Genomic DNA, 115,343 nt, shown 5'->3' on the forward strand with positions numbered 1-115,343 from the left:
ACCAACATTGCTGTGGTATCTACATCTTTATTGTTATTCATTATTGATTTTATGGCTGTTTTTGTAACCGATATCTTTTTTGAGTTATGAGTAGTACGCATGATAAAAAGGTAGTTCTTGAAATTAAAGATTTATACAAAGCCTTTGGAGACAACCAAGTGCTTAACGGGTTTAATATGCAGCTTTATGAAGGTGAAAACCTAGTAATTATGGGAAGATCTGGCTCTGGAAAGTCTGTTATGATTAAATGTTTAGTTGGCTTAATGGAAGCTGATAAAGGAATCATTTCTGTTATGCATCATGATATCACTACCCTAAATCAAGAAGCTTTAGATGTTCTAAGAGCTGACATAGGTTTTTTATTTCAGGGGAGTGCTCTATATGATTCTATGACCGTGCGTGAGAATTTAGAATTCCCATTACGTGGTCATACAAAAAAGAATGGAAAACTAATTGATACAGAAAAGTTGGTTGTTGAGGCTTTAGAAAATGTTGGGCTGGCAAACACGATAGACATGATGCCCTCAGAATTGTCTGGAGGGATGAAACGACGAGTTGCTTTAGCTCGAACACTTATCTTACAACCAAAAATTATTTTATACGATGAACCAACAAGTGGATTAGATCCTATTACTGCGAAAGAAATTATTATCTTAATGCAAGATATTCAAAAGAAATACAATACATCATCGCTTATTATTACCCATGATGTAGACTGTGCGCGAGTTATCTCGGACAGAATGATATTACTTATTGATGGTATCGATTATGCAGCTGGAACGTTTAAGGAATTATCCAATTCTAAAGACCCAAAAATTAAAGCTTTTTTTAAATAAGTATCATGAAAAAAACAAACTCACAAAAATTTAGATTGGGATTATTTGTATCTATAGGCACAATTATTTTTCTTGTCGTTATTTATCTTATAGGGCAACGACAAAGTATGTTTAAAAAAAACTTTACTATTAGTGCTTACTTTCAAAATGTTAATGGGTTACAAAACGGTAATAATGTTCGTTATTCAGGAATTGACATAGGAACAGTAAAAGAAATAACCATGATTAACGATTCTACTATTAAAGTAAATATGGTTATTGACAAAAAAATAGCTGGTCATATACATAAAGATGCAGTAGCAACAATAGGCTCAGATGGGCTCGTGGGTAATATGCTTGTAAACATAGTACCAGGAGAAAGATTAGAGACTGTAATTAGCAATGGTGATGTTATTAAGTCTTCCAATAAGCTTGGAACTGATGATATTTTAAACACCTTAAATGTTACCAATAAAAATGCTGCAAAACTTACTGCAGATCTTTTAAAAATAACCAATAAATTATTAGAAGGCAAGGGTACTTTAGGTGTTTTATTAAACGATACTATTTTGGCTAAAGATTTAAAACAATCTGTTGCCAATCTTAAAAAAGTAAGTCAGGGAGCATCAAATACTGTTAACGAATTAAATCATATGATAGTTTCGTTAAAAACAAACGATGATACCGTTTTAGGCATGTTAATGAATGATACGATTTCAGGTAACAAGCTAAAAACTATTGTTTCCAATTTAGAAGTTTCAAGCTCAAAAGTTGATAGCCTTATTGGTAATATTAATGTTTTAGTTCGAGATATTAACTCTAGTAAAGGCGCTTTTAATTATATCACAAAAGACACTTCCTTAGTAAATAGTCTAAAATCTACACTTAAAAATATAAATGAAGGAACAGAAAAATTTAATGAAAACATGGAAGCTTTTAAGCATAATTTTTTAACACGAGGTTATTTTAGAAAATTAGAAAAGCAAAAGAAAAAAGCTGAAAAGAAATCAAATAAGTAATGCATTACTTATTTAGAAGAGTTATATCGTTATAAGTGAAATTACTTTTTCTTTTTTGAATCGGTACTTTTAAAACCAATTCTTCTTCTCGACTCTTGGTCTTTTCTTTCCAATTCTTCCTCCAACATTTTATACCTACTTATATCTTTAATAGTTACAACCACAGCTGCTATATTGTTTTCATTATCTATTATAGGTCTCCCACTCAATAAAACCCTTCTAATTTCATTCGTCTCTTTATTCATTAATAACACATCAATATCGTTAGTGATTTTGCCTCCCAAAGCTTGTTCAGCTGGAAGATTTTGTGCTGGAAAAGTCCTTCCCCCATGTGGATTTAATACTTTAAAGTGATCTGAAAAATCGATAGATATTTTAGAATCATCTTCTATCCCAAAAAGTTCATTTGCTACCTCATTAGCCAATATAACCTGTTTATCGGTATTTGCAACTAATACTCCATCACTAATATTTTCTAGAATCATGTTTAGTTTTTGTTGATTCTCATATAATTCATTCATTCTTCTTTCATTCTCTTCTTGAAGTATTAGATCTTTGGTAATATCTCTTACAACGGCATATAATCTTCCTGTATTCTTATCTGAAGTAGCATTCCAAGACAACCACTTAACACTCTCATCTTTGCATATCCATCGATTGTTAAAACTTACTAGATTTGCTCCACTTTCTAATCTTTTAATCGCTTCTTTTGTCTTTTCAAGGTCATCAGGAAAAATATAATTAGCAAATGGATTGCTTATCAGCTCCTCAGTAGTATATCCTAAAAGGTTACTTAATGATGGATTTACTTTTAGAAACCTCTCATTAGAGGCAATAACAAGACTATCTATTGAAATATTAAAAAAAGTATCCGCTGCCTTTTGTGACTCTGTAATTACCTTCCTTTCAGTAATATCTGTAGAAATATTCCCAATGGCATATACCCTATTAGAAATGTCAAATAAAGGAAACTTAACAGATAAATATGTGTGTGGTCCGTCAGATTGTTCTACTATTTCTTCTATTTGAATTTCCTCTCCAGCTTTTATGACCTCTAAATCAGCTTCAAGATATCTATCTGCAATTTCTTTTGGTAAAATATCGTGGTTTGTTTTTCCTATTAAATTTTTCTCTGATCCTCCAAAAAAAGATTGAAACTTCTCATTTACCAATATATATTCACCATTTATCTTTTTTACAGAAATAGCGTTAGTTGTGTTATTTATTATTGATTGTAATAATTTCTGATTCTTTAAAAGCGCTGCTTCCGATTGCTTTTTAGCTTTGAGTTGTGCTTTTAAAATAAAGAACACCGTTGTAAGCATCACTAAAATAACAATTATTAATGCCAATGAAATCCAATTCCACAAACTACTACCAGTAGCATTCATTTGTTTCCAATAAATAATACCAAGCACAATAACCATAATACTATTTATAATGTAACCGTACAGATTTTTTCTTTCTAATGGGATTTTCATTTATATTCTATTTTAACATATCAATATATTGAACTTCGGTAATATCTAAAATGACTTACATCAACTAAAACACTACCTATCAGTAAATTTACACAAATAATCATTACCAATATTTCTTTCTATACATTCTTTATATATGACGAATATCATTTCAAATAAAAAAAGTTCATTTTACCTTAGTTACCGATACCCTGATTAACTTAATCATGAATGTTACAAAATTTAGTCCCATGAAAAAATCAATCATTCTTTTAATAATCCTTGTTTCCCAAATACTAATTAGTTGTAATCCAAAACCAGATATAGATAAGATTCTTAAAGATCAAGAAACAAAAGAGAGAATTTTTAAATCTATTGCAGAAGATCATGAATACATGACAGAATTCATTAAGACGATGCACAATAATGAACATGCCATGCAAATGATGATGCATAATGATATGATGATGAATAACATGATGGGAAATAAAAATATAATGCACCAAATAATGAATGACAGTATTAAGATCCGAAACATGTTACAAATAATGCATCAAAAAGGTATCATAAGCAATGAGTGTTTGCAATCTTGTATGAAAAACATGAGTACCAAGAAAATTTCGGATGATAAAAAATAACAACATACCTCCTAAAAGCATTTAACTAAAAAACAGAAGCCATGCATTACTACAGATATTACTTTGACATACATATTATATGGTGGTTTTTATGGATTATTTTTATTATCTGCCTGTTCGCGGTATCATACAATCTCTCCTTTCGAAAAACAAAAAAGGATAGTCCGTTAGATATTTTAAAAAAACGCTTCTCGGAAGGTGAAATTTCAAAGGAAGCCTATGAAGAAGCTAAAAAGATCTTAACACCTGATAAATAAATTACCATTTAATTAAAACAGAAAAAAGTACTAAAATGAGTTACCAACAGCGAGAGTTTCACATATTTGTAGCACAAATATTTCCTGACCTCCTTAAATCAAAAGAAAAAGGAGATAAGGAAGTTTTCAATAAACTAATATTGAAAATTTTACCAGACATTAGAAAGTACGTTAAACAACGATTAGTTGCCGCTATTAAAAAAGGGCATTTTCATAAAAACAAGTACAAGCCTGACGATTTTGTCGATCAACTATTTATAGAAGTTTATGAACATATCGAAGAAGTAAAAAAAGCAGAAGACTTCTATTTGTGGCTATTTCAAAAAACCAATCAATTACTAGAAAACATCATCGAAGAAGAGGAGTTTGATGATCTTTTTTTTAAAAATATTGATGATTACTCTAAACCTGAATGGGATGAAATGGAAGAAAAATTTAGTGCTGATGCTGAAGGTGACTTATTAATGATGGATGAATTAGACGACAGCTCTTTCCATAAAAATGATTATACTTTAAATCACGTTTTTGTTGAAGACGACGAACAAAATTATATAGACAAACTTGATAAAGAATTAAGCGACGCTAAAACACAAAAACATATGCAGATGATACTACACAAATTACCATTACATATGCAATCAGTTTTTGAACTTTATTCGAAGTATAATTTTAATGTAGATGAAATTTCAGTAATTAAAGGGATTGCCCAAAAAGAAGTAAATCGATTAATAGAGGAAACAAGAAACGAGCTACGAAAGAGCTTTTTTAGCAGGTATTTAACTGATGATAAATAATACTATTATAGTAAAACAAATAACAGCTCAGTAACTATTTTAGCAAATTATCAATTATACTGGTTTCTCGAAATTTACCCCTACTTACAGGGGAAACAAATTGTTTATAGATTAGTTATACCTCCAAATAAATTTGGGCTTATCACTTTCTAGAACATTTCTTGTAATTTTAAAAACCACATATTTTAACAGCTTCAAAATTTTCAAAAACTCAGCAATTCTATCTTCAAGTAATCCATGTTCGTATCTAAAAATTGAAGCATCGTGATTTAAAGGGTTGTCTATTATATCTACATTATAAAATAATTGTACTTGAATACTGTTCTGTATATTCTTAGATTGATTTTTGACTTCTGACAACTCTCTTCTTAAATCTACCAACTTATCTAAATCTTCATTTAGTAGAAGCTTAACAAAACTAGCCTCTACTAACTGTTCAAGAAATTCAATTTCAAAAAGACAAAACTCTAAATTGTTTCTCCAACTTTTGGTAAGCATATACAAATCTTTCAAAGATGCTTTTTGAATGTAATGGCCTTTGGGTCTGTCTCTATAACTATGCATAATAGTATTTTTTAAAACGTAGATTAAAAGTAAACAAACTCTTACGATTTACAAATGACCAAAATCATGAATGCAAAAAAACAACACCTATATATCAGATAGTTACAACAAAAACAAAAGAAACTTCGTGTCAGAATACAGATTAATTATAAGAGTAAAATTGTCATTTATTAATTCTAAAATAGACAACACAACTCTCTTCTTTAATTTGATTTAATTATGTTTATAATATCATTTTTTTGAAGTACTCCGGATTGCCTCCATATAGGTATACCATTTTTAAATAAAATCATGGTTGGCACTCCTTTCACTTGGTATTTAACAGCTAACAACTGATTTTTATCCACATCAATTTTCACTATTTTAACAGTATCTCCAAGTTCTTCTTTAACCTGTTTTAAAATAGGTGCTAATGCTTTACAAGGGCCACACCAATCTGCAAAAAAGTCTACTAAAACTAACTTTTCTGAATTTATAATTGCATTAAAACTACTTTTCATTATGACACATAATTTATACGAACCTTACTTCTCTTTTACTAAAAACACTTTATTAATAAAACAAAAATAGAGAGTTTACAAGCACTTATACATGATATAAATCAGTAATATAAAAACACAATTCCGCCTTTTGTTACAGAAGCACCTTGGTTATTATTCTAATTTTAAGTAAATTAAACCCATTATCGAACTAATCTAACTACAATGTTTCAACAAGATCAAGATATTTTTGATATTCTTTTGGGTTCAATTTCTGAAGGTGTTATAGTCGTTGATAACTATCAGAATATTGTTGAGGTAAATGATGCTACTGAAAAAATGTTTGGTTACAACAAAGGGGAACTTATAAAGCAACCTCTTAATACTTTAATTCCCAAAAACCATCACAAAGAACATCAAACTCATTTTAAAAACTTTATGAAACAACAGGAGAGTCGTCAAATGGGGCAAGGTAGAGATATTTTTGGTGTTCGTAAAGATGGTAGTATATTTCCTGTAGAAGCTGGTTTAAACCCTTTTTCTATTTATGGAAAAAAATATGTTATGGCATTAGTTATAGATATTTCAACCCGTAAAGAGCAAGAACAAAAAATTAAATCGTTAAATGAAAACCTAGAAGAAAAAGTATCAAAAAGAACCTATGAATTAAAAAATATGATTCTTGCATTGGAAGCTGAAAATAAAAAGCGTATTAAGGCTGAGAAAGAAGCTAAATTGGCACTTAAAAAAGAAAAAGACCTTAATGAACTAAAATCAAGATTCCTTTCTTTAGTTTCTCATGAATTCAAAACTCCTCTAAGTGGTATTCTAACCTCTGCCATACTATTAAGTAAGTATAAACTAACAGAACAGCAAGAGAAACGTGACAAACATATTAAAACCATATCAGATAAAGTACATTATCTCAACAACATATTAAATGACTTCTTAACTATGGAGAAACTTGAAAAAGGTAAGATTAAATATTCTCCAAGTACATTTAAATTAAGTAAAGTGGTAAATGAAGTTGTTTATAACGCTAATATGCTACTAAAAGAAGGGCAAAAGATCAATTACCCAAAAGATATAGACTCTTTTTCTTTATATCAAGATGAGAAAATTGTAGAATTAGCTTTATCAAACTTGATACATAATGCCGTAAAATACTCATCAGAAAATACTGAAATAAACATCTCAATTACTCAAGATGATACTAAAACAGTATTTAAAGTAAAAGACAACGGTATAGGAATTCCCCAAGAAGACCAAAAAAATATATTTAACCGCTATTTTAGAGCAAAAAATGCTTTGCTTACTCAAGGAACAGGCATTGGGTTAAATATTGTTAAAGACCATATGGAAAATTTAAATGGTAAAGTTTATTTTGATAGTACAGAACAGGAAGGAACTGTTTTTACTATAGAACTACCTAACAGTGCAAAATCATGAAAAAAGTGCTATTAATAGAGGATGATGCTATTTTAAGAGAAAACACCTCAGAACTATTGGAACTCTCAAACTACGAAGTAATAACTGCTTCTAATGGAAAAATTGGCTTAAATAAAGCTATTAAAATGCTTCCTGATATAATTGTTTGTGATATTTTAATGCCAGAAATGGATGGCTATAGTGTATTTCAAGAACTAACAAAACATAGCACAACAAAGCACATTCCATTTGTTTTTCTATCAGCAAAAACAGAACGACAAGACATAAGAAAAGGTATGAATATGGGAGCTGATGATTACCTTACCAAACCTTTTAATGAAGAAGAACTTATCAATACAATAGAAAGTCGTATTGCAAAAGCTGCTATACTAAAAGAAGAACGAGAAATATCTCAGGGTAATGTACATAATAATGTAGAAGAAATACAAACCTTAAACGATTTAAAAGCCTTTTTAGAAAAAAAAGGCGCGCTTCTTAATTACAAGCAAGATGATATTGTTTATAAAGAAGGAGAGAATTCTAACTTAATTTATTTAGTCTTAAAAGGTATTATTAAATGCTATAAACTTGACGAACAAGGAAAGGAATTAATTACTGATTTATATAAAGAAAATGACTTGTTTGGATACACCTCTTTTACCCAAAACATTCCATACCAAGAAACTGCTACAGCAATAAAAAATGCCCAAGTAATAAGTATTTCTAAAAGTGAACTTAAAGACATTTTAAATAAAAACCATAAAGTAACTTTGGAACTCATGCAACTGTTAACAGATAGTCTTAAAGGCATGAAAGATCAATTACTACAAATGGCATATAGTTCTGTACATAAAAAAACAGCATCAACCATTCTTAAATTTGCTGAAAAACTAAACCATAAACCAGAAGACCCTATAAGTATTTCACGAAGTGATTTAGCTAGTGTTGCTGGAATTGCCACCGAAACTTTAATCAGAACAATGTCTAACTTTAAGAAACAAGGTATAATAGAAATTGAAGGAAGAAATATTAAAATCGTAGACATCGAAAAGCTCCAATACATCTGTTAATTTTTTTCAGTATAAATACCATCATGACTAATATCATTTTTTGAGAAGTATTTTCCTTTTAGATTTGCTCTTGTAAAAGAGAAATTTAAATAATGAAAAATATTTTATTTCTAACAGATTTTTCTGAAAATTCATGGAAAGCATTAAAATATGGACTCAATTTTTTTGTTGAAACTAACTGTAATTTTTACATATTGCATGTTAATAACAACATAATTGACTTCCAAAAAGAGGATACTTTATCTCAGTTTGATCAAGAAACCATAGAAGATTTATACACAAAACCAACAAAAAAAAAATTAAAAGAAATATTAAAACGAATTTCTAAAGAAATACCTCATAACAAAAAACATAAATTTTATATACTTACTAATTATGGTTTTTTTATAGAATCTGTACGGAAACATGTTTTAGAAAAAAAAATCAGCCTAATAATTATGGGGACTCAAGGGGCAACAGGCTTAAAAAAATATATTGTCGGTAGTAATACTGGAGATGTTATAACCAAAGTAAAATGTTCTACATTGGTAGTCCCTGAAAACGCTACTTATTCCGCACCAAAAGAAATAGCTTTTCCTACAGATTTTGCTATTTCGTATGATATTCAGGTTTTACAACCCATTTTAGATATTTTAAAAAGCAATAATTCTTGTTTAAGGGTTCTTCATATTGGTCATAAAGAAAAGCAATTAAATGCAGATCAAAAGGCTTGTAAAGAATTAATAGGTGATTTTTTTGATGGCTTTGATTATAGTTATCATTATTTAACCAATAAAAAGGTAGAAGATGGAATACAGTGTTTTGTTGAAAGCAGAAATATTGACATTATAGTAATGGTAGCCAAGAATTTAAATTATTTTCAACAAATTCTATTTCATACTAAAACAGAACAAATAAGTTATCATACAGATATTCCTTTTTTAGTTCTTCATGAATAACATGCATAAAAAATGATTCATGATTATCTAATAGAGTTATACTTTAAACAGAAAATAAAGAAACTTTTTTACTACTTACCACTTTAAAATTTCCATCTAAAATCGATTGAAAATAAAAGAAGACATCGAAGGGTTAAAAATTATTAAACTCAAGCAAAAATTGTTAGTATAGCAAACCTGATATATATCATGGCTAGCCTTTATTTTATAACGTATTTTTAAACTGGTAATTAAAAAGGGGTACCATGAAAAAAATATTAATTCCTACAGATTTTTCAGAGAATTCCTGGAACGCCATAACCTATACCTTACAATTATTCAAGGACGAAACTTGTGCTTTCCATTTACTAAACACCTACACGCCCATAATTTTTCAATACGATTATACAAGTGCAAGTATGTCTCAATTTAGTTTGGTTGATACCATGAGAAATGTTTCTGAAGCTAAACTTAAAGAATTCATGGAAAGAATTCAGCAACAATTCAATAATCCAAAACATCTTTTTTCGTCTTCTTCAGCATTTAACACTTTACCTTTAGAAATTAGTGAACTATACAACGATAATGTAGTAGATATGATTGCTATGGGTACCAAAGGAGCCTCTGGAGTTAAAGAGGTTTTATTTGGCTCTAACACAATACATGTTCTAAAAAATGCCAAATGCCCTGTATTAGCTATACCCAGTGAATTTACTTTTGAAGCTCCTCGTGAAATATTGTTTCCCTCAGATTATGGAATTAATTTTCAAGAAAAACACATACAGCCTATTATAGATATTGCTTCTATGTATCATTCAAGAATTAATATACTAAATGTACGTTACGAACACGAACTATCTGAACAGCAAAAACATAATCGTGAAAAATTAGAGCCCTTTTTTAAACATATAGCTCATCTTTTTCATGATGAAAAAAATCAAAATATAGCCGACGCTATTACAAATTTTCAATTAAAAACACGTATAAATTTATTGGTGATGATTAACAATAAGCATTCATTTTTTGAAAACTTATTTTTTAAATCAACAATTAACCAAATAGGGTTTCATCTAACCATTCCTTTTTTAGTGATTCCTTCAAAACCTAACTAACTATTATTATATCAATAAAACAGTTAAATACTGTTTTTAGTCTCTAAAACCATTAGCAATGCAAAAAAACATCTTATTACCTACTGATTTTTCAGATAATGCATGGAACGCTATTGTATATGCATTAAAACTGTACGCTAATGAGGTATGCACTTTTTACATACTTCATTCCTTAAAAATAAAAGCTTCTACAATGACTAATCTCACTTCCAAGCTTTTCGATACTATGGCAAAAAATGCTATGAAAGAATTGGTAGAATTACAAGAAATGGCACAAACGGTAAATGTAAATGCAAATCATGAGTTCAAAGTCGTTTTAAGTAAAGAGGATTTATCAACCGCTTTGAAGATAACAATTAAAAATCATCGAATAGATATTGTTATAATAGGCACAAAAGGCTCTACTGCGGCAAAAGAGTTATTCTTCGGAAGCAATACACTTAAAGTTATCAAACACTTGAGGTTGTGTCCAGTTTTAGTAATACCTGAAAACTTTGATTTTGTTGTACCTAAACAAATAGCCTTCCCTACAGATTTTAATCACTTTTATGAAGATAAAGAAATAAAGCCTTTAAAAGAACTAGTAGAATTGTATGATTCTGCCATAAGAATTGTACATATAGCAGAAGAAGACAAGCTTAGTGAAGTACAAAATTATAATCTAACTATGCTGAAGGGCTATTTATATGACTACTCCTATACCTTACATTGGATGGCTAATTACACCAAAAAAGCAACAGAAATAAATGATTTTATAAAAGAGTTAAAAATAGACATGCTGGCTATGGTAAACTACAAACATGGTTTTATTGAAGGAATTGTTAAAGAGCCAGTAATAAAAAAAATAGGGTTTCACCCTATGGTACCTTTCTTAGTTATTCCAAACTAAAAGCAGAAATAGTTTTTCAATTTAATTAGATGTTATAAACTAAAACATACTCTTTAGGTAACATATTAACCTTCCTTATGGTTAAGGATATTCCTTTACATGATTCTATTTTTAGTAGTATGTGATTCAAGGAATCAAAACCATAAAACGAACCATATACAACTGATATATATCATTTTAAAAGGCTTATTTAGTTAGTAATTTAGCTAAACTAATTCATGTTTAATATTAAAATCAATAATTAGAACTTCGTTATTAAGACTTACTGTAAAAATAGATGTTTAACAAAAAAGCTAGCCCATTATTAACTTTATAGAATCGAGAACAACATGAATAGATTAAAAAAATTATTAATGTAATTAATCTATTAAAACAACACCAAATGAAAAATATAACCTTATTAATTGTAATGCTTTTACTAACATGTTGTTCTTCTGTTATTTTGGTAGACGATTGGAAAAACCCAGAAATTGACAACTACGAACCATATAAAGCATTAGTTGTCGGTTTAACCTCTAACAATAAAGCTCGACAAAATTTTGAAAACAAATTTAAAGAGGAATTACAGCTTCGAGGAACTGAGGCAGTTAGTAGTTTAACTCTTTTTGATTCAGCTTTTAAGACAAAAAAAATGACTGAAGATGACTTGAATTCATTAGAAAATAAACTTATAGAAGACGGTTTTGATACTGTTATTCTTTCAAAGGTAATTGGGGTAGAAAATAAACTTGCATACAATAAAAATTATAAGGAAGATGATGAAGTTTATAAAAAGTTTAAGGATGAATATTTCATGTATCAAGACATTTTTTATAATCCAGACTATTACCAAGAATACAAAGTTTATCATATTGAAACTACAATGTATTGTATTTGCCCTACAAAAGACAAAGAACTTATCTGGAAAGGATATATTGATATCGTAGATCCAAAATCTACTGATGAAACGATTAATGATTATGTTAACTTAGTAATTATGGCTTTGGAAAAACATCAACTTATTGCTTCTAAAACCACATTACAAAAAGACACCGAAACAACTCCAATAAATTAATTCATTAACTATTTTCTTCTTAAAAAGAAGGAAGAAATTGTTATTCGTGTTACTTTGAAAACAATCTTTAAGTTCTAGAGCTTATATCTATAGATGTTTTTCTTTTAATGAAAATATCTATATGCAAAGAACCTCTACTCATAGAGGTCCTTAATTTTTCGAATTCCTTTATAATATGTACCTTTGCACCGTATGATTAAAAAACTTAAAGACAAAAAAAATAAACGAATCTTTAGTTTCAACTTTTTAGTTTTTCGAATTCAATCGGAAAAGTTTATCCCACCTTCAATTATCGGATAAGAAATTAAGTTCCCTCTTTTGACTAATTGTTCAAAAACTTCTCTTTGTTTCTTTATTAGAATTACTCTTTTATACAATAAATGGGCTGTATAGCTCAAATTGAAACTTTACTAAAATTTAAGTAAAAAATGAACTTTACACGAAAAACCCTAGGCTTATTAGCTCTAGGTTTTAGCTCTTTTCTTTTTGCTCAAGAAAAACTACCAGAAAAACCAACAGTAAAAGTTGGTGGTGCCTTACGATTTAACTACAACCTTTCTTCTTGGAAAGAAGGTCAAAAAAAACGCGGAGGCGATTTTGGCTTCGATGTTTTCAGAATCAACACTAAAGCAAAATACAAAGGAATAAAACTAAATGCCGAATATCGTTTTTACTCTCAAAGTTTTGGGGGCGGCATGCTAAAACAAGGGTGGTTAGGCTACGATTTTAATACAAAAGACAATATTCAATTAGGTTTAACACAAGTTCCTTTTGGAATCACCCAATACAATTCTCACAATTGGTTTTTTGGTATTAACTACTATTTAGGGCTAGAAGACGATCATGATATGGGAGTAAAGTTTACACACAAAGGAGATAAATGGGAATATGCTTTTGCTTTTTTTAAAAATGCTGAAGAACTTAACTTTGGGAGTAATTCAGATGTTTCTAACAGTCGATATTCATACGATGTTGCTTCAATAGACATCGACGGAGATGGAACTTTAGACCTTAGATATAAAGAAACAAATCAATTAAATGGGAAAATAAATTTTCACTTCGGAAATAAAAACACACAACATAAACTAGGCTTTTCTGCCCAATATGGTGGATTATACAATTTAGACACAGAAGACACTTCTAATCATCATGCTTTTGCTTTGCATTATCAATTAAACACCAAAAATTTTGATACTAAGGCACAAATATCTACCTACAAGTATGCTACCAAAAATACTACTTACAACAACCTTATTGCCTTAACGGCTTATGGTGCTCCTTATCTTACAGCAACCGAAGCTACTACATATACATTAGGAGTAGCCTATACCATTCCTGTAAAATGGAAACCTATCTCTAGCATACAAGTCTATAATGATTTTGGGTATATGGACAAAACTGCTCTTAATTTTGAAGACAGCTACATGAATGTCTTTGGTTTTCTAGTGACAGCAGGAAATGTGTATACCTATATAGATTTTGCCGCTGGAAAAAACCACCCATGGTTAGGGTCTGTTTGGACAAACGCATTAGCAAACGGAACACCAAATACTAATTGGGATATGAGATTTAACATAAACATCGGATATTATTTTTAATAAAGACGAATAGCATAAAATATCAACAAATGAAAAAAGCAAAAAAAATAATTAGAAGTGATGAACGGAAATCGATATTTGGGCTTGATGTCAATGGTCCTGTATTCTTTACCTCATCCATTGTTATTATAATAAGTGTAGTTTTAACTTTACTATTTAAAAAAGAAGCAGAATCATACTTTACCACAATTCAAAATTTTATAGCCAATAAAACAGGTTGGTTATTTATTTTCTCTGTAAACGTATTCGTAATTTTTATGCTCTACTTGGCATTTAGTAAATTCGGAACACTTCGAATTGGAGGACCAAAAGCAAAACCAGAGTTTTCTACAAGCGCGTGGTTTTCTATGCTTTTTAGTGCCGGAATGGGAATTGGATTACTTTTTTGGAGTATTGCCGAACCTGTATACCATCTCTCGTCTCCTCCTTTGGCAGAAGCAAATACTGCTGCTGCCGCTAAAGAAGCTATGAATGTTACTTTTTTACATTGGGGGTTACATGCATGGGGTATCTATGCTTTGGTTGGACTTTCATTAGCTTACTTTACTTATTCTAGGGGACTCCCCTTAACTATTCGATCTGTATTTTACCCGTTTTTAGGGGATAGAATTTACGGAAAAATTGGAGACATCATTGATATTTTTGCGGTTTTAGCTACTGTTTTTGGATTAGCCACTTCACTTGGTTTTGGAGTAAAGCAAGTCGCTGCTGGATTAGAGCATGTCTTTGGATTCGATTCTGGAATTTCTCTTCAAATTTGGCTCATCGTAGGTATTACATTAATTGCCACAATTTCAGTAGTATCTGGAGTAGACAAAGGAGTTAAGTTTTTAAGTGAAATGAATATGCGAATAGCCATTTTACTACTATTAGCTGTAATCATATTAGGCCCCACTATCTTTATTTTAAAATCATTCATCCAAAATACAGGAAGCTATGTAAATAATTTAATTAGTTTATCTACCTGGGCTGAAAGTTATACAGGTACTCAGTGGCAAAATTCATGGACCATTTTTTATTGGGGATGGTGGATTGCCTGGTCTCCATTTGTGGGTATGTTTATTGCCCGTGTATCAAAAGGGAGAACTATTCGAGAATTTACACTTGGAGTGTTAATTGCTCCTACTTTAATTACTTTTTTCTGGATTACTGCTTTTGGGTCAACCTCTTTACATGAAATTCTAGGAGGTGATACTACCATTGCTGAAGGAGTTAATAAAAATGTAGCTACAGCTCTTTTTGTCTTTCTAGAAGACTACCCAGTTTCTATGATATTAAATATCATTGCAATTGTACTAATAGCAAGTTTCTTTGTAACATCTTCCGATTCTGGTTCATTAGTTGTAGATAGTTTAACATCTGGAGGTAAAATTGACGCTCCTGTAGGTCAGCGTGTTTTTTGGGCTTTGGCCGAAGGTGCAGTTGCAGCTGTATTATTATTAGGAGGAGGGTTAAAAGCCTTGCAAACAGCCTCTATAGTAACTGGTTTGCCTTTTGCTTTATTACTTTTGTTAATGTGTTATTCTCTTTTCAAAGGACTACGGGAAGACTACAAAGAACACAAAAAACGGTTGAACCAAAAAGAGATAGAAGAATATCAAGAAACAGTCAAAAAATTAATTGAGTCTAAAAAACAAAAATCGTAGTATTATGAAAATAAAAAACATACTCGTAGCCCTAGATTTATCAGAATTAGACACTTTACTAATTCAATACACCTCAAATTTGGCTAAAAAATACAATACTGATAATGTATATTTTATTCATAATGTAAAGAAGTACGAAATAAGCAACCTTTTTGCTGAACAATTAGAAGACATAAATATTGAAGACATTATTGAAGAAGAATTAGAAAACAGTATTAATAAACATTTTAATGCTGATTGCAATTATGAATTGTTAGTTTCTGACGATTCTTATACTGAAGGATTAATAGGATATGTAGCTAATAAATACATGGTAGATTTAATCGTTTTAGGAAATAAAAATACGTATAAAGGTTCTGGTTCTGTTTCAGGAAAATTATTACGAATGGCCAAGTGTGATGTTTTATCTATTCCAAAAGAAGCTAAGATAATTCCAGAAAATTTCATGGTTGCTACAGATTTTTCAACAGCATCTCAAAAGGCCTTTCATATTGCTTCAGCAATGAGTTCATATAACAACACACTTCTAAAAGCATTACATGTTTTTAAAATACCTCAATTATTTTTCCCTTATATTAAAGTAGAAAAAGCTCTTGAAAAAGTTGAAAAACATACTGATAAACTGTTCAACAAACTTCTACAAAAAATAAACGCTTCTAACATAGAAGTAATTAGAGTTTCTGCCGGCGAAGATAGTATTCCTGAAAAAATTAGGACTGTTGCTGAAAAGGAGAAAACCGATATTCTCTTCGTTGCTGATAAGGGACACAATAACTTCACATCTCTTTTAGTAGGAAGTGTTACTGAAGAGTTATTTACCCATGATTTACATGTGCCTTTATGGGTTGTTAAACGCCATGTTATTGAATAACAAAAAACTCGAGGTTGAAATTCAACCTCGAGTTTTTTATAAACACATATTACATTTATTCATTTAATCTCTTTTTTTCTGATTTAGCAATTTTTTTTATCGTATCAAAAAGTGTTTCTTTTAAACCCTGATACTCTTTTAAAAACTCATTAACCTCTATAATCAATCTTCTATGTTCATTTTTATAAACCTCTTCTTCAATTACCTGATCTACTCCATCTACCATTACCTCCAACCCTCTCTCATGTGCTTGAACAATCTTAATCAACTCATCGGTTTTCTTTCTTGAACTACTTAAAGATTCTACTATTTTAGTAGTTTTATTAAATTGATCTGGAGCTATCAATTCAAAAATATATTTTCTAATTAAATCTTCAAAAAACAGCTGTTCATCTTTTAAAAAAGTAAGCTCTGATAACCATTGTTTTGAGGCTAAGTGCATATCTTCTGCACTAAACCATTCTACAAATTTTAATTGTGTTTTTGTTGTTTTCATCGAGTTAGTCTTTAAATTTAAACATTTCACATCACACAGTTAATTCTTTTATAGCATGCAATTTAGGAACGAATACATTCCATTTTTTTTCTTTTTGTATTTTTAATCTTAAAGCATCCAAAGCTGTTTGCTCTCCATGCACAAGAAACACTTCTTCTGGTATATTTTTAATTTCACTTAACCAATTCAACAAGTCTTGTTGGTCTGCATGCGCTGATAAACTTTCTATATTTCTCACCTTTGCTTTCACAGGAAAATATCGTCCAAAGAATTTTATTTCATGACATCCTTCCTGTAATTGTCTTCCTCTTGTTCCTTCTGCCTGATATCCTACTAATAAAATAGTAGTTGTCGGTTCATCTATCAACTGACTTAAATAGGTTAAAACCCTACCTCCTGTCACCATTCCGCTTCCTGCAATTATTATTTTCGATCTAGAATCATCTATAGTTTCCCAAGTTTCTCTATACGATTCAATAATATTCATGTGACTACACATCGCTTTATACTCATTCATAGGTAGTTTATGCCATTGAAGATATCGTTTAAAAACTTCTAAAACATTATTTCCCATCGGGCTATCAACAAAAATTGGAATGCCCGGAATTTTATTTTTCTTATAGAGTTTCCACAAGATATACATCAATATTTGCAAACGCTCTACTGCAAAACTGGGAATTATTAAGTTCCCTTTATTCAAAATTGTCTCCTCTATAAACTCTGATAAAATTTCTTCAATATCTTCTTGCGGGTGCAACTTATGACCATACGTACTTTCCAAAAAAAGATAATCTGCCCATCGTGGTTTTTTAGGTGCTGCTAATAAATAATCATTTACCCTACCAACATCTCCAGAAAACACAAATCTTTTTTTGTTAATCTCCAATTCAATAAAAGTAGCTCCTATGATATGTCCATTGTATTGAAACCTATACGATATCTCTTTTGATAAAGACTCCCATTTCCCCTCTTCCTTTGGTTCAAATAACCCTATGGTTTTTTCTGCTTCAGTTACCGTATAAAAAGGTAACACAGGGTTGTGCTTACTATAGTTTTCTTCAGCAGCCTTTTCTGCTTCTTCTTCATGAATTTTTGCACTGTCTTTTAAAATAATTTCTGCGATTGCCAATGTAGGGCTTGTTCCTATTATTTTTCCTCTAAACCCTTGTTTATATAACCTTGGTAAAAAACCTACATGATCTAAATGTCCGTGAGTTAACAATACTACATCAATCTTTTCTACATCAAAAGGAAGCTCTTTCCAGTTCAGCTCACGAAGTTCTTTGACTCCTTGAAACATACCGCAATCAATCATAAGCTGTTTATCAAAAGCTTCAATCAAGAATTTAGAACCAGTAACCGTACCAGCTGCTCCTAAAAAGTGAACTTTTGCTAAGTTGAGCATACTTGTAGTGTTTTAGCTATTACATAATTGATCTATTTCTGTGAGAATTCTTTTCTTTCTCACATCTGAAACCCCTAAGTGATCTAAGTAAAAATTATCTTTTATCAACTCTCTACACAATACTATATCTCTATTCAGTAAAAACTGTTTTTCTCTATTCGTTAATAATGTAGATACTGTAATAGGGTATAGTCCCAAACGGTCAATTATATCTTTTAAACTATTCTTACTTGGATAATCCCAACTTAACAAATACAAGCCTACACAATTACCATATTGAATGGCGTCTTTTGTAAAACGGGTATTGGTTACCACCCAACCTTGAGTTAAAGTGGTCTCATGCTTTTTAAATGTGTTCCAATAATTTTTTACATCTTTATAACGAGAACGTATATATAGCGGGATTTTAATATTACACACAAGCCCCCTTTCACTATGAAACTTACATTCTACAACTATTGTTTCATTATTTTTATGTGCCAAAACATCAACTTCATGTTCCACACACTCACCTTGCAAAATTGCTCCAACCGTAACTTTATATCCAGAGAACTTTAAAATAGTTCCTATAAAATGTTCAAAAGGAAAACCAGTAGGCCCTAATTCGTATATCGCTTTTTTTAATTTATATTTTGAAGCTAATACTCTCTTTTTTTTCTTTAACAAAGCGAAAGCTCTATTGTAAATTTCTTTGGTAGTAATTCCTTCATATAACTCTTCTTGAACAGTTTGCAGAATATATTCTACCACTTCATCATTTGCCCCAGTTCTTTTAAGAGATTTTTTTAGCTTAGCTAATGAAAATTGTACCACTTGACCTGAAGCTTTCACAATTGATATTTTATTTGAACTAGTTTTCATCTTTAAAAAAATCTCTAACTAGAGCCTTTACTTGATTATCTGTCATACTATCAACCCTTTGAACTGTTTTAACCTTAGCATTTAACTCTCTATGTGAAGTTTCTAACTCTTTCTTAAACTTTTCGGAAGTTTCTGCAGGACCAAAAATGGCTAATGAATCAGCATTATCTACTTCTTCTACAAGATTACTAAAGTATCTTTTTGTTTGATGTTTTTCTCTTTCTAAGTACTTACTATCTTGAACTACATCTTGCGGACCTCCTTTAAATCGAGTTCCAGAACCTCCATGAATATGAAATGTTTCAATGTTAGATTCTATCTTTTTCATATTCTCTATACCATCTTCAATAGTTATAACAAGAGCTTTCTCTTTGTCTAACCAAACACCAATATTTTTCATTGTTTTCTTTTTAGTTTCTTAAATCATGTAATACTAACACAGGTACTTTTAACTTATACCCTACTTCTTTTACTAATGGTTTTGAGAATATAGTATCAAAAAATGCGTGCTTTTTGTTTATAAAAGCTACCATATCACTATCTCTACTTTCAACAAAACATTTTATTGCCATAGATACAGTAATACAAGACAATGAATGAAAAGAATAGTTCAATCCTTCAAAATATTCTTCTAACATCTCTTTGCGCTCTTTTTGATTTTTATCTATATCATCATTATTAGTAATATGTAACACTCTTAAAGATGCGTTACAGGTTCTAACAATATCTATTAAATAAGTTAATTCTCTTTTTTTATAATGAGTTCTATAACTTGTTGGAAAAACAATTTCTTTTGGTATTTTTTTCTGAGCTTTTTTAGGCACCACTAAAACAGGACAATTACGAATCTTCTCCATTATTTGTATTGCATTACTACCAAAAACAGAACTTTTATCATCTGTAAGACCTTTAGTAGCCATTATCACCATTTCTATATCTTTTTGTTCAACAACCTCATCTACTATGTTCAATAATGATTCACCATTTAACGATAGATAATTAAATTGATGAAAAGGATTTTGTTCTTCTTTAGATTCTATTCGTTTTGAAACTCTATCAAGACCAAGTAATGATTTTTCCTTTGGTTCATCATATCCTTTTTCTCTTGGTTTAGGAGGGATTATATCTTCTATTAAATTGTAAACTGTTTTAAAAACGTTTAACACATAAAAGTCGCACCTTTCAGTTTTGAACAATTCTAAAGCATAGGCTATTGCATTATATGACGTCTCTGAAAAATCGGTTAGTAATAAAATCTTTTTTTTCATTTTGTTTTAAATTCAACTTAAAAAGGAACAATACCATAAGCTTCATTAAGCATAAACAATCCTAAAAAAAACAACAGTATATACATAGCTTGTATAAATTTAAGATTTGTTTGCTCCAGCCAACCAATAGCCCTTTTAGGAAAAGTAAATAAAACAATCCCCTTTATTAAAGCCAGCCAACCAAATAAAGTTACCAATAACTTTATATTTGATTCCCATATGTTATGAGCTAAAACATTAAGCAACCCTATAATAATTGCAAAGAGTGAAAGGACAATTAAAAATCGTGCGTCTTTTAAATTATCTACTATTTGCTTTACTCTTTTAGGGTTAAAACTCAATACAAAAAAGAAAATGATACAATACCACCCCCAAAACTTTAGTAAAAAAATTGAAATATCCATAACTCATAGTTTTATACGCCTTATAAAGATACAAACATAACCTGTTGATTTCCATGATTTTTATCATTTCTACGAAAAATATTTTGCCTGTACTTAAAATACACAAAGGTTTTCCATTTTGATTCCCTTAGAAAAACACTTCTTTATTCAAAGCCTTTTTCTCTTTAAATTAATTGATAAATCACTAAATTTACTTACTTATAAAAATCAATAAAACTGTCAAATGAAAAACACCAAACCCTTCTTTCTTTTAATTTTTATTGCCGCTTTTCTTTCCTCTTGCAGCATACTTAAAACAGCTCCTTACGACCAGTACTCTTTTCAAAAAACTATTGAAATAAAAATTGATGCTAATCATCTAATAGAAAAGGCTGAAAATTCTTATCAAGAAAATATTTCTGAAATTCAAGAATTGAAAAGTGAGATTGCTAAAATTGTTGAATACGAGAAATACAGACCTAACAATGAAATAACCTATAAAATGTGGCTACTTATAGCTAATAAGGATAAAAACTTACTTGCTGGTTTTTTAAAGCGATGGGAAGAGAAGGGTAAACTATCTTCTTTTTTTATTACAGAAGCTAAAGGGCAAATTACCGAGGCTTTTGACTTGTTACTTCAATACGAGAGTAAAAAAGAACCCGCCACTAAAAATCAATTATTAGAACTTCTTTCAAACAATTAATTCGCTATGGATTTCGAAAAAATATTACAAGAATTAAAAAAATCGCTAATCACACTATTTAATGATAAGTTTAGTGAGTTTTCACAAGAATCAAAAAAAGACATCACTGCTTTTCTAAACGAATCTAAAGACAAACTTGAAAGATGGACTACTTTATTAAAACAAGGAAAGCTTACACTAGACGACTTTGAATGGTTAATGCAGAGTCAAAAAGATTTATTTCATCTTAAAGCACTACAAGCCGTAGGTGTTTCAAAGATTAGCTTAGGACACTTTAAAAACAAAATTATCAAGACGATTGTCAATACTGTTAAAGTCTTGGTTTTTTAAAAAAATAAAACCTCATGGATACTCATGAGGTTTTATTTTTTCGTTGTTCAATTAAAAACTTGGGGTTTTTCTGAAACTCTTTCCATAAAAGTAACAACTCTTTAAAAAGAGGCATTGTGTTCACCTCTTCTCCATGCTGAACAATCATATATGCTAATAAATTATAACATGTAGTATATTCGCCACAAGCAATAACAGTATCTAACATATTTGCTGCTTTATCTTTTTTGGTAAACCACAAGGTGGTACCAAACGATGTACTTTTTTTCGAATTATTAATAATTGCTTCGCTTATTTCACCCGTATGAGCAACAATTTCCTTCCACTTTTTTTCATTCTCTGGCTGAGTTGTTTGGTTGCCTGACACATCTGTACACCTTAATTCATATACTGTAGATGTTATAATTTTATTAGGAAAAGTACTATAAATAGCATTCGTATTCTGTCTTCTATCATTCTTGAGAAAAACCACACTTGCCATACGTACCAAAGACTTAGCTCTATTAAGTATATAAAATCCTACTCTTCTTGGCGGTAAATATAATTTTTGATCTATTCCTGTTTCTTTCTGCATTAATCTGGATAGCGAAAAAAACAAAAAATGAATACACACTAAAAATGCTAATATAACAACACTAACGGTGTACGACGCCCACCATTTTTGCACTCCGAAAAATACCGTAGTCATTAACACAAACAACAGTGTAAAAGCACTTGATATGTATGAAACATATTTGTTAAACTTTGAATCTGAAGCAAATTTAAATCCCTCTCCTGGATACGGTGAAGAAACATCACACAAGAGAAACACATCATAGTCTTCACTTTTTTCGTCACACTTATTTTGTGTTTCAGATACAAATACAGAAGCTCCTTGATTATCTACAATTCCACCATCCATCAATCCTATTTCTTCCAAATCATTATGCTTAGGACTAAAATCATACGGAAAACCCATAGGTTCAAATCCACCAGGAAAAGCAGTTGAAGCAGCAATTACATCACCTAATTTAATATCATCTAATACCTCTTTATACTTACTGTGTACCTTACTATTTCCAAACCTTTTTCTATTTCCTCTTATATTCTGAAATCTAAATTGGTGAGTACTATCAAAGTCTGTAGCGTTAAAAATCACTCTTTTCAAGTGTGTTTTTTCTTCACTAATCGCATCTTGAATCTGCCCTAAGGTAGTATGATTTGTAAAATTATTATACTCAATCGCAAAAGCATTGATTGGATTTTCTCTCTTGTGTTTATTTTCTGGTTGATTCCATATTAAAGGAGATCTTAAATGATCAAGTGCATTACCTACTAGTTCATCTTTATTTAACCACTCATAATACTCATCAAAAAAAGTTTTAAAATCTTTTCCTTCTATTTGCGATTGTGAGTATTTAACCCCAGTAATTGTACCTCCAGATACTGTAGAAATAACTTTTATATTTTCCAACAAACCTACTTTTTCTAATAAAGATAAAGTACCTAAAGAAAAACAAGCTGCTCTATATCCACCTCCTGAAAAACACAAGGCAATAGACTTAAATGGTTCCATGTTTTTATGCAATTTTTGAAGATTGGTTTTATTCTCTTAACCCATAAAGTCTAGCAACATATTTTCCAACAACATCAAACTCTAAATTTACTTTACTTCCAACTTTAAAATTTTTAAATGTAGTATGTTCAAAAGTATACGGTATAATTGCTACGCTAAATTCATCTTTTTTAGAATTCACCACGGTTAAACTCACTCCATTTACCGTAATTGACCCCTTTTCAATCGTAACATTGCTACCATCAAAATCGTATGAGAAAGTAAAAACAGTACTTCCATCTGCATCTTGTATATTTTTACAGGTTCCTGTTCTGTCTACATGCCCTTGTACAATATGACCATCTAAACGAGCTCCTAATTTCATTGCTCTTTCCAGATTTACCTCCTCACCTACTTTCAAATCACCAATATTCGTTTTATCTAAAGTTTCTTTTATGGCTGTAACAGTGTATTCATCTTCATCAATAGCTACAACAGTTAAACAAACACCGTTATGTGCTACACTTTGATCTATTTTTAACTCATTCGTAATTGTACTTTCAACAGTAAGGTGTAAATTCTCTTTTTCACGTTCAATACCTTTTACAATTCCAAGAGTTTCTATTATTCCGGTAAACATTCTATAAAATTTAGTTACTTTTGTTAGCATCAAAAATACAACTTTACCTACGAAAGTATACTATGGATAAAGCAAACAAAATTATTGTTGGAATTTCGGTTGGAGACATCAACGGAATTGGTATCGAAATTATTTTAAAAACTTTTGAAGACAAAAGAATGTTAGAGTTTTGTACTCCTGTATTATTTGCTTCGAACAAATTAATTTCATACCATAAAAAAGTTCTAAAACTAAACACCAACATCCATGGAATTACTTCAATTGATAAAATTGTACACGGTAAGGTTAATCTATTAAACATCTGGAAAGAAGAAGTTAAGATTGATTTAGGTAACATTACAGAAGAAGGTGGTAAGTACGCTTTAAAATCATTGCAAGCAGCAGTAGCAGCTTTGAAAAAAAATCAGATTGATGTTATTGTTACCGCTCCTATTAGTAAAGAGAATATTCAATCAGAAGAATTCAACTTCCCTGGGCATACAGAATATTTAGAAGAAAATTTAGAAGGGAAGAGTTTAATGATTTTGATGACAGAAGAGTTACGTATTGGATTGATAACAGGTCATATTCCTGTTTCAAAAGTAGCCGAAACGATTACGCCAGAACTCATTAAGTCTAAAGTTGACATCATGTACAATTCGTTAAAACAAGATTTCAATATTAACAAACCTAAAATTGCTGTTTTAGGTTTGAATCCACATTGTGGAGATAATGGAATTATTGGCACTGAAGATGATGAAATTATTCGTCCAGCCATTGCTGAAATAAAAGAATCTGGTAGACTAGTTTTTGGCCCTTATGCAGCCGATGGTTTCTTCGGATCTAAAACCTATGAGCAATTTGATGGTGTTTTAGCAATGTATCACGACCAAGGATTGGCTCCTTTTAAAGCTTTATCGTTTGGAAATGGTGTAAATTTTACAGCTGGTTTAAATAAAGTAAGAACCTCTCCAGATCATGGAACTGGCTTTGATATTTCGGGTAAAAACAAAGCAGATGCTACATCATTTAAAGAAGCTTTATTTACCTCATTACAAATATTTAAGAACCGAAAAGAGTATCAGGAACTTACTGATAATGCTTTAAACGTAAAATAGTTTATTTTTTTCGTACAAAATATAAAAATAAAAACATTTTTTATATCTTTGCACGCTCAAATTGATAGTTGTAGATGAAAGACTTAAAAGAATTCAACATACCTTTTATAGGTTTAAAAGAAGGAAGTCATTTATTTGAGTATCAAATTGGCAAAACGTTCTTTGAAGCATTTCAGTTTGACGAATTTAATGACGTTAATGTAAAAGCTGATATTACTTTTGTAAAAAAAAGCACCTTATTCGAGTTTTCTTTTACTATAAACGGGACTGTTAATGTTCCTTGTGATATCACTAACGAACTGTTTGACCTTCCTATTGATGGCAGTTTAAACTTAGTAGTTAAATTTGGACCAGAATTTAATGACGAACATGATGAAATTTTGATACTTCCATACGAAGCTTATCAAATTAATGTAGCACAATACATATATGAGTTAATTGTGTTATCAGTACCAACCAAAAGAATACATCCAAATGTAACTGATGGTTCGATGCAGTCAGATGCTTTAAGAAAATTAGAAGAATTAAGAATAAACGAAGAAAAAACTGTTGAAGAAGAATCAACAGACCCTAGATGGGATAAATTAAAGGATTTACTAACAGATAAATAAGACATAAAATGGCACATCCAAAGAGAAAAATATCTAAAACTAGAAGAGACAAAAGAAGAACTCACTATAAAGCTTCTGTTCCTCAAATAGCTGTTGATCCTACAACTGGAGAGGCTCATTTATACCACAGAGCTCACTGGCATGAAGGAAAACTTTATTACAGAGGTCAAGTAGTATTAGAAAGCGCTACTGCTGAGGCTTAAGAACTAGTTTAAAAACATAAAAAAACCCTCAATATTGAGGGTTTTTTTATGTTTTTTCATCAAAAATTACTCTTTTTGATGTTTTTTTCTATCAAAAAGTGAAATAATTTTCATTACTTTGAAAACTCGTTTTACGACAAAACAAACAACTATGACTAAAATAACTGCAGCTATAACAGCAGTAGGAAAATACGTTCCTGAGTACGCTCTAACCAACAAAGAGCTAGAAACTATGGTAGACACTAATGATGAGTGGATAACTACTAGAACAGGAATCAAAGAACGAAGAATCCTAAAGGGAGATGGACTTGGAACCTCTTTCATGGCCATTAAAGCAGCAGAAGATTTACTGCAAAAATCAAATACAAATCCAGAAGATATAGAAATGGTAATTGTAGCCACAGCTACACCCGATTTACCAGTAGCTTCGACAGCAGCTTATACAGCGTCTAAAATTGGAGCAATTAATGCCTTTTCTTATGACTTACAAGCAGCTTGTTCAAGTTTTTTATATGGTATGTCTACTGCAGCTAGGTATATTGAAAGCGGGCGTTATAAAAAAGTATTGTTAATAGGTGCAGATAAAATGTCTTCAATTATTGATTATACTGATAGAGCTACCTGTATTATTTTTGGTGACGGTGCCGGAGCTGTTTTATTTGAACCCAATAATGATGGCTTAGGATTACAAGATGAATACCTTCGAAGTGATGGTATTGGTCGTGAATTCTTAAAAATTGATGCAGGTGGATCAATCTTACCTCCATCAGAAGAAACCGTAAAAAACAAACAACACTTTGTTCATCAAGAAGGAAGAACAGTGTTTAAATTTGCTGTATCTAATATGGCAGACGTTTCTGAAAAAATGTTGACCAGAAACAATTTAACAAAAGAAGATATTCAGTGGTTAGTTCCACACCAAGCTAATAAAAGAATCATTGAAGCTACAGCTAATAGAGTTGGGCTAGAAGATGATAAAGTAATGATGAACATTCATAAGTACGGAAATACTACTTCTGCAACTTTACCTTTATTACTTGCCGATTATGAAAAAGAGTTGAAAAAAGGAGATAATTTAATTTTTGCCGCATTTGGTGGAGGATTCACTTGGGGATCTATCTACTTAAAATGGGCTTATAACTCATAACTAAACAACTAAAATTTAGGAAAATGGACATTAAAGAAATTCAAAGTCTTATAAAATTTGTAGCAAAATCAGGTGCAAGCGAAGTAAAACTAGAAATGGAAGATATTAAAATCACCATTAAAACAGGAAGCGAAGCCTCTGAAACTACCATTATTCAAGCAGCAGCTCCTGTAGCTTCTGCCCCACAAATGATTACTCCAGCACCAGTAGCTACCCCTGCTACACCAGCCTCTGCTGCTCCAACTGCTACTGAAGACGACTCAAAATATGTAACCATAAAATCACCGATCATTGGTACTTTTTACCGCAAACCATCACCAGACAAACCTGCATTTGTTGAAGTTGGTAGTACTGTTAATGCTGGTGATACTGTATGTGTTATCGAAGCAATGAAATTATTTAACGAAATTGAATCAGAAGTGTCTGGTAAAATCGTTAAAGTATTAGTGGATGATTCTTCTCCAGTAGAATTTGATCAACCATTATTTTTAGTAGACCCGTCATAACATTTAGTTTAGAAAGTTTAAAAGTTTGGAAGTTTACCAATAGTAATTGTTAAACTCATAAACCACTTAACGTATAAACTCATAAACTCATAAAGTATGTTTAAAAAGATATTAATTGCCAATAGAGGCGAAATCGCGCTACGTGTAATTAGAACCTGTAAAGAGATGGGTATAAAAACAGTAGCTGTTTATTCTAAAGCAGATGCCGAAAGTTTACACGTACGATTTGCTGATGAAGCTGTTTGTATTGGACCTGCACCAAGTAGCGAATCATATTTAAAAATGGATCGTATCATTGCTGCTGCCGAAATTACAAATGCTGATGCTATTCACCCGGGATATGGTTTCTTAGCTGAAAACGCTAAGTTTTCGAAACTATGTGAAGAGCACGATATAAAGTTTATTGGAGCTTCTCCTGAGATGATTGATCGTATGGGAGATAAAGCTAACGCTAAAGCTACCATGAAAGCTGCTGGTGTACCTTGTGTACCAGGTAGTGATGGTGTAATTACCACTTTTGAAGAATGTGAAAAAATCGCCGAAGAAACAGGATATCCTGTAATGTTAAAAGCTTCTGCAGGTGGTGGTGGAAAAGGAATGCGTGCTGTTTGGAAAGCTGAAGATTTAAAAGATGCTTGGGATTCTGCAAGACAAGAATCAAAAGCTGCTTTTGGAAATGATGATATGTATATGGAGAAGTTAATTGAAGAACCTCGCCATATCGAAATTCAAGTGGTTGGTGATGCTTACGGTAAAGCGTGTCACTTATCAGAAAGAGATTGTTCGGTACAACGTCGTCACCAAAAATTAACAGAAGAAACTCCATCTCCTTTCATGACGGAAGAATTACGTGATGCTATGGGAGCTGCTGCAGTAAAAGCGGCTGAGTTTATTAAATACGAAGGAGCTGGAACTGTTGAATTCTTAGTAGACAAACACCGTAACTTCTACTTTATGGAGATGAACACTCGTATTCAGGTAGAACACCCAATTACAGAAGAAGTAGTAGATTACGATTTAATTCGTGAGCAAATTTTAGTTGCGGCTGGTGTGCCAATTTCAGGTAAAAACTACAAGCCACAATTACACTCTATTGAATGTAGAATTAATGCAGAAGATCCTTATAATGGATTTAGACCTGCTCCTGGAAAAATTATTTCATATCATGCTCCAGGAGGACATGGTGTTCGTATTGATACACATGTTTATGCTGGTTATATGATTCCACCTAACTACGATTCAATGATTTCTAAGTTAATTGTTACTGCGCAAACACGTGAAGAAGCAATAAACAAAATGAAGCGTGCATTAGATGAGTATGTTATTGAAGGGGTAAAAACAACAATTCCTTTCCACAGACAATTAATGGATCATCCTGATTATGTAGCGGGTAACTATACCACTAAATTCATGGAAGATTTTGAAATGAAATAATATATTTCAACATACAATAAAAAAATCAGTGAGTAACTTCACTGATTTTTTTATTTCATAAATTCGCATAATGAATTTTTTATACAACTTACTTCTTTCAATAGTATCTATACTGCTTCCAATTATAGCTTTATTCAATAAAAAAATAAAGTTCTTTTATGAAGGAAGAAAAGAAACATTCTCTAAACTTAACAGTATTTCTAAAACCGACAAAGTAATTTGGTTTCATGCTGCTTCTTTAGGAGAGTTTGAACAAGGGAGACCCATTATAGAAGAACTAAAACAACTTTATACAGACTATAAAATAGTAGTTACTTTTTTTTCTCCTTCAGGATATGAAATAAGAAAAAGTTATCCGTTAGCTGATGTGATTTGTTATTTACCGTTAGACACTAAAACGAACGTTAAAAAGTTCATCAAACAAATACATCCTGAAGTAGCCATTATGATAAAATATGAGTTTTGGCCTAATCTATTATCTGAATTAAAAAAACAGCAAATTCCAACCATTTTAATTTCGGGTATTTTTAGAAAAAAACAATCCTTTTTTAAGTGGTATGGAGGTTTTATGCGTAAAAAACTAAATGCCTTCAATCACTTCTTTGTACAAAATGAAACTTCAAAAAGTTTATTAAATTCTATAGGATTTAACAATGCAACCATTGCTGGAGATACACGATTTGATCGTGTACATGATATTCTACAACAAGATAATACCTTAGCTTTTATTTCAGAATTTAAAAATAATCAATATACTACCGTTGCAGGAAGCACATGGAAAGAAGATGAAGAACTTTTAGTTAACTATATCAACAATCATGCTGCTGATCATGAAAAATTTATCATTGCTCCACACAACATAGATCATAAGCAAATCAAAGAACTACAACGTTCTATCCATAAAAAAACGATTCTTTATTCTGAAAAAAAAGGTAAGAATCTATCCGATTATCAAGTTTTTATAGTTAACACCATTGGTTTGCTTACCAAAATTTATTCATATGCAGATGTAGCCTACGTGGGTGGTGGGTTAGCTACTGGGTTACATAATATTTTAGAACCTGCTACTTATGGTATTCCTGTTATTTTTGGAGGTAATAAATACAAAAAATTTCAAGAAGCTGTTGATTTACTTTTTTTAGGAGGAGCTAAAACAGTTGTAAATACTAACGATTTTTCTAGTAATTTTGCTGTATTAGAATCAGGCAAAAAACTAAGAGAGCAAATGGGAAGTATTAACCACAATTACATTTCTAAAAATGTGGGTGCTACAAAAACCATTATCACTTATTTAAAAAACACATTATAATGGATTTTATATTACAACCTTGGCCTTGGTATGTATCTGGGCCACTTATAGCTACAATACTTTTCTTCTTTTTTTACTTTGGAAAAAACTTTGGAGTATCAACCAACTTAGAAACTCTCTGCACCATTGCTGGCGCAGGCAAAATATCTGATTACTTTAAAAAAGATTGGAAAGAGCGCGATTGGGCACTTGTTTTTTTGATAGGCTTGTTAATTGGTGGATATTTGGCTATTAACTATTTGTCTTCATCTACAGGAATTGACTTAAACCCAACAACAGTAAATGAATTAGCTGATTTAGGTTTTGCCGATGCTGGAAAAACATACGTGCCAAATGAAATTTTTAGCATTGATAACATGTTAACCTTAAAAGGTTTCGCCATTTTGTTAATTGCAGGAATTTTAATTGGTTTCGGAACAAGATATGCTGGTGGATGTACTTCTGGTCATGCTATTACAGGACTTAGTAGCTTGCAATTACCTTCGTTAATTGCAGTAATTGGCTTTTTTATTGGTGGTTTATTAATGATTTGGGTTGTGTTCCCTTTAATTTTTGGTTAAAATGAAAAATATAAAATTTTTACTTATCGGAATTATTTTTGGAATTATCCTATCTAAATCTGAAGCTGTTTCGTGGTATCGTATTTACGAAATGTTCAAATTCCAATCATTTCATATGTACGGAATTATTGGTTCTGCGGTAACCATTTCAATGATTTTTATGTACTTCTTTAAAAGTGGAAAAATCAAAGATTACTTAGGAAACCAAATCAATATAAAAGAGAAACAAAAAGGTTTTATAAGAACTTTAGTTGGAGGAACCCTCTTTGGATTAGGTTGGGCATTAGCTGGCGCTTGTCCTGCTCCAATATTTGTATTGATTGGACATGGTATACTCCCAATGATTATTGTTCTTTTAGGAGCCGTCTTAGGAGCTTTTATTTATGGATTGTTAAGTAAGAAGTTACCTAATTAATCTTTAATCGATAAAGGTTCAAATACATTAGAACTGGTATTATCCACAACTTTCCAGTTGTAGATTTTAGAAAGTTGGTAAATTTTCGATAATTCTTCAAATAAACGTGTTTTAGCGTCTTTTTGTAGTCGAGACACAGTGATTGTCGATTGAATCTTTTCAATCGCTTTAGCATTGAGCTTATTAAGCTCTTCTTTAGAAAAAGTATTGAACTGACTTTGTTGTAAATCAAAATACTTAATATCTGGAGAAATAACGATTTCTTCTTTAGGAATTTTGTTAATGATAATCTGTTTACCAATACTATCGATCTGAATTTCTAATTTAGATAAATCATAACCAACCTCAACCTTCGCGTTTACTGAAAGCATTGCCTTTTTTTCAAAGGATAGGTATCCATAAAAGTATTTTTTAGCATCAGAAAAGCTGTACATTTCAGAAAAACTTCCTTCAGAAACTACCAATTTACTTAGGTTTTGAATACCGTTTACAACTACTTGAATTTCTTCTTGCTTATATTTTTTCTCTTTTTTATCGTACCAAAATTTTGCAATTAAAAATCCTAATACAAAAACAGCAATGTATTTTAAAAAACGCATGTAGTCCTTTTTTCTATAAATATAGAAAAAGTATCTAAAGTGCTTTACGAAGTTTGTTCTATTTCTTTTTCCTCTTTAGGAAATGCTTGCTTGTTAAATAAAATAAGTAAAGCTACACCAATAGTTATCCAAGAGTCGGCACCATTAAAAATAGCATTAAAAAAAGTAAAGCTTTCGCCTTCATAAATTGGGAAATACAACATATCTACCACTTTACCATGAAACCATTCTCCGTAAGGGTTATCAGAAAAAAGTGTCGCCACATTATGGTACGAAGAATCGAAAATTACTCCATAAAAAACAGAATCGATAATATTTCCTACAGCACCTGCTAAAATTAGCGATATTGCTACAATTACTGCAGTATGCGATTTTTTCTTAATAGTTTGCCATAACCAGTACATAATACCAGTAACTGCAACAATTCTGAACAATGTTAAAAACAACTTACCAGCTTTTCCGCCGAACTCAAATCCCCAAGCCATTCCATTGTTTTCAGTAAAACGGATTCTAAACCAATCCATACCCAACACCTTGAATTCATCTCCTAATTGAAAATGGGTTTTGATATATATTTTACTTATTTGGTCAATTAAAATTGCCAAAACTACCGTAAGTATTGCGATGTGTTTTTTAGACATTATTTCAAATTAATGGAAACAAAAATAAGAAAACTATTCTTATGTTTTTGATACTTCTTTTTTAGAAAGAAAGACCAATAAACATTGAAGGTCATTGGTCTTTTTTATATTGATATGGCTAAGTGATTAACCTTTTAACCAAGCTTTTCTCAACTCATTTTGTTGTTGAGTAGCATTTGGGTTTTCTTTTAAACTAGTGCCTGTTGTATACGATTGAGTTAGTGTTGTTTTAATTACCACTTCTTTTCCGTCTCTATCTAGCTTAACCTCAACTTCTTTTCCTGGTTGCCACATATACATATTCGTAAAAACCTGATTGGCTGTTTCTTTAGTTACAGCAACCCCATCAACTTCTTTAATAGCATCATTAGGTTGTGCTCCATTTTCTGCCCAAAAACTATTGGCTTTTACCGCATCAGTAAATCGGACAGTTTCTGTAGCTTTATCTGCCTTAACAATCATAGCACCATTGTTTTGAATATAATTCGTCTTTACTTTTGATTCTTCTAACGTCAATCCTGCTTTTGCAAAAAACTCATTATAATTAATCGGAGTATTCCCTACAACATGGGTATTTAAAAACGCTCCTATTGACGGATAAGTCATTGCTGTAATTTCTTCAATTAACTTATCATCTTCAAACGGTTTGTTTTTCCCATATTTTAATGATAGCTCTTTCATTAACGATAGTACTCCTCTATTCCCGTTGCTCTCTTCACGCATTAAGATATCAATACACATCCCTATTAAAGCTCCTTTTTGGTACACATTGTAATACTGAGAAGCATAAGGTTCGTCTAATACATTTTCACTCATTTTGGTAAAACTCATTGTATCGTTCATAGAAGATGCTGTTTTAATTTTACCCATGATTTTTTGATAAAACTCGTCTTCTGAAACTAAACCTTGGTTTACTTGGAATAAAGTAGCAAAATACTCTGTAATTCCTTCATACATCCATAAATGCTTAGAGAATGTTGGTTGATTATAATCGAAATAATGTACATCTTCTGAGTGAACACTCAATGGAGTTACGATATGGAAAAATTCGTGAGACACCACGTCAATCATACTTTTTGCTAAAGCCTGGTCAGGCATAGCTTCAGGTAATACTACTACTGTTGATGTATGATGCTCTAAAGCTCCAAAACCTTTAGGAGCTTTTTCTGTTCCGTCAGATAAATATAAATAGATATCATAACGAGCAGTGCTATTGATGCTTCCTAAATACGCTTTTTGTGCTTGCATCATTTTTTCCATTACAGCCTTAATCTTTTCTGCTGAATGTTTTTTATTTGGTGAATATACACTTAATACAATTTTAATATCACCTACTTTAAACTCTTGAACGTCTAACTCTCCATAAAACATTGGGTTATCAGTAATATCAAAATAACGAGGTGCAAAATAAGTAGACGTTAATGTTGAACCATCTTCACTCGTTTTGGTATTTACTTCTTGTAAAGCTGAAGTTCTTTTAAATTTAGAAGGAGAAACAACATCTAACTTGTATTGGTTGTTTTTTAAAGAATCGAAATACCCAACAAATCCATGAAGATTTAATACATAATTAGTTGATTCAATATTTGTTCCAGCTGGTGAAAATGGAGTTTCTCCTCCAATTCCTCCTTTAACTTCCATATCAAAAGTATCATTAACTAAATATGCTACTTTATCTAGTTTCTTTGCTTCATTGATTTCCCAAGTATTGGTATCAATTTTTTTTACCTCTATCTCGTTACCATCATAATCATACGCTTTAAAATCGTCTATATATTTTCCAAAATCGCTTACAGAATACGTTCCTTGTACCACTCTAGGAAGTCTATATACTACTTTATCTGTAGAAAAACGTCCTGGGTTAATAGTTACAGGCACCTTATCATTAGTAACTTTAGTTAAATCTAAAGTAGTTACTATAGGATTATCAATAGCCAAATCATTAGTAGCTGTTTTTTTTACAGAACTACAACTAGTAAGTAAAAATGCTGCTATAGCGGTGGTTAGTATAATTTTGTTCATTTTTAAAGTTTATTTATTAAGAATTAGACAGCAAACAATACTGTTTGTTACATGGTAACTCTATAAAATTTTGTTAATTTCTACAAATTCACTGCTCAGCCTGTATATTGATGTTGGCATGTATAGAATTTATAGTTAGATGTTTTAGAGAAGATGGTATTGTTTTTCTATATGGAGAAACTTTTTTTTCTTCATTTATAATAATTGCTCCTTTATTCGTTACAAAATTTAATCCAACATTTGATGTTTTTGCAAAGACATTTCCTTGAAAAAGATGAACAATAGTACTTCTTGAAATAGTATTTAATTGAACATTTCCTCTTTCAATATATATACTTAATTCTCCTTGGTAACTTTTCGAAGTTACTCCTATTGTCTTTCCATGAAGGGTTATTTTTTTGTTTTTAGGAATTTTAACTAAAGCCCAAGCTCTTTGCAATCGTTTTGTAATATACTTTCTAAAAACACCATCTTGAATTGGTAAAAAATTAAGCTCAAATTCAATTTTCAAAACGCTTTCTTCTTCTTTAAATAAAATATTATGTGTATTTGGGTTTTCATCATATAACACTACCTCTAATTCATCATTCTCGGAATTTTCAAGAACAATATCATCTAACCCATACGTAACAATTTCGAATTCTTCTTTTAGTATACTTCTTTTTTGTATAATTTTTTCCTGACAAAAAAGAAATGAATTACTGATGAGTACAACTATTAAAAAAATAAAATTCTTCATATAAAAATAAAAAAAGCCTCTAAAAGAGGCTTTTAATAGTTATTTACACAGATTATTGTTTACGCTTAGCTTCAATACTTAGAGTAGCATGAGGCACTAATTTTAAGCGTTCTTTTTGTATCAGTTTACCTGTAACTCTACAAATACCATAGGTCTTATTTTCTATACGAACCAAAGCATTCTTTAAGTCACGAATAAATTTTTCTTGGCGAATAGCTAATTGCATATTTGCCTCTTTGGCCATCGTATCTGACCCTTCTTCAAATGATTTAAAAGTAGGTGAAGTATCATCGGTACCGTTATCTGATCCATTTTTATAAGATGATTGTAACAATTTTAAATCTTCTTCTGCTTTTTCTATTTTTCTGGTAATGATCTCCTTAAACTCTTGCAAGTCACTATCAGAATATCTTATTTTTACATCTTCCATAATGCTATATTTTTTCAATTAACATTCTACTTTTAATGGTATCAAACTCAATTTCTGTACCATTCTTTAAATCATCAACAAAAACTAATTCATTTGTTAATGTTTCTGCTTTTATGTAGTTTTCATTTGCCAATACCGATTCTCTTAAATCATCAGCTTGTAAAATGGTTAATTTTATTTTATCGGTTACCTCTAAACCTGTGTCTTTTCGTGCGTTTTGAATTCTATTAATCAATTCTCTTGCCACACCTTCTTTACGTAAATTTTCGTTTATTGTAACATCTAAAGCTACGGTTAACCCTTCTGCATTTGCTACCAACCAACCTTCGATATCTTTTGATGAAATCTCCACATCAGCGGTTCCTAAAGTAATCATTTTATTGTTAATTTCCACAGAAATTTCTCCTTCTTTTTCTATTTTGAAGATATTTTCCTGTGTGAAACCTTGTATTTTATTAGCTATCAGCTTCATATCTTTACCAAATTTTGGCCCTAAAGCTTTAAAATTCGGCTTGATTTGTTTCACTAAAATTCCTGAAGCATCATCTAATAATTCTATTTCTTTTACGTTTACTTCTGATTTAATTAAGTCGGCTACCGCTAAGATTTCTTCCTTCTGAGTGGCGTCTAAAACTGGAATCATAATTTTCTGTAACGGTTGGCGTACTTTGATTTTTTCTTTAGCTCTTAGAGATAAAACTAATGAAGAAATCGTTTGTGCATTTTCCATTTTACGCTCCAGTGATTTATCAACCAAATCAGCATTGTGTTTAGGAAATTCAGCAATGTGTACACTTTCAAAATTCTCTACACCTGTTGCTTTTGTTAAATCTTTATACAAACGATCCATAAAGAATGGAGCTACAGGAGATCCTAATTTAGCTACCGTTAACATACAGGTATACAAAGTTTGGTATGCAGAAATTTTATCTTGTGCATACTCTCCCTTCCAGAAACGTCTTCTACACAAACGTACGTACCAGTTACTTAGGTGATCTTGTACAAAATCAGAAATTGCTCTGGTGGCTTTGGTTGGTTCATACTCTGCATAGAATTTATCTACCTTTTCTACTAACGTATTTAACTCAGATAATATCCAACGATCAATCTCTGGTCGCTCATTAATTGCAATTTCGGCTTCACTATACGTGAAATTGTCAATATTAGCATATAATGAGAAGAATGAATAGGTATTGTATAAAGTTCCGAAGAATTTACGTTTTACCTCTTCTATTCCTGCAATATCAAATTTTAAGTTATCCCAAGGATTAGCGTTTGAAATCATGTACCAACGCGTAGCATCTGGACCGAATTCTGACAATGTAGTAAATGGATCGACTGCATTTCCTAAACGTTTTGACATTTTTTGCCCGTTCTTGTCTAACACTAACCCGTTAGATACTACATTTTTATACGCAACGGAATCAAATACCATCGTTCCAATCGCATGTAAGGTATAAAACCATCCACGAGTTTGATCTACTCCTTCTGCAATGAAGTTCGCTGGGTAACTTTCTTTATTATCTATTAATTCTTTATTTTCAAACGGATAATGCCACTGTGCATAAGGCATAGAACCAGAATCGAACCAAACATCAATTAAATCGCTTTCGCGCTTCATTGGTTTTCCTGATGTAGAAACTAAGATGATTTTATCAACTACATTTTTGTGTAAATCGATTTTATCATAGTTGTCTTCTGACATGTTTCCTACTTCAAAATCAGCAAAAATATCTTCAGCCATTACCCCTGCATCCACAGCTTTTGCGATTTCTGATTTCAATTCTTCTACAGAACCAATACAAATTTGCTCTGTTCCGTCTTCAGTACGCCAAATAGGTAACGGGATTCCCCAGAAACGAGAACGAGACAAGTTCCAATCATTGGCATTTTTTAACCAGTTACCAAAACGTCCTTCTCCTGTCGACTTTGGTTTCCAATTAATAGTTTCATTTAAATCGAACATTCTATCCTTTACATCAGTCACCTTAATAAACCAAGAATCTAATGGATAGTATAAAATTGGTTTATCGGTACGCCAACAGTTTGGATAACTGTGTACATATTTTTCTACCTTAAAAGCTTTATTTTCTTCTTTTAATTGAATCGCTAATTCTACATCTACCGATTTTTCTGGTGCTTCACCATCAGCATAGTATTCATTCTTCACATATTTACCAGCAAACGCCCCCATCTCTGGACGGAACTTCCCTTGTAAATCTACTAATGGAACTGGATTCTCGTTTTCATCTAACACCAACATTGGAGGTACTTCTGGAGTTGCCTGTTTTGCTACTAAAGCATCATCGGCACCAAACGTAGGTGCAGTATGCACAATACCTGTACCATCTTCAGTCGTAACAAAATCTCCCGAAATTACTCTAAAAGCATTTTCTGGGTTTTGGAATGGTAATGCAAACGGTAATAATTGCTCGTACTTAATTCCTACTAAATCAGCTCCTTTAAATTCTTTTACGATGTAATAAGGAATTTTCTTATCTCCTGCTCCATATGCAGATAACTCATCTGCATTTTCTACTTCGTAGAATTTTCCAGCAAATTGTTTACCTACTAAGTTTTTCGCTAAAACTACTTGAATTGGTTCAAATGTATATTGATTGAAGGATTGAACTAACACATAATCAATCTTAGGCCCCACAGTTAATGCTGTATTTGAAGGAAGTGTCCATGGAGTGGTTGTCCATGCTAAAAAGTGTACATCTCCTTCAACTTGTAAAAACTCAGGTAACGTTTCTTTAATTGTTTTAAACTGAGCTACCACTGTAGTATCAGTAACATCTTGATAGGTTCCTGGTTGATTTAATTCGTGCGAACTTAACCCTGTTCCTGCTTTTGGTGAATACGGTTGAATAGTGTATCCTTTATACAACAAATCTTTATCATAGATTTGTTTTAGTAACCACCAAACCGATTCCATATACTTTGGTTTATAAGTAATATATGGATCTTCCATATCTACCCAATACCCCATTTTTTGAGTTAGGTCATTCCAAATATCAGTATAACGCATTACAGCTTTTTTACACGCTTCGTTGTATTCTTCAACTGTAATTTTTGTTCCAATATCTTCTTTGGTGATTCCTAATTCTTTTTCAACCCCCAATTCTACAGGTAACCCATGGGTATCCCAACCTGCTTTACGCTTAACTTGATATCCTTTTTGAGTTTTATAACGACAAAAAATATCTTTAATGGCACGTGCCATTACGTGATGAATTCCTGGTAAACCGTTTGCTGAAGGTGGCCCTTCAAAAAACACAAATGGTTCGTTCCCTTCACGTGTAGTAATACTTTTTTCAAAGATGTTGTTTTCCTCCCAATAGTTTAATATTTCTTCAGCTACTTTTGGTAAATCCAATCCTTTGTATTCAGTAAACTTTTTACTCATTTTGTCGATATATTAATTGAATGTGCGAAATTACGTATTTTCTTGTAATTGTTGAGTTTGAGATACAAAAAAACACCTCTAATTAGAGGTGCTTTTGATATGAGTAATAATTTTATGCAGATAAACTAATTAATTCCTCTTTCTTTTTTAATCTGTTCGTATGCAACTTGAATTTTTTGAAACTTTTCATTTGCTCCTTTTTTATGTTCTTCTCCTAAGTTTTGTAACTTATCTGGATGATGTTTTTTAGCCATTCTGCGATACGCTTTTTTTATTTCATCATTACTAGCTTGTTTTGTTATTTCAAGCATTTTATACGCACTATCAGATTCATTATAAAACATTGCTTTTATTGATGAATAGTCATATTCATTGATGTATAAATAGCTTGCTATTTTTCGAATTTCTTGTTCTTCAGTACCACTTACCTGCCCATCAGCTTTTGCTATTCCAAATAAAAAATGAACCAATTGTAATCGCGTAGAATGTGACATATGTTGACGAATTTGCAAACAAACCTGACGTGTTGAGATTTGTTTTTTAATAATCCCACTAAACAATTTAAATGCATGATTCGCTCGATCTTTACCATACATTTTCACAAAATACATACGTACGTAATCTAACTCTCGTTGATCTATTTTTCCATCGGCTTTTATAACTACCGATGCTAATATTAATAAGCTAATTTCAAAATCGCCTGAAGTAGCTCTTCCTCTTGTACCCTCATATTGCCTCTGCTGATATTCTTGTTGCTCTTGAGTAAAATCTTCTATAGAAATCCCGTCAATAAAACTCCCTACAACAAACCCCACAATAGCCCCAATAGGGCCTCCCAATGTAAAGCCTGCTCCTGCACCAAGCCACTTTGCAAATTTTCCCATTATTAAAAATTTAAAAGAGCAAAGATAAAATATTAACTAGCTACGACCATAGACTATTTCAAGTTGATTGTTGCCATGAAAATCAGTATCTTTGTATCAAAATTTAATTCAAAAATATGTATCCAGAAGAATTAGTAAAACCAATGCGTGATCAATTAATCAACGCTGGTTTTGAAGCTTTATATACTGCTGAAGATGTTGACAATGCTTTAGCCAAAGAAGGAACAACTTTAGTAATGGTTAACTCGGTTTGTGGATGTGCTGCAGGTACTGCAAGACCAGGAGCTATCGCTTCTTTAGGAGCAGATAAAGTTCCTACACATTTAACAACTGTTTTTGCAGGAGTAGAAAAAGAGTCTACTGCAAAGGCAAGAGAATATATGATTCCTTTCCCTCCATCATCACCTGCAATTGCTTTATTTAAAGATGGTAACTTAGTGCACATGTTAGAGCGCCATCATATTGAAGGACGTTCAGCAGAGGCAATCGCACAAAATTTAGCTGCAGCTTACGACGAGTTTTGTTAATCTTTTTAGACACAAGGCTTTTAGAATAAAAACCTAAAAATCCAGCAAATTGCTGGATTTTTTTATTGTTTATATTTTTAATAAAGTTCAGCAGAAACAAAAGTATCAAACACCCTTTTTCTTATACTCGGTTGAATAGACCAGCATTTTAAAATAAGTTTATTCAACATAAATTCTTGCTCATACCCTTCTCCAAAAACATCTGAAAGCTTAACATTATGCTTAATTATTGTTTTCAAAACAACATTATCTGCTTCATTCATTATCAAAGACTCGTAATAACCTATTTGAGTGTCTAAAAATTCAGGAAATTCCTTTTTAACTTTCCTAAGTTCAGGAAAAGAGCTTTTAATAAATTCTGTATACTCTTTAGTATACAATTTTTTAAATTTAGATTCATCCATAGTTTTCACAATTTAAACAAATCTAATAAAATTAAACAGTGTTTTACCTTTCTACACTTTCTTAATCACATTAGTAACAATTCCCCAAATAATAAAATTATTTTCTTCGGTAATTTTTATAATTGGATAATCTGGATTTTCGGGTTGTAACCATACCTCACTTCCTTCTACACGCAAACGTTTTACGGTAAACTCTCCATCTAAAAAACAAACCGCAATTTTATTATTCGTTGGTGGAATACTTCTATCAATCACTAATAAATCATTATCATCTAAACCTGCACCAATCATCGATTGTCCACTTACACGTGCAAAAAAAGTAGCTTCTTTGTTTCTAATAAGTTCTTCATCTAACGAAATACGTGTTTCTCTAAAATCATCTGCAGGAGAAGGAAATCCAGCAGAAATACCAATATCCATAAAAACAGCTCCTTCACTTCCGTTTAATTCTTTTGGCAATAAAAATGTCAATGCATCTGATGTATTCATAATCTATTTTACCTTGATAATATCGTTAATATTGGTTGTATATCTTGGAGATAATCGCTCTTGACGCATCTTCCAAGTACGTTGTAAATCTTGATTGGCTAATTTAATCTTATCTGCCTTATAGGTTTGATTGAGTTTATCAATCACACTCATTAAAGAAGCGTGCTTTGGGTTTTCATGAGAAAACATATCTAGTTGATAATTGTCTGAAGGCACCAAACCTGTTACAATAACGCCTGCTCTTTTATATTGTACTCCTTTTTTAAAAATAGTACTAACCACCTCTACTGCACTTTTACTTATTGTTAATGTTGAATTTGTTGGATATGGAAATACCTCTGTTTTACTCACTCGATGTTGTTCTGTATCTTTTTTATGATAATCACTACGTAGCAATACAATTACCATATGACAACTAGAATTTTGCTTACGCAATTTCTCTGCACAACTCGCTGCAAAGGTTGAAATCCTTTCTTTAATATTATCTAAATCTGAAAATGTATACTCAAAACTTCGGGTTGTTGCTATTGCTTTTTTGTTGGTAGGCTCATCCAGTTCTATTTTCGAATCTCCTTCTAAGTCTTTTTTTAACTTCCAACCTGTAATGGATAAATTTTTTAGTACCCAATCATCATCCAATTGCGTAAAATCATACGCTTTTACACACCCTTTAGCTTGTAACCTTTTTTGGAGACCTCTACCAATTCCCCATACTTTATCTATAGATATCCATTGCAAAGCCTTGATTCTTTTTTCTTCGGAATCGATTACATAGACACCTCCTGTTTCTTTCGGGAACTTCCGTGCTATTTTATTTGCTACTTTACTCAATGCCTTGGTTGGCGCAATTCCTACACAAGTTGGAATACCTGTCCATTGCAATATTGTGCTTCTGATTCTTGTTCCATAAGAATCAAAATCGCATTCATCAAAACCTTTAAATTGGAGAAACGCCTCATCGATAGAATATACCTCAACATCAGGTGAAAACTGCTCTAAAATTTTCATCACTCGCGCACTCATATCACCATACAACGGATAATTTGACGACAATACAGTTATTTGATTGTTTTTACAAAACTGATTCCATTTAAAAATCGGGGCTCCAAATGGAAGTTCAAGTTCTTTTGCTTCGTCACTCATTGAAATAACACAACCGTCATTATTACTTAAAATAGCTACAGGTTTTCCTTGCAAATTCGGATTAAAAACCCGCTCGCAAGAAACATAAAAGTTATTACAATCTACCAACGCATACATAACTGTAAAGGTACAGAATCTTCTGTTTTTACTCCTCTACAAACTCTAAAATATCTGCTGGTTGGCAATCTAATGCTTTGCAAATAGCTTCTAATGTTGAAAAACGAATAGCCTTGGCTTTTCCTGATTTTAAGATTGATAAATTCGCCGTAGTTATCCCTACAATTTCTGCCAGTTCTTTGCTTTTCATCTTCCGTTTAGCAAGCATTACGTCTAAATTTACAATAATTGGCATACTTATATGGTTAAATCATTTTCTTCTTCTATTCTCTTAGCTTTCGCAAACACTTCACTCAAAAACAAGAAAAAAAGCCCCATTATTAAAAATAAAAACATTGATGAATCTAACTCAAATTTAAACTTTGCCTCAAGTAAAAAACCAAAAATAATTTTACCCACCAATTCTATAACACTACTAAATAAAAATAGTTTTCCTATTTTGTTAAAATTATTAATGATTAGTTCTGAAAAATAATTCCCTGAAGACAAATCCCCTAAACTATTCCTCAATAAATTAATTGCTTTTATATAAACATAATAAAGCACAATAATTATTATCAAAACTATTATTATTTTAGGATAAGTAAGTTTATTAAAATCAACATATGTCCCAAGAATTTTGGGGTTCATTTCTTTGTTCCTTGTTAAGAAAAACACTCCTATTCCAAATACTGTACCTACTAAACTAATCAGTATTAAATAATAATAAATATTAATTAACTTCTTTAAAATTGATATTGTTTTCATTTTGTTGCATTTATATTATTTTGACTTTTCAAATATAATAAAATTATCGAAAAACAATAATTTTTTATTTTATTATGATAATAAAACTTTCCCTATTTTTGTTATATGGTTAGAAAATTAAAAATTGACGGAATAGATAAAATCATTATCAAACGATTAGTTAATGATGCCCGCACCCCTATTTTAAGTATTGCTCGTGAAGTGGGTATATCAGGAGCTGCTATTCATCAACGATTACGAAAATTAGAAGAGTCTGATTTAATCGAAGGCTATAAAATGGTATTAAACCCAAAAGCATTAGGATATACCACCACCGCTTTTGTTGGTGTATTTTTAGACTCCGCTAGCTTATACTCTTCTGCCATTAAACGTTTAAAAGAAATTCCCGAAATTGTAGAGAGCCATTACACCACGGGTAATTATGCTATTTTTATTAAAATACTGTGTAAGAACAACGAAGACTTAATGCATTTGTTAAATAAGGATATTCAAACCATAAAAGGAGTTTCAAGAACCGAAACTTTTATATCTTTAGACCAACAAATAGATCGACAAATAAAAATTTAAAAACCCCGAATGAACGATTTTATCTTCTACTTTAAAACAGGCTTGTTTCATGTATTAGACTTCAAAGCCTATGACCACATTTTATTCTTAGTTGTACTAGCGGTTGTATATCAATTTAAGCAGTGGCCTAAAGTATTATGGCTAATCACCTTATTTACCATTGGTCACTCAATAACCTTAGCACTTTCAGCATACAGAATCCTAAGTGTACGAGCAGATTTAATCGAATTTTTAATCCCTCTTACTATTTTTGTTACAGGCTTAATGAATGTATTAACCGCTAAAAAAGCATCGGTAGGAAAAGAAAATCAAAATTTATTTTTTGCTTTATTTTTTGGGTTAATTCACGGATTTGGTTTTTCAAACTATTTTAAAGGTATAATAGGAAGAACTTCTGATAAGTTATTTCCTTTATTAGAATTTGCCTTAGGTGTAGAAGCTGCACAAATTATTATTGTTTTGGGGATTTTATTAATTGGTGTCTTGGTACAATCAATCTTTGGTGTAAATCGTCGCGATTGGATATTGATTACTTCTTCTATTGTAATTGGCTTTGCCTTGCAAATGATGTTTAACCGTGTTTTTTGGTAAAAAATTAACGTCCAACTAATTCAATTCTAATTACCTTTAGCTTAATAAAGAAAACCTCTCTAAAAATTTTGAAGAAAAAACAATTAAAATATGACATTGCCTATTTAAAAATGGCAACAGAATGGGGACAACTTTCACACTGTATTCGTAAAAAAGTAGGTGCTTTAATTGTTAAAGATAGAATGATTATTTCTGATGGCTATAACGGAACTCCTTCCGGATTTGAAAATTTTTGTGAAGACGAAGAAGGATACACAAAATGGTATGTGTTACATGCCGAAGCTAACGCCATCTTAAAAGTAGCTTCTTCTACACAATCGTGTAAAGGTGCTACATTATACATAACACTTTCTCCTTGCCAACAATGTAGTAAGTTAATACATCAAGCAGGAATAAAACGTGTAGTGTATGCAAGTGCATACAAAGATCGTTCGGGATTAGATTTTTTAGAAAAAGCAGGTGTTGAATTGACATATTTACCAAATGAACAAGAATAATTTACCTATATACTTATCTATTGCTGTAGTTTTCGGTATCCTTATCGGAGCTTTTTTCAGTAATGGAAACCCTAATAATTTCATCGGAAAAAGCTCATCTAGCGAGCGTAAAATAAAACGCTTAATCGACTATATTCAAAGTGATTATGTTGACAATGTAAATACTGATGAGTTATTAGATGGCGCTATTACTGAAATGCTAGGTAGATTAGATCCTCATTCGGTATACATTCCAAAAGAAAACCTACAACTAGTTACTGAAAATATGCAAGGTAATTTTGTTGGAATAGGAGTTCAGTTTCGTATGATTGGCGATACTATTACAGTTATTGAACCGATTAAAGGTGGACCAAGTATTGAAGCTGGAATTAAAGCTGGAGATAGAATTTTACTTGCCAATAAAGACACTCTTTATGGAAAAAATCTTCAGACTTCCCAAATAATGAAAGCCTTAAAAGGAAAACCTGACACCCAAGTTGATTTACAAGTTTACAGAAAAACCAACGACAGTATATTTAACGTAACCATTAATCGTGGAAAAGTAAATATAAAAAGTGTAGATGTTGCCTATATGTTAAATGATAGCATTGGATATATAAAACTAAATCGTTTTGCTCGCAACACCTATACTGAATTCAAATCCGCTTTAAATAAACTAATTACTAAAGGAATGACCGATTTGGTATTAGACCTTCGTGGAAATGGTGGTGGTTTTATCGATATCGCGAATGACATTGTAGATGAATTTTTAGAAGATGATAAACTTATCGTATTCACTAAAAACAACAAAGGAGATATTGTAAAGTCTTTCGCTACTGAAAAAGGCGATTTTGAACATGGTGGTTTGTATGTATTAATTGATGAAAACTCTGCTTCTGCCTCAGAAATTGTAGCAGGTGCTTTACAAGACAATGATAAAGGAATTATTATTGGTCGTCGTTCTTTTGGAAAAGGATTAGTACAACAAGAAATGGATTTAGGTGATGGTTCTGCTGTTCGCCTAACCACTGCGCGTTATTACACTCCTACAGGTCGTTCTATTCAAAAACCTTATAAAGGAGAAACACCTTCTGAAGAATACAACCACGATTATGAGCATAGGTTAGAAAATGGAGAACTTTTCAACAAGGACAGTATTAAAACTGTAGATAGTTTAAAATACACTACACCTAAAGGTAAAGTAGTATACGGCGGAGGAGGTATTATTCCTGATTATTTTGTGGCGGTAGATACTTCTGCTTATGTTCCTACCATCTTTTTTAGACCTTTAAACAATTTTGCTTTTACATACGTTGATAATAATCGTAAAAAATTAGCAACATTAACGGTAGGAGATTTTATCACTGATTTTGACAAAAACAATGAAATTTCTGATGAATTTTTAACTGAATTAAGAGATTTTAAGCTTTCTGAAAGAACAAAAAATCAACTTCGTAATAATTTAAAAGTGTTGATAGCACGCGAACTTTTTAGCGATGAAGGTTTATATAAAGTAGACCAACAAGATGATAAAATGCTGCAAAAAGTACTTGAGCTAGAAAAGAAACAACAGAATTAAAGAATAAGTTAAATCGTAAAATAATTCTAACTCTTAACCTTTCTGTTTAGTTATAGAAAAACAGAATAATACTTGATAGCGTCTTTTTATCTCCTACAAAATTGTAGTTTTATTGCCTTGTACAAATTAGTCGTAGAATACCTAGTTTCTTCTACTTCAAATAAAGTAAGCGCAATGAAAAAATCAGCTAATACAAGAGCTACCATCTTACAACAAGCATTTGAACTCATTTATCAAAAAGGGTATCAACCTACTAGTATTGATGAAATTATAGCTACTACCAAAGTTACTAAAGGTGCTTTCTATTACCATTTCAAAAACAAAAATGAAATGGGCTTTGCTCTTATTAAAGAAATAATACAACCCAAAACTATAGATATCTCAATTAGTTTTCTTTCTTCATCGGTTAATCCTTCCGATGCTTTATATAAAATGATAGAAAGCTTACTCTTAAATAACTCTACATTAACTATAGAGTATGGTTGTCCTTTGGGTAATCTTATTCAAGAAATGTCACCTATAAATAACGATTTCAAAAAAATACTTGAAGAAGTAAAAAACTTCTGGTTCAAAGCCATTACTACATTTATTAAAAACGGTCAAGACAATAACACTATAGCAAACCATATTAATGCAGAAGAAGTAGCTGAATTCATAATATCAAGCTATTGGGGAGTAAGAAACTTAGGAAAATTAGACACCACTAATAAAACTTATACAAACTACTTAAAACAGTTAAAGTTTTACCTAAAGAGTATAGAAAATAATTAGTTAGCAAAAAAAACATACCAATTAGTATGTTTTTGTTTTACATTTGTATTATCCAAAAAAATAGACAATGCAAATACTTAAAAACGATTACAGTCCGTCAGTTTTAAACAAAACTGAAGTTTTTAACTTTAAAAGACTCTTAATCTCTTCTAAAATAAGAGAAAACTACTCTAAATTATTATATAAAGCTGGAATCAAATCTTTGATTCAATTTGATATTGACACTATTAAAATTCCAGATTCTAAACTATCAAAATTGGCTGTAGAAGAAGCCAGTCACTTATGCAATACCATTCTTTTGAATCATTGCTATAGAACATTCTTTTGGTCGGCAGGTATAGCTGTTTCAGAAGGATTACAATACGATAACGAAACACTTTTTGTTTCATCAATTCTACACGATATAGGTTTAAGTGAGAAGCACAACCATATATGTAGTCAGCAATGTTTTGCTAATTATGGAGGAACCTACGCTTATGAATTTGTTACGAAGCATACTTCAAATTCTCATACTCCTTTAGTCATAAAAACTGCTATTGACATGCATTTATATCCTTCAGTTAGTAAAAATAAATATGGAAATGAAGCTTATTTACTATCAAAAGCTGCAGCAATGGATGTTATTGGTTCACATGTATTCCAAGTACCTTCATCTTATATAAAACAAGTACAAAAAACTTATAATAGAAATGGTTTTAAGGATGATATTATAGGAACAATGGAAAACCTTAATCATAAAGAAAATACAAGAGCAGATATCTTGTATAAAATGGGATTTCCTACAATGGCTTCTAAAAATGTATTAGACTCAGAACTTTTAAATTCTTAACCAAGTTTTGCTTCCCTCTTACTCTGATATACTTCACTTATCGTTGGGTTATGACGGCAGCTTTTTATAATTTTTAACTCGTCACCTACATTAACAAAACCTGTTTGTAATATTTTAAAATACACTCCCGGAAAATCTTGTTGCCAAAATTGCTTTACGATTTTCATATCATTAAAACGAACTCCTAGTTTCATACAAGGTTGACGTGGTTTAGTTACTTCTATTATTACTTCACCTACCTCAAATGTATCTCCAACATGCAATAAAGATTCATCTAAATTGCCAATAGTTAAGTTCTCTCCAAACATTCCATATTGCCAATCTAAATCAGGGTATAGCTCTTTCCAATAATTATAATGCTTTTCTGAATACGCATATACTGCCTGATCAATACCTCCATGATATTTTCTATCACAAATAGCATCATCTTTTACTTTTTCAACATCTAAAAAAATAGGAGTTGTAACTGGAAACTTAAAAATTCCTGTAGTTATGGTTTTTCCTTTCCAATTAACTTCTTTTCTCTCTCCTATGTTAGTCGCTACAATTTTCATTTGATATTCTTTATTCAATTAAAAAATTCTGCAATACATCTGCAATTTTTCGATTATCTGACAACTGTGGTATTTTGTTTTGTCCTCCAAACTTCCCTATTGATTTCATATACTCATGAAACCCTCCTTTTTTCACTTTTCTAATAATTAAGGGGCGTAAAATTTTTCCTGTAATCAAATCAAAATAATACACGTTTTGCTCTTGCATAGAAGCATCAATTTTAGAAGCTAATTCTTCTAAATTGTCAGGTTCATTTTCAAACTCTATAAACCACTCATGATATGGTAGTCCATTTTCGGGGTTTACTTGCGGAGCTACTGTAAACTCACTCACGTTTATATCTGTTCCCTTTATAGCATCATTCAACGCTTTTTCTACCTCTTTACCTATCACATGTTCTCCAAAAGCTGAAATAAAATGTTTGATACGCCCTGTTACTTTTATTCTATAGGGTTTTAATGAAGTAAACTCAACTGTATCACCAATATTATACCCCCATAAACCGGCTGAAGTATTTAAGATAATAACATAATTTACTCCTAGCTGAACATCTCTTAATGAGATTCGCGTTGGATTTTCATTGAAAAACTCATCTGCTGGAATAAACTCATAAAAGATTCCAGAATTTAGCTGCAATAACATTCCTTTTTCAGTTTGTGAATCTTGATATGCAATGAATCCTTCAGATGCTGGATACAACTCAACGTAGTCAATTTTTTTCCCTATCAAAGCTTCAAACTTATTTTTATAAGGTTCAAAATTTACTCCTCCATACACGAAAAAGTTAAAATTCGGAAAAATTTCAGCGATGGTTTTCCCTGTTTTCTCTTTCAATTTTTCAAAATACATCTGCACCCAAGATGGTATTCCGCTGATTACCGTCATATTCTCAGATAAAGTTTCTTCTACAATTTTGTCAACCTTAACATCCCAATCTTCAATACAATTGGTTTCCCAACTAGGTAATCGGTTTTTCAGTAAATAATTAGGAACATAATGCGCTGCAATACCACTTAACCTTCCCAGGTTTACTCCGTTTTTATCTTCTAAAACAGGACTTCCTTGTAAAAAAATCATTTTCCCATCTACAAAACTAGCATCATTTGTTTCTGTAATATAAAACAACAGAGCATTACGTGCTGCTTTGATATGAGTTGGCATAGACTCTTTACTTATTGGAATATATTTTGCTCCAGAAGTTGTTCCTGAGGTCTTAGCAAAGTATAGAGGTTTTCCTTTCCACAATACATTTTCTTCACCAGCAACTACTCTATCTATATACGATCGTAATCCTTCATAATCATTAATAGGAACTCTTTTTTTAAAGTCTTCATAATTATTAATAGAAATAAAATCATGGTCTTTTCCAAAAGCTGTTTTGCACCCCTCAGCAACCAAGTATTCAAAAACTTTTTCTTGAGTTTTATGAGGATTGTTTGCCCATTTGTATACTTGATTTTTTACAATTTTTGCAAAAGGAATTGCTAATGTCGACTTTATACTCATACTTTATATTAGATGTTTAGAACCTAAGTTGTTTTGTTGCAAAACCAACCTTTACGATTTTTTCTATTATTGAAAATCTATATAATTTACTGGATCTACAGGAAATCCATCATTCCATAATTCAAAATGTAGATGCGGTCCTGTAGTTAACTCTCCAGTAGAACCTACACTTGCAATAGCTTCTCCCGACTTTACAATATCTCCTTGCTGTTTTAACAAAGTTCCGTTATGTTTATATACCGAAATAAACTCATTAGTGTGCTGTATAGTTATTACATACCCAGTTTCCGCAGTCCATTCAGCTAATATTACCGTTCCATCAGCCACTGCTTTTACTGGTGTGCCAGTTTGCGCTACAATATCAATCGCATAATGTTTCTCATTCATATTAAAAGGTTGTGAAACACTTCCTGTTAGTGGTGAAAAGAATACATTTTTAATTCTATTTTCCCCTCCTTGATAAAGTGGAAAAAGATCTTTACTTTCAATTTTTTGTCTAAATAATGAATCTTGCTTTGTTGCTTGTAATTTACTTTCGTCTACTACGATTGTTTCCATATTGCTCGTTAAAGAGTCTATTTCTTCTGGTTTAATTTCTCCAGTTAAAACAGGTTTTAGCGCTTTTGCATAACGTTCAATAATAGCTAGTCTAGTTTTTAAAGAATCTGTCTCATAAGTTAATCGAGTAGCTTTCTTTTTCAATGCTGTTGAAGAATAACCTGGTATGTATTCTCGTATACCTGTAAAAGCAATTAATAATGTTGTTAGTACGATAAGAACTATTGAAAACAACCCTCCTAAAACAAAGACATTTAACCTTGATAATTTTAAAGAAAACCGTTCTTGAAAAGTATCTTCATTTAAAATTACCAAGCGGTATTTATCAGTTAGCTTTTGTTGAAGCTTTCGCGCTTTTTGAATTTTTGCCACGTTATATACTTGTTTGGATTTCAAATATACAACGAAAAAATTTCAATTCTTTTCTTAAAAAAAGTTTAATATTGGCTTTATTTTTTATAAAAATTCATCTCATCAATATACTTCCATACTTGGTAAGAAAGCAAGGGTTTACAGTTCTTCCCTTCTTTAATAGCCTTACGAATCATGGTTGAAGAAATTTGCACAATAGGGGCTTCAATTCTATGGATTTTTTCGTGGTTGCTAAATTGATTTTCTACAATTCCTTCAGAGACTCTTGGATATACATACACATGGTAATCTTCTAAAATAGCTTCGTAATTTTTCCATTTATGAAAACTTTTCAAATTATCTTCTCCCATAATTAAACTAAAAGTATAATCTGGATACTTCTCTGAAATATGTGCTAAGGTATTTATTGTGTAATTAGGTTGCGGAAGTTTAAATTCTATATCTGAAGGTTGAATTTTGTCATATTCTTGGGTTGCTAAATACACCATTTCTAATCGATGGTGATTTTCTAACAATGAATTTTTCTTTTTAAAAGGGTTATGAGGTGTTACCACCATCCAAATTTCATCTAAATCAGAATTTTCAACTAGATGATTCGCTATAATTAAATGCCCAATATGAATTGGATTAAAAGTCCCAAAATATAATCCTACATTTTTCATAACCTCTTAAAAACACTATTCTTCTTCTTGTGAAGTAACTTTTTGTAATCCTAAAAACTCATCCACTAAATCTTCTGCCTCTTGTAAAGCTACAGATAAATCATAGTTTTTGATAATTTTATCAAACTGTGGCGCAGTTGCTAATTCTACCGAAGCTTTAGCAATACGCATATTGATTTTATCTTCACTTTCGGTACTTCTTTTCTTTAAACGAATTTTAAGCTCATCAACACTTGGTGGCTTTACAAAAACAGCTAAGGTTTCATCTGGGAATTTCTTTTTAATACGCAATCCTCCAACTACGTCTATATCAAAAATCACATGTTTTTTCAGTGCCCAGATACGTTCTACTTCTGTCTTTAAAGTTCCGTAAAAATTATCACGATATACTTCTTCCCACTCTAAAAACTCATCATTTTTTATTTTTTGCTTGAATTCTTCTGCTGAAATAAAATAATAATCTTTTCCGTCAACTTCTTCTCCTCTTGGAGTTCTTGAGGTAGCAGAAATTGAAAACTCTAAATTAAAACGCTCTTGTGCCAATAAATGACGTACAATTGTTGTTTTACCCGAACCAGATGGTGCTGAAAACACAAATAATTTCCCTTTAAACTCCTTCGACATCTTTTATAAAACGTTTAATATTTGTTCTTTTATTTTTTCTAACTCGTCCTTCATTTGTATTACTAATTTTTGCATTGGTGCAAAATTAGCTTTAGACCCCGTTGTATTAATTTCTCTTCCGATTTCTTGCACAATGAATCCTAGTTTTTTTCCGTTAGAATCTTCGGTTTCTAATTGTTGTAAGAAATATTCTAAATGATTTGCTAAGCGCACCTTTTCTTCATTAATATCAAGCTTTTCTAAGTAGTAAATTAACTCTTGCTCAAAACGGTTTTCATCTACCTCAACTTTTAAATCTGCTAAAGCCTTTTGTAACCGTTCTTTTACATGTGAAATTCGCTCTCCATCTAATTCTTTTACTTCCTCTAAAGCCTTATGAATATTTGCTATTCTTAGCTTAAAATCTTCTTCTAACGACTTTGCTTCATCTATTCTATACTGAATAATTTCTTTCAATGCTTCATCAATATGAGCATCTATTTGATTCCACTCTTCTTCATCCAATTCTTCACGTTCAGTTTTTAAGGCGTCTGGCATTTTTACAGCCATTTTCATCAGCTCAATATCTTCTGAAGAACCTACTTGAGTTATATTTCTTAACTGTTGCATGTACGACCTTACGACACCTGTATTAACTGTGGTTGAAGTTTCATCTGCAGTCATTTCTACATAAATAGAAAAGTCTACTTTACCGCGTACTAAACTACTCGCTAGTTTTTTACGAACGTCCAATTCCTTTTCTTTATAATAAGAAGGAATTCTTGTGTTTAAATCTAAATTTTTACTGTTTAAAGATTTAACTTCAATCGTTACTTTTTTAGAGGGTAGATGTAGTACGGATTTTCCATACCCCGTCATAGATTGTATCATAACTTCGGTTTAATAATCCGCAAAGATACATTTATTTATTGGGAGTTTCAGTAGGGCGTTTGGTCACTAAAAACACCCCTAAAAATATAAGTAGTGCAGCTCCTATTTTAATCATATCTAAATGATCACTTCCTACAATTAGTGCATAGATAGCTGCTACTACAGGTTGTAAATAAATAAAAACACTTACCGTAGTAGGTTTTAATTTAGATAACGCAAATAGGTTAAATAAATAAGTTATACATGTAGTAAATAGCACTACAAATCCTGCTTTTAAATAAATAGTTGTTGGCATTGTTAGCCATTGGACTTCAAGCAATTCTGAAATTCCAAAAGGAAGCACTAGTAATAAACCAAAGAGGTATAACCATTTTACAAAAACAATCGGGTTATATTTTCCTATCAACTTTTTTACAATTACTAAGTACATAGCGTATGATGCCGCGTTAATGAATACTAGAAAATTTCCTAACATCATATTTGTTGCATCTCCTTTTAGCGGATTTCCATACGCTATTAAAACTACTGCTCCTATTAAACCAACAATAACTCCTGCTATTTTTCTTAAAATCAATTTTTCTTTAAGTAAAATACTTGCAAAAATCAACACTAAAATAGGTGTAGTTACCATCATTACAGATGCATTAATGGGTGTGGTATAACTCAACCCTTTAAAAAAAGTAAGCATATTTAAAGCAATTCCGAAAAAAGCTGCCGTAGCTACTTTCTTGTAATCAGCTTTTTCTATAGATGGTGCTTTTACAAAAAGTCCTAGCAACCAAAAAATCGTAGTAGCCCCCCCAACACGAAGTAATATAAACCCGAAAGGTTGTATATGCTCTTCCATCACTTCTTTTGCTACGGTAAATGTTATTCCGTAAATAAGTGTTGCAATAGATGTAGCGGTCAGTGCTAGCACTCTTTGATTCATTTTATCAGCTTTAAAAACTAGTGCAAAGATGATGATAAAATTCTTCTTTTCTACTACTTTTTTACCCTACCCTGCTCTTTTAATATCACGTTATCATAACTAAAAAAGCACTACATAATGCAGTGCTTTCCCTTTTGGTTAATTAACTTTTGATTAGTCCTTTAAAGATAATCTTTTTTAAACAAAAATCATTCTATATCAGACCTAAATACAGCATTTGTTAAAATACTATAAATATTTCCTTTTCTTTTATTCCTGAAGCGAATTCCAACCCTGTGCTTTCAATTCTATTTCTTGATTTGCACGCGTTACTAAATTCATTCCTTCATTTTCTTCAGTTATATGCCCTATAACTGATAAATTAGGATTTCCTTTTATTTTATCATAATCATCTATAGATACTGTGAATAACAACTCATAGTCTTCTCCTCCGCTTAAAGCAATCATAGTACTATCCATATTAAACTCTTCAGAAGTAGCGATAACTTGTGGATCTAAAGGTAATTTATCTTCATAAATTTTACAGCCTGTTTTACTCTGAGTACAGATATGCATAATTTCGGAAGACAATCCGTCAGAAATATCAATCATAGAAGTAGGCTTTACCTCCAACTCTTTCAATAAGATAGGAATATCTTTACGCGCTTCTGGTTTTAACTGACGCTCAATTATATAAGTATAATTATCTAAATCTGGTTGACTTTGAGGATTTACCTGAAACACCTGTTTCTCTCTTTCTAACACTTGCAACCCTAAATAAGCTCCCCCTAAATCACCTGAAACCACAATTAAATCAGTAGGTTTTGCTCCATTTCTATATACAATATCTTCTTTTTTAGCTGAACCTATAGCTGTAATAGAAATTAACATTCCTTTTGTTGATGAAGTTGTATCACCTCCTATTAAATCTACTTTATAAGTATCGCAAGCTAATTGAATTCCTGCATACAATTCCTCAATAGCTTCTAATGGAAAACGATTGGATACAGCTATTGACACTGTAATTTGCTCAGCTGTAGCGTTCATTGCATATACATCAGACAAATTAACCATTACTGCTTTATATCCTAAGTGCTTTAAAGGCATATAACTCAAATCAAAGTGCACACCTTCCACTAATAAATCAGTAGTAATTATAATTTCTTTATTTGATGAACTAATAACTGCCGCATCGTCTCCAACTCCTTTTACTGTTGAAGAATGATGCATTTTAAAATGCTTTGTTAAATGGTTGATGAGTCCAAACTCTCCTAGTTTAGCCAACGAAGTTTTTTCTTGATTTTTATCTTCTAACATACTGCAAAGATAATGACTAGTAAACAAACAAACTCATTTCTAACAAGTAAACAGTTTGAAATAAAAATAGGGTTTTACTGTTTTTGTATGTTATATAATTAGCTAACTTAGTATTTTTTAAACCTCTTCTTATGAAAAACCTTAAAATTTTATTTATCCTTTTAGGGCTTCTTTTTTTAGCCGCTTGTTCGTCTTCAAGTGAACCTACTATACAAGATAAAGATAACGATGGTGTTGTTGATTCTAAAGATAACTGCCCAACAACACCAAATCCTAATCAAGAAGATTCAGATAACAATGGTATTGGAGACGCCTGTGAACCAACAAATAAAAAACCTTGTGAAAATGGAATGGCTGGTAATTATCCTTGCGATGGTTATGATTTATTATTAAACATCCCATTAAGTACCTTTGGAGCCACAGATGGAAGTGACTGTTGGGGATGGACAGACGAAACTACCAATAAAGAATACGCTATTATGAGTATTAATAATGGAACTGTTTTTGTAGACATCACTGATACTGAAAACCCCGTCTATTTAGGTAAATTACCAACTGCAACTGTAAGCAGTTTTTGGTGGGATGTAAAAGTTTATAACAATCATGCTTTTATTGTTAGCGAAGCAACCAACCATGGTATGCAAGTTTTTGATTTAACCAAATTGAGAAATGTAACCAATCCACCAACTACATTTACAGCTGACAAGCATTTTACTGATTTTGGTAGCGCACACAATATTGTTATTAATGAGAACTCTGGCTATGCATATCCTGTAGGAACTAGCAGATCGGGAACATACAAAGGAGGTCCTTTATTCATCAATATACAAGATCCGAAAAACCCAATCAGTGAAGGAGGCTGGGGAACAGACAACTATAGTCACGATGCACAAGTAATTACTTACACGGGACCTGATTCGGATTATTCCGGTAAAGAAATTTTAATAGGTAGTAATGAAAATGAAGTGGTTATTGTCAACATTAGTGACAAAGCAAATCCTATAACTATTTCTAAAATTTCATATTCAAATGTTGGTTATACACATCAAGGTTGGTTTACTGACGATCAAAAGTATTTTATTTTAGGAGATGAAAAAGATGAACAAAATTTTGGAAACAATACTAGAACAATCATTTTTGACTTTACTGACCTAGATAATCCTAAACAACATTTTATTTATACGGGTCCTACAAGCGCCATAGATCATAATGGATATGTTAACAATAACACTTTTTACTTAGCCAATTATACTGCTGGAGTTCGTTTTATAGATATCACAAGTATTGCGAGTTCCTCTATTAGTGAAATAGGATATTTCGATACTTACCCTGAAAATGACGGAGCTAACTTTAATGGTGTTTGGAATGTATATCCTTTTTTTAAAAGTGGAAAAATCGTAGTGAGCGACATTAACAGAGGTCTATTTGTTATTAAAAAGCAATAAATGGTCAAGCATATTTCATCTGTACTACTTATACTTATTATAACTACTTATAGCTGTAACAATGATGATGGCATTCATATAACTTCTTTAACAAAAACTCCTGAAATTAGTTTTGTAAAAACCTTAGGGGGAACTGCTAACGAAAGTGGTAGAAGTGTTATTGAAACTTCTGATGGCGGTTATGCTGTTGCTGGATTTACACAAAGTATAGATGGAGATATTGAAACAACTAGAAACACAATTCAATATGATTTTTGGGTCTTAAAATTTGATAGTCAAGACAATCTTCAATGGCAAAAAACCTTCGGAGGAACCAAAGACGATAAAGCTTTCAAAATTATTCAAACCAATGATGATGGCTTTATAATTGCTGGTTATGGAAAAAGTGATGATGGAGATGTAGACACTAACGAAGGGTTTGATGATTTTTGGATTTTAAAATTAGATGCAAATGGTACTGTTACTTGGAAAACAACTACTGGTTTTTCAGGTGCTGACCAAGGTTTTACAATAACCCAAACTACCGATGGAGGCTACTTTGTTGGAGGTATATTAGATGTGACTGCATCAGGAGGTTTAGGCAACTCCAAATTTGCTGCAAGACATGCTGGTGGAGATTATTGGGGACTTAAACTCAATATCAATGGTAATATTGAATGGCGTAAATATTTTGGCGGCACAAATACTGACACTTGTTATGGTGTTGCTGAAACTTCTGATGGCTATATTTTAATTGGTTCTTCAGACAGTAAGGATGTAGATATAAAAGACAATAAAGGTGCCTATGATTTTTGGATTGTTAAAACTGATAAAAACGGAAATCTTCTTTGGGAGAAATCTTTTGGAGGAACAGAAATTGACGAAGCTAGAGCCATCACAAAAACTGATGATGGAAGTTTTATTATTATTGGAGACACAAGAAGCTCTGACAAAGATATAGATCAAAATAATGGTGGTGCCGATGTATGGGCTATAAAAATAACACCTCAAGGTGAACTAATATGGCAGAAAAATTACGGAGGCTCTAGCTTTGATGTTGGACGTTCAGTACACAAAACATCAGATGGTGGTTTTTTAATTGGAGGAAGTTCAAGAAGTGCCGACAACAACTTCGAAAATAAAGGACAAAATGATGCGTTAATACTAAAAATTGACAAAAACGGAAACCTAATATGGCAAAAAACAGTAGGTGGTACCGAAATAGACTATTGTTACGATGCTATTGAGTTAACCAATGGAAGCATCATTGCTGTTGGCGAAAGTAGTAGCAACAATCAAGATATAACAACAAACAAAGGTTTTTCAGACCTATTAATCATCAAAATAAAATAAATCAATGAGGTATTTTTTAACTCTTTTTCTTAGTGTATTACTTTTTTCTTGTAGTTCAGACAATGACGAACCTATCAAAGAAGTTTCTGTAAAACTAAAATTCACCCAAAATTGGGATGGCACTACTATTAAAAGTTCCGATTTAAACAATACCGAATACACTAACAAACTAGGCACCAAACTTAACATCAATAAATTACGTTATTTGATTTCACGTGTAGCTCTTACCAATGGTGCTGGAGATACTACTAAATTTGAAGGTTATAAACTGGTAGATATTAGTAAACCAGATGATTTAACTTTTTCTCTCTCGCAAAAGGTATCCGAAGGAAATTACAAATTGTCTTTCACTTTTGGTTTTACAGAAGAAGATAATACTGATGGAGCTTACCCAGATTTAAATACTGCCTCTTGGGGAGTTCCTGAAATGTTAGGAGGAGGGTATCATTTTATGCAATTAGATGGAAATTACAAAGATAGCGAAGGAAAAGAAAACCCATATAACTTTCACGTTATTCGTGCTTACGACACTACAACTAACACTTCAGAAGATACTTCTTTTACAATTGAAGCCGGTTCTGTTCTGTTAAAAAACAACGCAACTATAGAAATCAAGATGAATGTTGCTGGATGGTTTAAAACCCCTAATGATTGGGATTTAAACGAAAAAAACATTGAGTTAATGCCCGATTTTGAAGCTCAGAAACTAATGTCTGAAAACGGTCAAACTGGAGTATTTAGTTTAGGAACCATCACTCAATAAAAAAACAAAATGACACAAAAAAGTGTATATCTATTTTTATTACTTCTTCTTTTGATAAGTTGTTCATCAAAAGAAGAAAATGATGTATACACCCCAACTCCTGCTAGTTTAAAAATACCTGAGCTTTTTCAACAAAAAATAATAGCACCAGTAATTCCAACCAACAATCCATTAACAGAAGAAGGAATTGCTTTGGGTAAAAAGTTGTTTTTTGATCCTATTTTATCAAAAGACAACACACAATCCTGCGCTAGTTGCCACGATCCCAAAAGAGCTTTTACCGATGAAACTCGTTTTAGTGATGGAGTAGATGGTCAATTCGGAACCCGAAATTCTATGCCTCTATTCAACTTAGCATGGAATTTTGATGAACGTTTTATGTGGGATGGCAAACAACTTAGCATTGAACGACAAGCTTTCGCACCTGTTAGAAACCCAATTGAAATGCATAGTAAATGGGTGGATGTTACAAAAAAATTACAAGAACACGCTGAGTATCCAACACTTTTTCAACAAGCTTTTGGTATTTCAAAAATAGATTCGACCTTAGTTACAAAAGCAATCGCTCAGTTTGAAAGAACCTTAATTTCAGGAAACTCAAAATTTGACCAACACCTCTTAGGCAAAGCTCAATTAACTTCAGAAGAATTAAACGGATTTAATGTTTTCATGGATGAAACCAAAGGTGATTGCTTTCACTGCCATGGCAGCAACAACAATCCACTTTGGACTGACAATAAATTCCACAACAACGGATTAGATGCTACATTTGCCGATTTAGGCTTGGGAGCAGTTACTGGTGACCCAAACGATAATGGTAAATTTAAAACTCCTTCTCTTAGAAACTTAAAATTTACCGCTCCCTATATGCATGATGGACGGTTTACTACTTTAGAAGAGGTTATTAATCATTATTCTGAAGGATTAAAATCCTCCCCAACTATTGATCCTTTAATGAAAAAAGTCAATCAAGGAGGTGTACAACTTTCTAGTAAAGATAAAGCAGATTTAAAAGCATTTCTTTTAAGTCTTTCTGATAACGATTTTGTAAATAATCCTGACTTTCAACAATAATACACTAACAATCAGCACTTAGATTTATGGTATAGACAAATCTTATCGTTTCATAGCTATATTCATTTCAAAACATGACATAAATCATATTTTGTCATTATCTTTGCAATTGATTTAGATTTAATCTATTTAAACGATGATAAAAGTTTCAGACACAGCAAAAAAGAAAGTCATTGAATTAATGACAGATGATGGATTTGATACTACAACCGACTATGTTCGTGTTGGAGTAAAAAGTGGTGGTTGTTCAGGATTATCATACGACTTAACTTTTGACAAAACTCAACAAGAAAATGATAAAGTTTTTGAAGACAATGATGTAAAAATCGTTGTTGATAAAAAAAGTTTTTTATACTTAGTGGGTACTACTTTAGAATATTCTGGAGGTTTAAACGGTAAAGGTTTTGTATTTAACAATCCTAACGCTAATAGAACTTGTGGTTGCGGAGAAAGTTTCTCTCTGTAAAATCATTACACCAAAAAGAAGACTTAAAACTGATGAGTAAATATACCGAGGACGATTTAAGAGAAGAATTAAAAACCAAAGAATACGAATATGGTTTTTATACTGATATTGAAAGTGATAAATTTCCTAATGGGGTAAACGAAGAAATTGTTCGTGCCATTTCTAAAAAGAAAAACGAGCCTGAATGGATGACCGAATGGCGTTTAGAGGCTTTTAGAATTTGGGAACAAATGGAAGAACCTGAATGGGCTAACGTTACCTACAAAAAACCTAACTTCCAAGAAATATCTTATTACTCAGCGCCTAAAAAGAAACCTAAACTAAATAGTTTAGATGAAGTAGACCCAGAGTTATTGGCTACTTTTGAAAAATTAGGAATTTCTTTAGAAGAACAAAAAAAATTAGCCAACGTAGCGGTTGATATTGTGATGGATTCTGTTTCGGTAGCTACTACTTTTAAAGAAACTTTAGCTGAAAAAGGAATCATTTTCATGCCTATTTCAGAAGCAATTCAAGAGCATCCTGAATTGGTAAAAAAATATATTGGCTCGGTAGTACCAAAAACCGATAACTTTTATGCTGCCTTAAACTCAGCAGTATTCTCAGACGGATCTTTCTGTTATATTCCCAAAGGCGTTCGTTGCCCTATGGAATTATCAACCTACTTCCGTATCAACGAAGGAGGTACTGGACAGTTCGAGCGTACCTTAGTAATTGCAGATGAAGGTAGTTATGTTTCTTACTTAGAAGGTTGTACTGCTCCGCAACGTGACGAAAACCAATTACACGCAGCAGTAGTAGAGTTAATTGCTTTAGATGATGCTGAAATAAAATATTCAACTGTACAAAACTGGTTTCCTGGTGATTCAGAAGGAAAAGGTGGTGTTTTCAACTTTGTAACGAAAAGAGGGTTGTGTGAAACCAATGCTAAAATTTCTTGGACACAAGTTGAAACAGGATCAGCAATTACATGGAAGTATCCTAGTTGTATTTTAAAAGGAAATAATTCTGTAGGTGAATTTTACTCAATTGCAGTAACTAACAACCATCAGCAAGCTGATACAGGAACTAAGATGATTCACTTAGGAAAGAACACCAAATCAACCATTATTTCTAAAGGTATTTCTGCTGGAAAATCACAAAATAGCTACCGTGGATTGGTGCAAATCAATGCAAGAGCTGAAAATGCACGTAATTTCTCTCAATGTGATTCTTTATTAATGGGTAACGAGTGTGGTGCACATACCTTCCCTTATATCGAAGCAAAAAATAAATCTGCTCAAATAGAACACGAAGCTACTACTAGTAAAATTGGTGAAGACCAATTATTTTATTGTAATCAACGTGGTATTGATACCGAAAAAGCAATCGCATTAATTGTAAACGGATTTAGCAAAGAGGTATTAAATAAATTACCGATGGAATTTGCTGTAGAAGCACAAAAGTTATTAGAAATAAGCTTAGAAGGAAGTGTCGGATAACCAAATAAAAAATTAATATAATGAAGAAAACATTTTTATTAGCTCTTTTAGCAATTATTAGTTTTAGTTGTAAAAATGCTGAAAAAAAGCAAGAAGCTAAAGAAGAAAAAGTAGTTGAAAAACCTCAAGTTAAACTTTATGTTTTAAATGGAGGTTCTATTTTAGTGAACAAACTTGAAGTCTTTTCTCAAGACATAACATATACTGGGCAGTCTAAACAGTTTGCAGATGCTTACTATGTAATATCTCACCCAAAAGGAAACTTAATGTGGGACGCTGGTTTACCAGAATCGTTAATTACTGACGAACCATTTACAGAGCCAAGTGGTACATTTACATTACAACGTGCTGATTCATTAAAAAATCAATTACAATCTATTGATTTAACTGTTGATGATTTTAAATACATCGCATTATCTCATCCTCATTTTGATCACACTGGTCATGCAAATTATTTTAAAAATGCTACTTGGTTAGTTCAAGAAAACGAGTATGATTTTATTACCAACGATTCTGCAAAAGTTAAAGATCCTAACACCTATAATTCTATTAAAGAATTAACAAATGTTCAAAAAATAAAAGGTGATCATGATGTATTTGGTGATGGTACTGTTGTTATTAAATACATGCCTGGTCATACAATTGGACATCAGACTTTATATGTAGAAGCTGGTTTAGAAAAACCTATCTTATTAACAGGTGATTTATATCACTTTGAAGAGAACAGAGAAACAAAAGGTGTTCCTTCATTCAACCATAATGTTGAGCAAACTTTAGAGAGCATGGAAAAGTTTGAAGCTTTTGCTAAAGAAAAGAATGCTGAGGTGATTATACAACACTCACCAAAAGATTTCGAAAAATTACAAAACCTATTAAAAAAGTAACCATACAGTAATGTTAAAAATAGAAAACTTACACGCACAAGTAGAAGGTAAAGATATTCTTAAAGGAATAAACTTAGAGGTAAAGGCAGGTGAAGTACATGCTATTATGGGACCTAATGGTGCAGGTAAAAGTACCTTATCATCTGTTATCGCTGGTAACGAAAATTACGAAGTAACTTCTGGGGCTATTGAATTAGAAGGTGAAGACATTAGTGAATTGGCTCCTGAAGAAAGAGCACATGCAGGTATATTTTTATCATTTCAGTATCCTGTTGAAATTCCTGGTGTTACGGTAACAAACTTTATCAAAACAGCCATTAACGAATCGCGTAAAGCTAAGGGATTAGAAGAAATGCCTGCTAAAGACATGCTTAAGAAGATTCGTGAAAAATCAGAATTATTAGAAATTGATCGTAAATTCTTATCTCGTTCTCTAAACGAAGGTTTCTCAGGAGGAGAGAAAAAGCGTAATGAAATTTTTCAAATGGCAATGTTAGAGCCTAAACTAGCAATTTTAGATGAAACTGACTCTGGTTTAGACATTGATGCTTTACGTATTGTTGCTAACGGAGTTAATAAATTAAAATCTAAAGACAATGCTGTGGTAGTTATTACACACTATCAACGTTTATTAGATTATATCATTCCTGATTATGTACACGTTTTACACGATGGGAAAATCGTTAAAACGGGTGATGCTTCACTTGCTTTAGAATTAGAAGAAAAAGGATACGATTGGATTAAAAACGAATTAGCATAATTGGTAACAGTTACCGCTAAGAAGTAATGACAGCAAGAAAATAATGGAGTTAAAAGAAAAAATATTATCATCATACGTAGCTTTTGAAAATGGTGTAAACATCAATTCAGATTTACACGAAATTAGAACAGAAGCACTACAAAACTTTGAAAAACTAGGGTTTCCTACTAAAAAGTTAGAAGCTTGGAAATACACTTCTTTAAATTCAATTTTAAAGGAAGATTATAGCATATTTCCAGACCGTGATGCAGCAGTAGAGTTAGCAGATGTAAAAAAATATTTCATCCATGAAATTGATAGCTACAAGATAATTTTTGTAGACGGAAAATACAGCTCGTTCTTATCAAATACTACGCACGACGGCAAAGATATTTGCTTATTATCGGCTGCTTTTTCAAAAGAGAAATACAAACCTATTGTAGAAAAATATTTTAATAAAATAGCTAAACAGGACAATTTAACTTCATTAAACACTGCATTTGCTACTGAAGGTGCATTTATTCATATTCCTAAAAATGTTGAGGTAGAAAAACCTATCCAAATCATCAATTTTACAACAGGAAAAGAAAATGCTACAATGTTGCAACCTCGTAACTTAATCGTTGTAGAAAAAAATGCACATGTTCAAATTATAGAACGTCACCAAAACCTAAATAATAATGCTGTATTAACCAATTCTGTAACTGAAATTTATACAGATACGCACGCTACAGTAGATTATTATAAAATACAGAACGATAACAATAGCGCTTCTTTAGTTGATAATACTTACATAGAACAACAAAAAGAAAGTACTTGCTCTCTGCACACGTTTTCTTTTGGTGGAAATATTACTCGTAACAACCTAAACTTTTATCAAAAAGGAGAACACATCAACTCTATTTTGAAAGGGATTACCATTATAGAAGGAAAACAACATGTAGACCACCACACATTGGTAAATCATATAGAGCCAAATTGTGAAAGTCACCAAGACTATAAAGGTATTTATGCCGATCGTTCTACTGGTGTATTTAACGGTAAAGTTATTGTTGAAAAAGAAGCTCAAAAAACAAACGCATATCAGCAAAACAATAATGTTTTGATTAGTGATAAAGCGACTGTAAATGCAAAGCCTCAGTTAGAGATTTTTGCCGACGACGTAAAATGTTCTCATGGTTGTACTATTGGTCAGTTAGATGACCAAGCATTGTTTTATATGCAACAAAGAGGTATTCCTAAAAAAGAAGCAAATGCTTTACTAATGTATGCCTTTGCTAATACTGTTTTAGAAAGTGTTAAAATACCTGAAGTAAAGAAAAGAATTACCAAATTAATTGCCGATAAGTTAGGCGTAAATATTGGTTTTGATTTATAAAATACTCAACACGTATAAAAAAAGCTACTCGGTCGAGTAGCTTTTTTTATACGTGTTGAGCTTTAATTTTGTAAATCTTTTACCGCTAAACTGATTGAAAATATTTCTATTTTCATGATATATCTTTTTAATTTCTCTCTTCAAAAGGTATAATAATTCCTTTTTCTACGTAATTTTTAAGTCCGTTTAACAACAGTGCCCAACAATAAGATGAGTGTTTAAAGTGAGAGTTTTGTTCAGCCCAACCTTTATGAAAAAAGTGTACCCATGTAACACCACTTTCTTTTTCAAATAAATCAAATCCAAAAGTAGTAGAGTACCAATCACTGTCTGATTTTATCATTTTTATATGAAAGGAACTGTTTTCTTTACACTGAACCACTTCACCATACCAATCGTAAGGTTCACCAAAAGAGAAATTGTATTCTGCTCCTACTTTGGGATTTCCAGTACACTTTAATGGCCACCAATGCGCCAAATCTTCAGGGTTACTAATTGCCTTAAAAACTTTGTTAGACAATGCTTTTACAGGAAAATTATGATAAATGGTAAACCCTTCTTCATTTGCTTTCATAAGTACTTGATTTAATAACTCTTAAAGTTACTAAAAATAAAACCACTTACTGTATTACCTAAAAATATTATTTATAAACATTTTTTTTATTTCAAGCAATTAAACAATATCTAAATGAAAATATTCATTTATAATTAATGAATAAAACCATATTTTGGTCTACATTTCTAAGGCTTTCTTAGGATTGTTATCCATTAATAATTCTACAGGATTTTCTAATGCTTCTTTAACAGCTACTAAGAATCCAACAGACTCACGACCATCAATAATTCTGTGATCGTACGATAATGCTACATACATAATTGGTTGAATTACCACTTCACCATTTACCGCCATTGGACGATTAACAATGTTATGCATTCCTAAAATTCCACTTTGTGGAGGGTTGATAATAGGAGTAGACAACATAGAACCGAATACACCACCGTTAGTGATAGTAAACGTACCTCCTGTCATTTCATCAACAGTAATTTGTCCGTCACGAGCACGTAATGCTAAACGCTTTACCTCACTTTCAACTCCTCTAAATGTTAAATTTTCAGCATTTCTAATAACAGGAACCATTAATCCTTTAGGACCTGATACTGCAATAGAAATATCTTGAAAATCGTGACTTACTTTGTAATCTCCATCAATCATAGAGTTTACATCTGGATACATTTTTAAAGCTCTTACCACTGCTAAAGTAAAGAATGACATAAATCCTAAACCTACACCGTGTTTTGCTTTAAACTCATCTTTATACTCGTTACGTAAGTCAAAAATTGGCTGCATGTTCACTTCGTTAAATGTAGTTAACATCGCTGTTTCGTTCTTTACAGAAACTAAACGCTGTGCCACTTTACGACGTAACATAGATAATTTCTTACGCTCACTACTACGAGATCCAGTACCTGGTGTTCCCATAGAAGGAACAGCTTTAACAGCATCTTCTTTAGTTACACGACCGTCTTTACCAGTTCCTTTAACGTCAGCTGCACTCATTCCTTTTTCAGCTAATACTTTCTTAGCTGCTGGAGATGCTGTACCTGTTGCATAAGTTTCTTTTGCTGGTTCAGCTTTTGGTGCCTCTTTTTTCTCTTCAGCTTTTGGCGCCTCAGTTTTTGGTGCTCCAGCTCCTTCAGGTTTCGCAGCACTCATATCAATATGACAAACTACTGCTCCTACTGCTACTGCATCACCTTCTTCAGCTTTTAAAGTGATTATTCCGCTTTCTTCCGCAGGTAATTCTAACGTTGCTTTGTCAGAATCTACTTCGGCAATTGGTTGATCTTTCTCAACGTAATCACCATCTTCAACTAACCAAGTTGCGATTTCTACTTCTGTAATTGATTCCCCCGGAGAAGGAACTTTCATTTCTAAAACCATCAGTTCTAAATTTTATATATCTGAATTATTTTATTTCTTTTATTTGGGCGTTCCCCTATCGGGTCGGGCTTTACGCGCTACATGGTAGCTTGCTTCAATCCCTAACGCATTTATTTTGTTTTTAATCAAAAACCTTATCAATAATAGCTTGATGACGTCTTTTAAAACGTGCACTTGAACCTGCTGCTGGTGCCGAACGATACTCTTCCGAAGCACATTCTAACCTAGCTAATTCAAAACGCTCTAACATATAACTCCAAGCTCCCATGTTTTTAGGTTCTTCTTGTGCCCAAACATAACGTTCTACATTTGGATACTTGTCCATTACTTCTTTAATTTTATCATTGTGTAATGGGAACAATTGCTCTATACGAACTAAAGCTACGTCTTCTCTACCTAATTTTTCACGTTCTTCTAACAAGTCGTAATAAAACTTACCTGTACAGAATACCATCTTCTTCACTTTTGAAGTATCGATAGTATCATCTATTACTTCTTGGAAAGTACCATTTGCTAAATCTTCTATAGAATTAACAGCTCTTGGTAAACGTAATAAACTTTTTGGAGTGAAAACAACTAAAGGCTTTCTGAAATCACGTTTCATTTGGCGACGCAAAATATGATACATATTTGCTGGCGTAGAACAGTTTGCTATTGTCCAGTTATCGGTTGACGATGATTGTAAGAAACGTTCTATTCTTCCTGACGAGTGTTCTGGTCCTTGACCTTCATACCCATGAGGCAATAACATTACCAATCCATTTTGCAACTTCCATTTATCTTCTGCTGAAGAAATATATTGATCAAACATGATTTGTGCTCCGTTAGCAAAATCACCAAACTGAGCCTCCCAAATCGTTAAAGTATTTGGGGCAGCCATTGCGTATCCATAGTCAAACCCTAACACCCCATATTCTGATAAATGAGAATTGTAAATTGTCATCTCTCCTTTATTCTTAGGATTAGTGTTTAACAAGTTTACACGCTCTAAAGTTTCTTCATCACGCATAATTGCATGACGGTGAGAAAAAGTACCTCTTTCTACATCCTCTCCTGAAATACGCACATCAAATCCTTCTTCTAATAAGGTACCATATGCTAAATTCTCAGCTGTACCCCAATCTAGCAAGTTATCTTCAAAAACCATTTTTTCACGTCCTTTCAAGATACGCTCAGCTTTACGAACAAACTTATGTCCCTCTGGAGTTTTTGATATTACTCTTGCTATGTCTTTTAAACTATCTACAAGGTAAGTTGTATCTATAGGCTGCAACATGTCTTCCAACTGCTTAAGCACAAACCCTTTCCATACATTAGGCATAAATTCTTGAATTTTTGCTGTTTCTCTCTTTTTAGATTCAGCAAACTCAACTTCTAAATGCGTTTTAAATTCCTCTGTAATTTCTTTTAAATAGTCAGCTGTTATACTTCCTTCTGCTATTAATTTATTAGCATAAATTTCTCGAGCATTTTTATGCTTAGAAATTACTTTGTATAACTTAGGTTGTGTAAAACGAGGTTCATCACCTTCGTTATGTCCATATTTACGATACCCTAATAGGTCAATAAAAATATCTTTATTGAATTTCATACGATATTCAACAGCCATTTCCATTGCATGACAAACAGCTTCTGCATCATCTGCATTTACATGCAATACTGGAGATAAGGTTACTTTAGCCACATCTGTACAATAAGTACTTGAACGCGCATCTAGGTAGTTCGTAGTAAATCCTACTTGGTTATTCACCACAACATGAATAGTACCTCCTGTTTTGTATCCATTTAATTGTGCCATTTGCACAACTTCATATACAATTCCTTGACCTGCAATTGCAGCATCACCATGCACTAAAATTGGAAGGATTTTATTTCCATTCCCATTGTAGTCTTTATCAATTTTGGCTCTAACAATACCTTCAGCAACAGCATCAACAGTTTCTAAGTGAGATGGATTGGGAACTAGATTCATTTTCATCTTTTGTCCACCCTGATATTCTTTGCTTAAAGTTAACCCTAAGTGATATTTTACATCACCGTCGATATCTTGATCTTCAAAATCTTTTCCTTCAAACTCGCTAAATAAATCACGAACTGGTTTTTTAAAGATGTTTACCAAAGTATTTAAACGCCCACGGTGTGCCATTCCTAACACACACTCTTCTACTCCATATAATTCAGCGGCATCTCTAAGCGCTACACTTATCCCAGGTATTAAGGTTTCCCCTCCTTCTACAGAAAATCGCTTTTGCCCTACATACTTAGTTTGTAAGAAACTTTCAAAAGTTGAAGCTTGATTTAATTTGGTAAGAATGTATTTTTTAGCTTCAACATCATAATTAGAATGATTTGCGTTTTTGTTTAAACGTTCATTCCACCATTTTAACTCTTCTGGATTTCTTAGGTACATATACTCAACCCCAATACTTTCACAGAAAACAGCTTTTAAATATTCTATTATTTCTGCTAAAGATTTAGGACCAATACCCAAAACTTCACCTGCACTAAAAACTGTAGATAAATCCGATTGATTTAACCCAAAGTTCTCAATATCTAATGTGGGGGTATATGTTCTTCTATTACGAACCGGGTTTGTTTTTGTAAACAAATGGCCTCGTGTACGGTAACCGTTGATTAAATCGATTACTAAAAATTCTTTACGTACTTCTTCAGGGACTTCTACTGAGACTTCTTCATCTGTTAATGAATAATTCTCATTAGCCAAATCATATCCTTGAAAAAAACTTCTCCAACTTGGTTCTATCGCATCAGGATTTTTCTGATATTGTTCGTACAAATCACCTATAAAACCTGTATGTGCTGCGTTTAAGAACGAAAATTTGTCCATATATTTTGTTATACTTTTCTATCTATAAGAATAATGGTGACAAAAGTACAACTTTTAACAAAAAAAGCACTTCTTTTTAGTCTAATTTTAAACTCTTTAACGAGTCTTTTCTTTTTGTTAAATTTCAGTTAACACCCTCTCTTTTTAAAAGAATAAACCCCTGTAATCCAGAAATTAAAAAAAATACCTGTACTTTTTATTAAAAATAATTTGCAGATATAAAAAAAGCACTTAAATTTGCACTCGCATTTTAAGACAAGCATGTTTTAAATTCCTCCTTAGCTCAGTTGGTTAGAGCATCTGACTGTTAATCAGAGGGTCCTTGGTTCGAGCCCAAGAGGAGGAGCAAAGGCAACGTAGAAGCCGATAATTTCTACAATATACATATATTGTTCTACAAGAACATTCCTCAATAGCTCAGTTGGTTAGAGCATCTGACTGTTAATCAGAGGGTCCCTGGTTCGAGTCCAGGTTGAGGAGCAAAAAAGACTTACAATATTGTAAGTCTTTTTTTATTTTTACATTATGCAATTTCCTAAAAAACTACAACAAAAACTCATACAACGAGTAGCCCAAAGCTCTTTAAGAAGTCTTGGTAGAGAAAATTCATGTATCGATTTTTCTTCGAACGATTATTTAGGATTTGCAAAATCTGAAAGTATTTTTAATAAGACACATCAGTATTTAGTTGCTTGTAATATCAAAGTCAATGGAGCAACAGGATCTCGCCTACTTTCAGGAAATCATAAACTTTATACCGAAATTGAAAAGCAAATAGCAAAACATCATAATTCTGAAACTGCGTTAATTTTCAATTCTGGCTACGACGCTAACATTGGTTTTTTTGCTTCTGTACCTCAACGTACTGATATCATTTTATATGATGAGTTTATTCATGCATCCATCCGAGATGGTATACAATTATCCAATGCTAAATCGTTTAAATTTAAGCATAACGATTTAATTCATCTTGATGAGCTATTAAAACGAGTTCAGCAAGAAAACTCAGATATTTATGTAGTGACCGAATCTGTTTTTTCAATGGATGGAGACTCCCCTGATTTAGTAACAATGTCACAAATAGTTAATAAACTCACCAATGTGCATTTAGTAGTGGATGAAGCACATGCTTTGGGAGTTTTTAATTTCGGATTGATTCAAAAACTACAATTAGAAAATGATGTTTTCGCTCGAATTGTCACTTTTGGAAAAGGTTTAGGTTGTCATGGCGCAGCTATTTTAGGAAGCGAACAACTACAACAGTACCTTGTTAATTTTGCGCGAAGTTTCATTTACACAACGGGGTTATCACCTCACGCATTAGCTACTATAAAAATTGCTTACGACGAATTATCTATCAGTGATTCTAAAGAAAAACTACAACAAAACATTCAATACTTTATTTCTGAATCAAAAAGATTACAATTAAACTTTATTAAGAGTAATTCTGCTATTCATTGTTGTATCATTTCTGGGAATGAACGTGTAAAGAACATCGCTTTACAGCTACAAGAAAGTGGATTTGATGTAAAACCTATTCTATCACCTACTGTTCCTCAAAACCAAGAACGCTTACGTTTTTGCTTACACTCTTACAATTCTAAAGAAGAAATCACGAATGTTTTAGAGAACCTTGCTACTTTTGTTTAAAAAATAAAATGCAAGATCGTTATACCATTTTAGCAGTATTCGAATATTCTACTGAAGCACAAGTCGTAAAAGCTAAATTAGAATCAGAAGGGGTTAAAACCATGCTAATGGATGAAAAAACAATAGACTCTGATCCGCTAATTAGCCAAGCTATTGGTGGCGTAAAACTACTTGTACACAACAACGATTTAGAAAACGCTGCTACTATTTATAACGAAATACGAAATTACACAAAGGATGAAAACGGAAACAATATTCATTGTCCTAAGTGTGATTCAACAAAAATATTAGTTGCCGATTTACAACGTAAAAATATCTTTTTTATGCTTTTTCCTTTTTTTGAAAGTAGGAAATTAATCTGCAACGATTGTAAAACAATTTTTAAATGACAAAATATTTTATCACAGGAATATCAACAGAAGTAGGTAAAACGGTTGCTTCTGCCATCATAACTGAAGCCTTACAAGCTGATTACTGGAAACCTATCCAATCGGGCGATTTAGAATATTCCGACACCCATAAAGTTGAAAAACTCATTTCAAATTCAAAAACTGTTTTTCATCCAAACTCATATGCTTTGCAAACACCTATGAGTCCACATGCTTCAGCAGAAATTGATGGAATTACTATTGAGATTGATAAGATTAAAGAACCAACAACAAAAAATCATTTAGTAATCGAAGGTGCTGGCGGACTACTCGTACCTTTAAATGATAAAGATACCTTACTCGATGTCATCAAAACTGATTATAAAGTTATTGTGGTTTCTCGCCATTATTTAGGAAGCATCAATCATACCTTATTAACAGTTAACTTACTAAAAGAAAAAGGGTTTGACGTTTCGTTAATTTTTTCTGGAAATGAACACAAAACAACGGAAGACATTATCAAAAAAATGACTGGTGTTCCTGTAATTGGCCGTATTGAAGAAGAACCTTATTTCGACAAAAATGTAATTAAAGAATACGCAGAGTTATTTAAAGACAACTTATAAATGAAAACCATTACCGCAAAACATCTTTGGTCTTTTCCTTTACTTTTTGGTTTTTTAGGAGCTATCATAGGTTTAGTTTTGCGCTACGCTTTTACAGGAAGTATTACCAACTTCCCCTTTAAGTTTGTACTCCACTCACATTCGCATGTAATGTTGTTGGGGTTCCTTTTTAATGCTCTAATTGTTTTACTCTTTACAAGATTTACCAACGGAATAGACCAAACCTCCTACCTTCTTTATATTGCTCTACAAATTTGTGTAGCTATTTTATTGGTAGGCTTTATTCTTCAAGGGTATACCTTCGTCACTATTCTGTTCTCTACCATACACTTATGGATTAGTTATTGGCTAGTTGTTAGATTATGGAGGCATTTGGTAGGTGAAAAAACTACTATAGTATTAATTAAATCAGGAATTGTTTTTCATTTTATATCTTCAATAGGTCCCTATGCTTTAGGGCCTTTAATGACTTTGAAAATGCAAGCTTCTCCTTGGTATCAACAAGCTATTTTTTTCTACTTACATTTTCAATATTTCGGATCGTTTTTCCTTTGGATGCTTGCCATACTCTTTCAAAAAACAACAATTAGACTCTCAAAAAAACAAATTATCTTAATTGTTACTTCTCTTATATTATTGTATGCTCATTCATTAAAATACAGTTTTAATCATTCAGCTATTCAAATTGCAGGAAGTATTGGTGCAGGAATTTTAATCATAGCGCTTTTCAAACTTAAAAATTCATTTTTACATCAAAAGCTTCAATATCAACTACTTTTCGGAATTTTACTATTCATAGGAATTTTGAATGGTCTTGGTAGTATCCCTTACTTTTCTAATTTGGTAGTATCTAACAGATTTATGCTAATTGCCTGGTTACATTTACTTTTTTTAGGAATGTATGTACCTTTTATTTGGATAGAATTAAACCAAAGAATCTCAAAAAAAACATGGATTGGTTATGCTTTTTTTGTTCTCTCTTCTGAACTCATTTTAGTATTTCCTTCATTTTTTTCTGAGTTGTTTTCAATAGCCATTATGTGGTTATTGTTTCTTGCTTATTTTGGGATAGTTTTATGTATTTCTATCGTACATTTGACTACTCTTTTTCAAAAGAATTAAACATTATGAATTTACAAGAACGTGATAAAAAACATTTGTGGCACCCACTAAAACAACATCAAACACACCCAAATAGTTTAGGTATTGTAAAAGCTAAAGGTTGCATATTAACCGACGAAAATGGCTATGAATATATCGATGCTATTTCTTCTTGGTACACTTGTATGTTTGGACACTGTAATGACTATATTACCAATAAGGTTTCCAAACAAATGCAAACTTTAGATCAAATAATGTTTAGCGATTTTACGCATGAACCAGCAGTAAAATTATCGGAAGAGTTGATTAAAATTCTTCCTAAAAACCAAAACAGAATCTTTTTTAACGATAATGGTTCTACTGCTGTAGAAGCTGGTATTAAAATGGCTTTACAATACTATTTTAATAAAGGAGAAAAGCGTACAACCTTTATTGCTTTTGAAGATGGTTTTCATGGTGATACCTTTGGAGCTATGTCAGTTTCTGGATTATCTGTGTATAATGGTCCGTTTGAAGAATTTTTAATGGATATTCAACGTATTCCTGTTCCGAATGGAGAAAACAATGACCTTATAGCGCAACAATTACAACAAATCATAACTGAAAATGACGTTGCAGGATTCATTTATGAGCCCTTAGTACAAGGAGCAGCTGGAATGAAAATTCACAAAGCAGAAGATTTAAATAAAATCCTAGCAATTTGTAAAAAGAACGATATCTTAACTATTGCCGATGAAGTAATGACGGGGTTTGGAAAAACAGGTAACAATTTTGCTTCTGATGAAATAGCTACAAAACCTGATATCATGTGTTTGAGTAAAGCCTTAACAGCTGGTTTAGTTCCTATGTCGATTACATCATGTACTGAAGAAATTTATACTGCCTTTTTAGATAATGATATTGCTAAAGGCTTTTTTCACTGTCATACCTATTCTGCAAACCCGATAGCATGTAGTGCTGCATTGGCTAGCATAGAGTTATTACAAACTCAAGAAATTCAGGATAATATTCAGTTTATTGAAAAGAATAATAAATCATTTGCTAAAAAGATAAAAAATCACTCAAAAGTAAACTCAACAAGATATAAAGGTGTCATATTAGCTATCGATTTAAACACCAATTCTGGTCGTTATGGAACGCTACGTGATCAACTTTTAAAGTCTTTTATGGATGAGGGTGTTTTCTTACGTCCGTTAGGAAATACTATTTACATTCAACCACCTTATGTAATTACCCAAAAGCAACTTGACAAAATATATATGACTATTGAAAAAGTTCTAGATACCCTCTAGAACTTTTTCTTTTTCTAATAAGTTAATTTCTTCTTGAGTCTTTTTAATTCGAACATACAAATCTTCGTAAATCCACTCTCCATCTAGTTTAATTCCTCTAACAATTAAAACTCCTTCTCCTTTATCACCTCTTATTGGTATTGAAAAATCAACATTTCCATCATCATTTTTAAGAGAAATATTTCCTGATGGGATTCCGTATTTTTCAATTGGCTCTCCTAAGTTTTTAATTACTATTTCATTTTTAGATGCCTGTTCTATAGCATACTCTACAGGAGTAGAATTGTTTATCATTGTTGATACCCCAAAAAAAGCCGCACCAATACCTAGAACAATCAATAAAATAAACCCTAAACACCCTGTTAATGGTATAAACCACAACCAATTTCTTCCAAACCAACTTTTTTGACCTTGCTCACTCATAACTTAAAATTTTCCCACCAAGATAAATATTTTTATTTTCTTTAGAATCCCTGTTTTTACCTTTATTTTTGCAGAAATTTTATAGTGTTGAAAGAACTTATCTCAATAACATCTTTTGCATCAGTTTCTGCCTTAGGAAGTACTTCCGAAGAAATATGGAAGAACTACTTGAACGACCAGCATTTTTTAACTTTAAAAGAATTTGAACGTTTTAAAGCTTGGGTTGCGCAATTAACTAAAGAAGATAAACATGCTATTGAAGAGGTTCAAAACTCAGATAACAAGTATAAAAATTTAGATCCTTCTGTTTTATATACACTATTTGTGGCTAGAAAAGCAATGGAACAAACCGATTGGAAAGCCTCAGACAACTTTGGAATCAATATAGGTTCTTCTCGCGGTGCTACTTCTTTGTTTGAAAAATACCATAAAGAATTTTTAAAAACGGGAAAATCATCAACCTTAAGTTCTCCAACCACAACCTTAGGGAATATTTCCTCTTGGATAGCACACGATTTACAAACTAACGGACCAGAAATTTCACATTCTATTACTTGTTCAACCGGACTACATTCTCTGTTAAACGGAGTTGCCTGGTTACAATCTGGAATGTCTGAAAAATTTATGGTTGGTGCCAGTGAAGCTTCATTAACAGATTTTACCATTGCTCAAATGCAAGCTTTAAAAGTATATTCTAAAGAAAAAAGTGGATATCCATGCAAAGCTTTCGACATGAACAAGCCCAAAAACACTATGGTTTTAGGAGAAGCTACTTCTGTTTTTTGCTTGGAAAAAGGAGCTAAAGAAAATGCTTTAGCTTTTATTGAAGGTATAGGTTATGCTACAGAAGTTTTAAAACATAACACCTCTGTATCAACTGATGCTGAATGCTTTCAAAAATCGATGAAAATGGCTCTAGGTACTATTTCTACTGATGAAATTGATGCAATCGTAATGCATGCACCAGGGACCATCAAAGGGGATCAGTCAGAAATTAACGCGATTCAAAAAGTATTTTGTAACAAAACACCTTTTTTAACTACCAATAAGTGGAAACTTGGGCATACTTTCGGCGCTTCTGGCTTATTAAGTTTAGAATTAGCTGTATTAATGTTACAACATCAACAAGTTATTGAAGTTCCATTTGCGCAACCTCAAAAACGTCCTAAGAAATTATCAAAAATATTGGTAAATGCTGTCGGTTTTGGAGGGAATGCTGTTTCTGTTTTGTTAACCAAATAAAAATTGCCGCTTTCGAGCAATTTATATACTTTTAGTAGCTCATTTAAATAATTGCTTTATGATGGAATGGTTTTCTGAATTGACCTCTTTTCAACAAGTTTATTGGGGAATAGCAGGTATATTTACACTAATTTTCGTGTTTGTACTTATTAGTAGCTTTGTAGGCGCTGATACAGGTGACATAGGCGATATCGATACTGAAATAGATGCCGATACAGGTGCAGGATTTCAGTTTTTCACCTTTAAAAATATGGTTGCCTTTTTTACCATTTTTGGTTGGAGTGGAATTGCTAGCATGGACGCTGGGTACTCGACCACCACTACACTTTTCATTTCTGTTCTCTGTGGATTAATAATGATGACTATCATGGCTACCTTGTTCTACTACATTAGTAAATTGACAGATAGCGGTACCTTACAAATGAAAAATGCACTAAATCAAATTGGTGAAGTATACCTGACTATTGGTGCTAATCGCTCTAAAATGGGTAAAGTACATATTAAAGTACAAAACTCACTTCGTGAACTAGATGCCTTGACAGATAACGACACTGACTTAACTCAAGGAATGATTATTAAAGTAACTGAAGTTACCTCAAACGGAATATTAATTGTTAAATCTCAGAAATAAAAATTGACTATGTTAAAATTTACATTATTACAAATTGATGGTTTTGGATTTGCAGGTCCTATTGGACTTGTAATTGCCATTCTATTTATTTTCATTTTACTCGTTGCCTTAATAAAACGATATAAAAGGTGTCCTTCTGACAGAATTTTAGTTGTATATGGTAAAGTTGGTGGCGGACAATCTGCTAAATGTATTCATGGAGGTGCTGCCTTTATTTTTCCTGTAATTCAAGACTATGAATTTTTAGACTTAACACCTATTTCCATAGAAGTAAACCTAGTAAATGCTCTTTCTAAACAAAACATTCGTGTAAATGTTCCTTCTCGCTTTACCATCGGGGTTTCTACTGAGCCAGGAGTAATGCAAAACGCTGCTGAACGTTTACTTGGCCTAGCAATGAACGACATTCAAGAATTAGCCAAAGAAATCATTTTTGGTCAATTACGTTTAGTGGTTGCTTCAATGGATATCGAAGAAATTAACTCTGATAGAGATAAGTTTTTAACCAACATATCACAAAGTGTAGAATCTGAATTAAAAAAGGTTGGTTTAAAATTAATCAACGTAAACATTACTGATATTGTTGACGAATCAGGATATATCGAAGCATTAGGTAAAGAAGCTGCTGCACATGCAATCAATGCCGCTCGTAAATCTGTTGCTGAAAAAAACAGAGATGGTTCTATTGGTGAAGCAAATGCAGTACAAGATGAGAGAACACAAGTTGCTGCTGCTAACGCACAAGCGGTAGATGGTGAAAACACCGCAAAAATTGCAGTTGCAAACTCTGACTCATTACGTCGCCAAAGAGAGGCAGAGGCTGAAAGGGTAGCTATTGCTTCTGAAAAAGTACAATCAGCTAAAGCCTTAGAAGAATCATATGCTGCTGAAAAAGAAGCCGAAGTTGCCAGAGCAGAGAGAGAACGTTCTTCTCAATTAGCCGATATTATTGTACCTGCTGAAATTGACAAACGAAAGGTTGAAATTGATGCAGAAGCAGAAGCAGAAAGAATTCGTAGAAAAGCAAAAGGAGAGGCAGATGCTATTTTATTCAAGGCACAAGCAGAAGCACAAGGATTATACGAGGTATTAACCAAACAAGCAGCAGGTTTAGATCAAATAGTAAAAGCTGCTGGTAACGATTCACAAAACGCAGCCTTATTATTAATTGCCGACAAATTACCAGAATTAGTAAAGTTACAGTCAGAAGCTATTAAAAATATTAAGATTGATAAAGTTACTGTTTGGGAAAATGGTGGAGGAAAAGATGGAAAAACCTCAACTTCTAACTTTATTTCAGGCATGTATAATGCGGTACCACCGCTGCAAGAAATGTTTAATATGGCAGGTATGCAATTACCCGATTATTTGAAAGGAAAAGAGCTCACTAACAACGACACAAATGTTATTGACGAAGGCAATTCTCCTTCCATATAAAAATAAGATTCATAAAATTCCGCTTTCGAAGCGGAATTTTTTATTTTTACCACCACAAACAACTCGAATTTATGACTGAAATTAGACACGATTGGACGAAAGAGGAAATTCTAGAAGTATACAATAAGCCTTTAATGGAGCTTTTGTACGAAGCTTCAACTATGCATAGAAAATATCACGATCCAAATACTGTACAAGTAAGCACATTAATTTCAATAAAAACTGGTGGGTGTTCTGAAGATTGCGGATACTGCCCGCAAGCAGCGCGTTACCATACTAATATTGAAGGAAACGATTTGATGACAGTTAACCAAGTAAAAGCACAAGCTTTACGTGCTAAAGAAGGTGGTTCATCAAGAGTTTGTATGGGTGCTTCTTGGAGAAACGTAAAAGACGGACCAGAATTTGACCAAGTGTTAGATATGGTACGTACTATTAATAAATTGGATATGGAAGTTTGCTGTACCTTAGGAATGGTGACTGAAAATCAAGCAAAACGTTTGGCAGAAGCTGGTTTATATGCTTATAACCACAACATTGATACTTCAGAAGATTATTACGATGATGTAATTTCTACTCGTGCCTTTAAAGATAGAATTGATACTATTGAAAATGTACGTAAAACGAACGTAACAGTTTGTTCTGGAGGAATTATAGGTATGGGAGAATCATTAGAAGACCGAGCAGGAATGTTAGAAACCTTAACACGTTTTTCTCCACATCCAGAATCTGTGCCAATCAATGCTTTAGTTGCAGTTGAAGGAACTCCTTTAGAAGAGCAGCCTCCTGTAAATATCTTTGAAATGGTTCGTATGGTTGCAACTGCTCGTATTGTGTTGCCAGATTCGCAAGTACGTTTATCAGCAGGAAGAACTCAAATGAGTAGAGAAGGACAAGCTATGTGTTTCTTTGCTGGGGCAAATTCTATTTTTGCAGGAGATAAATTATTAACAACTCCGAATCCAGATATTAATGAAGATATGAAAATGTTTGAAGATTTAGGATTGAACACACAAAAGCCTTTCTTTAAACATGAGCAAAGAGAATCAGTAGAAGCTGAAAATTCTCAATACGAAGCCTTAGGTGAAAAACCAAAATGGACAAGACCAGATCATAAGATTGAACGCAACGAACAAAAAAAGCAAGAAGCTTTAGCGTTAAGAAAACAATAATTTAAAAAATTAAAAAGCGATGTTTAAAACATCGCTTTTTTTATTAGAAGTCAAACCCTATGTAAAATTGCCAGACTCTATTTTTGGGTTTGTCTTCATCATAAATATCATTTAATCCCAAATGATACCTTACTCCTAAACTTACTCCACTATTGGTTTTAAAACCTCCTCCAAAATTTACTCCCCAATCAAAATTATTTGGGTTAAACTCTTGTGATGTATTATAAAGAGCAAAACCACTATCAAAAGTTTCTTTATGAGATATAGAAAGTCCTATTTGAGGTCCTACTTCTAAAAAGAAATTTTCTGAAGGATATAATTTCAACATTAAAGGAAGATTGATATAATCTAACTCTTGCTTATATGTACCACTACCATCAATAATTTTATACCCTTGTTGCGAATACAATAATTCTAACTGAAGTGAAGCACTTTTACCTATAAAAGATTCTCCATAAAAACCTATATGAAAACCATGCAATTGTTCTGTTTCTGAATTTCCATCAAAACTAACTGCGGATAAATTGTACCCTCCTTTAATACCTGCCTTAGATTTCTTACTACTATCTTGTGCATATATAGATGCTCCCATCATTACTATAAATAATAGTACTAATTGAATATTTTTCATTTTTATCTATTTTAATTTTATAACTCCGTCTTGTTCTAATAAAAACTTTAGGCTACTGCAGAGAGTAGCCATAAAGCTCCAAATCAACTAACTTAAGAGGTGTTTAGTTTTTATATCTTTTTAAATGTGAGTGTTACTGATGCATCTGTTTTACTCTGTAATGTAACCATAGTACTGGTATAAGTAGTTACTATCCAATCGTTACTTAGAGCACTTAGCGCTGTATTGCTTGCAAAAGAAATATTTAAAAACACTTTAATATCAGAACTCACACTATAAGTTCCTTCAATATTTTCTAAAGTGGTATTAACTGTATTTCTAGCTACTAGTTTTAAATCATTCGTAAATTCTATCGTATAATCTGCATACTCATTAGCTTTATTTATACCAGCTTCGATAAAACTTTCTACTTTAAATTTAGACTTACTAATAATAGCTTCTACCTCATCTGCTGTTTCTTCTGCAGTCTCTTCTTCTTCTTCATAAGAAGTACATTCTTCAATTGAATCTTGAAACTCAGCATCACTATTCACTTGTACAGTAGTTCCATCACTTAATGTTACAGTAATAGGATATTTAACAGAAAAATATTCATCTGAATTTAAATCGGTCATAAAATTGTACAGTTGCTCTTCAGATTGTACAACTACTGTCCCTGTTTGCTCTATATTAACATCATATGTTAACATGGTAATTGGAAAACTAATATTTACACATGAAATCGCTTCTTCCATTGCATTAGAGGCTTCTTCACATTGTGTTTTAAGTTCATTAAAATCGGCTTCTGAAGCTACAGTTAATTCTGTATAGTTACTTAACTTAACTCTAATTGGAAAATTAAAAATAACAGTATCATCATCATCGTTAAACTCTCCCATTATTTCTAACACCTTTTCATAATCTAGGCTACTTATTAAGGTGATTTCCTGACCATTTATAGTAGCTGTTAGTGGGAATAGTAATTCTGTACATGAATTGTTATCTAAAAAATCATCTTCAGAACCATCATTCATTGCAGTTCTTTCATAATTTTCGGCTGTTTGCGATGTTGAAGAATTTGCATTGGGGTTAGTACCTACTTGTTCATTTTCTTCTGATTGACATGATGTAAAAATTGTCAAAGTAGTTAATGCTATTATGGCTAATATTTTCATCGTTTTCATCTTAATAAATTTTAATTTTTTAAACATTTGTTTTCTGAGCTCTTTCTGTCCTTTAGAAAACTATAAAACATTTTACCCTACCTTTGTTTTCGATTTTTTTTCTATTTTAACTCTATAAAAGTATTCATATGACTAAAAAATCATTGTGCAACGAAGAAGATTTTAACGAGTTTTACCGATCTAACATTCAGTTTGTTACAAACTTTTCATCGTATAAATCTAATGATAAAGATACTGCCCTAGATTTAATACAAGAAGCTTTTTTAAGAATGTGGGAAAAATGTTCAGAAATATCGTATGAAAAAGCAAAATCGTACTTATTTACTAGCGTAAACAATCTTTTTTTAAACAAATTAAAGCATGAAAAAGTGGTTTTAAATTATGCTAAAAACTCCCCTTATATAGACATTAATAATCAAAGTCCGGAATACTTATTAGAAGAAGAAGAATTTAAAGATAAACTAAAAAATGCCATTGAAAACTTAACAGAAGCCGAACGCGAAGTTTTTTTGTTAAATAGAATCGATGGTAAAAAATATAGAGAAATAGCAGAATTACTCAACATTTCTCAAAAAGCAGTAGAAAAAAGGATGTCTTCTGCATTAAAAAAACTAAGAACAAAAATAGAATTATTATAAGGGTAGGGAAATTTGCTTCTTTGTTGTCTAAAAGTTAGTTAAGTACGAAAATGAAAGATGAGAAATACATATTAAAATGGTTAAACGGAGAAATTCCTGACGAAGAATTGTCTCTATTAAAACAAGATAAAAGCTTTAAAAATCTTGAAAAAATAGCGCATTATTCTTCTCAAATAGAAACTCCTAAAGTAGACATTGAAAAAGCTCTTAAAGAGTTTGGATTGAAAAAAACTACTGTCAAGAAAAGCAAAGTTATTTCATTTAATTATAAGAGTGTATACAAGTACGCCGCTGCTGTAATTGTATTATTAGTTTCTTCCTACTTTTTATTTTTTAACAACTCCGCTAGCTTTAGTACGCAATATGCTGAAACAAAAACCTTCAATTTACCTGATAATTCAGAGGTAATATTAAATGCTAATTCTAACATTTCTTTCAATAAAAAAAAATGGGAAGACAATAGAAATTTACAACTTGATGGAGAAGCCTATTTTAAGGTAAAAAAAGGGAAATCTTTTACTGTAAATACTTCTTTGGGTAAGGTTACAGTTTTAGGAACTCAGTTTAATGTCAAGAAACGTAAAAACTTTTTTGAAGTAAAAACTTTTGAAGGATTGGTGAGTGTACAATATAAAAACACTTTAGTAAAATTAGCCAAAGGAAAGGTTTTTAAGGTAATCAACGATACGATTCAAGGTGTTACTACGTTTAATATTAACGATAAGTATTGGCTACAAAATGAATCTAATTTTAAAAGTATTCCTCTAAAATTTGTAATTGACGATTTACAAAATCAATATGATTATACCGTAAGTACCAAAAATATAAATCTAGATCAACTTTATACTGGTGGTTTTACTCACACCGATATAAATATAGCTTTACAAGCTATTACGATTCCGCTACAGTTATCATATACAATAGAAGGTAAAAACATTACTATTTATAAAAATGATAAGTAAAAAAATAACTTTTCTAGTTCTTTTTATTTTTTCTCTTGCTGTAAAGGCTCAAGATAATACTGTGAAAACTCTACTAAAAGACGTTTTGGTAGAAATTGAAAAAAAGCACCAAGTAACATTTACATACTCTGACAAAGACTTAGAGAATATATACATCGTAAAACCCAATAGCGATTTATCATTAACAGAAACTATAAGCTACTTAAAGTCTGTCACTCCTTTTAATCTTAAAGTTTTAGATAATCGGTTTATTACCATATCATACTTAGAAAAGAAAATCTCCATTTGCGGAAAAATTATAGATTCTAACACATCCGAACCGTTGGTCTTGGCTACGATTTTAATAAATAATACTAGTAAGGGTACTTCCTCTGATAATAATGGTGAGTTTAACCTAGGTTCTGTCCCTGCTAATGCCGAAATTACTATTTCGTATGTAGGGTACCAATCTATTACACTACCTGCTAAAAATTTATTTACTAACAATTCATGTAAAGAAATTTATTTAGATGACTTAATGGAAAAACTACCAGAAGTAATAATTCCAACCCTATTAACTACTGGACTACAAAAAAACATAGATGGAAGTATTGTTTTAAATACAAAAAAGTTTGGAATTCTACCTGGTTTAATTGAACCCGATATTTTAAAAACTATTAAGGTTCTTCCAGGAGTAGAAAGTATAAACGAAAGTGTATCTAATATTAATGTAAGAGGTGGTACCAATGATCAAAACTTAATGCTTTGGGATGGGATAAAGATGTATCATACTAGTCATTTTTTTGGTCTAATTTCAGCATACAATCCTTACTTAACCCAAAAGGCAACAGTAACCAAAAATGGTACCAGTACAAAGTTTAGTGATGGTGTTTCAAGTACAATCAGTATGCAAACAACAAACAATATTTCAGATGTAATTTCTGGAGGGGCTGGTTTTAATTTATTAAGTGCTGATGCTTTTATACAAATACCTATAACTAAAAAATTAGGGCTTCATGCTTCAGTTAGAAGATCTATTACCGATTTTCTGGATACCCCTACCTATGACAAATATTTTAGTAGAAGTTTTCAAGAAAACTCTATAGCTTCGAACAAAGAAAATGAAGCTTCTACCGATTTTTATTTTTATGATTATTCTTTTAAAATTCTATACGACATTAATCAACATCATTTATTACGAGCCAATTTAATAAACATACAAAACAGCTTAGACTATACCGAAGAATATACCTCTGGAAGCACAACCATTGAAGAAAACAGTTTATTAAAACAAGAAAATATTGGAGCTAATATTAGTTGGAATGCTAAATGGACTTCTAGCTTTTCTACAGAATTTTCTGCTTTTATTTCAGATTACAAAATAAACTCATCAGACTTCAATAAAGAGACTGACCAGTTTCAAACTCAATTTAATAATGTTCTAGAAACTGAAATTAAGTTTACTACAAACCACCTTCTTTCTGATGCTATAACTCTTACCAATGGTGCTGTTTTTAACGAAATAGGTGTTGCTAATAAAACAACTGTAAATGCACCTACTTATTCAAAATCTGTAAAAGAAGTTTTGCTTAAATCTGCTCTTTTTTCTGAAATAGAGCTTCATAAAAACAATACGTATGCAAGGTTTGGTTTACGTGCCAATTACTTTCACGATTTCAATAAGTTTATTGTGGAACCAAGAATTAATGTTAGACAAAAATTACGTAATGGTTTCTTTTTAAAATTAGCCGGAGAATTTAAAAACCAAACAACCACACAGAAAATAGACTTTCAGGATAACTTTTTAGGTATTGAAAAAAGAAGATGGGTTTTAGCAGATAACAATAAAACTCCAATCATAAAAAGTAAACAAGCATCCTTTGGAACCGAGTATTCTAAAAACAACCTACAAATAGACATAGTAGGATTTTACAAATTTGTTGAAGGGATAACTGTTGCTAATCAAGGATTCTATAACAATGTTCAAACACTAAATTCTATAGGAGATTATACAGTAAAAGGAGTTGAATTTTTAGTTAATAAGAAAAGTGAGAAAATTAGTACTTGGATAAGTTATACTTTTTCTGAAAACAATTATGATTTTACAGAATTTACACCTAATACATTTCCTAGTAGTTTAGATATTATACATTCTTTTAGTAGTGCTTTAAATTATAATTTAAATAATAATATTAAGTTCTCTTTAGGGGCTATCTTACGTTCTGGAACCCCATATACAAAACCAGTTGAAGGTAATGAAACAATACAAGATGGTAATAGAATCATAGTAAATTACGATACACCTAATCAAGATAGACTTCAAAATTTCTTCAGAGTTAATACTTCATTGAGTTATAATTTCAATCTGTCAAAAAAATTAAAGTCAACTGCTAGAGTTGGTTTTACCAATATTACAAACAGAAAAAATGTAGTAAATACTTATTATATTGTTGATGAAAATAATACTGATAAAACTAAAAGAATAGATACTTACTCATTACCTTTCACCCCCAACCTTAGCTTCAGAATTGACTTTTAATTCTTATAAAATCTTCCTCAATTTTTAACACTACTAACTCAAAAATACATCGTAACAATTTCTTAACTTTGCTGCTTTAAACTGAGAGCTATGGGATTAAATCTTTCTAATGTTGATAGAGTAAAAACTATTACCAAAGAAGACTTTATCAAAAACTATTTTAAACCACAAAAGCCTGTGGTAATTGAACGCTTTATTGAAGATTGGCCTGCATATTCTAAATGGTCTTTAGACTATATGAAAGAAATTGCTGGTGACAAAACTGTTCCTTTATATGATGACAGGCCTGTTGATTATAAAGATGGTTTCAATGAGCCTCATGCCACTATGAAGATGAGTGAATATGTAGATTTATTAAAACGTGAACCTACTAAATTCAGGATTTTTTTATGGAATATTTTAAAGGAGGTACCTCAGTTACAAAATGATTTTAAGTTTCCTGATTTTGGCTTACGCTTAATGAAGGGCTTACCTATGTTGTTTTTTGGCGGACGCGATTCATATACATTTATGCATTATGATATTGACTTAGCTAATATCTTCCACTTCCATTTTGAAGGAAAAAAGAAATGTATTTTATTTGATCAGAAGCAAAACAATTTTTTATACAAAATTCCACATTCATTAATTACTCGTGAAGATATTGATTTTAACGACCCTGATTTTGATAAGTGGCCTGCATTAAAAAAAGCTAAAGGATATGTTGCTGAGTTAGAACATGGAAATGTGTTGTATATGCCTGAAGGGTATTGGCACTATATGCGTTATGTTACTCCTGGTTTTTCTATGAGTTTACGTGCTATTGCTCGTACACCTAAAAACTTAGGAAAAGCTGTTTACAATGTATTTGTAATGCGCACAGTTGATAATTTTATGCGTCGTATAAAAGGTCAAAAATGGATTGACTGGAAAAATGAACAAGCAATAGCGAGAACAAATAAAGCAAATAAAATTGCATCATAAAAAAAGCGCCTTACGGCGCTTTTTCTTTTATTCCTGTTTTCCAAAAAGTCTTTGAAAAAAGTTTTTAGTCTTTGTTTTTGTTTCTTTAAACTCTTCCTTTGCTTCTTCAGCAAAATTAGCTAAGTGTTCACTAGCATCTCCTGCAACTTCTGAAGCCTTTTCTGTTATATCATCTGCTACTTCTTTAGCTTCGTCAACTAGTTCATTCGCTTTCTCTTTTGCTTTTTGAACAGATTCATCAGAAACAATTTCTTGAACTTTCTCTTTTACGTCTTCAATCATGTCTACAAAATGTTCACTAGCTTCTCCAACCAACTCACTCGCTTTTTCTGTTACATTGTCCATAACATCTTTAGCTTTATCTAAAGCTTCGTTTAAGCTATTATCTTTTGTATTCTTTTCTTCAGACATGATAAGAAAATTATAGAAAAAAGGTTAAAACCAACCTCTTTGGTTTACTTGGTAAGTATCAATAAACTCTTGGTCAGATTTAGTTAAATAAATAATTCCTTCAATTAAACCTATAGTACTAGTTAGTATACCTCCAATCCCAAGAGTCAATACTGTTATTAACAACATTATAACTCCTTCTTTAGTATATCCCAACACAAATTTATGGATACCTAAATATCCTAATAAAATACCTAGAACACCTGCAATTACTCGTTTACTTTCTTGATTAGGAACTATATTCCCGTTTTCATCAACTATATTCATCTTTCTGTTTCTTTATAAGTTATAAGTTGTTAAATTTATAAAAAAGCTTCGTCTTTTGGCTCCCATAATTCAATTTTATTTCCATCTAAATCCAATATCCATCCAAATTTACCATAATCATATTCTTCTACCTTATCAATAACCGTTACTCCTTTTTCTTTTAACTCCTCTAATAGTTCAATCAAGTTTTCAACTCTATAGTTAAGCATAAAGTCTTTTTTAGAAGGCTGAAAATAATTAGTGTCTTTATCAAACGGACTCCATTGTGTAGATGCTTTTTTATCGTTAGTATCTTTCCACCAAAATGTACAACCCCAATCATCAGTATTAAATCCTAAATTATTTTTATACCATTCTTTGGTCGCTTTTGGGTCTTCTGTTTTAAAGAATACTCCTCCTATTCCTGTTACTTTACCTTTTTTCATTTTATTTATTTTTTATGACAGATTCGTAAATAGACACCCATTCATCAACAGATATTTTCGTACACAATTCAGCTATCAAATCGTATGGGATATCATCCATTTTTTTAAAACGGATGCAACTTTTACCCATATCTAATTTTCGTTTAGCATGTTTTGGATATTCAGCTACAAACCAATCGTGCAACTCTTTTTTTGCATAAATTCCACTGTGATATAAGTTTACTGAATTCTTTTGCGACGCTAAATTCATAAAAGGTAACGGTAATTTTGGGTCACAATGATAGCCCTCAGGATATTTCGAATGAGGAACATAATATCCAATCATATTATAGTTGATTCCTTCTTCAAAACCTTCAGGTAAATTTTTCCGAATGACTGCTTGAATTCTCTTTATTACCTCTTGCCTCTCTTTAGGTAATTGAGTTATATATTCTTCTACTGTTGATGCCTCATATTTCATGCTACATGAATTTGAAGCTACAAGTTAGCAAAATTTTACTTTGATTTTATCAACTATCGTTTGCGCTAATTTTTCTTTACTTTCTATGGTCCACCCAGCTACGTGAGGGGAAAGTAACACATTTTCTGCATGAATTAAGTATTCAAAAGCTTCTGGTATTTCTTGACTTGTAAACAGGTTTTCAAACGATTTTTTTTCATACTCCAAAACATCTAAACCTGCTCCTAATATTTTTCTTGATTTTAAAGCTTCAACCAAATCTTTTGTCACTACCGATTTTCCTCGTGCGGTATTTAACAGCCAAAAAGGATTTGAAAAACCATTAATAAACTCTGAGTTAACCATATTCTCTGTTAACCCTGTTTGTGGAGTGTGTAAACTTAAAACTTCAGCTCTTTTTTGAAGTTCTTCTAAAGAAACTTGTTCGCAATTTTCATCACCTACATTTGGTTTAATATCGTAACAAATAACTTCTACATCAAACCCTCGAAGTTTTTTTACAAAAGCTTTTCCCATGTTCCCATAACCTATAATCCCCACCGTTTTTCCATCTAACTCAATCCCTCTATTTTCTTCTCGTAACCATTTTCCTTCTCGTACTTCTTTATCTGCCTTATTCAATTTATTAAAGAGAGAAAGTAACATTCCTAAAGTGTGCTCTCCTACCGCATTTCGATTTCCTTCAGGTGCTGAAATAAGCTTCACTCCTCTTTTTTCAGCATACTCACAGTCAATATTTTCTAAACCTGCTCCCACACGACCAATAAACTTCAAGTTTGTTGCTTTGTCTAAAAATTGGCTATCTATGGTAAAACGACTTCGAATAACAATTCCATCATATTGATGAATTTTTGTTTCGATTTCTAATTTTGTAGATGTGTAATCTTCATTATTCTCAAAACCTAACTCTTGGAGTTGTTTTAACAATAAAGGGTGATTAGTATCTAAATGAAGTATTTTCATTTTTTAATTCTGTTCTAAAACAAAAAAAGCCTTCCAAAAGAAGACTTTTTATTATTAATATTGTTCGTTTTCGTTTGGAAAGTCCTTGTTTTTTACATCTGCAATATACTGCTCAAATGCATTTGTCATTTCGGTATGTAAATCTAAATATCTACGTAAAAAACGAGGATTAAACTCATGTGTCATTCCTAACATGTCATGCATTACTAGTACTTGTCCATCAACACCTCCTCCGGCTCCAATTCCAATAACCGGAATTGTTAATGCTTCCGCTACTTTTTGAGCTAATTTTGCTGGTACTTTTTCAAGAACAAGAGCAAAACATCCTAATCTTTCTAACATTAAAGCGTCTTGCATTAATTTTTCTGCTTCTTCCTCTTCTTTTGCTCTTACTGTATAAGTTCCAAATTTATAAATAGACTGCGGTGTTAATCCTAAATGTCCCATTACTGGAATTCCAGCATTTAAAATTCGTTTAATTGAATCTTTAATTTCTTTCCCTCCTTCTAATTTAATCGAGTGTGCGCCGCTTTCTTTCATTATTCGGATAGCTGAACGTAACGCTTCTTTAGGGTCTGATTGGTAACTACCAAAAGGTAAATCTACCACAACCAAGCAACGATCAATTCCTCTTACTACAGAACAAGCATGATAAATCATTTGATCTAAAGTAATTGGTAATGTTGTTTCGTGCCCTGCCATTACATTTGATGCTGAATCACCAACCAAAATCACATCTATTCCTGCACCATCAACAATTTTTGCCATGGTGTAATCATAAGCTGTAAGCATAGAGATTTTTTCTCCGTTAGCTTTCATCTCTACAAGAGATTTTGTGGTAACTCTTTTATATTGTTTTTTTGCTACTGACATTTCTTTTGTTTTATGGATTGTAAAAATACATAATTATTCAATGGTTTTATTTACTTCCTCTTTATAAGAACTTTCTTTCCTTCTTTCAAAAGCCGTTAATCTTCTGTTAATTAAACTTTAGTCTTTTATTTTTTTGATAGTTTTACTTATCGAAATCAAACTAACATGCAAAAGATACTCACCTTACTTATAGTTATCATTCTTTCAGCTGTAGTAAACGCACAAGAAAAACTTGAAGAAAAAGCTATTAAAAATACTATTGAAATCTTTTTTGACGGATTACATAAAGGTGATAGTACCTTAGTTAGTTCAACTCTACACCCGGCTATTAAAATACAAACAACTTTTACCAACAAAAAAGGTGAAAATGTACTAGTTACTGAAACTAGAAATAAATTACTTACCAATATTGCTAATAAAAAAATAGAGCATACATATTTAGAAAAAGTATTGTCTTTGGATGTTAAAATTGATGGTAATTTAGCTTCTGTATGGACTCCTTATGAATTTTATTTAAATGACAAGTTTAGTCATTGTGGTGCAAACTCATTTCAGCTTTTCAATAATAATGGAAAATGGGAAATCATTTACTTGGTTGATATGAGGCGTAGAGGTAATTGTGAAGCAAACAGACAATAAATACATGAAAAAACTTAGTTTACTTTTCTTACTTTTTTCCTGTTTCTGTTTTGCTCAAGAATCAAAACTTTTTATGCCTGAATTGTTTGAAGGGTTGCCTAATGTAAGGGATTTTTCAATGAGCAAAAATCATGATGAGTTTTATTTTACTGTAGAAAGTTATTTAAAAGAATTTTCTTTTATAGCCTATTCAAAAAAAGTAGAAGGGAAATGGCAAAAACCTAAAGTTGTTGATTTTTCTGGTCAACACAAAGATTTAGAACCTTTTTTATCTCCTGATGGATTGCAACTCTTTTTTGCTTCTAATAGAAAAGACAATATCTCTGGAGAGATAAAAAAAGATATGGATATATGGTATGTTACAAGAAAATCTTTATCTGATGACTGGTCTGAAGCTATAAATGTTGGAGCTACTATAAACACGACAGCTGATGAATTTTATCCTTCAGTAACTGAAAAAGGAGATTTATTTTTTACTGCCGAATACGAAAATTCAAAAGGTAAAGAAGATATTTATGTAAGTAGATTGGTTGATGGAGTTTATACAAAACCAACTCCTCTTGATTCTGGAGTAAACTCAGAGAAATATGAATTTAATGCCTTTGTAGCACCCGATGAAAGTTTTATCATCTTTACCTCATATGGTAGAAAAGATGATATGGGAAGAGGTGATTTGTATATCAGTAAAAAAGACGAAAATAACCAATGGCAGCCAGCTACTCACTTAACAAGTATCAATTCTAACAAATTAGACTATTGTCCGTTTGTTGATATGAGTACGAATACCTTGTATTTTACTACAAATATTTCAGCTATCACTAAATCTCTACCCAAAAAAATGATTATGAATGAAATTATCAATTATATAAACCAAAATCCTAATGGATTAAGTAGAATTTATGTAACCTCTTTCGTCAAAAAATAGCCTTATCTTTGAATAAATGACTCAACCAGCTTCTAACATATTATCACCTGACAAATGGGTAGACAACTATGCTGATTATTTATTTAATTACGCTATAGCTCGTGTAAATAATGCGAATGTTGCCAAAGATTTGGTACAAGAAACGTTTTTTGCGGGGCTTAAATCTGCTAAAAATTTTGAAGGAAAATCCACTGAAAGAACATGGTTAATTTCAATATTAAAGCGAAAAATTATTGATTACTATCGAAAAATAAACTCTAAAAAAGGACAAGCGGAAGTTAGAGTAAATTTTTATGATAGTGGTGACAATGAAGGTAGCTGGATTGAAGAGCGTGTACCACAATCCTGGAACAATGAAGCTGAAAAAAACATTGAAAATGAAGAACTGAGAATTCAATTAGATAAGTGTATTGATAAGTTACCAGAAAAATATGCCATGGTTTTTAGAATGAAAACTATTCAACAATTTGAAACTGAGGATATTTGTAAGGAGTTAAATATTTCTCCGTCGAATTTATGGGTTATCATTCACAGAGCACGAACACAATTAAGAAGTTGTATGGAAAAAAACTGGTTTAATAAGTAATAACAATGTTTAAATTTTTTAAAATCACATGTGATCAAGCTACTACTATTTGCGATAAAAGTCAATATGGTGAAGCTTCAGTATATGAAAAAATGCAACTTAATTGGCATTTACTAGTTTGTAAAATTTGTGCTTTGTACTCTAAACAAAACAAAAAAATGTCCGAAATTTTTAACCTAAAAAATGGTCATTGCAATAAAAATAATGCTTGTTTATCTACCAAGGATAAAGAAGCTTTGAAAGAACAATTAAATAATTTTAATTAACCGATTTGGTTTTTAAAACCATTTTTTTGATTTTTTGTTAGATTGAGACGGAATTTATCGTAGTGATAAATTCCGTTTTTTTAATTTTGCTCTAGAAAAAATAATAGTATGCACTTTTTACCAGAAAAACTAGATAATTATGTTGTTAAGCATTCCCAAGCTGAACCAAAACTTCTGCAAGAATTAAGTAGAGAAACTTGGCAAAAAGTATTAAACCCTCGTATGTTGAGCGGTGCTTTTCAAGGAAGGGTTTTATCCATGATTTCAAAATTAGTTCAACCTAAATCAATATTAGAAATAGGTACTTATACAGGATATTCTGCTTTATGTTTAGCTGAAGGACTATCAAAGAATGGAATGATTCATACTATTGATAAAAATGAAGAATTGGAAGAACTTCAGCATAAGTATTTTCAAAAATCCGCATATAAAAATCAAATAACTCAATATGTTGGAAATGCTTTAGATATCATCCCAACTATCAATACCAAATTTGATTTAGTGTTTATAGATGCCGATAAATCTAACTATGTAAACTATTTTCATTTGATTATTGAAAAAATGAATAAAGGGGGAATTATCTTATCCGATAATGTGCTTTGGAGCGGTAAAGTAGTTGAAGAGCTAGATCCTAAAGATATAGACACTAAAATTCTTTTAGAGTATAATAGCCTCTTAAATGAAGATAATCGCTTAGAAACCGTTTTATTACCCATACGAGACGGTTTAACAATTAGTAGAGTTATATAAAAACAAAAAGCAAACCTTAAGGTTTGCTTTTTAACTTTATGACTGTGATAAGCATTTAATTATGAGTTAATCTTTCAGCAATAAATAACTCTTTTGCATAGTCTTCAATAAAAGCATCTATTTGCCATTTTTCTATCCCTGGCACACATATAATATGAGCCATATCATTTTCTGAAGCCAATTGGTACTTTTTACATAAAACATCAGATGGTTTATCTAACACCACGGTTAGCGCTTCATTATTTCTCCAAGCTTTTACTCCTATTTCGTTTAACTTTTGTTCTGTATAAGCCGCTAATTCTTGTGATTTTCTTGCTCTGGATATCAATCCTTCTTTCCCATGTTTTTCTATAAAAGCCCATAACAATAAAGGTGTCAATCCATTTCTTGAACCCGTAATCGTAGTATCCAAAGTTCCAACGTATGAAACTGAGTTTACTATCCTATTTCTATGCTTACGTTTTGCCAAAACAATTCCACAAGGTATAGGTCCTCCAATAAATTTATGTCCAGATATGGAAATACTATCAATTCCTTCTGCAAAATCAAATTTTGGTTTTGGATCAACAAAAGGAGCAATACATCCCAAAAATGCAGCATCACAATGAATGTAATAATCTTTGATAGCGTACTTTTTAATAATCTCTTTTATTTTATCTAAGTCATCCACAGCTTCTGTCATAGTAGTTCCAATATTTAAAAAGAAAACTGCTGGCTTGTCTCTATGTAGGGTTATAAGATTCTCTAAATCTTCATAATCGATTTCTCCATTATCCTGACTTCTAACTACTATGTTCTTTATGTTTAAAAGGTGTAAATTCTTTTTTACACTGTAGTGTGTAGATTCACTATAATAGACTACCGAATTATTAAAACTTTCTCTCGCTAAATACAATCCATAAAGATTTCCTTCTGTACCTCCATTGGTAACATAACCCCATACATCATTAGTTGAAGAAGATAACATGTTGGCAAAAAAACTAATAACTTCTCTTTCAACATCCTTTGTATCTATAGATAATGTTGAAGGGGACTCAGGATCACCTACATTGTTAATACATAAATTTAAAAAAGGTGCAAATTCACTGTAATTGAAATCTTTTGCCAAAGGATAACCAAGAAAATGAGATGAAGCCTCGCTAATTCTATCATAAATTTCTTTTATTCTGCTCATACCTACCAGTTTTAAATATTATTAAATTACTTAACAAATATATTCTTAAAGGATATATCTCTACAAAACACATGTCAATAAAGAAAAAAAAGCTATTTTTAAGTTTTAAACAGGTATAAATACTTTTTAAAAGCAAAAAAGTATTTTAAAACAGAAAAACTTACCATGCATCAATTAGATAACGTAGATAAAAAGCTCTTAGAAGAATTACAAAAAGACTGTAAACAATCTATAAAACAACTAGCAAACAAGGTAAACCTATCTATAACTCCAACACACGAGCGTATTAAAAAAATGGAGACAATTGGAATTATAGACAAATACGTTGCCTTATTAAACCTAGAAACTATTGAAAAGAGTTTAATTGTGTATTGTCAGGTAACCTTGGTAAAACATCAAGAAACAGCCTTTAAAGAATTTGAAGAGTATATGTCAAAAATAGATGAAATCGTAGAAGTATCTTACATCGCTGGTGTTTACGATTTCTTATTAAAAGTTGTTTTGAAAGACATGAACGAATATCAAGATTTTGTATTAAAAAAATTATCGCAGTTAGAAGTCATTTCTAACATTCAAAGCTCATTTGTAATGAAGCAAGTAAAGAATACCACAAAAATAAAATTGGCATAGTTTTTAAAAACTATGCTAATTTTATTGATTTAACGATTTCTTTTTATCGGTCCTGTAAAATCATCAATATTATCTTTTACTTCGTTTACTTCTTTATTTATATCTCTTACGAAATCAGTATCTATGCCTTGACTTTTGGCACTTTCATTAATTTCTCGCTTAATATCATTTGTAGCATCTTTAATTTGACGCATACCCTTTCCTAGCCCTCTAGCTATTTCAGGGATTTTATCGGCTCCAAAGAGCATCACCACGATTAACAAGATTACAAAAATCTCTGGTCCTCCAATAAATAAAAATATTCCATTCATCACTGCAAAGATAGTTAAATTCAAAATGCTTTCCTTTATAGAATAAAAAAAAGCAACCATATTGGTTGCTTTTTTATTTTATGATAAAACGTATTAGTCTGCAAGAATAATCGCTTTATTATCTTTCATTTCAATAGTTCCAGATTTAATCTCTAAAGCTAAAACTTTATCGTCTTCTGGTAACCTTTCTATACTGCCATGTAAATCATCAAAAACTATATGACTTTGAGTATGTACGTGTACTTTAACTCTTCCTTCATTTAAAATAGACACTACAGGTGCGTGATTATTTAAAATTTGGAATTCTCCATTTACACCTGGTACTACAACAGAATCAACTTCTGATGAAAATAAAATAGCTTCTGGTGTTACAATTTCTAAATACATAAATTTAATGCTTTAGGCTTTAAGCTATAAGCTTAAGGCAATTAATTACGCTTCTGCTAACATTTTCTCTCCAGCATCAATTGCTTCTTGAATTGATCCTTTTAAGTTAAATGCTGCTTCAGGATACTTATCTAACTCTCCATCCATAATCATGTTGAATCCTTTGATAGTATCTTTAATATCTACTAATACTCCAGGAATACCTGTAAACTGCTCAGCAACGTGGAATGGTTGAGATAAGAAACGTTGTACACGACGTGCTCTATGAACTACTAATTTATCTTCTTCAGATAATTCTTCCATACCTAAAATTGCGATAATATCTTGTAATTCTTTATAACGTTGTAAAATCTCTTTTACTCTTTGTGCACAGTTGTAGTGCTCATCACCTAAAATATCAGCAGTTAAAATTCTTGATGTAGAATCTAATGGGTCAACCGCAGGGTAAATACCTAACTCAGCAATCTTACGAGATAATACTGTAGTAGCATCTAAGTGAGCAAACGTTGTTGCTGGTGCTGGATCCGTTAAGTCATCCGCAGGTACGTAAACCGCTTGTACAGATGTAATAGATCCTTTCTTAGTAGAAGTAATACGCTCTTGCATTGCTCCCATCTCTGTTGCTAATGTTGGCTGGTAACCTACCGCAGATGGCATACGTCCTAATAATGCTGATACCTCAGAACCTGCTTGTGTAAAACGGAAAATATTATCAACGAAGAATAATACGTCTTTTCCTTGTGCTTCACCGGCTCCATCACGGAAATATTCAGCAATTGTTAATCCTGATAAAGCTACACGAGCACGTGCTCCTGGTGGCTCATTCATCTGACCAAATACGAAAGTAGCTTTAGAGTCTCTCATTCCTGGCTTATCTACTTTTGATAAATCCCATCCTCCATTTTCCATAGAGTGCATGAAATCATCACCATATTTGATAATTCCAGATTCTAACATCTCACGTAATAAATCGTTTCCTTCACGAGTTCTTTCACCTACACCTGCGAATACAGATAAACCTCCATGTCCTTTTGCGATGTTGTTAATTAACTCCTGAATTAATACAGTTTTTCCTACTCCTGCTCCTCCAAATAATCCAATTTTACCTCCTTTTGCATAAGGCTCAATTAAATCGATTACTTTAATCCCTGTAAATAACACTTCGGTAGAAGTTGATAAATCTTCAAATTTTGGAGCTGTACGGTGAATTGGTAAACCAGCATCTCCTTCTTTAGGTAAATTTCCTAATCCGTCAATTGCATCACCTGTTACGTTAAATAATCTCCCGTAGATATCATTACCTATTGGCATTTGAATTGGGTTACCTGTAGCAATTACTTCTTGCCCTCTTTGTAAACCATCAGTTGCATCCATCGAAATAGTACGAACTGTATCTTCACCAATATGTTGTTGAACTTCTAAAACTAAAATTGAACCATCGGCTTTTTTAATTTCTAACGAATCATAAATCTTTGGTAATTCAGCATTTTCTGTATTAAACTCAACATCGATTACTGGACCAATAATTTGAGAAACTTTACCTGTTATTGTAGACATTACTATGTGTAATTAAAGTTATTTTATTTACTATATGAGCTTTAGCTCGTTTTTTCAAGGTGCAAAGGTAATTTTTTTAATGGAATTTAAAAAACGTTTACAAGTATTTTTCCGTAAAAAAATTAAACAAAAAAAAGCCCCACTTTCGTGAGGCTTATTTTATATAGAAGTATCTATTAAATTACTTAACTAATTTAATTTCAACACGTCTGTTTTCAGCTCTACCAGCTCTAGTTTTGTTATCAGCGATTGGATAATCTTCACCAAATCCTGCAGAAGTTAATCTATCAGCAGCGATTCCTGCTTTGTTTACTAAATAATCTAAAACAGCTTTAGCTCTTTTTTCAGATAATTTTTGGTTAGTAACGTTAGATCCTGAACTATCTGTGTGACCTTGGATATTGAAGTTAGCTTTTGGATACTCCTTCATGATTCCAGCGATTAAATCTAATTTACCAGTAGTTCCAGTTCTAAATGTAGATCTTCCAGAGTTAAAGTAGATAGCTCTTGCAAATTCATTTAATTTCTTAACAGCTTCTTCTTTAATTACTACTTCTGGACATCCGTTGTTAGATGCAACACCAGCTTCGTTTGGACACTTATCATCTTTGTCTAATACTCCGTCTCCGTCAGTATCTGGCCAAGGGCATCCGTTGTTTTCAGCTGGACCAGCAGTATCAGGACACTTATCTTTTCCGTCTACTACACCATCTCCATCAGCATCAGGACATCCGTTGTTAGCTTGAGTTCCTTTTTCAGTTGGACAAGCATCATCTTTATCAGCAATACCATCTCCATCAGCATCAGGACAACCATTTAAAGCAGCTAAACCAGCAACTTCTGGACAAGCATCGTCAGAATCTTTGATTCCGTCTCCGTCAGTATCAGGACAACCGTTAAATTCTTTTAATCCAGCAACTTCTGGACAAGCATCATCTTTGTCATATATTCCGTCTCCGTCAGTATCTTTACCTCCGAATCTAAATACTAAACCGATTGAGTGTTGGAAGTGATCGCGAACTTTATCACCAAATTCCTTCTTTCCTCCTGTTTGGAAGTTTAATCCTAAATTATCATTAAACCAAGTATTGAATCCAGCACCAACATTTAACATACCTTCACCTTCATCAGCTAAAGAAGTATAACCTCCACCAACATATACATAAGGATCCCACCAACCAGTTTCTCCGATCAAGTTGTTTAAGTCATACTTTACATTAGCATCGATAGCCCAGTAAAGCTCATCCATATCATCTTCTGTAGCAAAAGTTTCAATTTTGTTTAACGATCCAGCTAACTGTAAAGTAAACCCGTCGTTTAAATATCTATCAACAGTTACTCTTGAAATTGAAGGCAAGATATTCCAGTCACTAGTACCGATATAATCTTTAGCATAATCTCCAAATTCTGAAGGGATTCTAATGTCTACGGCATTAACCCCGAAACCAACCGCCCAAGGGTTGTTTGAATCCTGTGCGCTAACGTTCACAGCAGTAAACGCAAATAAAGCCATCACAGCTAATTTTAATTGTTTCATTATTAAAAATTTAAATTAAAAGTTCGTTTATATATTCGCAAATGTAAGTTGTTAAAACTTATTTACAAAAACAAATCTACAAAAACTTATAAAAAATGCAAGTTTTTGGGTAAGATATTTATATCACGTTTAACTCCTTCCCAACCTTAACAAATGCACTTATAGCCTTGTCTAAATGCTCCTTTTCATGAGCCGCTGAAAGTTGTACTCGGATTCTTGCCTGCTCTTTCGGAACTACTGGATAAAAGAATCCAATTACATAAATACCTTCTTCTAACAACTTATTTGCCATTACTTGTGACAACTTTGCATCATACAACATTACTGGTACAATAGCAGCGTCAGCTCCAACCAAATCAAAACCTGCTTTTTCCATTTCTGTACGGAAGTAGTTGGTATTCCATTCTAACTTGTCTCGTAAGCTAGTATCGTTAGACAACAGATCAAACACTTTTAAAGACGCTCCTACAATAGCTGGTGCTAATGAATTTGAAAATAAATACGGGCGTGAACGCTGACGTAAAATTTCAATAATTTCTTTTTTTCCTGTAGTGTATCCTCCCATAGCTCCTCCAAGAGCTTTCCCTAAGGTTCCTGTAACAATATCAACTCGATCCATTACATTTTTTAACTCTACAGTTCCACGACCAGTTTTTCCAATAAACCCAGCTGCGTGACATTCATCTACCATCACCATAGCATCGTACTTATCAGCCAAGTCACAAATCTCATCTAACTTTGCCACGATTCCATCCATAGAGAAAACTCCATCAGTTACAATAATTTTAAAACGATGACCTTGTTTATTTGCCTCAATTAATTGCTCTTCTAAAGATGCCATATCATTATTGTTATAACGATAACGAGCTGCCTTACACAAACGAACCCCATCAATAATAGAAGCATGATTTAAACTATCAGAAATTATCGCATCTTCACTTGTTAATAATGGTTCGAAAACTCCGCCATTTGCATCAAAAGCTGCTGCATATAATATTGTATCTTCTGTTGTATAAAAATCTGCAATCTTTTTTTCTAATTGCTTATGAATATCTTGTGTACCGCAGATAAAGCGTACTGACGACATACCAAAACCATGTGTATCCATCGTATCTTTTGCCGCTTGGATTACTTCTGGATGATTTGACAATCCTAAATAATTATTGGCGCAAAAGTTAATCACTTCTTCTCCTGTTGAAATTTTTATCACTGCATCTTGTGACGAAGTAATGATACGCTCTGATTTATATAACCCAGCATCTTTGATATCTTGGATCTCTTGTTCTAATTGTTCTTTAATTTTTCCGTACATAATTTATGTTTGAAAGTTGTTTGCTATAAAAGGTCAAAGTTAGTTTTTAAACTTCTTCAACCAAAATTTCTTCATCTATATATATAAGTAGTTTTTTCTGTGCCTTAAATTTCATCGTTTGTAAAACCCTTTCATACCTTAACAATTGTTGATGATATGCTTTAGAAGGTTTTCCTGTTTTGTAATCAATAATTACTACTTCGTTATTTCGGTTAAATACTAGCCTATCTGGGATTACAGTTTGACCATCAACATCTACAATTTCTCGTTCATTATACACAGTTACCTCATCAGAAAAATAACTTTCTAACTGTGGGTGATTTACAATATGTTCAATAATTTTAACTACTTCTTGTGTTTTCTCTTGAGGAAGAACTCCTTGTTGCTCATATCGAAATACTACATTACCAATATCTTTTACTGTGATTATTTTTGCCATCATTTCGTGAATCAAATTACCAAACTCAATAGCTTTTCCTTGTTCAGTATCCCATAATTTAGAAGCACTTGCTAGCATACGAATGTTATGTTCTTGCCAAGGTGTAGAAATAAATGTTTCTTGAATTTCTGTAGTATTGATATCTTTCTTAGATTCACTTACCCTTACTGGGTTCCCTATAGCATATTCTAATTGCTCTTCATTCCATAAATTTTGAGCTTTTAAGTAATTGATAAAAATCCCTGAGTAAAAATTAGTATTCTCTTCTCCTTTTGATGAAATCTTTTTTTCTGTTACAATATGCAATTGTTCTACTGCTCTTGTCAATGCAACATACAACAAGTTGAAATTATCTAACTCTAATTCTTCTCTTTGTTGTTTGTAAATCTCCAAGCCTCTATCGTTCACATAATTTAAATCTTTAGTAAAAGGAACCAACAATTCTTTAAATCCATCAAAATTATCTGGCAATTCATTTAGCCAAACTTTCGGATTCACTTGTCTATACACGTCTAAATCGTACGGAAAAATTACTACTGGAAACTCCAGTCCTTTCGATTTGTGAATCGTCATCACTTGTACTGCATTTCCGCTTTCGGGAACTACTATACTTAACTTATCTTTTTTGTCTGACCAAAAATCTAAAAACTCTTGAATACTCGTCCCTCTTCGTTGTTGCTCCAAAACCACGTCTAAGAAAAACTGTACATATGCATCTGAAGAAGTAATTAGCTGAAAGCCTCGTATAATTTCTTCTACTTTTTCATAAAAGGGTAACTGATGAAAAGATGCCAACTCAAAAGAAGCTCCATAGTCTCTTAACTGTTGAAAAATCATTTCGTTTGGTTGATGTATAAACTCAGCAATAAACGAATGTCTTTCTTCTGCAACTCTTAAGTGTTCCTGTAAAAAATAAAGCATTTCTAAACAGGTTTCTTTATCGTTAGGATGTTGAATTACCTGTAAAACATCCATAATAAAATTGACTTTCGAACTATTTTTTAACAACAAAGTTTCTGAAGAAATGATGTCGATTCCATTTTCTGACAGATAATTTGCCACAGCTATTCCGTCTTTCTTTTTACGAACCAGGATACAAATTTCATTCAAAGAGAATTCAGCTTCTAGTTTCTTAACAATCTCTAAAACCTTCTTTGGGTATTTTATCAGTTCCTCCTCTTTATCTTCTTCTTTTTCTAAAAAAGAAAGTGACACAAACCCTCCTTTTTTTGAGTTTTCCAGCTGCTTATTTCCATCAATAAACAATTGTTTGTACGATTCGTTTTGTAAGAAGTTTGCTGTATGTTGAAAAAACTGATTGTTAAAATTTATCACCTCAGTATAACTCCTAAAATTAGTCTCTAAGGTTTTTACTTCTTTCGGAATTTGAAACGGGTTATCTTTTTCTGAACCCAATCCTATAAATTGTTCTGATTTCCCTCCTCGCCAACGGTATATAGCTTGTTTTCCATCACCTACTAATAGCAAATTACTATTTTCTTGCGCCAATGCATTATCGATTAACGGAATTAAATTTTGCCATTGTAAAGTGGAAGTATCTTGCATTTCATCAATGAAATAATGCATAAATCTTTGACCAATTTGCTCATAAATAAACGGAGCGGGTTGGTCTTTAATATTATCAGAAATTAACTGATTGAACTCGGCATTCAATCGTAAATTATTTTCTTCTTTTAAATGTGAAAGTTCTAAGTTGATATTGTTTAGAACTGCCAATGGAATTAAACTTTTTAGCGCCAAGTTGTTCATTAAAAATTGCTGATACAACTGCTCAGACTCTGTATACAAAAGGAGTAAGTCTGGCAAAATTCCTTCAATCGCTATTTTTATATCCTCAGATTTTGACTTGGCATAAAAATTATTTTCTTCAATTCGTTCTCTAAGAGCACTTTGATCAAAAAATTTCGCTTTTTCAGGGTTTTTAGCTAACGCTACAAAATGATTAGGCAGCATTGATCGATAAAAATCTTTATGATCTAACTGCATTGTTTCAATCATTTGCAAAGCCTCTTCACCAATTTCTTTCCAACGTTTTTTTATTTCCTTTTGATGTTTAGATAATTTCGTTTTTAAATTAGTAAAGTCTCCTAGTTGTTTATCTACTAGTTTTCTGAAGTGTTGGGTATCGTCTTCATTCAAAAGAATTTTAGAAAACTCATTCAGTTCACGAGAAATATCCCACGATTTATCATCATCAGCTTTATCTAATGAAAAATCAATCAATAGCTTTGTTAAAGCTTCGTCTGTTCCTATTTTAGATATGAGTACATCTATCGCTTCATTCAACAACGAAACTGCATCCATTTCTACTTCAAAATTGAGAGGCAATCCTAAGTCATAAGCAAAACTCTTAATGATTTTATGTGTAAAACTATCAATCGTAGTAATCGAAAACGCTGCATAATTCCGAAGAATTTCGTCTAATATTTTTTTACTTCTATCTTTTACAACATTTCGATCAAGTGAAATTTCTTCTAAAATAATCTCTAGTAGATCATTACTTTCTCCTTCTGAAAAAACTTGTAGATTGTGTAACACACGTTCTTTCATTTCTCCAGCTGCTTTATTGGTAAACGTGATAGCCAATATCTTTTGAAAACGGAAAATATCTTCAGATTGCAGTAGCACCTTTAGATATTCTTTTACTAAAGTAAAGGTTTTACCACTACCTGCAGAGGCGTTGTATACTTGAAATACAGAAAGATTTTGCACCACTAGATTTTAACGCAAAATACAAAAACCAAGTAAAACTGTTTTTGTTGGTACTGTTTATTTTTCAACTACTTTAAGAAAAGATTCTCCAAACCTGAGCTACTAAAAAAGTAACTACAAAACCAGCTATTACAGGTAAAATAGATGCAATAGTCGTCCATTTTTTACTTTTCGTTTCTTTATAAATAGTATAAATCGTAGTACTACAAGGATTATGCAATAAACTAAACAACATTACATTTACTGCCGTTAACAAAGTCCAACCCCCAGCTTTTAAAACATCTCCTGTAGCAGTTACTGAATCTAACTCAAACATTACTCCAGCACCTGCACCACCTCCAATACCCACTACCATTACAGTAAGCATTAAAATAGTTGGAATTACAATTTCATTTGCTGGTATCGCTACTATATAAGCCAGTAAAACTACTCCGTTTAACCCCAATAAGAACCCAAAACCATCTAAAGAATGTACTAACCAAGCAGCAATACTTTCACTACCTATATATATATTACAGATTAACCAAATAACCGCACCTGCTGGGGCTGCGAAAACAATAGCTCTCCATAAAACAATCAACGTTCTATCAATCAAAGAGGTATAAATTGTTTTCCAAAATACTGGTGGACGGTATGGAGGCAATTCTAAGTTAAAAGTGGAAACTTCACCTTTTAATACCGTTTTTGACAGCGCCCAAGAGAAGAAAAACATGAAAAAGATTCCTAAAACAGCTATTCCAATTACTGCAGATAACGAAGCTAAACTTGAATACGACTCTGGCACTACTGCACCAATAAATATAGTTGCTAGTAATATTTGTGTTGGCCATCGACCATTACACAAAGAAAAGTTATTGGTTATTATAGCAATTAATCGCTCTCTAGGACTATCTATTATTCTTGTTGCCACAACTCCTGCTGCATTACAGCCAAAGCCCATACTCATAGTTAAGGCTTGTTTTCCATGCGCACCTGACTTTTTAAATAATGCATCCATATTAAATGCTACTCTTGGCAAATACCCAAAATCTTCTAACAAAGTAAAAAGTGGGAAAAAGATAGCCATTGGCGGTAACATTACCGCAATTACCCATGCTACAGCTAAATACACTCCGTCAATTAAAAAACCTGACAACCACCAAGGGAAATCCAAGAAGTTTGCTCCGTTTTTTAACATCGGGTGAATCATATCCAACAGTAAACTAGCCAACATAGAAGACGGATAATTGGCTCCTATAATGGTAAGCCAAAGCACTACTCCTAAAAGGAGTAACATTATTGGAAACCCCCAAACTTTACTTGTTACAATTTTATCAATTTGAGCATCAATTCTAAACCTTCTTTTTTGATCATCTTTTTTCACAGAACTTTCTACTATTTTAGAAGCCTCTGCATAGATACTCTCTGATAAAACGTCGTGAAAATCATCTCCTATTTGCCATCGAAGATCTTTAGATAACTCTATTATATGTTCTATATTTTTAGTACTCATTCCTCTACTTCTTATACAAACTTTCCTGTTCTTAAACCTTCTATCACTTGCTTATCTCCTTCTAATAATCGAAATGCCAACCACCTACTATTCGCTATCGTTGGGTATTCTTTTTTTATAGATGTACTAAGCTCTTCAACTGCTTTTTCAATATTTTTCGGAATGTTTTTTATTTTATGTGGTTTACATGTAATTTTTCGATTTGCCAAATCACTTATAGTCTTAAGTAGCTCTGGAATTCCCTCTTTAAATCTTGCACTTGTTGCAACTACAGGAATTCCCAAATCTTTAGCCAATATTCGCGCATCTACTTCTATGTGATTTCGCTTAGCTTCATCCATTAAATTCAAACACAAAATGGCGTGATCAGTAATTTCTAATATCTGCAATACTAAGTTTAAATTTCGCTCTAATCTACTTGCATCTACAACAATTACAGTAAGTGTTGGTTTTCCAAAAAGAATAAAATCTCTAGCCACTTCCTCATCCTCTGAAGTAGAGAGCAATGAATAGGTACCTGGTAAATCTACCAACTTATATTTTTGTGCATTGTACTCAAACGCTCCTTCTGCTCTTGCCACTGTTTTCCCTGGCCAATTACCTGTATGCTGGCGTAAACCTGTTAATGCATTAAAAACCGTACTCTTTCCTGTATTAGGATTTCCAGCTAACGCAACCACAAAATCAAAACTCTCAGTGTTTACTCCTAATTTTTTCAACCCTTCTGCATTATAGTGTGAACAGGTTTCGCATGCACTTTTTGTTTGTTTTTCCATCTCTATTCTTTTTTAATCAGAATTTTAGAAGCTTGGTTTTCTCGTAAAGCGATAGAGGTTCCTTTTATTAAAAAAGCCGTCGGATCTTTTAACGGATTTCGTAAATCTACCTCTACGATGGCTCCTCTTACAAAACCTAAATCTAACAATCTTCTTCTGTTTTCTCCTCTACATTCTTTGGAAAGTCCTATTATTTTTGCGACTTCATTTTCTTGTAAACTAGATAAACGCATAATATTTTCTTCGGATACTGCTTGATTTTCTAAAACCAAAACAGTAATATTTCCCGCTACTACTGGCGCTAATACAAATTTCTCTCCTTCTGAATGAAACACTACTCGCATTCTGTTATTTTCAACTACACGAATTTGAGAATCTAAATGTATTTTTTCTGCTAATATTTGTTTGTATATAATTTCTGGTTCATCTTCTATATGAATAATCCGACCTACTGCACCAACCGAAAGCTCTGACAACGAAACACCTTTCTTAGGCGCTACTTTCCCTGTTTTAGTAGGAATAGGATCCCCATGAGGGTCATATTTAGGATCACCTAAAAGCTCTGACAACTTGTTCGTTTCATCAACACTTAACTCATGTTCTTTTCGTTCAGCTCTTTCGTGCCATTCTTTCTTATCAAAACCTGTTTTTTCTGACAAAAACTTTTCCCACAACCTATGTGCTCTAACAATTTGCAGTGCATATTCATTCCCTAACTCAGTCAATCGAAAAGAATCATTTTCCATGTAAATAAGTTCGTTTTCAATCATCTTACTAATGCTTTCGATAAGTAATTGGTTATTATAATTCAGCTTATCTGTCAAATCATTTGTCGTCAAATTTTTATTAGACACCTGATTATGATAGAGAAGCTTTAAAATATCTTCTATAATTGTTTTAGTCTTAGACTTGTAATTTTTTTTCAATAGAAAATAAATCCCTTTTGTTGGTCTGAAAACATAATACAATAATATAGTTAAGCTAAAAAATACAAGAAGAGAAACTACAGGATTTATTGTACTCATTGTTTTTGTATATATAAGTTATTAGCTATTTTATTTGAAACTGAAAAAGTTTTACCTTCCATTTCTATTACCAACGAACCATCAAAAGGTTCTTTATCTAATACTTTTATTTCTTTACCTAAAGAAATTCCTTGTTTGTCTAAAAAGCGTAAAAATTCTGACGAGCTATCGTCGACTCCTACACAAACTCCCCTCTCATTTTCTTTTAACGTTGATAACAAACTTTTTTCTATCATTTGTAAATTACCTTCTTTATCTGGAATTGGATCTCCGTGTGGATCTCTCTTTGGATACCCCAAAAACGCATCCAGTTCATTTATCAACTTAGGTGATTTAATATGCTCTAACTGTTCAGCTACTTCATGCACCTCGTCCCAAGAAAAATTCAAGGTATCAACCAAAAACACTTCCCATAATCGGTGTTTTCTAATAATATTAGCCGCTATTTTTTTTCCGAAATCAGTTAAAGTCACTCCTTGATACTTTTTATACACTACCACTTTTTTATCGGATAGTTTTTTTACCATATCGGTAACCGAAGACGCCTTGGTTTCTAATTTTTTAGCAATTGAATTGGTACTAATTCCATTTTTAGAATCAGCGGTTAAATGATACATTGCTTTTATATAATTTTCTTCAGACTGGCTAAACATTTTAAACTTTTAGGTTATACAAATGTACTAATTTTGTTTTATATAAACATATTTTTAGTCTTGTCTAAAATTTAATTTATATTTGCATAAATTTTTAGTTAACAAATCTGTTTTATCAGTAAAAACATTTAAGATGAAAAAAATTATTGCCCTTGCAATTATATTACTATCAAGCAATATTAATGGACAAACTTTAAAAGGAAAAATTACCTCTACTACAGGTGAAGCAATTCCTTTTGCTTCTATTTTTATAAAAGATACAAATACAGGAACTACTGCTGATGAACATGGTAACTATGAACTAAAAGCTACTAAGGGCAAACTCGCTATAGTAGCTTCAACTATTGGTTTTTTATCAGAAAGAAAAATTATAACATTACATTCATCAGAAGAAAAAATAGTAAACTTTACACTGACAGAAACCGCTGAAATTTTAGATCAAGTTACTGTTACTGGAACTCGTACCGATAAACGTCGTACAAATAGTCCTGTTATTGTAAATGTTATTAATAGCCAAACATTAGCAAATGTACAAGCTTGTAATTTATCAGAAGGATTAAAATTTCAAACAGGTTTACGTGTCGAAACTGACTGCCAAACTTGCAACTACACTCAACTACGTATGAATGGTTTAGCAGGTGGATACTCTCAAATTTTAATTAATGGCCGCCCTATTTTTAGTCCATTAACTGGGTTATATGGTTTGGAACAAGTACCTACCAATATGATTGAACGTATAGAAGTAGTTCGTGGTGGAGGTTCTGCCTTATACGGGTCAAGCGCTATTGGTGGTACAGTAAATGTGATTACTAAAATCCCCAAAAAGAACAATTATAGTATTGGTTATACCTATCAAAACACCAAAGGAACTTCTGATCATATAATTGCTGGAAACACCACTATAATTAATGAGAATCGTAATGCAGGAGCTTCCTTCTTTATCAACAACAGAAGAAGAGCAATGTACGATGCTAATGACGATAACTTTTCTGAACTTCCTGAATTAAAAAACAATTCGTTCGGAACTAATTTGTTCTTCCTTCCTACGGAAAATCAAAAAATAGAAGTTAACTTTAGTAAAATGAATGAATACCGCTACGGTGGAGAAATGGTTGATAAAGCACCTCATTTTGCTATGCAATCTGAAGAACGTGTACATGATGTATATGTAGGAAATGTTGATTACCAAATTAATTTTAATGATAATAAAAGTTCTATCATCTCTTATTTTGCTACACAGTATACAGACAGAGAACACTACACAGGAATTCGTCCTGATGAAAATACACCTGAAGACACCAAGCACTTAGCAAATCCCCCATATGGGAACTCTACTACCACTACTTTTCAAGGTGGTTTACAATTCAACCACAAGTTAGAAGAGTTCTTAGGAGGTAACAATGTTATAACTATTGGAGGCGAGTTTGTACAAGACGATGTTTTTGATGTTATTGATGCATACGAGTACAAAGTAGACCAATTAACTCAAAACTATGGTTTCTTTTTTCAAAGCGATTGGGAAATTTCTAACAAATGGAATTTATTAACCGGTGTACGATACGATAACCACACATTAAACGCACTAAAAGACGACGGTACAGAAAAAAACATCACTAACAACGTTGCTAGCCCAAGAGTATCTTTATTATTCAAACCTTTTGAGAATACTCAAATTAGAGGAACTTGGGGTACTGGTTTTAGAGCTCCGCAAGCTTTCGATACTGATTTACATATTGCCTTTGCTGGAGGTGGAGTATCGCGAGTAGTGTTAGCAGATGATTTAAAAAGAGAGCGTTCTAATAGCTACACATTTTCATTTAACTATGATAAACCTACCGAACATTATATTTACGGCTTTACTATTGAAAGTTTCTACACTAATTTAGAAAATGCTTTTTACCTAGAACCAATTGGTGAAGATACCTATGGAGAAGTCTTTGAAAAGAGAAATGGTGATGGAGCTGTTGTACAAGGAATCACTTTAGAAACACGATTGAATTACGATGGAATTTTACAATTAGATGCCGGATTTACCTATCAGTCTAGTAGATATGATACCGCAGTAAACAACTCAGATGATTTACCTCTTAAAAGAGATTTTTTACGTACACCTAGTACATACGGTTATGCTACTGCAACCTACACACCTAATCAAAAGTTTAAAACTGCTTTAAACTTAGTTTATACAGGTAGAATGGAAGTACTGCACTTAGCTTCAGAACTTCCAAATATTACAGCAGATGAATATTTTACTTCACCTTCCTTTTTTAATTTAGGAATTAACAGCAGTTATACTTTCGAAATAGATAAACTTAACACAAACATAGAACTTACTGCAGGGATTAAAAATATTTTTGATGACTATCAGCCTGTATTTGATACTGGTAAAGACCGTGATAGTAATTTTATTTATGGTCCAGCCTCACCCAGAACCTATACGTTGGGAGTAAAATTTACAAGTAATTAATATTGAGGTAACACATGCACATTTGATTAACATTAAATAAACATTCTAATAATGGAATCGTAATTTCTACATAACATTTGCTTTACTAATTAACTTGAATTTTGCAGAATAAATAAACAGAATTCAAAGATTAGAATGAAAAAAATATTATTTATAGCTTTTTTAAGCTTATGTAATTTAACATTTTCTCAAAGTAAACATGCTGTTGCTGGTACTGTTACAGGTAATGTTACAGACAAAGAAATGAATGGAGAAGCATTGCCTTTTGCTAATGTTTTTATCAAAGGAACATCTATCGGAGGAACAACTGATATGGATGGTAAATATACACTCAATGTTCCTGCTGGTAATCAAACCATTGTTTTTAGCTTTATTGGATATCAAACTATTGAAAAACCAATTACTGTAAAAGCTAGCGAAAGTTTAATTGTAAACCAAGAATTAGGCGCTAATGAAGGAGTTACGTTAGACGAAGTAAAAATCAACGCAACAGTTAGTAGAGAAAAAGAGAGCGCATTACTTTTAGAGCAAAGAAAAGCGACAGTAATTAAAGAAAGTATTGGAGCTCAAGAATTATCTAAGAAAGGTGTTTCTGATGCTGCCACTGCTACTACAAAAGTAGCCGGTGTATCAAAACAAGAAGGTTCAAACAAAGTTTATGTTAGAGGTCTAGGAGATCGATATAACACGACTACTCTAAACGGTTTACCTTTACCTTCTAATGACCCAAGATTTAAGAATATATCTTTAGAACTTTTCGGAACCGATATGATTCAAAATATTGGAGTAAGTAAAACTTTTTCGGCTAATTTAAGCGGAGACGCTTCAGGCGCAAATATAGATATAGCATCTAAAGAACACTCTGGAAGCTCTTCAATGAATATTGGTTTTTCTTCTAGCGCAAACACACAAACAACAGGTAAAAGCTTCAAAACAATAGATGGTACAAACTGGTTTGGTATTGCCAACAACACTAAACATAAAGTAACTAGACTTGATGTTTTACCTTTTACAGACAATTTTACTCCAAACAATACTCATGCTGCTTTGAACACAAATTTATCAGTATCAGGTAGCAAAAGATTTCAAATAGGTGAAGAATCTAGTCTATCTATGTTTTTGGTTGGAGCCTTTGGAAACAAATACAATTTTAGAGATGGAACTTCTATAAATTACCTTAGAAATGATGGATCTACTGGAAATAGTTTCACATCTGCAAAACAGTATAATTATGAAACCTCAAAAATGTTAATGGGGAATTTTATCTATAAAATGAATAACAATCATAGAATTTCTTATAACTCATTATTTATACACTCAAACAATCAAAACATACAAGATTATTTTGGCAAGAAGCCTGATGTTGCCGATTCTGAAGGGGTATTTGCAAACATAATTCTTCAAACAGAAAATCAAAACAGATTATTTGTAAACCAATTATTAACTGAACATAAACTCGGTGAATCTATTGATTTAAACTTGGGGGCTGCATATAACATAGTTAATAATGACGAACCTAACAGAAAGAAAAACATCTTTGTAATTAATGAAAATGACAATACTGTTAAGTTTGCTTCAGGTGCTGCTAGAAACAATAGTAGATACTATCATAATTTAACTGAAGATGATTTCGTAGCTAAAGCTAACTTGATTAAGTATTTCGGTACTAGAATTAAAGATGAACACAAAGCCAAAATAACTTTAGGTTATGAGTTCAGAAATACTACCAGAGATTTTAGAGCTATCTATTTTGATTACGATTTAGCAGCTCCTACAGAAGTTGACCCTAACAATGTTAGTCAAGTTTTAAACCAACAATCATTAGACAATGGAGTTTTTAGATTAAAAACTGGGTTTGGATTTGGTGATAACGCTTTAGATCCATTCACCTATGATGCTGACAAAATGACTAATGCGGCTTATGCAATGTTAGACTATCAGATAACAGATAAATTCTTTATCAACATTGGTGCTAGATACGAAAATATCTGGTTGGATGTTGCTTGGAAGACTAACTTAACAAACTCTACCAATGATAATGGTGGACCTAAAAAATTAAGAGATAGTTATATCTTACCTTCCTTAAACTTGAAATATGATATAAATGATGATAACTTACTTAGATTATCTGCTAGTAAGACATATACCTATCCACAATTTAAAGAAGTAGCTCCTTTTGTTTATGAAGGCGTAGATTATCAAGAAGAAGGAAATGAAAACTTACTACCTTCAACAAACTACAATTTTGATTTAAAATGGGAAATGTTTCCTACAAGAGGAGAGTTAATTTCAGCTAGTGTTTTTGCAAAATATATTCAAGATGGTATTAACAGAATAGAATTAAATGCTGCTTCTGATAACTTTTTCTCTTTCTACAATACAGGAAACACTACCATATACGGAGCTGAAGTAGAATTAAGAAAACAAATACTTAATTTTTCTCAAGATGATTACAATGAAAACATTAAACTAGGCTTAAATGCCACTTACATGAATACAAATCAAACATTTAATGTAACAAACCAATTTAACCCTACTAATTCAGAAGAACCTACCGAAGGAGCAGCTCCTTTTTTATTAAATACTGATATTTCTTACAACTACAAAAAAGACGATAAAGAAATAATAGCTACTTTAATATTTAACTATCAAGGTGAAAAGCTTTATAGTATTGGTTCTGTAAATGGTTTACAAAGTATCTACCAAAAATCTTTACCTAGGTTAGATTTTGTATTCAAAAGACAATTCAACAAAAAGTTAGGTTTAAAATTTAGCGCTAAAAACTTATTAAACCCTAGCTATGAAATGTATAGAGATGTACCAAATAAATTAATAACCAAATCATTTAAACGAGGAATCGATTTTTCTCTTGGGTTATCTTATAATTTATAATTATTAATGTTTTATTAAACTTAAGGTAATCCTTACATGAAACGACATTCTCACATTTGCAACACAATTTTAATAAACTTAAAACGAAAAATGAAAACAATTAAATTATTATCAATTTTAGCAGTTTCTGCATCATTAATGGTTGGATGTTCAGATGACGATCCTGTTACTCCTCCAAGCTCAAAATTTGACTTAGAAATTAATGGACAAGATGATTTTGACCCTAAAGACTTAAAAGGAAACGTTAATGCTGATATCACTTTAAAGGCTGGGGTTGAATATTTATTAAGTAGCTCTTTAAGAGTTAAAGAAGGAAAAACGTTAACTATTGAGCCTGGAACAGTAATTAAGTGTAAGGCTGGTGGTACTGATGTTTATGTAGCTGTTGAAAGAGGCGCAAAATTAGAAGCCCAAGGAACAGCCTTACAACCTATTGTTTTTACTTCTGATGCAATTAGCCCTAGATTAGGTGACTGGGGAGGTATTGTTATTGCTGGTAAAGCTAAGACAAACAAAGGTGCTGAAGCTGAAACTGAGGTAGCTGGTTTAAAATATGGTGGTACTCAAGATGATGACAATTCAGGAACCTTAACTTATGTTAAAGCTGAATACACAGGTGCTAAAATTAATGGAGACCAAGAATTTAATGGCTTTTCTTTTTACTCTGTAGGTTCTAATACAACTATTAATAATTTATTCATTTCTAACGGAGCTGATGATGGAATAGAATTTTTCGGAGGTACTGTTAATGTAACAAATGTAATGTGTGTTAACATTAAAGATGATATGTTTGACTTTACTGGAGGTTATACAGGAACTATGAACAACATGTTTGGAGTAAGAGAAAATGGATTTAACGATGCTACTGAAGACCCAAGAGGTATAGAGGGCGATAGTAATGGTTCTGACCCAGCTGCCTTACCAGTTTCTACTCCTACAATCAAAAATGTAACAATATTAAATTTATCTAGTGTTACTGCATTAAAAGCAGGAGCAGAAATTAGAAGAGGAACTTATGCTACTGTTGATAATGCTTTATTTGCTGCATATGGTGACGCTACTTTTGGAAATTTAATTGACACAAAAGATGATAAGGGCAACGGATCTTTAACAATTACCAACTCTTATAAAATGGGAACTGTAGGTGATAACAAAATAGGTGGTGAAATTGATGGAACCGTTATAGAAGATACTGAAGCTATTACTGCTGACGGTGATAACTTAACTGTAAAAGCAGGTAGAGGAGCAGACTTTACTGAATTTACTTGGACAGGATATACTTTAAAGAAGTAATCTAACCTCTAATAAATAAAAAAACCGAGCAAATTGCTCGGTTTTTTTGTGCAAAATTTATCATTTTATAACTCTATATAAACATTAAAGACTATTTATTACCATACTTTTAGTTCTTAAATTTTAAAAATTATATTATGAAAAAAATTATTTTATTATTGCTATTATTTAGTCTTCAAATCGCAAATTCACAAACAAATTATCACAGATTTGACACTTATTCTTCTAAAGAAAATGCTTGTACTGAAAATAAAGCAGATTTGTTTTCAGTAAAAGTAAATATGGATGCATTATTAAGAGTGGGAGGTTGTTACATTATTGATTTCGGAAGTGAGTTTAACTTAGGAACTAGATATGCCATAGTAACAAACAGAAGTGAAGGTAGAGGTGATGCAGATTTTGATTTAGTAGGAGAGACTTATGAAGGTGTGAATCCTTGCCTAGGAGGTGATTACAATTATCATAGATTTGAAATTTTCAATTCACTTGAAGACAGTGAAAAATCGGTTTGTGGTTATTCAGTTTCTGGTCAAACATTTAAAGTTAACATCGCATTTAGCAACCTTTTATCTCTTGATAAGGTATATAAAATAGATTTTGGGAGAAATTTTAATTTGGGAATTAAATACGCTAAAATTTTAAATCATTCTCCAGGAAGAGGAGATGCCGATTTCGCTATTCATTCAAATGCAGTTATAGAAACAATTACAGTTAATTGTCCTTCAGATAACGATAAGGATGGCATTGAAGATTCTGTTGACAATTGTCCTAACACTTCAAATGCAAATCAAAATGACGTCGATAGTGATGGTATTGGTGATGCATGCGATTCACAAGATAATAGAGATTCAGATGGTGATGGAGTACAAAACTGGCAAGACAACTGCCCAAATCAAGCAGGTCCTTCTTCTAATAACGGATGTCCTGTTGGGGATCCTGATTTTGTAGTTATTGGAATGTCCATCGATGCTGGAGGAACTTATACTAGTACAGATACTTCTGGAGCATTAACTCTTAGAACTAACCAAAACCATAAAT

117 protein-coding genes, 2 tRNA genes and 1 pseudogene (2 of these 120 running past the window's edge) are annotated in these 115,343 nt (G+C 31.9%); 67 read left to right on the plus strand and 53 right to left on the minus strand.

Going from position 1 to position 115,343, the window contains the following annotated elements:
* The 3 genes in view from DFQ07_RS14740 to DFQ07_RS14750 are tightly spaced (at most 5 nt apart) and all read left to right on the plus strand, a layout consistent with a single transcriptional unit that may run on beyond the window.
* A protein-coding gene (locus DFQ07_RS14740) for an MlaE family ABC transporter permease (protein WP_133538019.1) crosses the window boundary here: on the plus strand, positions 1 to 90 show its end. 675 nt of this gene lie to the left of the window's left edge; the window shows 90 of its 765 coding nt (coding positions 676–765); its start codon lies beyond the left edge, outside the window; it ends in the stop codon at positions 88 to 90.
* A complete protein-coding gene (locus DFQ07_RS14745) occupies positions 87 to 836 on the plus strand; it encodes an ABC transporter ATP-binding protein (RefSeq protein WP_133538020.1) in 750 nt (249 codons plus the stop codon). Before DFQ07_RS14740 ends, DFQ07_RS14745 begins: the two co-directional genes overlap by 4 nt.
* A gap of 5 nt (positions 837 to 841) precedes the next feature.
* A complete protein-coding gene (locus DFQ07_RS14750) occupies positions 842 to 1,834 on the plus strand; it encodes an MlaD family protein (protein WP_133538021.1) in 993 nt (330 codons plus the stop codon).
* A 41-nt stretch (positions 1,835 to 1,875) separates the two neighbouring features.
* On the opposite strand, the gene DFQ07_RS14755 is transcribed toward DFQ07_RS14750, so the two are convergent.
* Positions 1,876 to 3,315 carry a PAS domain-containing protein gene (locus DFQ07_RS14755; RefSeq protein ID WP_133538022.1) on the minus strand — a complete coding sequence of 480 codons (1,440 nt, stop codon included), beginning with the start codon at positions 3,313 to 3,315 and terminating at the stop codon, positions 1,876 to 1,878.
* A 230-nt stretch (positions 3,316 to 3,545) separates the two neighbouring features.
* Here DFQ07_RS14755 and DFQ07_RS15695 point away from each other — a divergent pair, with 230 nt between their 5' ends.
* From DFQ07_RS15695 to DFQ07_RS14770, 3 genes are read left to right on the plus strand one after another with little or no spacing between them, the layout of a single operon-like run.
* Entirely contained in the window at positions 3,546 to 3,932 is a 387-nt protein-coding gene (locus tag DFQ07_RS15695) for a hypothetical protein (RefSeq protein ID WP_166627801.1), read from the plus strand.
* Positions 3,933 to 3,973: 41 nt separating this feature from the next.
* Positions 3,974 to 4,189, plus strand: a complete 216-nt coding sequence (locus DFQ07_RS14765) for an SHOCT domain-containing protein (RefSeq protein WP_133538024.1) — start codon at positions 3,974 to 3,976, stop codon at positions 4,187 to 4,189.
* Positions 4,190 to 4,224: 35 nt separating this feature from the next.
* Entirely contained in the window at positions 4,225 to 4,983 is a 759-nt protein-coding gene (locus DFQ07_RS14770; RefSeq protein ID WP_133538025.1) for a sigma-70 RNA polymerase sigma factor region 4 domain-containing protein, read from the plus strand.
* A gap of 111 nt (positions 4,984 to 5,094) precedes the next feature.
* On the opposite strand, the gene DFQ07_RS14775 is transcribed toward DFQ07_RS14770, so the two are convergent.
* Both DFQ07_RS14775 and trxA read right to left on the minus strand, forming a co-directional pair.
* Positions 5,095 to 5,547, minus strand: coding sequence for a hypothetical protein (locus DFQ07_RS14775; RefSeq protein ID WP_133538026.1), 453 nt, complete (start codon positions 5,545 to 5,547; stop codon positions 5,095 to 5,097).
* Between the two features lie 203 nt (positions 5,548 to 5,750).
* A complete protein-coding gene (gene trxA / locus DFQ07_RS14780) occupies positions 5,751 to 6,047 on the minus strand; it encodes a thioredoxin (RefSeq protein ID WP_133538027.1) in 297 nt (98 codons plus the stop codon).
* 204 nt (positions 6,048 to 6,251) lie between these two features.
* On the opposite strand from trxA, the gene DFQ07_RS14785 reads away from it, so the two are divergent.
* The 9 genes from DFQ07_RS14785 to DFQ07_RS14825 all read left to right on the plus strand — a co-directional run bounded on the left by DFQ07_RS14785 (position 6,252) and on the right by DFQ07_RS14825 (position 16,611).
* Positions 6,252 to 7,475 (plus strand): PAS domain-containing sensor histidine kinase, encoded by a 1,224-nt coding sequence (locus DFQ07_RS14785; RefSeq protein WP_133538028.1) that lies wholly within the window; start codon positions 6,252 to 6,254, stop codon positions 7,473 to 7,475.
* Complete coding sequence (locus tag DFQ07_RS14790; protein WP_133538029.1) at positions 7,472 to 8,524, plus strand: response regulator; 1,053 nt, start codon at positions 7,472 to 7,474, stop codon at positions 8,522 to 8,524. Before DFQ07_RS14785 ends, DFQ07_RS14790 begins: the two co-directional genes overlap by 4 nt.
* Before the next feature lie 92 nt (positions 8,525 to 8,616).
* Positions 8,617 to 9,462, plus strand: coding sequence for a universal stress protein (locus tag DFQ07_RS14795; protein WP_133538030.1), 846 nt, complete (start codon positions 8,617 to 8,619; stop codon positions 9,460 to 9,462).
* A 245-nt stretch (positions 9,463 to 9,707) separates the two neighbouring features.
* Positions 9,708 to 10,553 (plus strand): universal stress protein, encoded by an 846-nt coding sequence (locus DFQ07_RS14800; RefSeq protein ID WP_133538031.1) that lies wholly within the window; start codon positions 9,708 to 9,710, stop codon positions 10,551 to 10,553.
* 58 nt (positions 10,554 to 10,611) lie between these two features.
* Complete coding sequence (locus DFQ07_RS14805; RefSeq protein WP_133538032.1) at positions 10,612 to 11,442, plus strand: universal stress protein; 831 nt, start codon at positions 10,612 to 10,614, stop codon at positions 11,440 to 11,442.
* A gap of 382 nt (positions 11,443 to 11,824) precedes the next feature.
* On the plus strand, positions 11,825 to 12,496 hold the full coding sequence (locus DFQ07_RS14810; RefSeq protein WP_133538033.1) for a hypothetical protein: 672 nt from the start codon (positions 11,825 to 11,827) through the stop codon (positions 12,494 to 12,496).
* A gap of 428 nt (positions 12,497 to 12,924) precedes the next feature.
* Positions 12,925 to 14,094: a hypothetical protein gene (locus tag DFQ07_RS14815; protein ID WP_133538034.1), complete on the plus strand. Its 1,170-nt coding sequence runs from the start codon at positions 12,925 to 12,927 to the stop codon at positions 14,092 to 14,094.
* Between the two features lie 29 nt (positions 14,095 to 14,123).
* Complete coding sequence (locus DFQ07_RS14820; RefSeq protein WP_133538035.1) at positions 14,124 to 15,740, plus strand: BCCT family transporter; 1,617 nt, start codon at positions 14,124 to 14,126, stop codon at positions 15,738 to 15,740.
* A 4-nt stretch (positions 15,741 to 15,744) separates the two neighbouring features.
* Positions 15,745 to 16,611, plus strand: a complete 867-nt coding sequence (locus DFQ07_RS14825) for a universal stress protein (RefSeq protein WP_133538036.1) — start codon at positions 15,745 to 15,747, stop codon at positions 16,609 to 16,611.
* A 55-nt stretch (positions 16,612 to 16,666) separates the two neighbouring features.
* Here the strand turns inward: DFQ07_RS14825 and DFQ07_RS14830 are convergent, their stop codons facing one another.
* The 6 genes from DFQ07_RS14830 to DFQ07_RS14855 are packed head-to-tail and all read right to left on the minus strand — an operon-like array spanning position 16,667 to position 21,045.
* Positions 16,667 to 17,107 carry a hypothetical protein gene (locus DFQ07_RS14830; RefSeq protein ID WP_133538037.1) on the minus strand — a complete coding sequence of 147 codons (441 nt, stop codon included), beginning with the start codon at positions 17,105 to 17,107 and terminating at the stop codon, positions 16,667 to 16,669.
* A 31-nt stretch (positions 17,108 to 17,138) separates the two neighbouring features.
* Complete coding sequence (locus DFQ07_RS14835; RefSeq protein WP_133538038.1) at positions 17,139 to 18,512, minus strand: MBL fold metallo-hydrolase RNA specificity domain-containing protein; 1,374 nt, start codon at positions 18,510 to 18,512, stop codon at positions 17,139 to 17,141.
* A gap of 12 nt (positions 18,513 to 18,524) precedes the next feature.
* Entirely contained in the window at positions 18,525 to 19,373 is an 849-nt protein-coding gene (locus tag DFQ07_RS14840) for a restriction endonuclease (RefSeq protein WP_133538039.1), read from the minus strand.
* Positions 19,363 to 19,773, minus strand: coding sequence for a hypothetical protein (locus DFQ07_RS14845; protein WP_133538040.1), 411 nt, complete (start codon positions 19,771 to 19,773; stop codon positions 19,363 to 19,365). The genes DFQ07_RS14840 and DFQ07_RS14845 overlap by 11 nt, the downstream gene beginning before the upstream one ends.
* A gap of 10 nt (positions 19,774 to 19,783) precedes the next feature.
* Positions 19,784 to 20,641, minus strand: a complete 858-nt coding sequence (locus DFQ07_RS14850; RefSeq protein WP_133538041.1) for a universal stress protein — start codon at positions 20,639 to 20,641, stop codon at positions 19,784 to 19,786.
* 17 nt (positions 20,642 to 20,658) lie between these two features.
* Positions 20,659 to 21,045: a hypothetical protein gene (locus tag DFQ07_RS14855; protein WP_133538042.1), complete on the minus strand. Its 387-nt coding sequence runs from the start codon at positions 21,043 to 21,045 to the stop codon at positions 20,659 to 20,661.
* Positions 21,046 to 21,268: 223 nt separating this feature from the next.
* Here DFQ07_RS14855 and DFQ07_RS14860 point away from each other — a divergent pair, with 223 nt between their 5' ends.
* Both DFQ07_RS14860 and DFQ07_RS14865 read left to right on the plus strand, forming a co-directional pair.
* A complete protein-coding gene (locus tag DFQ07_RS14860) occupies positions 21,269 to 21,730 on the plus strand; it encodes a hypothetical protein (protein ID WP_133538043.1) in 462 nt (153 codons plus the stop codon).
* A gap of 6 nt (positions 21,731 to 21,736) precedes the next feature.
* Positions 21,737 to 22,060, plus strand: a complete 324-nt coding sequence (locus DFQ07_RS14865) for a hypothetical protein (RefSeq protein ID WP_133538044.1) — start codon at positions 21,737 to 21,739, stop codon at positions 22,058 to 22,060.
* Between the two features lie 22 nt (positions 22,061 to 22,082).
* Here DFQ07_RS14865 and DFQ07_RS14870 read toward each other — a convergent pair whose 3' ends face one another.
* Both DFQ07_RS14870 and DFQ07_RS14875 read right to left on the minus strand, forming a co-directional pair.
* Positions 22,083 to 23,615 (minus strand): patatin-like phospholipase family protein, encoded by a 1,533-nt coding sequence (locus DFQ07_RS14870; RefSeq protein WP_133538045.1) that lies wholly within the window; start codon positions 23,613 to 23,615, stop codon positions 22,083 to 22,085.
* A 28-nt stretch (positions 23,616 to 23,643) separates the two neighbouring features.
* A complete protein-coding gene (locus tag DFQ07_RS14875; protein ID WP_133538046.1) occupies positions 23,644 to 24,234 on the minus strand; it encodes a riboflavin synthase in 591 nt (196 codons plus the stop codon).
* Between the two features lie 62 nt (positions 24,235 to 24,296).
* On the opposite strand from DFQ07_RS14875, the gene pdxA reads away from it, so the two are divergent.
* The 9 genes from pdxA to DFQ07_RS14920 all read left to right on the plus strand — a co-directional run bounded on the left by pdxA (position 24,297) and on the right by DFQ07_RS14920 (position 31,516).
* Complete coding sequence (gene pdxA / locus DFQ07_RS14880; protein WP_133538047.1) at positions 24,297 to 25,331, plus strand: 4-hydroxythreonine-4-phosphate dehydrogenase PdxA; 1,035 nt, start codon at positions 24,297 to 24,299, stop codon at positions 25,329 to 25,331.
* A gap of 74 nt (positions 25,332 to 25,405) precedes the next feature.
* A complete protein-coding gene (locus DFQ07_RS14885) occupies positions 25,406 to 25,942 on the plus strand; it encodes a YceD family protein (RefSeq protein ID WP_133538048.1) in 537 nt (178 codons plus the stop codon).
* Positions 25,943 to 25,950: 8 nt separating this feature from the next.
* Positions 25,951 to 26,145: a 50S ribosomal protein L32 gene (gene rpmF / locus DFQ07_RS14890; protein WP_028892219.1), complete on the plus strand. Its 195-nt coding sequence runs from the start codon at positions 25,951 to 25,953 to the stop codon at positions 26,143 to 26,145.
* Positions 26,146 to 26,296: 151 nt separating this feature from the next.
* Complete coding sequence (locus tag DFQ07_RS14895) at positions 26,297 to 27,292, plus strand: beta-ketoacyl-ACP synthase III (protein ID WP_133538049.1); 996 nt, start codon at positions 26,297 to 26,299, stop codon at positions 27,290 to 27,292.
* A 23-nt stretch (positions 27,293 to 27,315) separates the two neighbouring features.
* Positions 27,316 to 27,798, plus strand: coding sequence for an acetyl-CoA carboxylase biotin carboxyl carrier protein (accB, locus tag DFQ07_RS14900; RefSeq protein ID WP_133538050.1), 483 nt, complete (start codon positions 27,316 to 27,318; stop codon positions 27,796 to 27,798).
* Positions 27,799 to 27,894: 96 nt separating this feature from the next.
* Positions 27,895 to 29,232, plus strand: coding sequence for an acetyl-CoA carboxylase biotin carboxylase subunit (gene accC, locus DFQ07_RS14905; protein ID WP_133538051.1), 1,338 nt, complete (start codon positions 27,895 to 27,897; stop codon positions 29,230 to 29,232).
* 70 nt (positions 29,233 to 29,302) lie between these two features.
* Positions 29,303 to 30,541 carry a 3-deoxy-D-manno-octulosonic acid transferase gene (locus DFQ07_RS14910; protein ID WP_133538052.1) on the plus strand — a complete coding sequence of 413 codons (1,239 nt, stop codon included), beginning with the start codon at positions 29,303 to 29,305 and terminating at the stop codon, positions 30,539 to 30,541.
* Positions 30,541 to 31,101, plus strand: coding sequence for a YeeE/YedE family protein (locus DFQ07_RS14915; RefSeq protein ID WP_133538053.1), 561 nt, complete (start codon positions 30,541 to 30,543; stop codon positions 31,099 to 31,101). Before DFQ07_RS14910 ends, DFQ07_RS14915 begins: the two co-directional genes overlap by 1 nt.
* A gap of 1 nt (position 31,102) precedes the next feature.
* A complete protein-coding gene (locus DFQ07_RS14920; RefSeq protein WP_133538054.1) occupies positions 31,103 to 31,516 on the plus strand; it encodes a DUF6691 family protein in 414 nt (137 codons plus the stop codon).
* On the opposite strand, the gene DFQ07_RS14925 is transcribed toward DFQ07_RS14920, so the two are convergent.
* The 7 genes from DFQ07_RS14925 to DFQ07_RS14955 all read right to left on the minus strand — a co-directional run bounded on the left by DFQ07_RS14925 (position 31,513) and on the right by DFQ07_RS14955 (position 40,240).
* The gene (locus tag DFQ07_RS14925; RefSeq protein WP_133538055.1) at positions 31,513 to 32,115 is read right to left on the minus strand and encodes a DUF4230 domain-containing protein; all 603 of its coding nucleotides are present in this window, start codon (positions 32,113 to 32,115) and stop codon (positions 31,513 to 31,515) included. The genes DFQ07_RS14920 and DFQ07_RS14925 overlap by 4 nt on opposite strands.
* A 44-nt stretch (positions 32,116 to 32,159) precedes the next feature.
* Positions 32,160 to 32,756 (minus strand): lipoprotein signal peptidase, encoded by a 597-nt coding sequence (locus tag DFQ07_RS14930; protein ID WP_133538056.1) that lies wholly within the window; start codon positions 32,754 to 32,756, stop codon positions 32,160 to 32,162.
* A 126-nt stretch (positions 32,757 to 32,882) separates the two neighbouring features.
* Positions 32,883 to 34,778 carry a M61 family metallopeptidase gene (locus DFQ07_RS14935; RefSeq protein ID WP_133538057.1) on the minus strand — a complete coding sequence of 632 codons (1,896 nt, stop codon included), beginning with the start codon at positions 34,776 to 34,778 and terminating at the stop codon, positions 32,883 to 32,885.
* A gap of 88 nt (positions 34,779 to 34,866) precedes the next feature.
* Positions 34,867 to 35,517 carry a hypothetical protein gene (locus DFQ07_RS14940; protein ID WP_133538058.1) on the minus strand — a complete coding sequence of 217 codons (651 nt, stop codon included), beginning with the start codon at positions 35,515 to 35,517 and terminating at the stop codon, positions 34,867 to 34,869.
* Between the two features lie 52 nt (positions 35,518 to 35,569).
* Positions 35,570 to 35,947: a TraR/DksA family transcriptional regulator gene (locus DFQ07_RS14945; RefSeq protein ID WP_133538059.1), complete on the minus strand. Its 378-nt coding sequence runs from the start codon at positions 35,945 to 35,947 to the stop codon at positions 35,570 to 35,572.
* A 4-nt stretch (positions 35,948 to 35,951) separates the two neighbouring features.
* Positions 35,952 to 39,356: an isoleucine--tRNA ligase gene (gene ileS / locus DFQ07_RS14950; RefSeq protein WP_133538060.1), complete on the minus strand. Its 3,405-nt coding sequence runs from the start codon at positions 39,354 to 39,356 to the stop codon at positions 35,952 to 35,954.
* Positions 39,357 to 39,481: 125 nt separating this feature from the next.
* Complete coding sequence (locus DFQ07_RS14955; RefSeq protein ID WP_133538061.1) at positions 39,482 to 40,240, minus strand: TerB family tellurite resistance protein; 759 nt, start codon at positions 40,238 to 40,240, stop codon at positions 39,482 to 39,484.
* Positions 40,241 to 40,356: 116 nt separating this feature from the next.
* Here DFQ07_RS14955 and DFQ07_RS14960 point away from each other — a divergent pair, with 116 nt between their 5' ends.
* A complete protein-coding gene (locus DFQ07_RS14960; RefSeq protein WP_133538062.1) occupies positions 40,357 to 40,767 on the plus strand; it encodes a BrxA/BrxB family bacilliredoxin in 411 nt (136 codons plus the stop codon).
* A 77-nt stretch (positions 40,768 to 40,844) separates the two neighbouring features.
* Here DFQ07_RS14960 and DFQ07_RS14965 read toward each other — a convergent pair whose 3' ends face one another.
* Genes DFQ07_RS14965 through DFQ07_RS14985 form a run of 5 tightly spaced genes read right to left on the minus strand, consistent with a single transcriptional unit; the run spans position 40,845 to position 43,667 of the window.
* A complete protein-coding gene (locus DFQ07_RS14965; RefSeq protein WP_133538063.1) occupies positions 40,845 to 41,171 on the minus strand; it encodes a hypothetical protein in 327 nt (108 codons plus the stop codon).
* A 51-nt stretch (positions 41,172 to 41,222) separates the two neighbouring features.
* The gene (locus tag DFQ07_RS14970; RefSeq protein WP_133538064.1) at positions 41,223 to 41,660 is read right to left on the minus strand and encodes a LexA family protein; all 438 of its coding nucleotides are present in this window, start codon (positions 41,658 to 41,660) and stop codon (positions 41,223 to 41,225) included.
* Between the two features lie 3 nt (positions 41,661 to 41,663).
* The gene (locus DFQ07_RS14975; protein ID WP_133538065.1) at positions 41,664 to 42,920 is read right to left on the minus strand and encodes a Y-family DNA polymerase; all 1,257 of its coding nucleotides are present in this window, start codon (positions 42,918 to 42,920) and stop codon (positions 41,664 to 41,666) included.
* Positions 42,921 to 42,948: 28 nt separating this feature from the next.
* Complete coding sequence (locus DFQ07_RS14980; protein ID WP_047789930.1) at positions 42,949 to 43,155, minus strand: helix-turn-helix domain-containing protein; 207 nt, start codon at positions 43,153 to 43,155, stop codon at positions 42,949 to 42,951.
* Positions 43,156 to 43,157: 2 nt separating this feature from the next.
* Positions 43,158 to 43,667, minus strand: coding sequence for a DUF2975 domain-containing protein (locus DFQ07_RS14985; RefSeq protein WP_133538066.1), 510 nt, complete (start codon positions 43,665 to 43,667; stop codon positions 43,158 to 43,160).
* A 105-nt stretch (positions 43,668 to 43,772) separates the two neighbouring features.
* Here DFQ07_RS14985 and DFQ07_RS14990 point away from each other — a divergent pair, with 105 nt between their 5' ends.
* The 6 genes from DFQ07_RS14990 (at position 43,773) to DFQ07_RS15015 (ending at position 48,480) form a co-directional block, all read left to right on the plus strand.
* Positions 43,773 to 44,234 (plus strand): Lrp/AsnC ligand binding domain-containing protein, encoded by a 462-nt coding sequence (locus DFQ07_RS14990; protein ID WP_133538067.1) that lies wholly within the window; start codon positions 43,773 to 43,775, stop codon positions 44,232 to 44,234.
* Between the two features lie 9 nt (positions 44,235 to 44,243).
* On the plus strand, positions 44,244 to 44,825 hold the full coding sequence (locus DFQ07_RS14995) for a HupE/UreJ family protein (protein WP_133538068.1): 582 nt from the start codon (positions 44,244 to 44,246) through the stop codon (positions 44,823 to 44,825).
* 65 nt (positions 44,826 to 44,890) lie between these two features.
* The gene (locus tag DFQ07_RS15000; RefSeq protein ID WP_133538069.1) at positions 44,891 to 45,322 is read left to right on the plus strand and encodes a deoxycytidylate deaminase; all 432 of its coding nucleotides are present in this window, start codon (positions 44,891 to 44,893) and stop codon (positions 45,320 to 45,322) included.
* Positions 45,309 to 46,880: a S41 family peptidase gene (locus tag DFQ07_RS15005; RefSeq protein ID WP_133538070.1), complete on the plus strand. Its 1,572-nt coding sequence runs from the start codon at positions 45,309 to 45,311 to the stop codon at positions 46,878 to 46,880. The genes DFQ07_RS15000 and DFQ07_RS15005 overlap by 14 nt, the downstream gene beginning before the upstream one ends.
* 174 nt (positions 46,881 to 47,054) lie before the next feature.
* Complete coding sequence (locus DFQ07_RS15010; RefSeq protein ID WP_133538071.1) at positions 47,055 to 47,651, plus strand: TetR/AcrR family transcriptional regulator; 597 nt, start codon at positions 47,055 to 47,057, stop codon at positions 47,649 to 47,651.
* 67 nt (positions 47,652 to 47,718) lie between these two features.
* Positions 47,719 to 48,480: an HD domain-containing protein gene (locus DFQ07_RS15015; protein ID WP_133538072.1), complete on the plus strand. Its 762-nt coding sequence runs from the start codon at positions 47,719 to 47,721 to the stop codon at positions 48,478 to 48,480.
* Here DFQ07_RS15015 and DFQ07_RS15020 read toward each other — a convergent pair.
* From DFQ07_RS15020 to thiL, 8 genes are all read right to left on the minus strand, one after another.
* Positions 48,477 to 49,034 (minus strand): MOSC domain-containing protein, encoded by a 558-nt coding sequence (locus tag DFQ07_RS15020; protein WP_133538073.1) that lies wholly within the window; start codon positions 49,032 to 49,034, stop codon positions 48,477 to 48,479. The two genes, DFQ07_RS15015 and DFQ07_RS15020, sit on opposite strands and share 4 nt — an antisense overlap.
* 10 nt (positions 49,035 to 49,044) lie before the next feature.
* On the minus strand, positions 49,045 to 50,541 hold the full coding sequence (locus DFQ07_RS15025; protein ID WP_133538074.1) for a GH3 auxin-responsive promoter family protein: 1,497 nt from the start codon (positions 50,539 to 50,541) through the stop codon (positions 49,045 to 49,047).
* Between the two features lie 66 nt (positions 50,542 to 50,607).
* Positions 50,608 to 51,471 (minus strand): M23 family metallopeptidase, encoded by an 864-nt coding sequence (locus tag DFQ07_RS15030; protein WP_133538075.1) that lies wholly within the window; start codon positions 51,469 to 51,471, stop codon positions 50,608 to 50,610.
* A gap of 77 nt (positions 51,472 to 51,548) precedes the next feature.
* The gene (gene nadD, locus DFQ07_RS15035) at positions 51,549 to 52,133 is read right to left on the minus strand and encodes a nicotinate (nicotinamide) nucleotide adenylyltransferase (RefSeq protein WP_133538076.1); all 585 of its coding nucleotides are present in this window, start codon (positions 52,131 to 52,133) and stop codon (positions 51,549 to 51,551) included.
* 15 nt (positions 52,134 to 52,148) lie between these two features.
* Positions 52,149 to 52,757 (minus strand): guanylate kinase, encoded by a 609-nt coding sequence (gene gmk / locus DFQ07_RS15040; RefSeq protein ID WP_133538077.1) that lies wholly within the window; start codon positions 52,755 to 52,757, stop codon positions 52,149 to 52,151.
* Between the two features lie 3 nt (positions 52,758 to 52,760).
* On the minus strand, positions 52,761 to 53,627 hold the full coding sequence (locus DFQ07_RS15045; RefSeq protein ID WP_243743999.1) for a YicC/YloC family endoribonuclease: 867 nt from the start codon (positions 53,625 to 53,627) through the stop codon (positions 52,761 to 52,763).
* 31 nt (positions 53,628 to 53,658) lie between these two features.
* The gene (locus DFQ07_RS15050) at positions 53,659 to 54,558 is read right to left on the minus strand and encodes a DMT family transporter (protein WP_133538078.1); all 900 of its coding nucleotides are present in this window, start codon (positions 54,556 to 54,558) and stop codon (positions 53,659 to 53,661) included.
* Between the two features lie 249 nt (positions 54,559 to 54,807).
* Positions 54,808 to 55,854 carry a thiamine-phosphate kinase gene (thiL, locus tag DFQ07_RS15055; RefSeq protein ID WP_133538079.1) on the minus strand — a complete coding sequence of 349 codons (1,047 nt, stop codon included), beginning with the start codon at positions 55,852 to 55,854 and terminating at the stop codon, positions 54,808 to 54,810.
* Positions 55,855 to 55,985: 131 nt separating this feature from the next.
* Here thiL and DFQ07_RS15060 point away from each other — a divergent pair, with 131 nt between their 5' ends.
* The 9 genes from DFQ07_RS15060 (at position 55,986) to sufD (ending at position 65,416) form a co-directional block, all read left to right on the plus strand.
* Positions 55,986 to 57,299 carry a choice-of-anchor B family protein gene (locus DFQ07_RS15060; RefSeq protein ID WP_133538080.1) on the plus strand — a complete coding sequence of 438 codons (1,314 nt, stop codon included), beginning with the start codon at positions 55,986 to 55,988 and terminating at the stop codon, positions 57,297 to 57,299.
* Positions 57,300 to 58,631: a hypothetical protein gene (locus DFQ07_RS15065; protein WP_133538081.1), complete on the plus strand. Its 1,332-nt coding sequence runs from the start codon at positions 57,300 to 57,302 to the stop codon at positions 58,629 to 58,631.
* Positions 58,632 to 58,635: 4 nt separating this feature from the next.
* Positions 58,636 to 59,394, plus strand: coding sequence for an MbnP family protein (locus DFQ07_RS15070; RefSeq protein ID WP_133538082.1), 759 nt, complete (start codon positions 58,636 to 58,638; stop codon positions 59,392 to 59,394).
* Between the two features lie 9 nt (positions 59,395 to 59,403).
* Positions 59,404 to 60,468, plus strand: coding sequence for a cytochrome-c peroxidase (locus DFQ07_RS15075; protein WP_208107708.1), 1,065 nt, complete (start codon positions 59,404 to 59,406; stop codon positions 60,466 to 60,468).
* A gap of 136 nt (positions 60,469 to 60,604) precedes the next feature.
* Positions 60,605 to 60,934, plus strand: coding sequence for a HesB/IscA family protein (locus DFQ07_RS15080; protein WP_133538083.1), 330 nt, complete (start codon positions 60,605 to 60,607; stop codon positions 60,932 to 60,934).
* 32 nt (positions 60,935 to 60,966) lie between these two features.
* Entirely contained in the window at positions 60,967 to 62,415 is a 1,449-nt protein-coding gene (gene sufB / locus DFQ07_RS15085) for a Fe-S cluster assembly protein SufB (protein WP_133538084.1), read from the plus strand.
* Positions 62,416 to 62,435: 20 nt separating this feature from the next.
* Positions 62,436 to 63,299, plus strand: coding sequence for an N-acyl homoserine lactonase family protein (locus tag DFQ07_RS15090; RefSeq protein ID WP_133538085.1), 864 nt, complete (start codon positions 62,436 to 62,438; stop codon positions 63,297 to 63,299).
* Positions 63,300 to 63,309: 10 nt separating this feature from the next.
* Entirely contained in the window at positions 63,310 to 64,059 is a 750-nt protein-coding gene (gene sufC / locus DFQ07_RS15095; RefSeq protein WP_133538086.1) for a Fe-S cluster assembly ATPase SufC, read from the plus strand.
* Positions 64,060 to 64,102: 43 nt separating this feature from the next.
* A complete protein-coding gene (sufD, locus tag DFQ07_RS15100) occupies positions 64,103 to 65,416 on the plus strand; it encodes a Fe-S cluster assembly protein SufD (protein ID WP_133538087.1) in 1,314 nt (437 codons plus the stop codon).
* Positions 65,417 to 65,543: 127 nt separating this feature from the next.
* Here the strand turns inward: sufD and DFQ07_RS15105 are convergent, their stop codons facing one another.
* The 3 genes from DFQ07_RS15105 to DFQ07_RS15115 all read right to left on the minus strand — a co-directional run bounded on the left by DFQ07_RS15105 (position 65,544) and on the right by DFQ07_RS15115 (position 70,206).
* Positions 65,544 to 65,990, minus strand: coding sequence for an SRPBCC family protein (locus DFQ07_RS15105; RefSeq protein WP_133538088.1), 447 nt, complete (start codon positions 65,988 to 65,990; stop codon positions 65,544 to 65,546).
* A gap of 159 nt (positions 65,991 to 66,149) precedes the next feature.
* Positions 66,150 to 67,358, minus strand: coding sequence for a 2-oxoglutarate dehydrogenase complex dihydrolipoyllysine-residue succinyltransferase (gene odhB / locus DFQ07_RS15110; RefSeq protein WP_208107709.1), 1,209 nt, complete (start codon positions 67,356 to 67,358; stop codon positions 66,150 to 66,152).
* A gap of 121 nt (positions 67,359 to 67,479) precedes the next feature.
* Positions 67,480 to 70,206, minus strand: coding sequence for a 2-oxoglutarate dehydrogenase E1 component (locus tag DFQ07_RS15115; RefSeq protein WP_133538090.1), 2,727 nt, complete (start codon positions 70,204 to 70,206; stop codon positions 67,480 to 67,482).
* A 272-nt stretch (positions 70,207 to 70,478) separates the two neighbouring features.
* On the opposite strand from DFQ07_RS15115, the gene DFQ07_RS15120 reads away from it, so the two are divergent.
* The 7 genes from DFQ07_RS15120 (at position 70,479) to bioA (ending at position 75,243) form a co-directional block, all read left to right on the plus strand.
* Positions 70,479 to 70,552, plus strand: a tRNA-Asn gene (locus DFQ07_RS15120).
* 60 nt (positions 70,553 to 70,612) lie between these two features.
* Positions 70,613 to 70,686: transfer RNA gene (locus DFQ07_RS15125), tRNA-Asn, on the plus strand.
* Between the two features lie 45 nt (positions 70,687 to 70,731).
* Complete coding sequence (locus tag DFQ07_RS15130; RefSeq protein ID WP_133538091.1) at positions 70,732 to 71,856, plus strand: aminotransferase class I/II-fold pyridoxal phosphate-dependent enzyme; 1,125 nt, start codon at positions 70,732 to 70,734, stop codon at positions 71,854 to 71,856.
* An 8-nt stretch (positions 71,857 to 71,864) separates the two neighbouring features.
* Complete coding sequence (locus tag DFQ07_RS15135; protein ID WP_133538092.1) at positions 71,865 to 72,245, plus strand: putative signal transducing protein; 381 nt, start codon at positions 71,865 to 71,867, stop codon at positions 72,243 to 72,245.
* Positions 72,242 to 72,850, plus strand: a complete 609-nt coding sequence (gene bioD, locus DFQ07_RS15140) for a dethiobiotin synthase (RefSeq protein ID WP_133538093.1) — start codon at positions 72,242 to 72,244, stop codon at positions 72,848 to 72,850. The genes DFQ07_RS15135 and bioD overlap by 4 nt, the downstream gene beginning before the upstream one ends.
* The gene (locus tag DFQ07_RS15145) at positions 72,851 to 73,972 is read left to right on the plus strand and encodes a hypothetical protein (protein ID WP_133538094.1); all 1,122 of its coding nucleotides are present in this window, start codon (positions 72,851 to 72,853) and stop codon (positions 73,970 to 73,972) included.
* A gap of 5 nt (positions 73,973 to 73,977) precedes the next feature.
* Entirely contained in the window at positions 73,978 to 75,243 is a 1,266-nt protein-coding gene (gene bioA / locus DFQ07_RS15150; RefSeq protein WP_133538095.1) for an adenosylmethionine--8-amino-7-oxononanoate transaminase, read from the plus strand.
* On the opposite strand, the gene DFQ07_RS15155 is transcribed toward bioA, so the two are convergent.
* Complete coding sequence (locus tag DFQ07_RS15155; protein ID WP_133538096.1) at positions 75,229 to 75,666, minus strand: cytochrome c oxidase assembly factor Coa1 family protein; 438 nt, start codon at positions 75,664 to 75,666, stop codon at positions 75,229 to 75,231. The genes bioA and DFQ07_RS15155 overlap by 15 nt on opposite strands.
* An 87-nt stretch (positions 75,667 to 75,753) precedes the next feature.
* Between DFQ07_RS15155 and DFQ07_RS15160 the strand changes: the two genes are divergently transcribed.
* The 4 genes from DFQ07_RS15160 (at position 75,754) to bioB (ending at position 80,148) form a co-directional block, all read left to right on the plus strand.
* Positions 75,754 to 76,908 (plus strand): beta-ketoacyl synthase N-terminal-like domain-containing protein, encoded by a 1,155-nt coding sequence (locus DFQ07_RS15160; protein ID WP_133538097.1) that lies wholly within the window; start codon positions 75,754 to 75,756, stop codon positions 76,906 to 76,908.
* A gap of 58 nt (positions 76,909 to 76,966) precedes the next feature.
* Complete coding sequence (locus DFQ07_RS15165; RefSeq protein WP_133538098.1) at positions 76,967 to 77,539, plus strand: hypothetical protein; 573 nt, start codon at positions 76,967 to 76,969, stop codon at positions 77,537 to 77,539.
* A 9-nt stretch (positions 77,540 to 77,548) separates the two neighbouring features.
* Entirely contained in the window at positions 77,549 to 78,976 is a 1,428-nt protein-coding gene (locus DFQ07_RS15170) for a flotillin family protein (RefSeq protein ID WP_133538099.1), read from the plus strand.
* A 71-nt stretch (positions 78,977 to 79,047) separates the two neighbouring features.
* The gene (gene bioB / locus DFQ07_RS15175; RefSeq protein ID WP_133538100.1) at positions 79,048 to 80,148 is read left to right on the plus strand and encodes a biotin synthase BioB; all 1,101 of its coding nucleotides are present in this window, start codon (positions 79,048 to 79,050) and stop codon (positions 80,146 to 80,148) included.
* Positions 80,149 to 80,191: 43 nt separating this feature from the next.
* Here the strand turns inward: bioB and DFQ07_RS15180 are convergent, their stop codons facing one another.
* Together DFQ07_RS15180 and DFQ07_RS15185 are read right to left on the minus strand one after the other, a co-directional pair.
* Positions 80,192 to 80,779, minus strand: a complete 588-nt coding sequence (locus tag DFQ07_RS15180; RefSeq protein WP_133538101.1) for a porin family protein — start codon at positions 80,777 to 80,779, stop codon at positions 80,192 to 80,194.
* Positions 80,780 to 80,889: 110 nt separating this feature from the next.
* Positions 80,890 to 81,942: a hypothetical protein gene (locus tag DFQ07_RS15185; protein ID WP_133538102.1), complete on the minus strand. Its 1,053-nt coding sequence runs from the start codon at positions 81,940 to 81,942 to the stop codon at positions 80,890 to 80,892.
* A gap of 128 nt (positions 81,943 to 82,070) precedes the next feature.
* Between DFQ07_RS15185 and DFQ07_RS15190 the strand changes: the two genes are divergently transcribed.
* From DFQ07_RS15190 to DFQ07_RS15205, 4 genes are all read left to right on the plus strand, one after another.
* Positions 82,071 to 82,580, plus strand: a complete 510-nt coding sequence (locus tag DFQ07_RS15190; protein WP_133538103.1) for an RNA polymerase sigma factor — start codon at positions 82,071 to 82,073, stop codon at positions 82,578 to 82,580.
* A 50-nt stretch (positions 82,581 to 82,630) separates the two neighbouring features.
* A complete protein-coding gene (locus DFQ07_RS15195) occupies positions 82,631 to 83,542 on the plus strand; it encodes a FecR family protein (protein WP_133538104.1) in 912 nt (303 codons plus the stop codon).
* A 61-nt stretch (positions 83,543 to 83,603) separates the two neighbouring features.
* Positions 83,604 to 86,060, plus strand: a complete 2,457-nt coding sequence (locus DFQ07_RS15200; protein ID WP_317126702.1) for a TonB-dependent receptor — start codon at positions 83,604 to 83,606, stop codon at positions 86,058 to 86,060.
* A 90-nt stretch (positions 86,061 to 86,150) separates the two neighbouring features.
* Positions 86,151 to 87,023, plus strand: a complete 873-nt coding sequence (locus tag DFQ07_RS15205; protein ID WP_133538106.1) for a cupin-like domain-containing protein — start codon at positions 86,151 to 86,153, stop codon at positions 87,021 to 87,023.
* A 27-nt stretch (positions 87,024 to 87,050) separates the two neighbouring features.
* Here the strand turns inward: DFQ07_RS15205 and DFQ07_RS15210 are convergent, their stop codons facing one another.
* The 6 genes from DFQ07_RS15210 to panB are packed head-to-tail and all read right to left on the minus strand — an operon-like array spanning position 87,051 to position 90,461.
* On the minus strand, positions 87,051 to 87,434 hold the full coding sequence (locus DFQ07_RS15210) for a hypothetical protein (protein WP_133538107.1): 384 nt from the start codon (positions 87,432 to 87,434) through the stop codon (positions 87,051 to 87,053).
* 24 nt (positions 87,435 to 87,458) lie between these two features.
* A complete protein-coding gene (locus DFQ07_RS15215; RefSeq protein ID WP_133538108.1) occupies positions 87,459 to 87,740 on the minus strand; it encodes a TM2 domain-containing protein in 282 nt (93 codons plus the stop codon).
* 35 nt (positions 87,741 to 87,775) lie between these two features.
* Positions 87,776 to 88,165, minus strand: coding sequence for a VOC family protein (locus DFQ07_RS15220; RefSeq protein WP_133538109.1), 390 nt, complete (start codon positions 88,163 to 88,165; stop codon positions 87,776 to 87,778).
* A gap of 1 nt (position 88,166) precedes the next feature.
* Positions 88,167 to 88,625: a DUF1801 domain-containing protein gene (locus DFQ07_RS15225; protein WP_133538110.1), complete on the minus strand. Its 459-nt coding sequence runs from the start codon at positions 88,623 to 88,625 to the stop codon at positions 88,167 to 88,169.
* 24 nt (positions 88,626 to 88,649) lie between these two features.
* A complete protein-coding gene (locus DFQ07_RS15230) occupies positions 88,650 to 89,588 on the minus strand; it encodes a 2-hydroxyacid dehydrogenase (protein WP_133538111.1) in 939 nt (312 codons plus the stop codon).
* A gap of 54 nt (positions 89,589 to 89,642) precedes the next feature.
* Positions 89,643 to 90,461 carry a 3-methyl-2-oxobutanoate hydroxymethyltransferase gene (panB, locus tag DFQ07_RS15235; protein WP_133538112.1) on the minus strand — a complete coding sequence of 273 codons (819 nt, stop codon included), beginning with the start codon at positions 90,459 to 90,461 and terminating at the stop codon, positions 89,643 to 89,645.
* 165 nt (positions 90,462 to 90,626) lie between these two features.
* Here panB and DFQ07_RS15240 point away from each other — a divergent pair, with 165 nt between their 5' ends.
* From DFQ07_RS15240 to DFQ07_RS15260, 5 genes are all read left to right on the plus strand, one after another.
* Positions 90,627 to 91,100: a nuclear transport factor 2 family protein gene (locus DFQ07_RS15240; protein WP_133538113.1), complete on the plus strand. Its 474-nt coding sequence runs from the start codon at positions 90,627 to 90,629 to the stop codon at positions 91,098 to 91,100.
* Positions 91,101 to 91,173: 73 nt separating this feature from the next.
* Entirely contained in the window at positions 91,174 to 92,025 is an 852-nt protein-coding gene (locus tag DFQ07_RS15245; RefSeq protein ID WP_208107710.1) for a TolB family protein, read from the plus strand.
* Positions 92,026 to 92,041: 16 nt separating this feature from the next.
* On the plus strand, positions 92,042 to 92,611 hold the full coding sequence (locus tag DFQ07_RS15250) for a sigma-70 family RNA polymerase sigma factor (protein ID WP_133538115.1): 570 nt from the start codon (positions 92,042 to 92,044) through the stop codon (positions 92,609 to 92,611).
* 5 nt (positions 92,612 to 92,616) lie between these two features.
* The gene (locus DFQ07_RS15255; protein WP_133538116.1) at positions 92,617 to 92,877 is read left to right on the plus strand and encodes a hypothetical protein; all 261 of its coding nucleotides are present in this window, start codon (positions 92,617 to 92,619) and stop codon (positions 92,875 to 92,877) included.
* A gap of 108 nt (positions 92,878 to 92,985) precedes the next feature.
* Positions 92,986 to 93,627 carry an O-methyltransferase gene (locus DFQ07_RS15260; RefSeq protein ID WP_133538117.1) on the plus strand — a complete coding sequence of 214 codons (642 nt, stop codon included), beginning with the start codon at positions 92,986 to 92,988 and terminating at the stop codon, positions 93,625 to 93,627.
* 55 nt (positions 93,628 to 93,682) lie between these two features.
* Here the strand turns inward: DFQ07_RS15260 and DFQ07_RS15265 are convergent, their stop codons facing one another.
* The gene (locus tag DFQ07_RS15265; RefSeq protein WP_133538118.1) at positions 93,683 to 94,801 is read right to left on the minus strand and encodes a histidine decarboxylase; all 1,119 of its coding nucleotides are present in this window, start codon (positions 94,799 to 94,801) and stop codon (positions 93,683 to 93,685) included.
* Positions 94,802 to 94,966: 165 nt separating this feature from the next.
* On the opposite strand from DFQ07_RS15265, the gene DFQ07_RS15270 reads away from it, so the two are divergent.
* Positions 94,967 to 95,431 carry an Lrp/AsnC family transcriptional regulator gene (locus DFQ07_RS15270; RefSeq protein WP_133538119.1) on the plus strand — a complete coding sequence of 155 codons (465 nt, stop codon included), beginning with the start codon at positions 94,967 to 94,969 and terminating at the stop codon, positions 95,429 to 95,431.
* 29 nt (positions 95,432 to 95,460) lie between these two features.
* Here the strand turns inward: DFQ07_RS15270 and DFQ07_RS15275 are convergent, their stop codons facing one another.
* The 9 genes and pseudogenes from DFQ07_RS15275 to DFQ07_RS15315 all read right to left on the minus strand — a co-directional run bounded on the left by DFQ07_RS15275 (position 95,461) and on the right by DFQ07_RS15315 (position 107,653).
* Entirely contained in the window at positions 95,461 to 95,742 is a 282-nt protein-coding gene (locus DFQ07_RS15275; protein WP_133538120.1) for a Sec-independent protein translocase subunit TatA/TatB, read from the minus strand.
* A gap of 93 nt (positions 95,743 to 95,835) precedes the next feature.
* Positions 95,836 to 96,129, minus strand: a complete 294-nt coding sequence (locus DFQ07_RS15280; protein ID WP_133538121.1) for a FoF1 ATP synthase subunit delta/epsilon — start codon at positions 96,127 to 96,129, stop codon at positions 95,836 to 95,838.
* A 45-nt stretch (positions 96,130 to 96,174) separates the two neighbouring features.
* Positions 96,175 to 97,686 carry a F0F1 ATP synthase subunit beta gene (atpD, locus tag DFQ07_RS15285; RefSeq protein WP_133538122.1) on the minus strand — a complete coding sequence of 504 codons (1,512 nt, stop codon included), beginning with the start codon at positions 97,684 to 97,686 and terminating at the stop codon, positions 96,175 to 96,177.
* Between the two features lie 181 nt (positions 97,687 to 97,867).
* Positions 97,868 to 99,223: an OmpA family protein gene (locus DFQ07_RS15290; RefSeq protein WP_133538123.1), complete on the minus strand. Its 1,356-nt coding sequence runs from the start codon at positions 99,221 to 99,223 to the stop codon at positions 97,868 to 97,870.
* A gap of 118 nt (positions 99,224 to 99,341) precedes the next feature.
* On the minus strand, positions 99,342 to 100,535 hold the full coding sequence (gene kbl / locus DFQ07_RS15295; protein ID WP_133538124.1) for a glycine C-acetyltransferase: 1,194 nt from the start codon (positions 100,533 to 100,535) through the stop codon (positions 99,342 to 99,344).
* A 46-nt stretch (positions 100,536 to 100,581) separates the two neighbouring features.
* Positions 100,582 to 103,707, minus strand: a complete 3,126-nt coding sequence (locus DFQ07_RS15300) for a UvrD-helicase domain-containing protein (RefSeq protein ID WP_133538125.1) — start codon at positions 103,705 to 103,707, stop codon at positions 100,582 to 100,584.
* Positions 103,708 to 103,780: 73 nt separating this feature from the next.
* Positions 103,781 to 105,975 (minus strand): annotated as a pseudogene (feoB, locus tag DFQ07_RS15305) (ferrous iron transport protein B).
* Positions 105,976 to 105,977: 2 nt separating this feature from the next.
* Entirely contained in the window at positions 105,978 to 107,000 is a 1,023-nt protein-coding gene (locus tag DFQ07_RS15310; protein ID WP_133538126.1) for a metal-dependent transcriptional regulator, read from the minus strand.
* The gene (locus DFQ07_RS15315; RefSeq protein WP_133538127.1) at positions 106,997 to 107,653 is read right to left on the minus strand and encodes a metal-dependent transcriptional regulator; all 657 of its coding nucleotides are present in this window, start codon (positions 107,651 to 107,653) and stop codon (positions 106,997 to 106,999) included. The genes DFQ07_RS15310 and DFQ07_RS15315 overlap by 4 nt, the downstream gene beginning before the upstream one ends.
* 133 nt (positions 107,654 to 107,786) lie before the next feature.
* Between DFQ07_RS15315 and DFQ07_RS15320 the strand changes: the two genes are divergently transcribed.
* From DFQ07_RS15320 to DFQ07_RS15335, 4 genes are all read left to right on the plus strand, one after another.
* Positions 107,787 to 110,120 (plus strand): TonB-dependent receptor, encoded by a 2,334-nt coding sequence (locus tag DFQ07_RS15320; protein WP_133538128.1) that lies wholly within the window; start codon positions 107,787 to 107,789, stop codon positions 110,118 to 110,120.
* 135 nt (positions 110,121 to 110,255) lie between these two features.
* The gene (locus tag DFQ07_RS15325) at positions 110,256 to 113,012 is read left to right on the plus strand and encodes a TonB-dependent receptor (protein ID WP_133538129.1); all 2,757 of its coding nucleotides are present in this window, start codon (positions 110,256 to 110,258) and stop codon (positions 113,010 to 113,012) included.
* A gap of 90 nt (positions 113,013 to 113,102) precedes the next feature.
* Positions 113,103 to 114,305, plus strand: coding sequence for a hypothetical protein (locus tag DFQ07_RS15330; RefSeq protein WP_133538130.1), 1,203 nt, complete (start codon positions 113,103 to 113,105; stop codon positions 114,303 to 114,305).
* Positions 114,306 to 114,442: 137 nt separating this feature from the next.
* A protein-coding gene (locus DFQ07_RS15335; RefSeq protein WP_133538131.1) for a thrombospondin type 3 repeat-containing protein crosses the window boundary here: on the plus strand, positions 114,443 to 115,343 show its 5' portion. The gene runs 476 nt beyond the window's last position; only the first 901 of its 1,377 coding nucleotides appear in the window; the start codon lies at positions 114,443 to 114,445; its stop codon lies beyond the right edge, outside the window.

The sequence above is a fragment of the Tenacibaculum caenipelagi genome (assembly GCF_004363005.1).
Lineage (GTDB): Bacteria > Bacteroidota > Bacteroidia > Flavobacteriales > Flavobacteriaceae > Polaribacter > Polaribacter caenipelagi.

Excerpts from the sequence above, each read along its gene's own strand:
- DFQ07_RS14855 (WP_133538042.1), bottom strand. The coding sequence starts at position 21,045 with ATGGATATTTCAATTTTTTTACTAAAGTTTTGGGGGTGGTATTGTATC.
- DFQ07_RS15020 (WP_133538073.1), bottom strand. The coding sequence starts at position 49,034 with ATGAAAATTGTAGCGACTAACATAGGAGAGAGAAAAGAAGTTAATTGG.
- DFQ07_RS14985 (WP_133538066.1), bottom strand. The coding sequence starts at position 43,667 with ATGAAAACAATATCAATTTTAAAGAAGTTAATTAATATTTATTATTAT.
- pdxA (WP_133538047.1), top strand. The coding sequence starts at position 24,297 with ATGGATAAAGCAAACAAAATTATTGTTGGAATTTCGGTTGGAGACATC.
- bioB (WP_133538100.1), top strand. The coding sequence starts at position 79,048 with ATGACTGAAATTAGACACGATTGGACGAAAGAGGAAATTCTAGAAGTA.
- DFQ07_RS14960 (WP_133538062.1), top strand. The coding sequence starts at position 40,357 with ATGTATCCAGAAGAATTAGTAAAACCAATGCGTGATCAATTAATCAAC.
- DFQ07_RS14750 (WP_133538021.1), top strand. The coding sequence starts at position 842 with ATGAAAAAAACAAACTCACAAAAATTTAGATTGGGATTATTTGTATCT.
- DFQ07_RS14870 (WP_133538045.1), bottom strand. The coding sequence starts at position 23,615 with ATGGAACCATTTAAGTCTATTGCCTTGTGTTTTTCAGGAGGTGGATAT.
- DFQ07_RS15010 (WP_133538071.1), top strand. The coding sequence starts at position 47,055 with ATGAAAAAATCAGCTAATACAAGAGCTACCATCTTACAACAAGCATTT.
- DFQ07_RS15065 (WP_133538081.1), top strand. The coding sequence starts at position 57,300 with ATGGTCAAGCATATTTCATCTGTACTACTTATACTTATTATAACTACT.
- DFQ07_RS14970 (WP_133538064.1), bottom strand. The coding sequence starts at position 41,660 with ATGAATACATCAGATGCATTGACATTTTTATTGCCAAAAGAATTAAAC.
- DFQ07_RS15135 (WP_133538092.1), top strand. The coding sequence starts at position 71,865 with ATGCAAGATCGTTATACCATTTTAGCAGTATTCGAATATTCTACTGAA.
- DFQ07_RS14865 (WP_133538044.1), top strand. The coding sequence starts at position 21,737 with ATGGATTTCGAAAAAATATTACAAGAATTAAAAAAATCGCTAATCACA.
- DFQ07_RS15290 (WP_133538123.1), bottom strand. The coding sequence starts at position 99,223 with ATGAAACAATTAAAATTAGCTGTGATGGCTTTATTTGCGTTTACTGCT.
- DFQ07_RS14860 (WP_133538043.1), top strand. The coding sequence starts at position 21,269 with ATGAAAAACACCAAACCCTTCTTTCTTTTAATTTTTATTGCCGCTTTT.
- DFQ07_RS14795 (WP_133538030.1), top strand. The coding sequence starts at position 8,617 with ATGAAAAATATTTTATTTCTAACAGATTTTTCTGAAAATTCATGGAAA.
- sufD (WP_133538087.1), top strand. The coding sequence starts at position 64,103 with ATGGAGTTAAAAGAAAAAATATTATCATCATACGTAGCTTTTGAAAAT.
- DFQ07_RS15025 (WP_133538074.1), bottom strand. The coding sequence starts at position 50,541 with ATGAGTATAAAGTCGACATTAGCAATTCCTTTTGCAAAAATTGTAAAA.
- DFQ07_RS14955 (WP_133538061.1), bottom strand. The coding sequence starts at position 40,240 with ATGGGAAAATTTGCAAAGTGGCTTGGTGCAGGAGCAGGCTTTACATTG.
- DFQ07_RS15325 (WP_133538129.1), top strand. The coding sequence starts at position 110,256 with ATGAAAAAAATATTATTTATAGCTTTTTTAAGCTTATGTAATTTAACA.
- DFQ07_RS15245 (WP_208107710.1), top strand. The coding sequence starts at position 91,174 with ATGCCTGAATTGTTTGAAGGGTTGCCTAATGTAAGGGATTTTTCAATG.
- DFQ07_RS14820 (WP_133538035.1), top strand. The coding sequence starts at position 14,124 with ATGAAAAAAGCAAAAAAAATAATTAGAAGTGATGAACGGAAATCGATA.
- DFQ07_RS15105 (WP_133538088.1), bottom strand. The coding sequence starts at position 65,990 with ATGAAAGCAAATGAAGAAGGGTTTACCATTTATCATAATTTTCCTGTA.
- DFQ07_RS15320 (WP_133538128.1), top strand. The coding sequence starts at position 107,787 with ATGAAAAAAATTATTGCCCTTGCAATTATATTACTATCAAGCAATATT.
- trxA (WP_133538027.1), bottom strand. The coding sequence starts at position 6,047 with ATGAAAAGTAGTTTTAATGCAATTATAAATTCAGAAAAGTTAGTTTTA.
- DFQ07_RS15005 (WP_133538070.1), top strand. The coding sequence starts at position 45,309 with ATGAACAAGAATAATTTACCTATATACTTATCTATTGCTGTAGTTTTC.
- DFQ07_RS15265 (WP_133538118.1), bottom strand. The coding sequence starts at position 94,801 with ATGAGCAGAATAAAAGAAATTTATGATAGAATTAGCGAGGCTTCATCT.
- kbl (WP_133538124.1), bottom strand. The coding sequence starts at position 100,535 with ATGTACGGAAAAATTAAAGAACAATTAGAACAAGAGATCCAAGATATC.
- DFQ07_RS14785 (WP_133538028.1), top strand. The coding sequence starts at position 6,252 with ATGTTTCAACAAGATCAAGATATTTTTGATATTCTTTTGGGTTCAATT.
- DFQ07_RS14800 (WP_133538031.1), top strand. The coding sequence starts at position 9,708 with ATGAAAAAAATATTAATTCCTACAGATTTTTCAGAGAATTCCTGGAAC.
- DFQ07_RS15260 (WP_133538117.1), top strand. The coding sequence starts at position 92,986 with ATGCACTTTTTACCAGAAAAACTAGATAATTATGTTGTTAAGCATTCC.
- DFQ07_RS15195 (WP_133538104.1), top strand. The coding sequence starts at position 82,631 with ATGAAAGATGAGAAATACATATTAAAATGGTTAAACGGAGAAATTCCT.
- bioD (WP_133538093.1), top strand. The coding sequence starts at position 72,242 with ATGACAAAATATTTTATCACAGGAATATCAACAGAAGTAGGTAAAACG.
- odhB (WP_208107709.1), bottom strand. The coding sequence starts at position 67,358 with ATGGTTTTAGAAATGAAAGTTCCTTCTCCGGGGGAATCAATTACAGAA.
- DFQ07_RS15190 (WP_133538103.1), top strand. The coding sequence starts at position 82,071 with ATGACTAAAAAATCATTGTGCAACGAAGAAGATTTTAACGAGTTTTAC.
- DFQ07_RS14965 (WP_133538063.1), bottom strand. The coding sequence starts at position 41,171 with ATGGATGAATCTAAATTTAAAAAATTGTATACTAAAGAGTATACAGAA.
- DFQ07_RS15185 (WP_133538102.1), bottom strand. The coding sequence starts at position 81,942 with ATGAAAACGATGAAAATATTAGCCATAATAGCATTAACTACTTTGACA.
- DFQ07_RS14745 (WP_133538020.1), top strand. The coding sequence starts at position 87 with ATGAGTAGTACGCATGATAAAAAGGTAGTTCTTGAAATTAAAGATTTA.
- DFQ07_RS14915 (WP_133538053.1), top strand. The coding sequence starts at position 30,541 with ATGGATTTTATATTACAACCTTGGCCTTGGTATGTATCTGGGCCACTT.
- DFQ07_RS15080 (WP_133538083.1), top strand. The coding sequence starts at position 60,605 with ATGATAAAAGTTTCAGACACAGCAAAAAAGAAAGTCATTGAATTAATG.
- DFQ07_RS14990 (WP_133538067.1), top strand. The coding sequence starts at position 43,773 with ATGGTTAGAAAATTAAAAATTGACGGAATAGATAAAATCATTATCAAA.
- DFQ07_RS15695 (WP_166627801.1), top strand. The coding sequence starts at position 3,546 with ATGAAAAAATCAATCATTCTTTTAATAATCCTTGTTTCCCAAATACTA.
- DFQ07_RS14770 (WP_133538025.1), top strand. The coding sequence starts at position 4,225 with ATGAGTTACCAACAGCGAGAGTTTCACATATTTGTAGCACAAATATTT.
- DFQ07_RS14875 (WP_133538046.1), bottom strand. The coding sequence starts at position 24,234 with ATGTTTACCGGAATAATAGAAACTCTTGGAATTGTAAAAGGTATTGAA.
- DFQ07_RS14910 (WP_133538052.1), top strand. The coding sequence starts at position 29,303 with ATGAATTTTTTATACAACTTACTTCTTTCAATAGTATCTATACTGCTT.
- DFQ07_RS15240 (WP_133538113.1), top strand. The coding sequence starts at position 90,627 with ATGCAAAAGATACTCACCTTACTTATAGTTATCATTCTTTCAGCTGTA.
- DFQ07_RS14940 (WP_133538058.1), bottom strand. The coding sequence starts at position 35,517 with ATGAAGAATTTTATTTTTTTAATAGTTGTACTCATCAGTAATTCATTT.
- sufC (WP_133538086.1), top strand. The coding sequence starts at position 63,310 with ATGTTAAAAATAGAAAACTTACACGCACAAGTAGAAGGTAAAGATATT.
- DFQ07_RS14980 (WP_047789930.1), bottom strand. The coding sequence starts at position 43,155 with ATGCCAATTATTGTAAATTTAGACGTAATGCTTGCTAAACGGAAGATG.
- DFQ07_RS14755 (WP_133538022.1), bottom strand. The coding sequence starts at position 3,315 with ATGAAAATCCCATTAGAAAGAAAAAATCTGTACGGTTACATTATAAAT.
- DFQ07_RS14775 (WP_133538026.1), bottom strand. The coding sequence starts at position 5,547 with ATGCATAGTTATAGAGACAGACCCAAAGGCCATTACATTCAAAAAGCA.
- DFQ07_RS14845 (WP_133538040.1), bottom strand. The coding sequence starts at position 19,773 with ATGAAAAATATTGGTGTTTGGTTAGACAAAGAGAAAGCTCTTGTTATA.
- DFQ07_RS15330 (WP_133538130.1), top strand. The coding sequence starts at position 113,103 with ATGAAAACAATTAAATTATTATCAATTTTAGCAGTTTCTGCATCATTA.
- DFQ07_RS15230 (WP_133538111.1), bottom strand. The coding sequence starts at position 89,588 with ATGAAAATACTTCATTTAGATACTAATCACCCTTTATTGTTAAAACAA.
- DFQ07_RS15155 (WP_133538096.1), bottom strand. The coding sequence starts at position 75,666 with ATGAGTGAGCAAGGTCAAAAAAGTTGGTTTGGAAGAAATTGGTTGTGG.
- DFQ07_RS15220 (WP_133538109.1), bottom strand. The coding sequence starts at position 88,165 with ATGAAAAAAGGTAAAGTAACAGGAATAGGAGGAGTATTCTTTAAAACA.
- DFQ07_RS14790 (WP_133538029.1), top strand. The coding sequence starts at position 7,472 with ATGAAAAAAGTGCTATTAATAGAGGATGATGCTATTTTAAGAGAAAAC.
- DFQ07_RS15180 (WP_133538101.1), bottom strand. The coding sequence starts at position 80,779 with ATGAAAAATATTCAATTAGTACTATTATTTATAGTAATGATGGGAGCA.
- accC (WP_133538051.1), top strand. The coding sequence starts at position 27,895 with ATGTTTAAAAAGATATTAATTGCCAATAGAGGCGAAATCGCGCTACGT.
- ileS (WP_133538060.1), bottom strand. The coding sequence starts at position 39,356 with ATGAGTAAAAAGTTTACTGAATACAAAGGATTGGATTTACCAAAAGTA.
- DFQ07_RS15315 (WP_133538127.1), bottom strand. The coding sequence starts at position 107,653 with ATGTTTAGCCAGTCTGAAGAAAATTATATAAAAGCAATGTATCATTTA.
- DFQ07_RS15205 (WP_133538106.1), top strand. The coding sequence starts at position 86,151 with ATGGGATTAAATCTTTCTAATGTTGATAGAGTAAAAACTATTACCAAA.
- DFQ07_RS15250 (WP_133538115.1), top strand. The coding sequence starts at position 92,042 with ATGACTCAACCAGCTTCTAACATATTATCACCTGACAAATGGGTAGAC.
- DFQ07_RS14765 (WP_133538024.1), top strand. The coding sequence starts at position 3,974 with ATGCATTACTACAGATATTACTTTGACATACATATTATATGGTGGTTT.
- DFQ07_RS15310 (WP_133538126.1), bottom strand. The coding sequence starts at position 107,000 with ATGAGTACAATAAATCCTGTAGTTTCTCTTCTTGTATTTTTTAGCTTA.
- DFQ07_RS15275 (WP_133538120.1), bottom strand. The coding sequence starts at position 95,742 with ATGAATGGAATATTTTTATTTATTGGAGGACCAGAGATTTTTGTAATC.
- DFQ07_RS14975 (WP_133538065.1), bottom strand. The coding sequence starts at position 42,920 with ATGTATGCGTTGGTAGATTGTAATAACTTTTATGTTTCTTGCGAGCGG.
- atpD (WP_133538122.1), bottom strand. The coding sequence starts at position 97,686 with ATGTCTACAATAACAGGTAAAGTTTCTCAAATTATTGGTCCAGTAATC.
- DFQ07_RS15115 (WP_133538090.1), bottom strand. The coding sequence starts at position 70,206 with ATGGACAAATTTTCGTTCTTAAACGCAGCACATACAGGTTTTATAGGT.
- DFQ07_RS14850 (WP_133538041.1), bottom strand. The coding sequence starts at position 20,641 with ATGAAAAAAAAGATTTTATTACTAACCGATTTTTCAGAGACGTCATAT.
- accB (WP_133538050.1), top strand. The coding sequence starts at position 27,316 with ATGGACATTAAAGAAATTCAAAGTCTTATAAAATTTGTAGCAAAATCA.
- DFQ07_RS15280 (WP_133538121.1), bottom strand. The coding sequence starts at position 96,129 with ATGTATTTAGAAATTGTAACACCAGAAGCTATTTTATTTTCATCAGAA.
- DFQ07_RS14810 (WP_133538033.1), top strand. The coding sequence starts at position 11,825 with ATGAAAAATATAACCTTATTAATTGTAATGCTTTTACTAACATGTTGT.
- sufB (WP_133538084.1), top strand. The coding sequence starts at position 60,967 with ATGAGTAAATATACCGAGGACGATTTAAGAGAAGAATTAAAAACCAAA.
- DFQ07_RS14925 (WP_133538055.1), bottom strand. The coding sequence starts at position 32,115 with ATGCGTTTTTTAAAATACATTGCTGTTTTTGTATTAGGATTTTTAATT.
- panB (WP_133538112.1), bottom strand. The coding sequence starts at position 90,461 with ATGTCAGTAGCAAAAAAACAATATAAAAGAGTTACCACAAAATCTCTT.
- DFQ07_RS15165 (WP_133538098.1), top strand. The coding sequence starts at position 76,967 with ATGATGGAATGGTTTTCTGAATTGACCTCTTTTCAACAAGTTTATTGG.
- DFQ07_RS14995 (WP_133538068.1), top strand. The coding sequence starts at position 44,244 with ATGAACGATTTTATCTTCTACTTTAAAACAGGCTTGTTTCATGTATTA.
- DFQ07_RS15075 (WP_208107708.1), top strand. The coding sequence starts at position 59,404 with ATGACACAAAAAAGTGTATATCTATTTTTATTACTTCTTCTTTTGATA.
- DFQ07_RS14920 (WP_133538054.1), top strand. The coding sequence starts at position 31,103 with ATGAAAAATATAAAATTTTTACTTATCGGAATTATTTTTGGAATTATC.
- DFQ07_RS14930 (WP_133538056.1), bottom strand. The coding sequence starts at position 32,756 with ATGTCTAAAAAACACATCGCAATACTTACGGTAGTTTTGGCAATTTTA.
- DFQ07_RS15210 (WP_133538107.1), bottom strand. The coding sequence starts at position 87,434 with ATGTCTGAAGAAAAGAATACAAAAGATAATAGCTTAAACGAAGCTTTA.
- DFQ07_RS14805 (WP_133538032.1), top strand. The coding sequence starts at position 10,612 with ATGCAAAAAAACATCTTATTACCTACTGATTTTTCAGATAATGCATGG.
- DFQ07_RS15045 (WP_243743999.1), bottom strand. The coding sequence starts at position 53,627 with ATGATACAATCTATGACGGGGTATGGAAAATCCGTACTACATCTACCC.
- DFQ07_RS14895 (WP_133538049.1), top strand. The coding sequence starts at position 26,297 with ATGACTAAAATAACTGCAGCTATAACAGCAGTAGGAAAATACGTTCCT.
- DFQ07_RS14945 (WP_133538059.1), bottom strand. The coding sequence starts at position 35,947 with ATGGAAGATGTAAAAATAAGATATTCTGATAGTGACTTGCAAGAGTTT.
- DFQ07_RS15225 (WP_133538110.1), bottom strand. The coding sequence starts at position 88,625 with ATGAAATATGAGGCATCAACAGTAGAAGAATATATAACTCAATTACCT.
- DFQ07_RS14840 (WP_133538039.1), bottom strand. The coding sequence starts at position 19,373 with ATGAAAACTAGTTCAAATAAAATATCAATTGTGAAAGCTTCAGGTCAA.
- thiL (WP_133538079.1), bottom strand. The coding sequence starts at position 55,854 with ATGTTAGAAGATAAAAATCAAGAAAAAACTTCGTTGGCTAAACTAGGA.
- DFQ07_RS14885 (WP_133538048.1), top strand. The coding sequence starts at position 25,406 with ATGAAAGACTTAAAAGAATTCAACATACCTTTTATAGGTTTAAAAGAA.
- DFQ07_RS15070 (WP_133538082.1), top strand. The coding sequence starts at position 58,636 with ATGAGGTATTTTTTAACTCTTTTTCTTAGTGTATTACTTTTTTCTTGT.
- DFQ07_RS15130 (WP_133538091.1), top strand. The coding sequence starts at position 70,732 with ATGCAATTTCCTAAAAAACTACAACAAAAACTCATACAACGAGTAGCC.
- DFQ07_RS15050 (WP_133538078.1), bottom strand. The coding sequence starts at position 54,558 with ATGAATCAAAGAGTGCTAGCACTGACCGCTACATCTATTGCAACACTT.
- bioA (WP_133538095.1), top strand. The coding sequence starts at position 73,978 with ATGAATTTACAAGAACGTGATAAAAAACATTTGTGGCACCCACTAAAA.
- nadD (WP_133538076.1), bottom strand. The coding sequence starts at position 52,133 with ATGAAAAATGTAGGATTATATTTTGGGACTTTTAATCCAATTCATATT.
- DFQ07_RS15255 (WP_133538116.1), top strand. The coding sequence starts at position 92,617 with ATGTTTAAATTTTTTAAAATCACATGTGATCAAGCTACTACTATTTGC.
- DFQ07_RS15270 (WP_133538119.1), top strand. The coding sequence starts at position 94,967 with ATGCATCAATTAGATAACGTAGATAAAAAGCTCTTAGAAGAATTACAA.
- rpmF (WP_028892219.1), top strand. The coding sequence starts at position 25,951 with ATGGCACATCCAAAGAGAAAAATATCTAAAACTAGAAGAGACAAAAGA.
- DFQ07_RS14935 (WP_133538057.1), bottom strand. The coding sequence starts at position 34,778 with ATGAACAAAATTATACTAACCACCGCTATAGCAGCATTTTTACTTACT.
- DFQ07_RS14825 (WP_133538036.1), top strand. The coding sequence starts at position 15,745 with ATGAAAATAAAAAACATACTCGTAGCCCTAGATTTATCAGAATTAGAC.
- DFQ07_RS14835 (WP_133538038.1), bottom strand. The coding sequence starts at position 18,512 with ATGCTCAACTTAGCAAAAGTTCACTTTTTAGGAGCAGCTGGTACGGTT.
- DFQ07_RS15170 (WP_133538099.1), top strand. The coding sequence starts at position 77,549 with ATGTTAAAATTTACATTATTACAAATTGATGGTTTTGGATTTGCAGGT.
- DFQ07_RS15145 (WP_133538094.1), top strand. The coding sequence starts at position 72,851 with ATGAAAACCATTACCGCAAAACATCTTTGGTCTTTTCCTTTACTTTTT.
- DFQ07_RS14815 (WP_133538034.1), top strand. The coding sequence starts at position 12,925 with ATGAACTTTACACGAAAAACCCTAGGCTTATTAGCTCTAGGTTTTAGC.
- DFQ07_RS14830 (WP_133538037.1), bottom strand. The coding sequence starts at position 17,107 with ATGAAAACAACAAAAACACAATTAAAATTTGTAGAATGGTTTAGTGCA.
- DFQ07_RS15015 (WP_133538072.1), top strand. The coding sequence starts at position 47,719 with ATGCAAATACTTAAAAACGATTACAGTCCGTCAGTTTTAAACAAAACT.
- DFQ07_RS15215 (WP_133538108.1), bottom strand. The coding sequence starts at position 87,740 with ATGAATATAGTTGATGAAAACGGGAATATAGTTCCTAATCAAGAAAGT.
- DFQ07_RS15060 (WP_133538080.1), top strand. The coding sequence starts at position 55,986 with ATGAAAAACCTTAAAATTTTATTTATCCTTTTAGGGCTTCTTTTTTTA.
- DFQ07_RS15090 (WP_133538085.1), top strand. The coding sequence starts at position 62,436 with ATGAAGAAAACATTTTTATTAGCTCTTTTAGCAATTATTAGTTTTAGT.
- gmk (WP_133538077.1), bottom strand. The coding sequence starts at position 52,757 with ATGTCGAAGGAGTTTAAAGGGAAATTATTTGTGTTTTCAGCACCATCT.